This window comes from Neisseria dumasiana (assembly GCF_022870885.1).
Classification (GTDB): domain Bacteria; phylum Pseudomonadota; class Gammaproteobacteria; order Burkholderiales; family Neisseriaceae; genus Neisseria; species Neisseria dumasiana.
In genome coordinates, this window is sequence record NZ_CP091509.1 from 1,440,054 (window position 1) to 1,555,396 (window position 115,343).

Annotated in this window: 105 protein-coding genes and 2 pseudogenes (1 of these 107 only partly in view); 52 read left to right on the top strand and 55 right to left on the bottom strand. The window is 51.2% G+C overall.

Going from position 1 to position 115,343, the window contains the following annotated elements; all coding sequences use genetic code 11:
- The 3 genes in view from LVJ88_RS06540 to LVJ88_RS06550 are tightly spaced (each overlapping or abutting the next) and all read right to left on the bottom strand, a layout consistent with a single transcriptional unit that may run on beyond the window.
- A protein-coding gene (locus LVJ88_RS06540; protein WP_054598667.1) for a phosphopantetheine-binding protein crosses the window boundary here: on the bottom strand, window positions 1-22 show its beginning. 236 nt of this gene lie to the left of the window's left edge; 22 of the gene's 258 nt are visible here — the first part of the coding sequence; it begins with the start codon at window positions 20-22; its stop codon lies off the left edge, out of view.
- Window positions 19-777 carry a lysophospholipid acyltransferase family protein gene (locus LVJ88_RS06545; RefSeq protein WP_085418558.1) on the bottom strand — a complete coding sequence of 253 codons (759 nt, stop codon included), beginning with the start codon at window positions 775-777 and terminating at the stop codon, window positions 19-21. The genes LVJ88_RS06540 and LVJ88_RS06545 overlap by 4 nt, the downstream gene beginning before the upstream one ends.
- The gene (locus LVJ88_RS06550) at window positions 774-1,517 is read right to left on the bottom strand and encodes a beta-ketoacyl synthase chain length factor (protein ID WP_085418557.1); all 744 of its coding nucleotides are present in this window, start codon (window positions 1,515-1,517) and stop codon (window positions 774-776) included. The genes LVJ88_RS06545 and LVJ88_RS06550 overlap by 4 nt, the downstream gene beginning before the upstream one ends.
- A gap of 183 nt (window positions 1,518-1,700) precedes the next feature.
- On the opposite strand from LVJ88_RS06550, the gene LVJ88_RS06555 reads away from it, so the two are divergent.
- Window positions 1,701-2,189 carry a hotdog family protein gene (locus LVJ88_RS06555; RefSeq protein ID WP_085418556.1) on the top strand — a complete coding sequence of 163 codons (489 nt, stop codon included), beginning with the start codon at window positions 1,701-1,703 and terminating at the stop codon, window positions 2,187-2,189.
- Between the two features lie 155 nt (window positions 2,190-2,344).
- On the opposite strand, the gene hisB is transcribed toward LVJ88_RS06555, so the two are convergent.
- Window positions 2,345-3,289 (bottom strand): imidazoleglycerol-phosphate dehydratase HisB, encoded by a 945-nt coding sequence (gene hisB / locus LVJ88_RS06560; protein WP_085418555.1) that lies wholly within the window; start codon window positions 3,287-3,289, stop codon window positions 2,345-2,347.
- 56 nt (window positions 3,290-3,345) lie between these two features.
- A complete protein-coding gene (gene hisC / locus LVJ88_RS06565; RefSeq protein WP_085418554.1) occupies window positions 3,346-4,425 on the bottom strand; it encodes a histidinol-phosphate transaminase in 1,080 nt (359 codons plus the stop codon).
- 300 nt (window positions 4,426-4,725) lie between these two features.
- Here hisC and LVJ88_RS06570 point away from each other — a divergent pair, with 300 nt between their 5' ends.
- The 4 genes from LVJ88_RS06570 to LVJ88_RS06585 all read left to right on the top strand — a co-directional run bounded on the left by LVJ88_RS06570 (window position 4,726) and on the right by LVJ88_RS06585 (window position 7,905).
- Window positions 4,726-5,766 (top strand): endonuclease/exonuclease/phosphatase family protein, encoded by a 1,041-nt coding sequence (locus tag LVJ88_RS06570; RefSeq protein ID WP_085418553.1) that lies wholly within the window; start codon window positions 4,726-4,728, stop codon window positions 5,764-5,766.
- A 145-nt stretch (window positions 5,767-5,911) separates the two neighbouring features.
- Window positions 5,912-6,391 carry an LPS-assembly lipoprotein LptE gene (locus LVJ88_RS06575; RefSeq protein ID WP_085357071.1) on the top strand — a complete coding sequence of 160 codons (480 nt, stop codon included), beginning with the start codon at window positions 5,912-5,914 and terminating at the stop codon, window positions 6,389-6,391.
- On the top strand, window positions 6,391-7,392 hold the full coding sequence (gene holA, locus LVJ88_RS06580) for a DNA polymerase III subunit delta (RefSeq protein WP_085418552.1): 1,002 nt from the start codon (window positions 6,391-6,393) through the stop codon (window positions 7,390-7,392). The genes LVJ88_RS06575 and holA overlap by 1 nt, the downstream gene beginning before the upstream one ends.
- A gap of 93 nt (window positions 7,393-7,485) precedes the next feature.
- On the top strand, window positions 7,486-7,905 hold the full coding sequence (locus tag LVJ88_RS06585; RefSeq protein WP_054598659.1) for a hypothetical protein: 420 nt from the start codon (window positions 7,486-7,488) through the stop codon (window positions 7,903-7,905).
- Between the two features lie 143 nt (window positions 7,906-8,048).
- Here the strand turns inward: LVJ88_RS06585 and cysG are convergent, their stop codons facing one another.
- Together cysG and cysI are read right to left on the bottom strand one after the other, a co-directional pair.
- On the bottom strand, window positions 8,049-9,458 hold the full coding sequence (cysG, locus tag LVJ88_RS06590) for a siroheme synthase CysG (protein WP_085418551.1): 1,410 nt from the start codon (window positions 9,456-9,458) through the stop codon (window positions 8,049-8,051).
- A gap of 416 nt (window positions 9,459-9,874) precedes the next feature.
- On the bottom strand, window positions 9,875-11,641 hold the full coding sequence (cysI, locus tag LVJ88_RS06595) for an assimilatory sulfite reductase (NADPH) hemoprotein subunit (RefSeq protein ID WP_085418550.1): 1,767 nt from the start codon (window positions 11,639-11,641) through the stop codon (window positions 9,875-9,877).
- Between the two features lie 211 nt (window positions 11,642-11,852).
- Between cysI and LVJ88_RS06600 the strand changes: the two genes are divergently transcribed.
- Entirely contained in the window at window positions 11,853-12,491 is a 639-nt protein-coding gene (locus tag LVJ88_RS06600; RefSeq protein ID WP_085418549.1) for an opacity family porin, read from the top strand.
- A 103-nt stretch (window positions 12,492-12,594) separates the two neighbouring features.
- Here LVJ88_RS06600 and LVJ88_RS06605 read toward each other — a convergent pair.
- The 5 genes and pseudogenes from LVJ88_RS06605 to LVJ88_RS06625 all read right to left on the bottom strand — a co-directional run.
- Window positions 12,595-12,717: pseudogene (locus LVJ88_RS06605) on the bottom strand (signal peptidase); the annotation flags it as partial.
- 513 nt (window positions 12,718-13,230) lie between these two features.
- On the bottom strand, window positions 13,231-13,506 hold the full coding sequence (locus LVJ88_RS06610; RefSeq protein WP_085357070.1) for a hypothetical protein: 276 nt from the start codon (window positions 13,504-13,506) through the stop codon (window positions 13,231-13,233).
- Entirely contained in the window at window positions 13,490-13,909 is a 420-nt protein-coding gene (locus LVJ88_RS06615) for a phage holin family protein (RefSeq protein ID WP_054598655.1), read from the bottom strand. Before LVJ88_RS06615 ends, LVJ88_RS06610 begins: the two co-directional genes overlap by 17 nt.
- Before the next feature lie 197 nt (window positions 13,910-14,106).
- Window positions 14,107-14,418 carry an ElaB/YgaM/YqjD family protein gene (locus LVJ88_RS06620; RefSeq protein ID WP_054598654.1) on the bottom strand — a complete coding sequence of 104 codons (312 nt, stop codon included), beginning with the start codon at window positions 14,416-14,418 and terminating at the stop codon, window positions 14,107-14,109.
- A 285-nt stretch (window positions 14,419-14,703) separates the two neighbouring features.
- Window positions 14,704-16,227, bottom strand: a complete 1,524-nt coding sequence (locus tag LVJ88_RS06625; RefSeq protein ID WP_085418548.1) for a succinyl-CoA:acetate CoA-transferase ScpC — start codon at window positions 16,225-16,227, stop codon at window positions 14,704-14,706.
- Between the two features lie 215 nt (window positions 16,228-16,442).
- Between LVJ88_RS06625 and LVJ88_RS06630 the strand changes: the two genes are divergently transcribed.
- Window positions 16,443-17,132, top strand: a complete 690-nt coding sequence (locus LVJ88_RS06630; protein ID WP_244694127.1) for an IS1595 family transposase — start codon at window positions 16,443-16,445, stop codon at window positions 17,130-17,132.
- A gap of 321 nt (window positions 17,133-17,453) precedes the next feature.
- Window positions 17,454-18,107, top strand: a complete 654-nt coding sequence (locus tag LVJ88_RS06635; RefSeq protein ID WP_085417784.1) for an IS1595 family transposase — start codon at window positions 17,454-17,456, stop codon at window positions 18,105-18,107.
- Between the two features lie 34 nt (window positions 18,108-18,141).
- Here the strand turns inward: LVJ88_RS06635 and LVJ88_RS06640 are convergent, their stop codons facing one another.
- From LVJ88_RS06640 to LVJ88_RS06655, 4 genes are all read right to left on the bottom strand, one after another.
- Window positions 18,142-18,669: a single-stranded DNA-binding protein gene (locus LVJ88_RS06640; RefSeq protein WP_085418729.1), complete on the bottom strand. Its 528-nt coding sequence runs from the start codon at window positions 18,667-18,669 to the stop codon at window positions 18,142-18,144.
- The gene (locus tag LVJ88_RS06645) at window positions 18,653-20,053 is read right to left on the bottom strand and encodes an MFS transporter (RefSeq protein ID WP_085359496.1); all 1,401 of its coding nucleotides are present in this window, start codon (window positions 20,051-20,053) and stop codon (window positions 18,653-18,655) included. Before LVJ88_RS06645 ends, LVJ88_RS06640 begins: the two co-directional genes overlap by 17 nt.
- Window positions 20,054-20,336: 283 nt before the next feature.
- Window positions 20,337-20,969, bottom strand: a complete 633-nt coding sequence (locus LVJ88_RS06650; RefSeq protein ID WP_085356846.1) for a lytic transglycosylase domain-containing protein — start codon at window positions 20,967-20,969, stop codon at window positions 20,337-20,339.
- A gap of 123 nt (window positions 20,970-21,092) precedes the next feature.
- Window positions 21,093-24,398, bottom strand: coding sequence for a DNA translocase FtsK (locus LVJ88_RS06655; RefSeq protein ID WP_085418728.1), 3,306 nt, complete (start codon window positions 24,396-24,398; stop codon window positions 21,093-21,095).
- A 451-nt stretch (window positions 24,399-24,849) separates the two neighbouring features.
- On the opposite strand from LVJ88_RS06655, the gene LVJ88_RS06660 reads away from it, so the two are divergent.
- A complete protein-coding gene (locus LVJ88_RS06660) occupies window positions 24,850-26,232 on the top strand; it encodes a phosphomannomutase/phosphoglucomutase (protein WP_085418727.1) in 1,383 nt (460 codons plus the stop codon).
- Between the two features lie 445 nt (window positions 26,233-26,677).
- A complete protein-coding gene (metF, locus tag LVJ88_RS06665; RefSeq protein ID WP_085359487.1) occupies window positions 26,678-27,526 on the top strand; it encodes a methylenetetrahydrofolate reductase [NAD(P)H] in 849 nt (282 codons plus the stop codon).
- A gap of 105 nt (window positions 27,527-27,631) precedes the next feature.
- Here the strand turns inward: metF and LVJ88_RS06670 are convergent, their stop codons facing one another.
- Both LVJ88_RS06670 and gshA read right to left on the bottom strand, forming a co-directional pair.
- Window positions 27,632-28,198 (bottom strand): peptidylprolyl isomerase, encoded by a 567-nt coding sequence (locus LVJ88_RS06670; RefSeq protein ID WP_054600363.1) that lies wholly within the window; start codon window positions 28,196-28,198, stop codon window positions 27,632-27,634.
- A gap of 181 nt (window positions 28,199-28,379) precedes the next feature.
- Window positions 28,380-29,729, bottom strand: a complete 1,350-nt coding sequence (gene gshA / locus LVJ88_RS06675) for a glutamate--cysteine ligase (RefSeq protein WP_085356842.1) — start codon at window positions 29,727-29,729, stop codon at window positions 28,380-28,382.
- Window positions 29,730-30,154: 425 nt separating this feature from the next.
- On the opposite strand from gshA, the gene leuC reads away from it, so the two are divergent.
- The 3 genes from leuC to leuD all read left to right on the top strand — a co-directional run bounded on the left by leuC (window position 30,155) and on the right by leuD (window position 32,537).
- On the top strand, window positions 30,155-31,561 hold the full coding sequence (gene leuC, locus LVJ88_RS06680; protein WP_054600366.1) for a 3-isopropylmalate dehydratase large subunit: 1,407 nt from the start codon (window positions 30,155-30,157) through the stop codon (window positions 31,559-31,561).
- A 127-nt stretch (window positions 31,562-31,688) separates the two neighbouring features.
- Complete coding sequence (locus tag LVJ88_RS06685) at window positions 31,689-31,823, top strand: entericidin A/B family lipoprotein (RefSeq protein ID WP_054600367.1); 135 nt, start codon at window positions 31,689-31,691, stop codon at window positions 31,821-31,823.
- Between the two features lie 72 nt (window positions 31,824-31,895).
- Window positions 31,896-32,537, top strand: coding sequence for a 3-isopropylmalate dehydratase small subunit (leuD, locus tag LVJ88_RS06690; RefSeq protein ID WP_054600368.1), 642 nt, complete (start codon window positions 31,896-31,898; stop codon window positions 32,535-32,537).
- Window positions 32,538-32,673: 136 nt separating this feature from the next.
- On the opposite strand, the gene trmA is transcribed toward leuD, so the two are convergent.
- The 10 genes from trmA to glgB all read right to left on the bottom strand — a co-directional run bounded on the left by trmA (window position 32,674) and on the right by glgB (window position 49,613).
- The gene (gene trmA, locus LVJ88_RS06695) at window positions 32,674-33,765 is read right to left on the bottom strand and encodes a tRNA (uridine(54)-C5)-methyltransferase TrmA (RefSeq protein WP_085418726.1); all 1,092 of its coding nucleotides are present in this window, start codon (window positions 33,763-33,765) and stop codon (window positions 32,674-32,676) included.
- Window positions 33,766-33,838: 73 nt separating this feature from the next.
- On the bottom strand, window positions 33,839-34,729 hold the full coding sequence (locus LVJ88_RS06700) for an NAD(+) kinase (RefSeq protein ID WP_085359481.1): 891 nt from the start codon (window positions 34,727-34,729) through the stop codon (window positions 33,839-33,841).
- 124 nt (window positions 34,730-34,853) lie between these two features.
- Window positions 34,854-35,141 carry a hypothetical protein gene (locus LVJ88_RS06705; protein ID WP_085418725.1) on the bottom strand — a complete coding sequence of 96 codons (288 nt, stop codon included), beginning with the start codon at window positions 35,139-35,141 and terminating at the stop codon, window positions 34,854-34,856.
- 91 nt (window positions 35,142-35,232) lie between these two features.
- Window positions 35,233-37,713, bottom strand: a complete 2,481-nt coding sequence (locus LVJ88_RS06710; RefSeq protein ID WP_085418724.1) for a glycogen/starch/alpha-glucan phosphorylase — start codon at window positions 37,711-37,713, stop codon at window positions 35,233-35,235.
- A 140-nt stretch (window positions 37,714-37,853) separates the two neighbouring features.
- Window positions 37,854-39,299, bottom strand: a complete 1,446-nt coding sequence (gene glgA / locus LVJ88_RS06715) for a glycogen synthase GlgA (protein ID WP_085418723.1) — start codon at window positions 39,297-39,299, stop codon at window positions 37,854-37,856.
- 104 nt (window positions 39,300-39,403) lie between these two features.
- The gene (gene nhaA / locus LVJ88_RS06720; protein WP_085418722.1) at window positions 39,404-40,543 is read right to left on the bottom strand and encodes a Na+/H+ antiporter NhaA; all 1,140 of its coding nucleotides are present in this window, start codon (window positions 40,541-40,543) and stop codon (window positions 39,404-39,406) included.
- Between the two features lie 227 nt (window positions 40,544-40,770).
- Window positions 40,771-42,132: a glucose-1-phosphate adenylyltransferase gene (gene glgC / locus LVJ88_RS06725; protein WP_085418721.1), complete on the bottom strand. Its 1,362-nt coding sequence runs from the start codon at window positions 42,130-42,132 to the stop codon at window positions 40,771-40,773.
- Complete coding sequence (glgX, locus tag LVJ88_RS06730) at window positions 42,129-44,138, bottom strand: glycogen debranching protein GlgX (RefSeq protein WP_085418720.1); 2,010 nt, start codon at window positions 44,136-44,138, stop codon at window positions 42,129-42,131. Before glgX ends, glgC begins: the two co-directional genes overlap by 4 nt.
- Before the next feature lie 66 nt (window positions 44,139-44,204).
- A complete protein-coding gene (locus LVJ88_RS06735; RefSeq protein WP_233127620.1) occupies window positions 44,205-45,230 on the bottom strand; it encodes a YeiH family protein in 1,026 nt (341 codons plus the stop codon).
- Window positions 45,231-45,302: 72 nt separating this feature from the next.
- Entirely contained in the window at window positions 45,303-49,613 is a 4,311-nt protein-coding gene (gene glgB, locus LVJ88_RS06740; RefSeq protein WP_085418719.1) for a 1,4-alpha-glucan branching protein GlgB, read from the bottom strand.
- Window positions 49,614-49,807: 194 nt separating this feature from the next.
- Between glgB and ushA the strand changes: the two genes are divergently transcribed.
- Window positions 49,808-51,382, top strand: coding sequence for a bifunctional UDP-sugar hydrolase/5'-nucleotidase UshA (gene ushA, locus LVJ88_RS06745; protein ID WP_085356832.1), 1,575 nt, complete (start codon window positions 49,808-49,810; stop codon window positions 51,380-51,382).
- Here the strand turns inward: ushA and LVJ88_RS12645 are convergent.
- Window positions 51,353-51,553 (bottom strand): lipoprotein signal peptidase, encoded by a 201-nt coding sequence (locus LVJ88_RS12645; protein WP_416171757.1) that lies wholly within the window; start codon window positions 51,551-51,553, stop codon window positions 51,353-51,355. The two genes, ushA and LVJ88_RS12645, sit on opposite strands and share 30 nt — an antisense overlap.
- A 254-nt stretch (window positions 51,554-51,807) precedes the next feature.
- Between LVJ88_RS12645 and rbsD the strand changes: the two genes are divergently transcribed.
- Genes rbsD through rbsB form a run of 4 tightly spaced genes read left to right on the top strand, consistent with a single transcriptional unit; the run spans window position 51,808 to window position 55,593 of the window.
- Complete coding sequence (gene rbsD, locus LVJ88_RS06750; protein WP_085418718.1) at window positions 51,808-52,209, top strand: D-ribose pyranase; 402 nt, start codon at window positions 51,808-51,810, stop codon at window positions 52,207-52,209.
- Window positions 52,209-53,702, top strand: a complete 1,494-nt coding sequence (locus tag LVJ88_RS06755) for a sugar ABC transporter ATP-binding protein (RefSeq protein ID WP_085418717.1) — start codon at window positions 52,209-52,211, stop codon at window positions 53,700-53,702. Before rbsD ends, LVJ88_RS06755 begins: the two co-directional genes overlap by 1 nt.
- Window positions 53,699-54,637, top strand: coding sequence for an ABC transporter permease (locus LVJ88_RS06760; RefSeq protein ID WP_054600382.1), 939 nt, complete (start codon window positions 53,699-53,701; stop codon window positions 54,635-54,637). The genes LVJ88_RS06755 and LVJ88_RS06760 overlap by 4 nt, the downstream gene beginning before the upstream one ends.
- Window positions 54,638-54,669: 32 nt before the next feature.
- Window positions 54,670-55,593 carry a ribose ABC transporter substrate-binding protein RbsB gene (rbsB, locus tag LVJ88_RS06765; RefSeq protein ID WP_085356828.1) on the top strand — a complete coding sequence of 308 codons (924 nt, stop codon included), beginning with the start codon at window positions 54,670-54,672 and terminating at the stop codon, window positions 55,591-55,593.
- Between the two features lie 276 nt (window positions 55,594-55,869).
- Here rbsB and LVJ88_RS06770 read toward each other — a convergent pair whose 3' ends face one another.
- Complete coding sequence (locus LVJ88_RS06770) at window positions 55,870-56,220, bottom strand: TonB family protein (protein WP_085356827.1); 351 nt, start codon at window positions 56,218-56,220, stop codon at window positions 55,870-55,872.
- Between the two features lie 569 nt (window positions 56,221-56,789).
- Here LVJ88_RS06770 and dapF point away from each other — a divergent pair.
- The 4 genes from dapF (at window position 56,790) to cysK (ending at window position 59,968) form a co-directional block, all read left to right on the top strand.
- The gene (dapF, locus tag LVJ88_RS06775; protein ID WP_085418816.1) at window positions 56,790-57,638 is read left to right on the top strand and encodes a diaminopimelate epimerase; all 849 of its coding nucleotides are present in this window, start codon (window positions 56,790-56,792) and stop codon (window positions 57,636-57,638) included.
- Complete coding sequence (locus LVJ88_RS06780; RefSeq protein ID WP_085418817.1) at window positions 57,638-58,294, top strand: DUF484 family protein; 657 nt, start codon at window positions 57,638-57,640, stop codon at window positions 58,292-58,294. Before dapF ends, LVJ88_RS06780 begins: the two co-directional genes overlap by 1 nt.
- A gap of 1 nt (window position 58,295) precedes the next feature.
- The gene (locus tag LVJ88_RS06785) at window positions 58,296-58,901 is read left to right on the top strand and encodes a hypothetical protein (RefSeq protein WP_085418818.1); all 606 of its coding nucleotides are present in this window, start codon (window positions 58,296-58,298) and stop codon (window positions 58,899-58,901) included.
- 134 nt (window positions 58,902-59,035) lie between these two features.
- Window positions 59,036-59,968: a cysteine synthase A gene (gene cysK / locus LVJ88_RS06790; protein WP_085356824.1), complete on the top strand. Its 933-nt coding sequence runs from the start codon at window positions 59,036-59,038 to the stop codon at window positions 59,966-59,968.
- Window positions 59,969-60,054: 86 nt separating this feature from the next.
- Here cysK and LVJ88_RS06795 read toward each other — a convergent pair whose 3' ends face one another.
- Window positions 60,055-61,539 (bottom strand): aldehyde dehydrogenase family protein, encoded by a 1,485-nt coding sequence (locus LVJ88_RS06795; protein ID WP_054598838.1) that lies wholly within the window; start codon window positions 61,537-61,539, stop codon window positions 60,055-60,057.
- 370 nt (window positions 61,540-61,909) lie between these two features.
- Here LVJ88_RS06795 and miaA point away from each other — a divergent pair, with 370 nt between their 5' ends.
- The 7 genes from miaA to rbbA all read left to right on the top strand — a co-directional run bounded on the left by miaA (window position 61,910) and on the right by rbbA (window position 73,955).
- A complete protein-coding gene (miaA, locus tag LVJ88_RS06800) occupies window positions 61,910-62,854 on the top strand; it encodes a tRNA (adenosine(37)-N6)-dimethylallyltransferase MiaA (RefSeq protein WP_085359004.1) in 945 nt (314 codons plus the stop codon).
- 256 nt (window positions 62,855-63,110) lie between these two features.
- Window positions 63,111-65,123, top strand: coding sequence for a site-specific recombinase (locus LVJ88_RS06805; RefSeq protein WP_054598836.1), 2,013 nt, complete (start codon window positions 63,111-63,113; stop codon window positions 65,121-65,123).
- A gap of 258 nt (window positions 65,124-65,381) precedes the next feature.
- Window positions 65,382-65,720 (top strand): cupin domain-containing protein, encoded by a 339-nt coding sequence (locus LVJ88_RS06815; protein WP_085356479.1) that lies wholly within the window; start codon window positions 65,382-65,384, stop codon window positions 65,718-65,720.
- A gap of 688 nt (window positions 65,721-66,408) precedes the next feature.
- A complete protein-coding gene (locus tag LVJ88_RS06820) occupies window positions 66,409-68,625 on the top strand; it encodes a TonB-dependent receptor (protein WP_085418819.1) in 2,217 nt (738 codons plus the stop codon).
- Window positions 68,626-68,775: 150 nt separating this feature from the next.
- Complete coding sequence (locus LVJ88_RS06825; protein WP_085356477.1) at window positions 68,776-69,456, top strand: Fe2+-dependent dioxygenase; 681 nt, start codon at window positions 68,776-68,778, stop codon at window positions 69,454-69,456.
- A 422-nt stretch (window positions 69,457-69,878) separates the two neighbouring features.
- Window positions 69,879-71,003: a PD-(D/E)XK nuclease family protein gene (locus LVJ88_RS06830; RefSeq protein ID WP_158087948.1), complete on the top strand. Its 1,125-nt coding sequence runs from the start codon at window positions 69,879-69,881 to the stop codon at window positions 71,001-71,003.
- A gap of 165 nt (window positions 71,004-71,168) precedes the next feature.
- Window positions 71,169-73,955, top strand: coding sequence for a ribosome-associated ATPase/putative transporter RbbA (gene rbbA / locus LVJ88_RS06835; protein WP_085418821.1), 2,787 nt, complete (start codon window positions 71,169-71,171; stop codon window positions 73,953-73,955).
- Between the two features lie 68 nt (window positions 73,956-74,023).
- On the opposite strand, the gene rluD is transcribed toward rbbA, so the two are convergent.
- On the bottom strand, window positions 74,024-75,145 hold the full coding sequence (gene rluD, locus LVJ88_RS06840; protein WP_054598830.1) for a 23S rRNA pseudouridine(1911/1915/1917) synthase RluD: 1,122 nt from the start codon (window positions 75,143-75,145) through the stop codon (window positions 74,024-74,026).
- Between rluD and LVJ88_RS06845 the strand changes: the two genes are divergently transcribed.
- Both LVJ88_RS06845 and LVJ88_RS06850 read left to right on the top strand, forming a co-directional pair.
- On the top strand, window positions 75,144-75,950 hold the full coding sequence (locus LVJ88_RS06845; RefSeq protein WP_054598829.1) for an outer membrane protein assembly factor BamD: 807 nt from the start codon (window positions 75,144-75,146) through the stop codon (window positions 75,948-75,950). The genes rluD and LVJ88_RS06845 overlap by 2 nt on opposite strands.
- A 243-nt stretch (window positions 75,951-76,193) precedes the next feature.
- On the top strand, window positions 76,194-76,445 hold the full coding sequence (locus LVJ88_RS06850; RefSeq protein WP_085358990.1) for a hypothetical protein: 252 nt from the start codon (window positions 76,194-76,196) through the stop codon (window positions 76,443-76,445).
- A 96-nt stretch (window positions 76,446-76,541) separates the two neighbouring features.
- Here the strand turns inward: LVJ88_RS06850 and LVJ88_RS06855 are convergent, their stop codons facing one another.
- The 4 genes from LVJ88_RS06855 to LVJ88_RS06870 form a co-directional block, all read right to left on the bottom strand.
- Window positions 76,542-77,684 (bottom strand): NADH-dependent flavin oxidoreductase, encoded by a 1,143-nt coding sequence (locus LVJ88_RS06855; protein WP_085418822.1) that lies wholly within the window; start codon window positions 77,682-77,684, stop codon window positions 76,542-76,544.
- A 254-nt stretch (window positions 77,685-77,938) separates the two neighbouring features.
- The gene (locus LVJ88_RS06860; protein ID WP_085418823.1) at window positions 77,939-78,604 is read right to left on the bottom strand and encodes a glutathione S-transferase; all 666 of its coding nucleotides are present in this window, start codon (window positions 78,602-78,604) and stop codon (window positions 77,939-77,941) included.
- Between the two features lie 47 nt (window positions 78,605-78,651).
- Window positions 78,652-79,005, bottom strand: coding sequence for a DUF4298 domain-containing protein (locus tag LVJ88_RS06865; protein ID WP_085418824.1), 354 nt, complete (start codon window positions 79,003-79,005; stop codon window positions 78,652-78,654).
- Between the two features lie 68 nt (window positions 79,006-79,073).
- The gene (locus LVJ88_RS06870) at window positions 79,074-80,045 is read right to left on the bottom strand and encodes an HlyD family secretion protein (RefSeq protein ID WP_085418825.1); all 972 of its coding nucleotides are present in this window, start codon (window positions 80,043-80,045) and stop codon (window positions 79,074-79,076) included.
- A 294-nt stretch (window positions 80,046-80,339) separates the two neighbouring features.
- Here LVJ88_RS06870 and cysT point away from each other — a divergent pair, with 294 nt between their 5' ends.
- The 4 genes from cysT (at window position 80,340) to uraH (ending at window position 83,743) form a co-directional block, all read left to right on the top strand.
- Entirely contained in the window at window positions 80,340-81,176 is an 837-nt protein-coding gene (gene cysT, locus LVJ88_RS06875; protein WP_244694128.1) for a sulfate ABC transporter permease subunit CysT, read from the top strand.
- Window positions 81,177-81,270: 94 nt separating this feature from the next.
- Entirely contained in the window at window positions 81,271-82,131 is an 861-nt protein-coding gene (gene cysW, locus LVJ88_RS06880; protein ID WP_085418826.1) for a sulfate ABC transporter permease subunit CysW, read from the top strand.
- Window positions 82,128-83,201, top strand: coding sequence for a sulfate/molybdate ABC transporter ATP-binding protein (locus LVJ88_RS06885; protein WP_085418827.1), 1,074 nt, complete (start codon window positions 82,128-82,130; stop codon window positions 83,199-83,201). The genes cysW and LVJ88_RS06885 overlap by 4 nt, the downstream gene beginning before the upstream one ends.
- A gap of 131 nt (window positions 83,202-83,332) precedes the next feature.
- Window positions 83,333-83,743, top strand: a complete 411-nt coding sequence (gene uraH / locus LVJ88_RS06890; RefSeq protein ID WP_096777407.1) for a hydroxyisourate hydrolase — start codon at window positions 83,333-83,335, stop codon at window positions 83,741-83,743.
- A gap of 116 nt (window positions 83,744-83,859) precedes the next feature.
- Here the strand turns inward: uraH and LVJ88_RS06895 are convergent, their stop codons facing one another.
- Window positions 83,860-84,072 carry an NF038104 family lipoprotein gene (locus LVJ88_RS06895; protein WP_085418828.1) on the bottom strand — a complete coding sequence of 71 codons (213 nt, stop codon included), beginning with the start codon at window positions 84,070-84,072 and terminating at the stop codon, window positions 83,860-83,862.
- Between the two features lie 22 nt (window positions 84,073-84,094).
- Window positions 84,095-84,409 carry a general secretion pathway protein GspG gene (locus LVJ88_RS06900; RefSeq protein WP_085418831.1) on the bottom strand — a complete coding sequence of 105 codons (315 nt, stop codon included), beginning with the start codon at window positions 84,407-84,409 and terminating at the stop codon, window positions 84,095-84,097.
- A gap of 133 nt (window positions 84,410-84,542) precedes the next feature.
- Between LVJ88_RS06900 and uvrB the strand changes: the two genes are divergently transcribed.
- The 5 genes from uvrB to LVJ88_RS06925 all read left to right on the top strand — a co-directional run bounded on the left by uvrB (window position 84,543) and on the right by LVJ88_RS06925 (window position 90,335).
- Window positions 84,543-86,564 carry an excinuclease ABC subunit UvrB gene (gene uvrB, locus LVJ88_RS06905; protein WP_096777408.1) on the top strand — a complete coding sequence of 674 codons (2,022 nt, stop codon included), beginning with the start codon at window positions 84,543-84,545 and terminating at the stop codon, window positions 86,562-86,564.
- 465 nt (window positions 86,565-87,029) lie between these two features.
- Window positions 87,030-88,235, top strand: a complete 1,206-nt coding sequence (locus LVJ88_RS06910) for a hypothetical protein (protein ID WP_244694129.1) — start codon at window positions 87,030-87,032, stop codon at window positions 88,233-88,235.
- A 142-nt stretch (window positions 88,236-88,377) separates the two neighbouring features.
- Entirely contained in the window at window positions 88,378-88,869 is a 492-nt protein-coding gene (locus LVJ88_RS06915) for an REP-associated tyrosine transposase (RefSeq protein WP_085418004.1), read from the top strand.
- 229 nt (window positions 88,870-89,098) lie between these two features.
- Entirely contained in the window at window positions 89,099-89,968 is an 870-nt protein-coding gene (locus tag LVJ88_RS06920) for a YjgN family protein (RefSeq protein WP_233127513.1), read from the top strand.
- The gene (locus LVJ88_RS06925; protein ID WP_233127512.1) at window positions 89,949-90,335 is read left to right on the top strand and encodes a M48 family metallopeptidase; all 387 of its coding nucleotides are present in this window, start codon (window positions 89,949-89,951) and stop codon (window positions 90,333-90,335) included. The genes LVJ88_RS06920 and LVJ88_RS06925 overlap by 20 nt, the downstream gene beginning before the upstream one ends.
- A gap of 116 nt (window positions 90,336-90,451) precedes the next feature.
- Here LVJ88_RS06925 and LVJ88_RS06930 read toward each other — a convergent pair whose 3' ends face one another.
- Window positions 90,452-90,592: a hypothetical protein gene (locus LVJ88_RS06930; RefSeq protein WP_416171745.1), complete on the bottom strand. Its 141-nt coding sequence runs from the start codon at window positions 90,590-90,592 to the stop codon at window positions 90,452-90,454.
- 122 nt (window positions 90,593-90,714) lie between these two features.
- Here LVJ88_RS06930 and LVJ88_RS06935 point away from each other — a divergent pair, with 122 nt between their 5' ends.
- Both LVJ88_RS06935 and LVJ88_RS06940 read left to right on the top strand, forming a co-directional pair.
- A complete protein-coding gene (locus LVJ88_RS06935) occupies window positions 90,715-91,623 on the top strand; it encodes a LysR family transcriptional regulator (protein ID WP_198941566.1) in 909 nt (302 codons plus the stop codon).
- 219 nt (window positions 91,624-91,842) lie between these two features.
- Complete coding sequence (locus tag LVJ88_RS06940) at window positions 91,843-92,406, top strand: YceI family protein (protein ID WP_054598810.1); 564 nt, start codon at window positions 91,843-91,845, stop codon at window positions 92,404-92,406.
- A gap of 47 nt (window positions 92,407-92,453) precedes the next feature.
- On the opposite strand, the pseudogene LVJ88_RS06945 reads toward LVJ88_RS06940, so the two are convergent.
- The 4 genes and pseudogenes from LVJ88_RS06945 to LVJ88_RS06960 all read right to left on the bottom strand — a co-directional run.
- Window positions 92,454-93,203: pseudogene (locus tag LVJ88_RS06945) on the bottom strand (IS30 family transposase); the annotation flags it as partial.
- Between the two features lie 118 nt (window positions 93,204-93,321).
- A complete protein-coding gene (locus LVJ88_RS06950; RefSeq protein WP_085356456.1) occupies window positions 93,322-93,909 on the bottom strand; it encodes an NMCC_0638 family (lipo)protein in 588 nt (195 codons plus the stop codon).
- An 11-nt stretch (window positions 93,910-93,920) separates the two neighbouring features.
- Entirely contained in the window at window positions 93,921-94,139 is a 219-nt protein-coding gene (locus LVJ88_RS06955) for a sulfurtransferase TusA family protein (RefSeq protein WP_085418002.1), read from the bottom strand.
- Window positions 94,140-94,332: 193 nt separating this feature from the next.
- On the bottom strand, window positions 94,333-95,142 hold the full coding sequence (locus tag LVJ88_RS06960) for a tetratricopeptide repeat protein (RefSeq protein ID WP_158087932.1): 810 nt from the start codon (window positions 95,140-95,142) through the stop codon (window positions 94,333-94,335).
- A gap of 378 nt (window positions 95,143-95,520) precedes the next feature.
- Between LVJ88_RS06960 and radA the strand changes: the two genes are divergently transcribed.
- Together radA and LVJ88_RS06970 are read left to right on the top strand one after the other, a co-directional pair.
- On the top strand, window positions 95,521-96,900 hold the full coding sequence (gene radA / locus LVJ88_RS06965) for a DNA repair protein RadA (protein ID WP_085418000.1): 1,380 nt from the start codon (window positions 95,521-95,523) through the stop codon (window positions 96,898-96,900).
- Window positions 96,897-97,415: a hypothetical protein gene (locus tag LVJ88_RS06970; protein WP_085417999.1), complete on the top strand. Its 519-nt coding sequence runs from the start codon at window positions 96,897-96,899 to the stop codon at window positions 97,413-97,415. Before radA ends, LVJ88_RS06970 begins: the two co-directional genes overlap by 4 nt.
- Window positions 97,416-97,498: 83 nt before the next feature.
- Here the strand turns inward: LVJ88_RS06970 and LVJ88_RS06975 are convergent, their stop codons facing one another.
- The 3 genes from LVJ88_RS06975 to LVJ88_RS06985 form a co-directional block, all read right to left on the bottom strand.
- Window positions 97,499-97,774 (bottom strand): DMT family transporter, encoded by a 276-nt coding sequence (locus LVJ88_RS06975; protein WP_233127516.1) that lies wholly within the window; start codon window positions 97,772-97,774, stop codon window positions 97,499-97,501.
- 96 nt (window positions 97,775-97,870) lie between these two features.
- Window positions 97,871-98,170, bottom strand: a complete 300-nt coding sequence (locus LVJ88_RS06980) for an AzlD family protein (RefSeq protein WP_085417997.1) — start codon at window positions 98,168-98,170, stop codon at window positions 97,871-97,873.
- A complete protein-coding gene (locus tag LVJ88_RS06985; RefSeq protein ID WP_085417996.1) occupies window positions 98,167-98,877 on the bottom strand; it encodes an AzlC family ABC transporter permease in 711 nt (236 codons plus the stop codon). Before LVJ88_RS06985 ends, LVJ88_RS06980 begins: the two co-directional genes overlap by 4 nt.
- Window positions 98,878-99,041: 164 nt before the next feature.
- Here LVJ88_RS06985 and trpE point away from each other — a divergent pair, with 164 nt between their 5' ends.
- A complete protein-coding gene (gene trpE / locus LVJ88_RS06990; protein WP_244694130.1) occupies window positions 99,042-100,517 on the top strand; it encodes an anthranilate synthase component I in 1,476 nt (491 codons plus the stop codon).
- Window positions 100,518-100,811: 294 nt separating this feature from the next.
- Here trpE and bioC read toward each other — a convergent pair whose 3' ends face one another.
- Together bioC and bioF are read right to left on the bottom strand one after the other, a co-directional pair.
- On the bottom strand, window positions 100,812-101,591 hold the full coding sequence (bioC, locus tag LVJ88_RS06995; protein WP_244694131.1) for a malonyl-ACP O-methyltransferase BioC: 780 nt from the start codon (window positions 101,589-101,591) through the stop codon (window positions 100,812-100,814).
- Entirely contained in the window at window positions 101,581-102,741 is a 1,161-nt protein-coding gene (gene bioF, locus LVJ88_RS07000; RefSeq protein ID WP_233127511.1) for an 8-amino-7-oxononanoate synthase, read from the bottom strand. The genes bioC and bioF overlap by 11 nt, the downstream gene beginning before the upstream one ends.
- Window positions 102,742-102,995: 254 nt before the next feature.
- Between bioF and LVJ88_RS07005 the strand changes: the two genes are divergently transcribed.
- The 4 genes from LVJ88_RS07005 (at window position 102,996) to LVJ88_RS07020 (ending at window position 106,883) form a co-directional block, all read left to right on the top strand.
- Window positions 102,996-104,375 carry an MATE family efflux transporter gene (locus LVJ88_RS07005; RefSeq protein ID WP_085417993.1) on the top strand — a complete coding sequence of 460 codons (1,380 nt, stop codon included), beginning with the start codon at window positions 102,996-102,998 and terminating at the stop codon, window positions 104,373-104,375.
- Window positions 104,372-105,415: a UDP-N-acetylmuramate dehydrogenase gene (gene murB / locus LVJ88_RS07010; protein ID WP_416171744.1), complete on the top strand. Its 1,044-nt coding sequence runs from the start codon at window positions 104,372-104,374 to the stop codon at window positions 105,413-105,415. Before LVJ88_RS07005 ends, murB begins: the two co-directional genes overlap by 4 nt.
- A gap of 175 nt (window positions 105,416-105,590) precedes the next feature.
- Window positions 105,591-106,271: a TetR/AcrR family transcriptional regulator gene (locus LVJ88_RS07015; protein ID WP_085417991.1), complete on the top strand. Its 681-nt coding sequence runs from the start codon at window positions 105,591-105,593 to the stop codon at window positions 106,269-106,271.
- Between the two features lie 249 nt (window positions 106,272-106,520).
- Entirely contained in the window at window positions 106,521-106,883 is a 363-nt protein-coding gene (locus LVJ88_RS07020) for a YkvA family protein (protein WP_054598798.1), read from the top strand.
- Window positions 106,884-107,000: 117 nt separating this feature from the next.
- Here LVJ88_RS07020 and LVJ88_RS07025 read toward each other — a convergent pair whose 3' ends face one another.
- The 4 genes from LVJ88_RS07025 to fur all read right to left on the bottom strand — a co-directional run bounded on the left by LVJ88_RS07025 (window position 107,001) and on the right by fur (window position 109,951).
- Complete coding sequence (locus LVJ88_RS07025) at window positions 107,001-107,498, bottom strand: prokaryotic membrane lipolipid attachment site family protein (RefSeq protein ID WP_082402932.1); 498 nt, start codon at window positions 107,496-107,498, stop codon at window positions 107,001-107,003.
- Between the two features lie 244 nt (window positions 107,499-107,742).
- The gene (gene dapD / locus LVJ88_RS07030; RefSeq protein ID WP_085417990.1) at window positions 107,743-108,561 is read right to left on the bottom strand and encodes a 2,3,4,5-tetrahydropyridine-2,6-dicarboxylate N-succinyltransferase; all 819 of its coding nucleotides are present in this window, start codon (window positions 108,559-108,561) and stop codon (window positions 107,743-107,745) included.
- A 144-nt stretch (window positions 108,562-108,705) separates the two neighbouring features.
- Window positions 108,706-109,437 carry a leucyl/phenylalanyl-tRNA--protein transferase gene (aat, locus tag LVJ88_RS07035; RefSeq protein ID WP_085417989.1) on the bottom strand — a complete coding sequence of 244 codons (732 nt, stop codon included), beginning with the start codon at window positions 109,435-109,437 and terminating at the stop codon, window positions 108,706-108,708.
- A gap of 76 nt (window positions 109,438-109,513) precedes the next feature.
- A complete protein-coding gene (gene fur / locus LVJ88_RS07040; RefSeq protein ID WP_054598794.1) occupies window positions 109,514-109,951 on the bottom strand; it encodes a ferric iron uptake transcriptional regulator in 438 nt (145 codons plus the stop codon).
- Window positions 109,952-110,105: 154 nt separating this feature from the next.
- Here fur and LVJ88_RS07045 point away from each other — a divergent pair, with 154 nt between their 5' ends.
- On the top strand, window positions 110,106-110,537 hold the full coding sequence (locus LVJ88_RS07045) for an outer membrane protein assembly factor BamE (RefSeq protein WP_085417988.1): 432 nt from the start codon (window positions 110,106-110,108) through the stop codon (window positions 110,535-110,537).
- 20 nt (window positions 110,538-110,557) lie between these two features.
- Window positions 110,558-111,370, top strand: coding sequence for a 4-hydroxy-tetrahydrodipicolinate reductase (dapB, locus tag LVJ88_RS07050; RefSeq protein WP_085417987.1), 813 nt, complete (start codon window positions 110,558-110,560; stop codon window positions 111,368-111,370).
- Window positions 111,371-111,556: 186 nt separating this feature from the next.
- Here dapB and lolD read toward each other — a convergent pair whose 3' ends face one another.
- Both lolD and LVJ88_RS07060 read right to left on the bottom strand, forming a co-directional pair.
- Window positions 111,557-112,237 carry a lipoprotein-releasing ABC transporter ATP-binding protein LolD gene (gene lolD, locus LVJ88_RS07055; protein WP_085417986.1) on the bottom strand — a complete coding sequence of 227 codons (681 nt, stop codon included), beginning with the start codon at window positions 112,235-112,237 and terminating at the stop codon, window positions 111,557-111,559.
- Window positions 112,230-113,480 carry a lipoprotein-releasing ABC transporter permease subunit gene (locus tag LVJ88_RS07060; RefSeq protein ID WP_085417985.1) on the bottom strand — a complete coding sequence of 417 codons (1,251 nt, stop codon included), beginning with the start codon at window positions 113,478-113,480 and terminating at the stop codon, window positions 112,230-112,232. The genes lolD and LVJ88_RS07060 overlap by 8 nt, the downstream gene beginning before the upstream one ends.
- A 289-nt stretch (window positions 113,481-113,769) precedes the next feature.
- Here LVJ88_RS07060 and LVJ88_RS07065 point away from each other — a divergent pair, with 289 nt between their 5' ends.
- Window positions 113,770-114,714, top strand: a complete 945-nt coding sequence (locus tag LVJ88_RS07065) for a bile acid:sodium symporter family protein (RefSeq protein ID WP_085417983.1) — start codon at window positions 113,770-113,772, stop codon at window positions 114,712-114,714.
- Between the two features lie 174 nt (window positions 114,715-114,888).
- Here the strand turns inward: LVJ88_RS07065 and LVJ88_RS07070 are convergent, their stop codons facing one another.
- On the bottom strand, window positions 114,889-115,230 hold the full coding sequence (locus tag LVJ88_RS07070) for a Spy/CpxP family protein refolding chaperone (protein ID WP_231718081.1): 342 nt from the start codon (window positions 115,228-115,230) through the stop codon (window positions 114,889-114,891).
- Window positions 115,231-115,343 lie beyond the last annotated feature (113 nt).

Sequence of the window (115,343 nt, forward strand, 5' to 3'; positions counted from 1 at the left end):
TGATTTGTGTTTCTAAATTCATGTTGTTTCTCTTGTGAAATAGTCTTGCAAATAAATATTTAAACGCCTTGCAGCAATAGGCAGGGGCTTTTCGGCGAGCCAGTCTTGCGGATGAATATCGTCGCCCACGGTAATTTCATAATGTATGGTACGGGGCGGGATTTTATACCACGGTTGCCCTTTTTTGAAATTCGGCGGATTCATTTTGATGCACACAGGGGTAATCACCCGCGCACTCCTCAAACCGATAGATACCGCACCTCGGTGAAGCTTGATTTGGCCGTCCCAACCCGTGCGCGTGCCTTCGGGAAAAATAAGCAGGCTTTGCCCGCTTTTAAACACGGCATCCACTTCTTCCATCATTTCCAGCGATTCGTCGTTGGGGATATAACCCGTAGCAAGAATCTGGCTTTTCATGGAAGGATTGTTCAGCAAATCTTTTTTAACGATACAGTTCATTTGAGGCACATGGCCGATCAACAACACTACGTCCAGCAGCGACGGATGGTTGGCCAACACCAACTGCCCCGGCCTGCCCAGCTTTTCCAAACCGTTGAAGCGCACAGTCAACACGCCCGACCAAACCAAATAGCCTGCAAACCATTTCCAAACCCTGCCGATCAGCCGCCGCGCCTGCATTTGACGCGCGATGTCATTTTGGGTGTCGCTCAAGGTGTAAGGAAGCAAAACGATTTTAAACAGCACACCCACCACACCGAACAATATGAATCCGAACAATGTTGCAACAAAGCGGCGGTAATAATTCAATGACTTCATAAAGTTTTCTGCCACAACCAACAGCGTTTTCCGTAGCATCTGGTTTCTTCGTGCCGATTTGAAAGCATGAAACGTATCCAATCAAGCGCGCCCCAATAGCTTGGGTTTTCATCGCTTTTTTCGCCGTACGACAAAGACAAACGGTATTGCCGACCCGGTTTCAACAACATTGCAAGCGCATAGGGCATAGGCGCGCGTTCGGCTTCGAGTGCATATTCTTCCGATAAAGGATCATCTGCCACTATCAGCAAAACTTGTTGCGCCCCTTCCTGCATCAAGGCATAAGCTTCTGCCAAAGCCGTCTCCAAACCGTCGCTGCCCACCGCCAAAGCGGTGTTTTCACGCATATCTTTGCGCAACATCGACCATTGCCCCACTTGCGCGTTGTGTACCGATAACCCGAAAGACGTAGGCGATACGGTATGGGTTTTCATCAGCTCAAGCCACAGCTCGAAACTACGGTTTAATTCGCCGTCGTGCGAGGCAAACACCAAAGCGCTTTCAGGATACTGTTCTGCCAGATTCCATGCCGCATCACACACCAAACGGGCAGCTTTGCCCAAACGCCGCCGCTGCATGGCAGGTAAAAAAGCCAGCTCGGGTTTATAATCGGGTTGCGTGTCGGCAAACCGTGCATCTGCCACCCATTGCTGCCAAGCTTCCAAACCTGCCAGCTTTCCCGACGAAGCCTGCCAATCGGCGATATCGAAAGAAAAGTGGCAATGAGACAAAGGATTCATAGCGTTCCCGGCATCAAAAAAGGCGCTTATTTTAACCTAAGGTGTTAACAAAAAACAGTAATGCAATATAATCGCCTGATACAGGTGTCGCATGAATGATGATTTTACACTTCATTCATTCCAACACATCGCAACATTTTTTCACCCACATCTTAATTACCACCCCATTGATTACTATATTCCATGAATACTCCGCTTGCCTGCCCGATTACTAACGTCGCCCCGTTGTTGCCTCATAGCGGCCCGATGGTCATGCTCGACTGCATTTCCGATTATGGTGCCGACTACCTTACCGCAACCGCTTCAGTTGGTGAAAACCATATTTTGCTGTGTAACAACCGCCTGCCTTGTTTGTCAGGAATCGAAATCATGGCTCAGGGCATAGGCGCATTGGTAGGTTGCCATGCGGTCAACTCGGGAGAAGCAGTCAAACTGGGCTTTTTGCTCGGCACTCGTAAGTTGGATTTATTTGCCGACAATGTACCGGTAGGCACCAAATTAACGGTTAAAGTTAAAGAGTCCATGCGCGATGCAGGAGGATTCGGTGTTTTTGATTGCACACTTCATTGGACGGATGCCCCCGAACACGAAAAGCACCTGTTGCCTGCCGACGGCCTGCTGTTACAGGCTGCTTTAAATGTTTACAGCCCGAATGAAACCAAATCTGCCTGATTGCAAGAAACAAAATTCATTTTTACAAGCCGGTTGCAACCATAAATAACTTTTGCCAACATTGGCTTTTCAGACGGCCTCATACAAAAATCCCTTAAATACACAAGTATTTAAGGGATTTTTATCACTCAAATATAAAATCCGGCCGGGCCTGCTTAAGCTGTGAGCGTACCTTTGGTAGAAGGTGTTTGACCTTGCATACGGTCATCAAATTCTACGGCCATGCGCAAAGCGCGGCCGAATGCTTTGAATATCGTTTCGGCTTGATGATGGGCATTTTTACCCCGCAAATTGTCGATGTGCAGCGTCATCATGCTGTGATTAATCAAACCGATAAAGAATTCGCTAAATAAATCAACGTCAAACTTGCCGATCCATGCACGGGTATATTCAACGTTGTAAACCAAACCCGGGCGGCCGGACAAATCGATAACAACACGGCTCAAAGCTTCATCCAACGGCACATAGGCATGACCGTAACGGCGGATGCCGGCCTTATCGCCCAATGCTTTTTTCAATGCCTGCCCCAAGGTAATACCGATATCTTCTACCGAATGGTGGTCGTCGATATGCAGATCACCTTTGCAGGTAATGTCCATGTCAATCATGCCGTGGCGGGCAATTTGAGCCAGCATGTGGTCGAGAAAAGGCACGCCGGTATCGAAGCGGCTTTGGCCGGTTCCATCCAAATTAATGGCAACCGTAATTTGCGTTTCATAAGTATTGCGGCTCACAATCGCCACGCGACCTTCTGCCTGCTCGAAATCCAATGCAGGCCGGGGGGCATACATGTGCGCCTCTTCGGATTTACCTTCTGCCAAGCGGGCGGCTGCCTCTGCTTTTTTGCGTTGTTCAGCCTCAGGATCATGCTCGCGGTTCATCCAGCCTTTGCGTTTACCCATGCCGTTTTCCAGCTTGGCAAGCAGCGACGGGCGGATACCGCGGCCGTTTTCATCGTCGCTTTGCAGTTCCAAACGCCGTTTGATTTGCGATAACGACGCCGAATTGTCATAACCGCAGCGTCTGGCCAGCTCGGCCATGGAACCTGCTTCTTTAATTAAAAGGTGTAAGTTTTGTAAGTGAAGTTGCGTTTTATTCATAACTCTTTTCCGAATAAATGTTGTTGGTTGTTTAATACTGATTACCGCTGAACAGTTCAGGCATAAAGTTCGCGGATAACTGCCAAAACCGCATCATTTTGGTGCGGTGCACCTACGGTAATGCGTACACATTGTTCCAATAGCGGATGAACCCCGTGTAGTTTTTTGATTAAGATTTTTTGTCGTTTTAATGTTTCGTAAAGCATGTCCGCATCGGGAACACGCACGGTAATAAAATTCGCATCGCTGGGAAAAGCTTTCAGACGGCCTATTTCAGATAAAGCGGCAAACACGCGTTCGCGCTCTTCTTTCAGTTTGGCTGTTGTATTGCGGATTTGTTCCGCATGGTGCAAAGCAAATTTAGCGGTCGCCAAACTCAACTGGTTCATGTTGTAAGGGGGTACGATTTTCGCCAATTCATCAATAACGGCCGCGCATCCCGAAGCGTAGCCGATACGCAAACCTGCAAAGCCTATTTTGCTGATGGTTCGCATCACAACCAGATTTTCTATGCTGCCGGCTTGGGGCAGGAAACTGTCGCCGCTGAATGCGCCGTAAGCTTCATCCACAACCACAATCCCTTTGGCTGCCGCAATAATCTGCTCCACTTCTTCACGTTTGAAACACACGCCGGTAGGATTATTGGGATAGGCAACAAATACCAAAGCGGGATTGTGCCGTTCGATTGCCTGCAACACGGCGGCCAAATCAAGCGTGAAATCTTCGTTTAGCGGAACCCCTACATAATTCATGCCATACAATGCCGCATTGTGCTTGTACATCACAAAACCCGGCTCCGGAGCCAAAACCGATGCGCCTGCTTTGGCCACCAACATGGTCAGCAGCTGAATCAGCTCGTCCGAGCCGTTACCTAATGCAATTTTCGCTTGTTGGGGAATATCGAATGCCTTGCGCAAAGCTTCTTGCAAACCGCTGGTAGCAGGGTTGGGATAGAGATGGACGGGTGCTTTTTTGATCAGCTCTGCCCATTCGTCAAGCAGGGTGGGATTGTCTGCAAAGGGATGGTAGGGGCTTTCCATCGCATCCAGCTTGATAAACCCTTCGGGCAAATCGGCAACCTGATATGCCGTGAGAGATTGAATATCCGGCCGGATAAAATCGGATAAGGTTGTCATCTTAATTTTTCTCTTGTCACATTTATCATTTCAAATGTAGGGAGCTAATGTTATAGAGGTTTTGCGTTAATGTATTATAAGTTTCTATCAAAAATTTAATTTTGTATGACATTATATTATTTTCTTCAAGATAATTCACTATTTTTTTAATCAGAAGCCTTAAAAGATTTCTGAAACAGTTATTAAAATTTATTGTTTTACAACAGAATAATATAGTTTTTTTAACAAACAATTGCTTTTCTCATTTAGAATGAGCCGAACACAGTTCGATAACTTTGTCTCCACCGCAGGGAATCCATTATGACCTACTATGCCGGACTGAAAAAAATTACCGATCTATCCATACGCCACCGCACCATTCAAGGGTTGCAGCGCTTGCGTACCGCATTGGCCGCGCAGATTCCCACACGCACCGTTTCCGATACTCTGCTTTTGGCAACTTGGAACATCCGCGAGTTTGATTCGGGCAAATACGGTTACCGCAGCGAAGAGGCTTATTATTACATTGCCGAAATTCTCAATCATTTCGACCTGATTTCCATACAGGAAGTGCGTGACGGCCTTTATCCCCTGCAACATTTGCAACGGCTGCTGGGCGACAATTGGCAGTTTCTCGTTACCGATGTTACCTTGGGTACATCCGGCAACTCCGAGCGCATGGCGTATCTTTACGACCGTCGCAAAGTCAGCTTCACAGGCTTGGCGGCCGAACTCGTGCTGCCTAAAGACAAAAACGCAGAAACCGAACCCCTGCAACTTGCCCGTTCGCCTTATGTGGCGGGCTTCAAAGCCGGCTGGGCCTACCTGACACTCGCCACCGTGCATATTTACTACGGTAAAGGCGTAGCAGTTGATCCGCGCCGTTTCGACGAAATCAAATCGTTCAGCCGAACCATTGCCAAACATGCCGCCAAACTTTCCGGTGCGCCCCAATATGCACCCGGAGCCGAAGTTAAACCCGACAACCTCATCATGCTCGGCGACTTTAATATTTTCAACCGTAACGACGTTACCATGCAGGCCATTACCGAAGCAGGTTTTGTGGTGCCGGAAGAGCTTAAGCACATTCCCGGCTCCAATGTTGCCAAAGACCGCCATTACGACCAAATTGCCTACTACAAACAACTGGCCAGACTCAAACCCACCGGCAACGCAGGCGTATTCGACTTCTTCGAGCACGTTTACCGCCTGGAAGACGAATCGGCCTATGCCCGGGAAAGAGAAACCAAGCCCGGCCGCAGTTTCAAAGACTGGCGCACCTACCGCATGAGCGACCACCTTCCGATGTGGATTGAATTAGGCATCGACGATACCGACACCTACTTAAACAGCTTGAAATAGCATGAGGCTGTCTGAAAATATGCTTTCAGACGGCCTCATGCCTGTGCCGAACGCCACCGCAGGCTGTATAGCAATGGCGCGGCCTGACAAACACTTGGGTCATAAGCTATAATCCATGCTGTTTTTTTAGCCGATGAAAGCCGTTATGAAAAAAATACTTCTACCCGCCGCCGCATTGCTGCTCGCCGCTTGCGGCTTTCATTTAAAAGGAACGGGCAGCATCTCCGGCACTCTGCCTTATACCTCTTGGCACGTTGCCGGTGCGGAAATCATGAAACAGCCGCTGGAAAACGCACTCAGACGCGCCGACGGCAAGCCCCTTTCCGCCACGCAGGCCCAAGCGGCGGTTACCGTAACCCATATTGAAACCCGCCGCGACATCTACACCATCACCCGAGCGGCCGACATCAACGAATATCTGCTGGCTTTGCGGGTAGAAGCCCAAGCCAGCGTTAACGGCCGGCCTCAAGGCGACCCGATCGTGGTGCTCATCGAACGCAAAATGGATTATGCCGACAGCGAAGTGCTGGGCAAACAGGAAGAAGAAGCCACCATTTGGGCAGAAATGCGTGCCGATGCCGCCGACCAAATCGTGCGCCGCCTAACCTTTTTGAAGGCTGACTGATGCCGGTGATCAGTATCGAACAGCTGTCGCCCGATTTGCCGTTGAAACCGCTGTATGTGATTCACGGCGAAGAAGATTTACTGCGCGTTGAGGCTTTGGACACTTTACGCGCCGCCGCCAAGCAACAAGGCTATCTCAACCGCGAAGTTTATACCGCCGATAACTCGTTCGATTGGAACGAATTATTGCAGTCTGCAGGCAGCATGGGCTTGTTTGCCGACCTGAAGCTGCTGGAAATCCATATCCCCAACGGCAAACCCGGCAAAAACGGCGGCGATGCGCTGCAGTCGCTGGCGGAAAATCTGCCGGAAGACACCGTGATCATTGTAATGCTCCCCAAACTCGAACGCGCCCAAACGCAGGCCAAATGGTTCGGTGCGTTGGCGGCTCACGGCGTGGTGCTCGAAGCCAAAGCCGTTAGCGGCGCAGCCCTGCCGCAATGGATAAGAGGCCGTCTGAACGCTTTAAAGCTCAATATCGAACCCGATGCGCTGGCTTTGTTTGCCGAGCGCGTAGAAGGCAATCTCTTGGCCGCCAAGCAGGAAATCGACAAGCTCGCCCTGCTGCACCCTGCCGGCCATCTCGTGAATATGGCGGATGCCGAAGCCGCCGTTGCCAATGTTGCCCGTTTCGATGTGTTCCAGCTTGCCGGCGCGTGGATGAGCGGCGACAGTATCCGTGTCGCCCGCCTGCTCGAAGGCTTGGAAGCCGACGGAGAAGAACCGGTGTTGCTGCTGTGGGCGGTGGCCGAAGACATCCGCACCCTTATCCGCCTGACCGCCGCGCTGAAACAAGGCCAAAGCGTACAGGCCGTGCGCAACAGCCTGCGTTTGTGGGGCGACAAACAAACGCTGGCACCGGCGGCGGTCAAACGCATCAGCATTAACCGCCTGCTTGCCGCCTTGCAGGAATGCGCCCGCATCGACCGCATCATCAAGGGCGCAGAAGACGGCAATGCTTGGGCCGAATTCAAACATCTGGTTACGGGCTTGGCGGGATAACGTATAATTACCCCCATCTATCAAACAGGCCGTCTGAACACTCACTTTCAGACGGCCTGCAATAAACTGCATTGATTTAAGGAAACACAACGTATGGATAACAAAACCAAACTCCGCTTCGGCGGTCTCGCTTTGCTGACTGCCGCGGTATTAAGCTTGATTTTTGTTTTATTTACCGACTCTTGGCCGATTGCCATTTTGCTGGCCGTAGCCGTCGTGGCCGGCACGGTTTTCGGTTTGATTTGGTCTTCGCGCCGCCAACAGCGCCAGTTTCTCGAGCGTTTGAAAAAATTCGACATCGACCCCGAAAAAGGCCGTGTAAACGAAGCCAACCTGCGCCGCATGTATCACAGCGGCGGCCAAGCGCAAAAAGACGTGATTACGATTTTGTGCATGGCACAAAAATGCTCGGTTGAAGAAGCGCACGCCATGATGAAAAACCGCCCTACCCGCCAACAAATGAACCAAATGGCACAACAGCAAATGAAAGGCCAGCGTCGCCCGCACCGTTGATCGGATGCGCCTTATACCGGTTAACACCCTGCACAGCATAAAAGCTGCCTGATAACTTCAGGCAGCTTTTTTCAGTTCTTATTTATATAGTTAATCAACACATTTTTCATACAGGCAGCAAGCCGCCGAAATTCAAATCACACTCAAGCCGCACGGATTTGCACAGTTTGGCAAAACTGTTCGTTGTCGGCAAACCATTTCAGCTCTTGGCGCAAAGCCACCACTTCGCCGATAACCATTAATGCCGGCCGGGGAGCCTGCTCGGCCATGTGCGGCAAGTCTTTCAGACGGCCTGTCTGCACACTCTGATGTGCAAGCGTGCCGTTGGATACGATGGCCACCGGCGTGTCTGCGCTGCGGCCGTATTCAATCAGTTTGGCCGTAATGTCGGCGGCCTTGAGCGTGCCCATATACACCACCAGCGTTTGATGGTTTAACGCCAGTGTACGCCAATCCGGTTCGCTGCCGTCGTGGCGGCTGTGTCCGGTGATGAACAGCGCGCTTTGGGCGCAATCGCGGTGGGTCAGCGGAATGCCCGCGTAGGCCGTGGCACCCAGAGCAGCGGTAATGCCCGGCACGATGCGGTAAGGAATGCCCGCCGCCGCCAACACTTGCGCTTCTTCGCCGCCGCGCCCGAACACAAACGGATCACCGCCTTTGAGCCGCACCACGCGCTTGCCTTCCTGCGCATATCGAACCAGCAGGCGGTTGGTAGCTTCCTGCTGAACATGATGCGCGCCCGCACGTTTGCCGACGCTGATTTTATCGGCATCTTTGCGCACCATCGCCAAAATTTCGTCCGACACCAGCGCGTCGTACAACACCACATCGGCAGCCTGAATCGCTTGCAACGCATGTATCGTCAGCAAACCCGCATCGCCCGGGCCTGCACCGACCAGCACCACCTCTCCGCGCGGCGTGTCTAAATTGCTGAGCCGTGCCGACAATTCGGCTTCTGCTGCGGCACGGTTGCCCTGTGCCACAAAGGTACTGAATCGGCTTGCAAACAGGTTTTCCCAAAAACGCCGCCTCTCGGGCATCGTACGGACGGCTTTTTTCACCCTGCTCCGCCATTCGCCCGCAATCTCGGCCATTGTGCCGGTGTGCAGCGGCACCAGCGTTTCAATCGCCTGCCGCCAATAACGCGCCAGCACAGGTGCGGTGCCGCCGCTGGATACGGCGATCTTGATCGGGCTGCGGTCAATCACGGCCGGCACGATAAACGAACACAAATCCAACGTATCCACAGTATTGCACAGCGTGCCGCGCGCTTCGGCGGCCTCAAATACACGACGGTTGAGTTCGGCATCGTCTGTTGCCGCCACAACCAGAAACACGCCGTCTATAAAGGCCGTCTGAAACGATTTACCCAGCCACACAATGCGTTTCTGTTCACACCATGTTTCAAACTGCACGCTAAGGGTTTCTGCCACCACCTGCACTTGCGCACCGGCCTGCATCAAACTCTCGGCCTTGCGTTCGGCAACATGCCCTGCGCCCACCAGCAAAACGGGGCGGCGGTTTAAATCGGCAAAAATCGGATAATGGCTCATGGCGGTTCCTTATAAATGTTGGCTTGCGGTTCGGCTGCCGCTTTGGTTGTTGAAAATATTAAAACGGTTTATGCCGCAGCCAAAGGAACGGTTTTTGCTTTGTTTATGGTGTTTGGTTATATGGTTGGGCGGGGATAAAAAACGATACCTTTGCCATATAGAAAAGCCAAAGTCGGACTTTAAAAAGTTTGAGGCCGTCTGAAAGCAAACTTTTTTCAGACGGTCTCAAACATACAGCCAAACGCTCTCGAATCACGCCGCCCAAAAATCGCGCGGCTCATCCAGCACAGGTTTCACGATAAAAGGCCGATACTTTTTCTCATGCTGGAAAGTCAAAGCCGGGCTTAAAAAGCTTGAGGCCGTCTGAAAGCAAACCTTTTCAGACGGCCTCAAACATACAACCAAACTCTCTCCAATCACGCCGCCCAAAAATCGCGCGGCGCATCCAGCACAGGTTTCACGATGCCGGTGCGCACGGCAAAGTCGCCGAAGCCTTCGTTGTTCAGACGGCCTTTCACCCATTCGCCCAGCCAACCGTCGATGATGTCCAAAATCTCCGCTTCGGTGATGTTTTCTTTAAACAGGCGCGGAATGCGCGTGCCCTCGCGGTTGCCGCCGGTGTAAAGGTTGTAGCGGCCTACCGCTTTGCCCACCAAACCGATTTCGGCCAGCATGGCGCGGCCGCAACCGTTGGGGCAGCCGGTAATGCGCAGCACGATATGCTCTTGCTGCAAGCCGTGTTTGGCAAACAGCGCATCCAGCTTGTCAGTAAATTGCGGTAGGAAGCGTTCGGCTTCGGCCATTGCCAACGGGCAGGTCGGCAGCGACACGCACGCCATACTGTGTTCGCGCTGCGGGGTAACGGCATCGCTGATCAAGCCGTGTTCGCGGGCGATGGTTTCGATTTTGGCTTTATCGCGCGGCGCGATATTGGCCACAATCAGGTTTTGGTTGGCGGTGAGGCGGAAGTCGCCTTTATGGACTTTAGCAATTTCGCGCATACCTGTTTTCAGCGGCCTGCCGGGGTAATCGAGCAGGCGGCCGTTTTCGATAAACAGAGTAAGATGCCAGTTTTTGTCTTCGCCCTGCACCCAGCCGATGCGGTCGCCGCGCGAAGTAAATTGATACGGGCGCACAGGTTCAAACTTCGCACCCATGCGGTTTTCCACTTCTTCGATAAACACATCTACACCCACGCGCTCGAGCGTGTAGCGGGTTTTGGCGTTTTTGCGGTCGCTGCGGTTGCCCCAGTCGCGCTGCACGGAAACCACGGCGGCGGCGGCATCGAGCGTTTTTTCCAGCGGCACGAAGCCGAATTCTTTGGCGGTGTTGGGATAGGTTTTGGTGTTGCCGTGCTCCATCGACAGGCCGCCGCCCACCAATACGTTGAAACCGACGAGTTTGCCGTTTTCGCCGATGGCCACGAAGTTCAAATCGTTGGCATGTAAATCGACATCGTTGTGCGGCGGAATCACGACTGTGGTCTTGAACTTGCGCGGCAGGTAGTTTTTGCCGAGCACGGGTTCGGTAGCATCGCCGCTTTTCACACTTTCGGGCAGCGGTGCGGGCGCGGTGGTTTCGGTGGATTCGACTTTTTCGCCGTCCAGCCAAATTTCGGCATAAGCGCGGGTTTTTGGCAGCAGGTGCTCGCTGATTTTTTTCGCCCATTCGTAGGCTTCTTTGTGCAGCCCGCTTTCAACGGGATTGCTGGTGCACAACACATTGCGGTTCACGTCGCCGGCGGTGGCGATGGAATCCAAACCGAGCTTGTGCAGCCATTGGTGCATGGGTTTGATGTTTTCTTTGAGCACGCCGTGGAATTGGAAGGTTTGGCGGTTTGTAAGGCGGATGGAGCCGTAAAGGGTGTGGTCGGTGGCAAATTCGTCGATGCCCAGCCATTGCGCGGGCTGGATGATACCGCCGGGCAAACGGCAGCGCAGCATCACGTTTTTCAGCGGTTCCAGTTTCTGCTCGACACGTTCGGCGCGGATGTCGCGGTCGTCCTGCTCATACATGCCGTGAAAACGGATTAACTGGAAATTGTCTCCCTTAAACCCTCCGGTGAGGCCGTCTGAAAGATCGCTCGTAATCGTTCCTTCGAGATAGCGGCTTTGGTCTTTCAAGCGTTCGTTGTCGGCAAGCGGCGCGTCGGGGAGTTTGGCTCTGGGGTCGGCGGCAGTCATGAATGTTCCTCGGCTTTATTGTTGTGATGCCGATACTGTATCGAGGCCGTCTGAAAAAAGGAAAGAATGCTTGGTTTTAATGTAAGAAAGATTGGTTATATAAACTTTCTTATTATGCCTATTGAATAAAAATTTGAGATAAAAATTAATTTGTCATATAATTTCCTTTGCAAAACAATTGCTTATTATAATAATATTTTCGGAGTTTATTATGAAAAGGAAAATTTTCTTAACGGTATTTTTTCTCACTTTATCGGTACCTGCCTTCTCTGAATCAGGTATTTATCTACAACCAGAAACGGCTCTGAGCCTAATCAAAATTAAAAGCAGCAAACAACTGCAATATTCCGAAAACAGTTTCAGCCCCCGTCTAACTGCCGGATATGATTTCGGTAACAATTTCCGTATAGGTCTTGACTATACTTATTACCGGCCGTTCGGTTTTTCCGATAGCGGAACATTCAATCACAAAATTAAAATCACTAAAAAAGCCAAAACCAATATCAAGCTAAAGTATCAAGACGAAGGTGAAGTCCGGTTCAAAAGCATGGGGATTTCCGCCACCTATGATTTTCCAGTCAATAAAAAGATCCAACCTTATTTAGGTGTACGTTTAGGATTTAACCGTATCAATGTCAATATTAAGAAAACCCTGCCTCAAATTAATAAGACATTGAAGTTCAATAAAAAGAAAAATAGTTTCGGTGCAGGAGCATCTGCTGGTATAGGAGTTAAATTAAACGAGAAGATTACATTAGACGTAGGATACCGCTATAACTATTGGGGCAAGTTTCAGCATGTAAAAATACACAGAAACGAATTTTCTACCGGCTTGCGTATCAAATTTTGAACCGCAACTTAGCAGCTTGAGACCTTTGCAAAACCCCACGCCAACAAACAGCCGGAACATTCTTCATCATATTCCGGCTATTTTTGCGTAAAAAGTAGACAAGCTGAGACCTTTGCAAAACCCTCAGATACGGATGCCGTTCAAGGCGTAGCAGCACAGCGGGTGCAGACATATCATACAGATAGGCAAACGAGCGGGCAGCGCACAACGCAGAAATGCGCCGCATATGGGGGTTTTACAAAGGTCTCGGCCTATCTTGTTGATTTTTTAAGCTCGCCAACTTGAGCCCGAGCTAAGAATCCGCGAATTAACAATCCGTATTTATAAATATTATCCAAATTCTACCAATATCAATTTTTCAAATATAGTTAATCAACTTAACATTTACTACTGCATTGCTGCGCCTTGCCATACTATCTATGCCGTCTTCGGCTTACTATCTTATATTAGATTGTTCTTTCAAGAAAAATTACCATAAGCTACACACAACTGACCCAAGACTAACGAAACCTACCCCGCCACACAGCATCAGCGAAATCGCCAAACAACTTAGCTGCCTCAAAACACCATCGGCTGCTAAATGAAACGGCACGGCTCCAAATAAGAAAAACACTTGACTATGAAACGCCAAGTGTTTGATTTCCGAATCTGTTTCAATCACTACTGCCTGAGTGCCACACTTGAATTTAGAATCCGAGAGCCTGTTTACAAACTGATTCTATATCCTGCTGATTTTATATCAACGCCTTGAAGTCAAACGTGAAAACTTCCACGCAGCCAATGCTGCACCGGCAATAATGCGGTATTTCCAGCCCAACGGCAGAAAAAAGGTTTTAAACAATATATTTTTTGAAGGCACGGCATCTGCCAAACTGACAACGGTACTCAAGCTGTTTTCAAAAAAGTTGTCTTTTTCTTTTGCCCTACGGGTTTTCAAATGTTCGGCGGTCATTTTCAAACGGGCAAGTTCAGCCTGCATTTCTAAAATTTTACGTTCTTCAGATCGTTTGGCCATCTTTATCTCCTGCTTTGTGTGCTGTTTGTTTTGCGGCACCGCTCAAATAGGCAAGGTCTTCATGCATATTGCGCAAGGTACCGGCTATTTGCGAATTTTTGTGTTTCCATGATAAAACGGCCCATACTGCCAAAATAAGAATCATCAATAAACAGGCTGCCGAAATGCCGAAAAACACCCAAATTTTGGCTTCGTCGCTCAGCACATGGTTCAAACCCAGCAACAGGCTCACAATACTCAAGGCAAACAATGCGCCGATAATGACGATAGCGGCAAAAATCTTCATCACGCAGCCGGCCTGTTCGCTCAAATCCAGATGCAGCATCCGCAAACGCAGCAGCAACAGGTCGATGCCTTGGTTGAATAATATTTGAAAATGGTTGATATTTCTTTTTAAATTCATACTGATTCCTTTTGAATTAAGGCCGTCTGAACCACACATCAACCATATATGAATGCTGTTGTGTGAATGATGTGTTGTGCCATATTTTATCGAATTCTGATTTTGGCCTGATTGGTATTTTCAGGCTTGCTGATTCGGCATACAAACGGGCAATGAAAGGCCGTCTGAAAGTTTTCAGACGGCCTCTGTTCAGTATATTAACGGCGGTTCAACAAAACGCCCACAACCAAACCGGCCAGTGCAGCAAAGCCCATTGCGTAGTAAGGTTTGTCTTGAATCAGCTCGTCAGCCTGCTTGGCGGTGTTTTTCACCTTTCTTGCGGCCTGATCTTCGAAATCGGAAAACTTCGCTTTAGCAGCGCTCAGTTTATCTTGCAATTTCACTTTCAATGCCTTGGCTTCTTCGGTGCCGGCTTCAACACCGTTGTTGTACAGGTCTTCAACATCGCTCAATACCGAACGGATTTCTTTCATCAATTCATCTTTTTGTTGTTCAAAATCATGTTTCATCTTACTGCTACCTCCTGATAATGGTTGGGAAAAAACTTCTTTACTGCTTTTCCTATATGGCGCTCAGATAAGATTATTCAACTTATATTTAAGTTATAGAATGAATAAAACTGTCAGATAGCGTTAATTTTTTTCAACCGGAAACAATAAAGCCTTTTTGCATGGGTTGCAAAAAGGCTTTGCCGGTATATCGGGCTGTTCATATTTTATATAGTACACCGCTCTAAAGGTAAAACTGTGATACTAAAACAGAAATACGCCCAAACCGATTAATAATGTTGCAGGTTACTTGATACGCATATCGCCTGTTTCAACAAAACGCTGATGCCAAGACAAAGCTTCGCTCAACATGTGCGGCGTATGCAGACCACCTGCTTTTTCGGCGCGGTCGAAGTAATCACGCAGCATGTCGCGGTAATCGGGGTGGGCACAGTTCTCGATAATCAACTTGGCGCGTTGGCGGGGAGCCTTGCCGCGCAAGTCGGCCATACCTTGCTCGGTAACAATGAACATTACGTCGTGTTCGGTGTGGTCGTGATGGGAAACCATCGGCACAATGCAGGAAATAGCACCGTCTTTGGCCACCGACGGGCTTACGAAGAACGAGAAGAAGGCATTGCGGGTAAAGTCGCCCGAACCGCCGATACCGTTCATCATTTTGGTGCCCATCACATGAGTTGAGTTCACATTACCGTAAATATCGGCTTCAATCATGGCGTTCATACCGATTACGCCCAAACGGCGGATCAACTCGGGGTTGTTGGTGATTTCCATCGGGCGCAATACGATTTTGTCGCGCAGAAACTCGATATTGTCGTTAAAGCGTTGCAAAGCATCGGGGCTGAAAGACAATGCGGTTGCCGAGGCCGATTTCATTTTACCGGCAATAATCAGATCCAACATACCGTCTTGCAATACTTCGGTGTAGCCGGTCAGATCATCGAACGGAGCATCAAGCAAACCGGCCAACACGGCATTGGCCACATTGCCTACGCCTGATTGCAGGGGCAGCAGGTTTTTCGGCAAACGTCCCGCTTTTACTTCGTGAGAGAAGAAATCAATGATTTGGGAAGCGATACGCTTGGAATTTTCATCGGGATCGGCAAACTTGCTGTTGCGGTCGAACGCATCGGTTAACACGATGGCAACGATCTTATCCAAATCGCATTCCAAATAATGTGTACCGATACGGTCGTCGGGTTTTACCAGCGGAATCGGTTGGCGGTTGGGCGGGGTTCCTACGTCGAAATACACATCGTGCATGGTTTCAAGCAATGCATTCTGTTTGGCGTTAACTTCGATGATAACCTGCTTGGCCGCCTTGAGCACTTCGTTACAATGGCCGATACCCATTGCCGGAATGATTTTACCGTCGGCGGTAATACCGGTAGCTTCAATGATGGCAATCTGCATTTCGCCGTAAAAACCGTTACGGATTTGCTGCTCAACATGCGAAAGGTGCATATCTTGATAGAAAATGTTACCTGCGTTAATGCTGTTGCGGATGCCGGGATCGGATTGGAAGGGATTACGGAAACTCACGCAGTTTGCGGCAGCCAACACACCGTCGCATTCAGGCGCGGTCGAGGCACCGGTAATCATACCGATGACAAACTCTTCTCCGCGGGCGTGTGCGGCTTTGGCACGTTCGGCGATTGCGGTAGGCAAGGCTTTGGGATAGCCTGCGCCGGTAAAACCGCTGATGCCTAAAGTCATACCGTTTTTAACAAATTCGGCCGCTTGGTCGGCCGACATAATCTTGGCACGGAGGCCTTCGTGCTGTACGCGTTCTGCGTGATTTTCGCTCATTTCTGTCTCCTCTCGGGTAACGGAAGCCGCGAGATCACGGCTTCCGGCAGTTTGGTATATCAACAAACGGCCGCTGTGTAATACGGCGTAACCGGTTCAAATGGCAATATATAGTAAAGGTTTTATTGTGTAAAGGCAGGCTGTTGCAACAAGTAGGCGGCATTTGATAAAGCTGTTGAAATCAAATAAAAAGGGGCTGACGTAGATTAGCAGTCATGATAGGCTGCAAAAATGAAGATAACCCACGTAAATTAAAAAAGACGACACAAAGAAAGCTGCTCGAATATTTTGTATTGGAAGTAACCGCACGTTCCGCTGCCGATATCTTGGGTATCCAACCTAACACCGCCATACTGTTTTACCGCAAGATCCGCCTCGTTATCAGCCATCATCTGGCTTTGGAAGCAGATCAGGTTTTTGAGGAAAGCATAGAATTCGATGAGAGCTATTTCGGCGGTAAGCATAAAGGAAAGCGTGGTCGCGGTGCCATAGGGAAAGTAGCGGTTTTCGGTATTCTCAAACGCGGCGGCAAGGTATATACCGTGGTGGTGGAAAACCCTAAGCGGGAAAGCTTATTGCATGTTATTAAAAAGAAAATTATGCCAGAAGCATGGTTTATATTTGAGGGTTTTGCAAAGGTCTCAGATTGCCTGAGCAGTTATGATGTTTTGGATGTGAGTGGTTTTACCCATCACCGCATCAACCACAGCAAACTGTTTGCCGACCGTCAAAACCACATCAACGGTATTGAAAATTTTTGGAATCAGGCAAAACGGGTACTGCGCAAATACAACGGTATCGACCGTAAATCGTTCCCGTTGTTCTTGAAAGAATGTGAATTTCGTTTTAACTTCGGCACACCAAAGCAGCAGTTAAAAACTCTGAGGCTTTGGTGTAGTATTTAGGGCTAATCTACTTCAGCCCTTTTTTTAATAACCATTCAGTCTTTCGGCCTTCGGCTTTTTCTTGATGCTTGAAATCAAGAAAGCGCCTACCGCTTCTCAGGCTATCGAACCTCCATCATTTGCGGCATTTACCGTGCGGAAACGTTTTCGTAATGATTCGATTTCGTCTCTTCATTCATCTCCAAAAGAAAAAACCTTTTGAATATTTACACACTCAAAAGGCTTTATTTTAAAACAATACGTTATATATGAAAAATAAATAACGACTTAATAATTACTTTAGGGGCTGACGTAGATTAGCAGTCATGATAGGCTGCCAAAATGAAGATAACCCACTGTAAGTTAAAGAAGAGTCTGCAAAGAAAACTGCTTGAATATTTTGTATTGGAGGTAACCGCACGTTCTGCTGCCGATATCTTGGGTATTCAGCCCAATACGGCTATTCTCTTCTACCGTAAAATCCGTCTTGTTATCAGCCATCATTTGGCTTTGGAAGCAGATCAGGTTTTTGAGGGCACTATAGAATTGGATGAGAGCTATTTCGGCGGTAAGCGTAAAGGAAAGCGCGGTAGGGGAGCAGCAGGTAAAGTGGTGGTTTTCGGTATCCTTAAACGTGGAGGTAAGGTTTATACGGTTGTAGTGAATAATGCCCGAAAGGAAAGTTTATTTCCTGTTATTACAAGGAAAATTACACCTGATAGCGTAGTTTATACGGACTGCCTGAGCAGTTACGACGTGTTGGATGTCAGCGGTTTTCACCATCACAGGATTAATCACAGCAAAAAGTTTGCCGACCGACACAACCATATCAACGGCATTGAGAATTTTTGGAATCAGGCGAAACGTGTCTTGCGCAAATACAACGGAATTGACCGAAAATCTTTTCCTCTGTTCTTGAAAGAATGTGAGTTTCGTTTTAACTTCGGGACACCAAAGCAGCAGTTAAAAACTTTGCGGCTTTGGTGTGGTGTTTAGGGCTAATCTACTTCAGCCCCTTACTTTATGTCATTCAGAACGGAATATCGTCATCAATATCATCAACGGGTGCCGCAGGTGTGGCTGGAGTTTGGCGGCGGGGAGCGGCAGGCGGAGCGGCTGGTGCTTCTGGCTGGTAAGCCGGGGGAGCACTTTGATAATGCTGTTGCTGAGGTGCGGATTGTTGATAGCCTCCTTGGCTGTTGTCATACTCTGCCGAGCCGCTGCTACGCGAACCTAGCATTTTCATCTCGTTGCCGATGATATCGTAAGCGGTACGTTCGATTCCGTCTTTGCCTATATATTTGCGGCTTTGGATGCGGCCTTCTATATATACCGAGCTGCCTTTGCGCAGATACTGGCCGGCCACTTCTGCCAGACGGCGGTAAAGTGTAATGTTGTGCCATTCTGTGCGTTCTTGGCGTTGGCCGCTGTTGCGGTCGTTCCATGTTTCGCTGGTGGCTATGCTGAAATTGCACACGGCTTCACCGTTGGGCATGTAGCGTACTTCGGGATCCCGCCCTAAGTTGCCGATTAAAATCACTTTATTCAATGATGACATTTTTTACTCCTGAAATGATTGCTTCAGCGGCTTTGGGGTCGAAACCTTTTTGCAACGCCTTGATATAAACGGTTTTGTGATCCTGACTGAACTGTATTTCTTCTACTGCCGGCAAGTTTTTCAATGCCGAATAGAGCTCTGTTTCCCTACCTTGCCATGTTTCCCCCACTGTAAAGCCCATGTTTTTTACCGGACGCGGTGCTGGGGCGGTAGCGGCAATCAGCAGCCATACTAAAGTTAGGAGGCTACAAAATATAAAGACACCGGAAAAGCCGTAGTGTTTCAATAAATAACCACCGCAAGCACTGCCGACCACCAAGCCTACGGATTGCAAGGTATTATAAACACCCATCGCCGTGCCTTTAAGGTCTGAAGGTGCGATTTTGGATACCATTGAAGGCAGGCTGGCTTCCAATATATTGAAGCCGATGAAATAAATGATCATGCAAACGGTAATCACGGCAATCGAATGCAAACTGAACACTAAAGCTATTTGAGCGGCTATCACGCATACAATCCCGCCGATAAATACCTGCTTCAATTTGTTGCGTGTTTCACCGATGATAATCAGCGGCACCATTGCAATCAACCCGATAACCGTAGCCGGAAGATAGACTTTCCAATGGCGGTTATCAGTCAAACCCAAATCAACCAAAGCGAACGGCAGCGCGGTAAACAGTGCCATTAAAGCGGCATGTAATGCGAAGATGCCGAAATTCAAACGCAACAATTGCGTGTCTTTTAACACTTCGCCCAAGCGCGACGGCAAAGCTTGTGTATCTTCATGCAGGCGTGATTCTTTCGGATTGGGTGTAATCCACGCTACCACGCCGATGCTGATTAAGGTCAATATACCCATCATGGCAAACAAACCCGGCACGTCCAGCCAGCCCGTTAAGATGGGAGACAACACCAAGCTTACCGAAAATGTGAGGCCGATGGTCAGACCAATCATCGACATGGCGCGCGTACGCACTTCATCACGGGTCAAGTCGGCTACCAACGCGGTAACGGCAGCACTTACCGCTCCTGCCCCCTGCACTATCCTCGCGGCCACCAACATTTCCCAGCTTTCGGCAAACGCCGCCATAAAACAACCTGCGGCAAATACGAGCAAACCGAAATAAATCACTTTTTTACGGCCGAACTTATCTGAAGCCAAACCCAAAGGAATCTGCAACAGCGCTTGCGTCAAACCGTATGCACCGATTGCGAGGCCGACCATTTGTTTGTCGCCGTTTACGCCTTCCAATGAAGCGGTATATAAAGCCAACACAGGCAAAACTAAAAACATGCCGAGCATGCGCAGCGCGTAAACACCGGCCAGCGATGTACTGGCGCGCCATTCTTCGGGGAACATTTGTGTGCGGTTGCTTCTTGCCATAATAATTTTTGCCTAGCCGTGAAAGGTTTACGGTGGTGTAAAGTGATAAATGCCGCTGATTATACACGTTAAGCGTGGTTTGCCTTAGCGGGACCTTTGCTGCCATCTGCGGCACATTTCTGCGTTATGTGCCCGCTTTGCTTGCCCAGCGTGTGATATATCTGCACCCGCTGTGCTGCTACGCTTTAAGCGGCAGTTACATCCGCGGAGGTTTTACAAAGCTCTCTTGGCGTTCAGACGGCCTCTGCATGGCGATGCCGCACCGGCCGTCTGAAAAGCGTTATCAACCGTGCCATTGCCAACGGTTACGCCATGCACCAAGCACGGCATTGGGATATTTGTTACTGCCCAAGCTGCCGTTAAAACGTGCCAGCGCGCGGACAAGATTGCCGCGTTCTACGTTATTGTAATGCCGCAATATGGTGCAGCCGTAACGCAAATTGGTGCGGATATCGAATAAATTGTGGGAAGGTTGGCCGATATAGTTTTTCCAAAACGGCATTACCTGCATCAGGCCGCGCGCGCCTACGCTGCTGATCGCGTACTGCCTGAATGCGCTTTCAACTTCAATCAATCCCAAAATAACCTGCGTATCCAATCCTGCGCGGCTGGATTCGTATTGTATGTTGACCAGCAAACGCTTACGCTCGGCTTCATCGGGAACATAACGTGCCAAACGCTGCGACATTTCGCGCAACCAACGCTCACCGTCGGCAGGACGGTCAAATACCAAACGCGCCGGATTGACATGGTTAACCGAACTGCGCATAACCGAAGCCACATCATCCGAAAGGGTTTCTTCGCGCTGTGCGCCGGCAAACAGCAACTTAGGGCAACATAACAATACGCCTCCGGCAAGCAAAAGCCGCCTTTTTTCGGGCGACTCGGGCAAATGAGTCAGGTTATTGCGTTTCATAAAATGTGCGGATATGGTTTTTGTTTTTCTACGTTAGTGGAATATATAAGTGGAATATAGATACACGTTATGTTTTCAGACGGCCCGTATCGTTTCAGGCCGTCTGAAAACATAGTGAATCCGTTAATCCAAATGTTCGCTGCTTTGCGCCAAAACCGTTCGGTTGCCGTTGGTTTCCGGCGCCGAAACGATACCGTCCGCTTCCATTTGGTCGATTAAGCGTGCGGCACGGTTATAGCCGATACGCAGGTGGCGCTGTACCGATGATATGGTGGCCTTGCGGGTTTTGAGTACGCATGCCACGGCATCGTCATACATTGGATCCAACTCTTCATCGCCGTTGCGTTGGCCGTTGGCATTGCTGAACATATCATCGCTGCCGACTCCGGAAGTCAGAATATCGTCTATATAATCCGGCGCGCCGAACTGCTTGAGGTATTCCACAACACGATGCACTTCATCATCGGCCACAAACGCCCCGTGAACACGTTTGGGATAGCCCGTGCCCGGCGGCAGGAACAACATATCGCCCTGACCTAACAGGTTTTCGGCACCCATTTGGTCGAGAATGGTGCGGCTGTCTACTTTGCTGGATACCTGAAAAGCAATCCGGGTTGGAATATTGGCTTTAATCAGGCCGGTAATCACGTCTACGCTGGGGCGTTGCGTTGCCAAAATCAAATGGATGCCCGCCGCACGCGCTTTTTGCGCCAAACGCGCAATCAACTCTTCGATTTTCTTGCCCGCCGTCATCATCAGGTCGGCAAATTCGTCCACCACCACCACAATAAACGGCAGTTTAGATAATGATTCCGGCTCTTCAGGCGTGAGGCTGAAGGGGTTGGCCAGCGTTTCGCCGCGTGCCGCCGCTTCGGCGATTTTTTGGTTGAAACCCGCTACGTTGCGAACACCCATATGGCTCATCAGACGGTAGCGTTTTTCCATTTCGTTCACACACCAAGTCAAGGCATTGGCCGCCAACTTCATATCTGTTACCACCGGCGCCAACAAGTGCGGAATCCCTTCGTAAATCGACAACTCCAGCATTTTCGGGTCGATCATGATCATGCGGACTTCATCCGGCGATGCTTTAAACAGCATGGACAAAATCATCGAGTTCACGCCCACCGATTTGCCGGAACCTGTTGTGCCCGCCACCAAAAGATGCGGTGCTTTTCCTAAATCGGTTACCACGGGCGCACCGGTAATGTCTTGACCCAACGCCAAAGTCAGTTTGGATTTGGATTCTTGAAACGCGGTTGAATTGAAAATCTCACTCAACCGTATCATCTGCCGTTTGGGATTGGGAAGCTCCAAGCCCATGCAGGTTTTGCCGGGAATGGTTTCAACCACCCTGATAGACGAAACACCGAGCGAACGGGCCAAATCTTTTTCGAGATTCATCACTGCATTGCCGCGCACGCCTACGTCGGGCTCGATTTCATAGCGGGTAATCACCGGGCCGGCATAAGCATCCATCACTTTTACCTTCACTTTGAATTCGGCCAGCTTTTCCTCGATGGTAATGCTGTTTTCGAGCAAAGCTTCTTCGGTTTGGGTTGCACTCAAATCGAATTGCGGCGGCTGCAGCAAGGCTATTGTCGGCAATGGAATTTCCGGAGCATCCGTGTCAGCAGAAACCAAATGTTGCGGAGAATGATGATTTTCAGACGGCCTGATGCCTGTTTGTTCTGCCGAAAGATGTTCGGCGGTTTGCTCGAAAGCGGCAACGGCACTATCGGGCATGCCCGCTGTTTCGTGGTTTAAAGCGGCCGTCTGAAAACCGTTTTGCTCATATTCGGGAGCGGATTCATGTAGCAGACGGTCGTGGATACTCCAAGCCGGACGGGTGCTGATGTGTGCATTGGCTGTTTCGGTATATTCGGGCACGGAGCGGTTTGCGGTTGCGGTTAGGGTGTTGACCTGTGCCGGCGGCTGCACATTATGAAAAACAGGCGGTTCAGGAATATCGATTACCTGCCGCTCAACTTCCGGTACGGGCGGAGGTTCTACCACTGTGGCACCGGCATCCGGCATGGCCGAATACGGCGTAAAACGGGTTGAAATCGGTTGGATAACCGATGCAGGCTTTACCGGTGGCTGAAGCTGGACTGAATGGCTCTGCTCCACACGCGCGGCATCGGGAATCACGCTTTCGCGCATGGCCGTGTTAACTCGGCGTATCCGTTGGCGGTTGACCGGAGAATCGGTACGCGCCAAATTGGCAAACACTTCTCCCTCCGGAATGATTTGCGGCTGTGCAACCTGAACGGGAGCCTGTGCGGATATTTGACGGCGGCGGGCCATCCGCTGCCGCAGCAGATTGGAACGGATGTCTTCTTCGCCGATTGTTTCGGGGCGGCCTTCCGCATTCAACACGGATTGTGTTATCTCGGTTCGGGGCACGGAATGGGACAGTTGCCGCACTTCCGACAACACGCGTTCACGGGTGCGGATAACCGCAGGATCGTCCAAATCAATGGTTTTCAGCTCCACCACAGGAGCCGGTGGCGCAGCTTCTTCCAATGCCGGTTTGAATGTCCAATTGATTTCCACCACTTCCATATCGGGAGAAGGATTGGAAAAAGGTTTGGCCGTCTGAATATCGGTTTCTTTTTCCTGCCACTCCGCCAAATGCGTTTCCTGCAAAGCTCTGGTGGCCTCTTCCAGCGTAATCACAGGTAAAGAAGCATCGGGCTTGTGTGTACGGTATTCTTCTTCTCCGAAAGCCACATAAGGAGCAGGAGCAATGGCTTTGCCCGTTACAGAAGTACGTTTGCGCTCGGCTTTGGATTCCGGCTGCGGCAATACCGCACCGAACATCGGAATATCGGCCGGTTCTTCTGAGGCAGGTTCGGCCGCACCGTCTGCACCCGCAACCTGACCGTCAGATTTTTGCGTTTCTATATTTGCTTGGTTTGAAACCGGCTCGGCTTTTAAAGCACGAATGGGCGCTTCATCTTGTTCAGACGGTTCTGCCTGCTCTAAATCGCCGCCTACCTCTTGAAATTCTTCTTCATGCACATCTGCAGATTGCAGCGCTGCTTTGGGGGCAGATGCAAAAATGGGCAGTTCGTTTATAGATTCGTCGTCTTCGGGCTGATCTTTTCTCTTGCCTGAGGTGGCGTCCAATTTACGGCTGTGCTTGGGCGACAAGGCGCGGAATTTTTCTACGGTTTTATCGTAAACCGCTTTAGCCTCTTCTGCCGCACGGTGGCTTTGACGGGTGTTTTTCAGATTAGGATCAACGCCCCGCAACACTTTGGCCGGCTTAACATGCCCGTCGACAGACGGCGAAGGCACATCACCTGCTTCATGACGGCTCAGATAAGTCAGCTCGCGCAGCCATTCCTGCTCCTGACGATGGCGCACCCATAACACACCTGCAATCGCACACAGTAAAACAATCAGTAAAAATGTCCACAACATGAAAAAAACAGCCCGGATTTGATTTTGGCAAAGTGCCTATTCTAGCCTGTTTCGCAGCTGAAAAGAACCATTTTCATATTTGCTGGCAGGTTTTTTCGACAAAGGGTCATACCGTTTTGAAAAACCGCCCTGCATCCCGCATGGTTCAGCGCTAGGTTAAAACACCCATCCCTATCGAACAAACGGTTATCCATGATTATCAAAGCGGTTTAATCTTTATCAAGGCCGTCTGAAAAGCATTCAGACGGCCTTGATAGGCTATGCTACAATTTGAAGCGATTTTTATTGCATTACATAATTATTTTAACAATTCACGCACCTCACAAACGCCGATACCGCTTAAACGGCCCAAAACCGAAAGCTGATACCCAAACCGAACATCTCAGCCCTTAGCCGACCTCGGTTATTTTGTCATTTCCATCAATCAATTCAGTTAACGAGGAATGTTACTATGCCTGCCATCGCCCATGATATTTTCAAAGCCTACGACATCCGCGGCATCGTCGGCAAAACCCTAACCAATGAAGCAGCCTACTTAATCGGCAAAGCCATTGCCGCCAAAGCCGCCGAGAAAGGCATCAAAAAAATCGCATTGGGGCGCGACGGCCGTTTGAGCGGCCCCGAGCTGATGGAAAATATTTCAAAAGGCTTAACCGAAAGCGGCATAGACGTACTGAACGTCGGCATGGTAGCCACGCCTATGCTCTATTTTGCCGCCATCCGCGAATGCGAAGGCAGCGGTGTGATGATTACCGGCAGCCACAACCCGCCCGACTACAACGGCTTCAAAATGATGCTCGGCGGCGATACGCTGGCAGGCGAAGCCATTCAAGAGCTGCTGGCCATCATTGAAAACAAGCGTTTTGTTTCAGACGGCCTCACAGGAAACGTTACCGAAAAAGACATCTCTGCCGAATATCAAAACCACATCGTCGGCCACATCAAACTCAAACGCCCGATGAAAATCGTCGCCGACGCCGGCAACGGTGTAGCCGGTGCGTTTGCAGGCAACTTGTACCGTGCGCTCGGCTGCGAAGTAACCGAACTCTTCTGCGATGTAGACGGCAACTTCCCCAACCACCACCCCGACCCTGCCAAGCCGAAAAACCTGCAAGACGTGATTAACGAACTGAAAACCGGCGACGCAGAAATCGGCATTGCCTTCGACGGCGACGGCGACCGTTTGGGCGTAGTTACTAAAGAAGGCAACATCATTTATCCCGACCGCCAACTGATGCTGTTTGCCCAAGACGTATTAAGCCGCAACCCCGGTGCCAAAGTGATTTTCGACGTAAAATCCACCCGCCTGCTCACCCCGTGGGTGAAAGAACACGGCGGCGAACCGATTATGGAAAAAACCGGCCACAGTTTCATCAAATCTTCGATGAAGAAAAACGGCGCACTCTTGGCCGGAGAAATGAGCGGACACACTTTCTTTAAAGAGCGTTGGTTCGGCTTCGACGACGGCCTCTACGCCGGCTGCCGCCTGCTGGAAATCCTTTCTGCAAGCGACAATCCTTCCGCCGTACTGAACGCTTTGCCGCAAAGCATTTCCACACCCGAGCTGAATATCGATTTGCCCGAAGGCAGCAACGGCCACAAAGTGATTGAAGAACTGGCGCAAAATGCCAAATTCGACGGCGCCACCGAAATTATTACCATCGACGGCCTGCGCGTAGAGTTCGCCGACGGCTTCGGCCTGATGCGTGCCTCCAATACCACGCCGGTGCTGGTGCTGCGATTTGAAGCTGACAGCGAAGAAGCCATCGCACGGATTCAAAACCAGTTCAAAAAAGTGATCGAAAGCAACCCTGCATTGCATTGGCCTTTGTAACAGATAAACATTTTTCTACCGATAACAGCTGTGATGCCTGCTGCACAACCTTGTATGCAGCATCGCAGCTGATTATTATTTGGCCTGAAACTATCTTTTTTCAGTAAAATCAAAACGTAAAAAAATAATTCATATTCAAACAAATATTTTTCACTTCCCTTGACCGGCACTTGGTTTTAATTTCGATTTGTTTAAGTGCATAATCCGATCAAACAACTCCAAACTTTGTTCATAGCCAATAACCTATTTTTACTACGGCGTTGCTGCGCCTTAGCTCGAAGAGAACGATGGTGCAAACTGCTGAAGCGGCAACAGAATCGGTTTCGTACTCTGCTGCTTGCGGCCTTGTATTAAAAATAGCTTGATTGACTATATCTCCATTGCCGCGGCAATCAGTTGATTGGCTGCAAACAAATAACAAACAGATAAACCGAAGGCAACCGCCATGAGCTTACACAGCAAACCAAGAAAGAAACTCAGCTTCGAATTTTTCCCTACCCGCACGCCCGAAGGCCGTGCAAAACAAGTGATCACACGCAAACAATTGAGCCAGTTCGACCCCGAATTTTTCTCCTGCACATCCGGTGCGGGCGGCTCGACCAAAGAAGGCACGATGCAGGCCATCCAAGATATTTTGAGCGAAGGCATCGCCGCTGCCCCCCATCTGCCCTGCGTCGGCATGCAGCCGCAAGAAATCATTGATTTGCTTAACGAATACAAAGCACTCGGTGTGCGCCATATTGTTGCACTCAGGGGCGACATTCCTTCCGGCATGGGAGCGGGTTCAGACGGCCTGCGTTATGCCAATGAATTGGTTTCATTAATTAAAACCGAATTCAACAATGATTTTCATATCGAAGTTGCAGCCTACCCCGAATACCATCCGCAATCGCGCAGCGCAGAAGACGACATCAACAACTTCGTGCGTAAAGTAAAGGCAGGTGCCGATTCGGCCATCACCCAATATTTTTACAATGCAGACGCCTACTTCCGTTTTGTTGACGACGTGCGGGGGCGCGGCGTTGACATCCCGATCATTCCCGGCATTATGCCGATTGCCAGCTTTTCGAAACTCTCGCGCTTCTCCGATACTTGCGGAGCAGAAATCCCGCGTTGGCTGCGCCTGAAGCTTCAATCTTATGCCGATGATACGGCTTCCATCAAAGCGTTGGCTTTGGATGTGGTTACCGAAATGTGCGAACGCCTGCTGCGCGAAGGCGCACCCAGTCTTCACTTCTACACTTTGAACCAAGCAGGTTTGGTTTCGACCATCTGCCAGCGTTTGGGTTATTGATACAGCAAAACAAATCAAACGTTAAAGCTTCGAATCCATATTAAAAGGCCGTCTGAAACGTTTCAGACGGCCTTTCAGCACGATGCTCTACACTAGATGCGTGCTTTATTTAACGATACTCACTTTTTGAATCACAATCGGCTTCACCGGAATATTCTGATGATAAGCCTGATCCGTTGTTTGCACTTTGGCGATTTTATTCACCACATCCATGCCGGAGATTACTTTGCCGAATACCGCATAACCATAACCTTGTATGGTTTTGCTTTTAAAGTTTAAGAAATCATTGTCGGCAACATTGATAAAAAACTGGCTGGTGGCGGAATTCGGATTGGCCGTGCGCGCCATGGCAATCGTGCCGACCGTATTTTTCAAACCGTTGTCGGCTTCGTTGGCAATGGCTTTATCGGTGGCTTTCTGCGTCATATCCGCGGTGAAACCTCCGCCCTGCACCATAAAACCGTCGATTACACGGTGGAAAATCGTGCCGTTGTAAAAACCTTTTTGCGCATATTGAACAAAATTGGCTACGGTTTTGGGTGCTTTTTTTTCATCCAGCAAAAGTTCGATTTTGCCTACATTGGTGTCGATCACGGCACGGGTGTCTGCGTGTGCCGCAAATGCCGGCAGCACTATCAGACCGGCCAGAATCAGTTTGGCTGTATTTTTCATTTTTTCCTAATAGATGAGTTTGCGAAACGGCGGAATTATCGTGTTTTTTTATCTTGCTTGGCGTAAACAGATTGTAAAAAGGCCGTCTGAAAACAGATTAAATCGTTCAGACGGCCTGCTGTGTTGCTTTTATGCAATGAATATTCAATTTGTTTAATGAATTATTTGGCTGCTCCGTCAGTTAGCTTTGCACGGCGGTTTTGACCAACTCTTTAGATGCGGCAAGAAGCGAAAGACGGGCCATAACGCCGTAAACATATAACCGGTTGCAACCGCAGTCGGGATCGGCGCTGTTGGTTTGGGGAACGCCGAGAGAATCCCATTGGGCAAAAACACGTTTGCACCGCTCTTCTCCGCCTTCTTCGGCATCGGCCACGGGAATGGCCTGATCGAGCTGAACGAAAGACATACCTGTTGCATTAAGGTTTTCATCAACGCCGCGCCCTTCGTGAACACGGAAAAACCCGCCGACGACAAACCGGTCGATCATATATACCACAGGCTCGGAAACCGCTCCGTTCAAGGTTTCGTAAGTATAAATACCTTCTTGCACGATCACTTCGTTCACTTCCAAACCTTCTTTGATTTTAGCCATCTTATTGCGGTTTTTACGGTTCAGACCACGCACTTCATCGGCAGATTTAACGCTCATCACTCCCATGCCGTATGTGCCCGCATCTGCCTTCACAATCACAAACGGTTGGTCGGTAATGCCTTTTTCATCATATTTGGCCTGAATTTTTGCCAACATCCGTTCAACGGCTTCGGCCAGCGCATCTTCGCCTTCGCGTTCTTGAAAATCAAGCCCGCTGATTTGCTCGAAATAAGGGTTGATATGCCAAACATCCATATCGATTAATTGGGCGAACTCTTCGGCCACTTCGTCATAAGCGGCAAAATGAGCGGTTTTACGGCGGGTAGTCCACCCCCCGTGCAGCGGCGGTAATACGGTTTGGGCAATGTCTTTCAAAATATCGGGAGTGCCGGCAGAAAGATCGTTGTTCAGCAGTATCAAACATGGCGAAAAGCCGTCTGAAAGGTGAACTCTGCCACGGGTGCGCAGCAGCGGCTCGATCAAAACCTTGTCTCCCAGAGCCGTTTCCAGTTCGGTCGGTTCGGTAATTTCAGGGTTCAAGCTGCCGAGACGAACTTCAAAACCGGCTGTACGCAGAATATTGCTGAGTGCAAAAATGTTTTGAAGATAAAAAGTATTTCTTGTGTGGTTTTCCGGAACAATCAATACCGATTTGGCTTGAGGGCAATAACGTTCTACGGCATCTTGTGCCGCATGGGCGGCCAGTTGGAGAAAATTGGGATTGAGGTTGTTAAAACCGCCGGGAAACAGATTCATATCGATAGAAGCCATTTTATAACCGGCATTGCGGATATCTACCGAACCGTAAAAAGGAGGTTTGTGTTCCGACCATTGCCGGCGAAACCATGCTTCGATTTTGGTTTGGTTAGACAAAATTTTCCGCTCGAATTCTTGAAGTTGTGACAAATAAGCCGGAGACATTACAGGCAGGTTCATAAACGGTGCTCCCTCAAGTAATCGTGAATAATGCCGAATGATAGGTTTTTTAGCTTCGGGATACAAGTTTCTTCGTTTCAGACGGCCTTTATAAACAACCTTACTTTGCTGCCTCCCATCGAAACAAACAGCGGCAGATATCCCTACTGGCTTACCGGATTGCCTGCGTGTCTATACTGTGCGTCTATATGTTTGCATTCAAGCGATTACCCGCTGCTGCCGCATCAACCCAAACAAGAAAATTAGACAATATGTATAAATATTGCAATCCCGATATAGAAAAAACCAATAGCTATAAAAAAATTAGACAAAAAGGGTTGCAATGGCCGTCTGAAAAGCCTAATATTGGCAACTTGAAAACGCCGCCACACGGCCAAACCGTTTAACTTCCAAAACAACTTAACCCGACATACAGAAGAAAAACCATGAGTGCACAAACCCTTTACGACAAACTTTGGAACAGCCACATTGTCCGCGAAGAAGAAGACGGTACGGTATTGCTTTATATCGACCGCCATTTAGTACACGAAGTAACCAGCCCGCAAGCGTTTGAAGGTTTGAAAATGGCCGGACGCAAACTGTGGCGTATCGACAGCGTAGTATCCACCGCCGACCACAACACCCCGACCAACGATTGGGATAAAGGCATCCAAGATCCGATTTCCAAGCTGCAAGTAGATACTTTAGACAACAACATCAAAGAATTCGGCGCACTGGCCTACTTCCCGTTTAAAGACAAAGGCCAAGGCATTGTGCATGTGATGGGCCCCGAGCAAGGCGCAACCTTGCCGGGCATGACCGTAGTATGCGGCGATTCCCATACTTCTACCCACGGTGCGTTCGGCGCATTGGCACACGGTATCGGCACATCAGAAGTCGAGCATACCATGGCAACACAATGTATCACCGCCAAAAAATCCAAATCCATGCTGATTAAAGTAAACGGCCGTCTGAAACCGGGCGTTACCGCCAAAGATGTCGCCTTATACATCATCGGCCAAATCGGCACGGCAGGCGGAACGGGCTATGCCGTCGAATTCGGAGGAGAAGCCATCCGTTCGTTAAGCATGGAAGGCCGCATGACCCTCTGCAACATGGCCATCGAAGCCGGAGCGCGCTCAGGCATCGTTGCCGTTGATCAAACCACAATCGACTATATCAAAGACAAACCTCTGGCACCCAAGGGCAGCGACTGGGACAAAGCCGTCGAATATTGGCGGACATTGGTTTCAGACGAAGGGGCGCAATTCGACAAAGTGTTCGAGTTTGAAGCCGAAAACATCGACCCTCAAGTAACATGGGGAACATCGCCCGAAATGGTGCTGGATGTAAGCGGCAAAGTCCCCAACCCCGCCGAAGAGCAAGACCCCGTCAAGCGCAGCGGCATGGAACGCGCCTTGGAATACATGGGCTTAACCGCAGGCACCCCGCTCAGCGAAATCCCCGTTGACGTGGTATTTATCGGATCATGCACCAACAGCCGTATCGAAGACTTGCGCGAGGCCGCAACCGTGGCACGCGGCCGCAAAAAAGCCGCAGGCGTCAAACGGGTGTTGGTGGTGCCGGGTTCCGGACTGGTGAAAGAACAGGCCGAAAAAGAAGGATTAGACAAAATTTTTATCGAGGCCGGCTTTGAATGGCGCGAGCCCGGATGCTCGATGTGCCTGGCTATGAATGCAGACCGCTTGGCACCACAGGAACGCTGCGCTTCCACATCAAACCGTAATTTTGAAGGACGCCAAGGCAACGGCGGACGCACGCATCTCGTCAGCCCCGCAATGGCCGCAGCCGCAGCGGTTGCCGGTCACTTTACCGATGTGCGCAATCTGTAAAGATATACAGGCCGTCTGAAAAGTTTTCAGACGGCACCCTATATTGAATTGTAATCCGTAAAAAACTTTGGCATTATGCAACGTGCAGTAACATGAAACTGTACTTTCACAAATCAAGGAGCCTAACATGAAAAAATTAGTATTAGCCGCGTTAACCGCCATGACTTTACTGTCTGCCTGCAACACCGTTTCAGGTTTCGGCAAAGACGTTTCCAAAGCCGGCGACAAACTTGAGCAATCTGCAGACCGCCACTCACACTAAATTCAACTAAGCAACAACCCCACCCCCGCGCCGCATCAATGCGGGGGTATTTTCATACCGAAAGTACACATCATGAAACCGTTTACCCCCATTACCGCATTGGTTGCACCACTAGACCGCGTAAACGTTGATACCGATGCCATCATCCCCAAACAATTTCTCAAATCCATCAAACGCAGCGGCTTCGGCCCCAACGCCTTTGATGAATGGCGCTATCTTGACCACGGCGAACCCGGCATGGACAACAGCAAGCGCCCGCTTAATCCCGATTTTTCATTAAACCAACCCCGCTATCAAGGCGCAGAAATTCTGCTTACGCGCAAAAATTTCGGCTGCGGCTCTTCGCGGGAACACGCGCCTTGGGCTTTGGAAGACTACGGTTTCCGAGCCATCGTCGCCCCTTCATTTGCCGACATCTTCTTCAACAACTGCTACAAAAACGGCCTTCTGCCAATCGTATTGACCGAAGACCAAGTAGATCAGTTATTCAAAGAAGTAGAAGCCACCGAAGGCTACCGCTTATCCATTGATTTGGAAAAACAGACTTTAACCACGCCCGGCGGCCAATCATTTACTTTCGAGATTACCGAACACCGCAAGCACTGTTTGCTCAACGGCTTGGATGAAATCGGCCTGACCCTGCAACACGCCGATGAAATCAAAGCATTTGAAGAAGAGCGAAAAGCCGCACAACCTTGGCTGTTTAACGCTTAACGATAAATTTGCTCCACCACAAACAAAATAAAGCAAAAGCCGCATGAATTACCTTCAGCGGCTTTTTTGTCGGTTCGGCATATTAGCAAATACAGTTGATTTGCTGTACCCGATGCGTTTCCAGACCGAATCAACTTTATTTTTTCTCCAGCCACACACCGCTTTCGATATGGTGGGTGAACGGGAACTGGTCAAACAAAGCCATGCGGCGGATATGGTGGGTATCTGCCAGCACATCCATATTTTCACGCAGCGTTTCGGGGTTACACGAAATATAGATAATGTTGTCGAACTGCTTAACCAGCTTTAAAGTTTCGTTGTCAACCCCTGCTCTGGGCGGATCAACGAAAATCGTAGAAAAGCGGTAATCATTCAATGAAATACCCTGCTCTTTCAAGCGGCGGAATTCACGCACGCCGGTATAGGCTTCGGTAAACTCTTCTGCCGACAATCGGGCGATCTTTATATTGTTGCTGCGGTTGGCCTGTATATTCCATAAGGCCGCCTGAACGGAAGTTTTAGACACTTCGGTAGCCAGAACCTGCCGGAAATAGCGTGCCAACGGCAGGGTGAAATTACCGTTGCCGCAATACAGCTCCAGCATATCGCCGTTTAAAGGACGGGCTACGTCGCATGCCCATGCCAGCATGTGTTCGCACACGCCGGCATTGGGTTGGGTAAAGCTGCCTTCATATTGGCGATAAATGAAAGAAGCACCGGCCACATTGAGCGTTTCGGTAACAAAATCCTGAGTCAGAACAATTTTTTGCCCCTTACTACGGCCAATAATATGGATGCCGAGCTTTTCCTGCATATCTTGTGCCGCAGCCTGCCATTGTTCGTCAAGCTGTTTATGATAAATCATGGTAACCAGCATTTCGCCGCTCAAAGTGGCCAAAAACTCAACCTGATACCAACGGTTTTTCAATACCGGCACGGCATCGGCAGCTTCAAGCAGTTTGGGCATCAAACGGTTGATGGCTTCGCAGGCCGGTGCAAAAGAATCGCAACGCACCAAGGTTGCTCCCCCTGCTTTGCGGCCTTTTTCAAACATGGCGTAGAACATTTCTTCGCCTTCATGCCACACGCGGAACTCTGCGCGCATACGGTAATGTTTTTCTGGCGAGGCGAAAACTTCTAATTCGGGGATGGGAATGGCTTTGAATAAATCTTTGATATAACTGATTTTATCGTTTAGCTGTTGTTGATAATCGGCAGATTGCGTCACAACGGGAAATCCTTAGAAAAACTGAAAACGGCGATTATACAGGCTCACGCCTGCCCGAGCCGAACTCAAACCGTCAAACCAACTGTTCGCCCCAATGCAGTTTTTGGCGCAGCGTTTTGTAGTATTGATAATCGGTAGGATGCAGAACGCGCAAAGGATGGCGGTAGCGGTGGATTCTGATGCGGTCGAAATTCTGTACATCAAAGAAAGACTGGCCGTCGAAATGAACGCGGGCATCGCCGCTTTTGGTAATCAGAATTTCAATCTCGCAGGTGTCGGCAATCGCAATGGGGCGGTTGGTCATGGATTGCGGGCAAATCGGCACCAAGGTAAACGCCCGCAAACTGGCCTGCATAATCGGCCCGCCTGCTGCCAGCGCGTAAGCGGTAGAACCCGTGGGCGTGGAAACAATCAGGCCGTCTGAACGCTGGGTATAAACAAATTCTCTGTCGATGAAAACTTCAAATTCAATCATCTGCCCTGCGCCGCCGCGCGACAGCACCACATCGTTTAAAGCGAGTGAAGTGGTAACGGTTTCGCCGTCGCGCACCAATGAGGTTTCGAGCAAAATGCGCTCTTCCGGCAGATATTTTCCCGACAGCATGCCGTTTAACATCTGTGTCATCTGCTCGCGCGGTACTTGGGTTAAAAAGCCGAGATGGCCTTGGTTGACGCCGATAACCGGCACACGGAAAGGAGCGATTACTCTGGCAACGGAGAGAAACGTGCCGTCTCCGCCCAATACAATCACCAAATCGCATTTTTTGCCGAAATCGGCTTTTTCGATAATGCGGCACACATCCATATCTTCGGCACATACCGAGCCGTCGTCGACACTGGCTTTATCCAGATAGATATCCAGCTGTTTGCTGCTGAGAAACGCCACCAAAGTATGCAGGGTTTCCTGAATATTGGGCGTTTGCGGGCGGGGAATGATGCCGATGTGCTTAAACTGGCTGATCATGGTACGGAAACCGAACGGGGTAAGATGCTTGGATTATAGCGGTTTTTGGCTTGTTGCTGAAAGCGAATGTAGCCGCAGCGGCAATAAAGCTGCAGGCCGTCTGAAAACAGATACGCAACCAACGTTATGGTTTAAACGGCAGCCATATTTTTGCCAAAACATACATCAGCGCACCACTGCCGCCCAACAAGGCAAAAATGATGCCTTTTTTGCGGGCATTGGGGCAAAACCAATAGACGGCGAGGCTGAAACTGAAAAACAATGCGCTCACTACCCAAACCAGTTGTTTGTCTTTAAAACGGTTAAGGGTGTAGCTTTCCGTCATAACCACATACATCTGCCACAATGCCGCCATCGACATAAAGATAACGCCGACGGGCAGAAAGAAAAGGCCGATCAGTTCTTTATTCATGATTGGAGGCCGTCTGAAAAAATAAACGGCGATTATAACAAAGGCCGCCCGAAATGTATTCAGACGGCCTGACAGCTTTTCCTGCTTCTATTTACTCATCATCTCCAGGCAGCTCTGCCTCGCTAATCGGATCGATATACCAAATGTTGCGGCAATAATCCTGAATCGAACGGTCTGACGAGAAATAACCCATGTTGGCAATGTTGATCAGTGCGGAACGCCGCCATTTGGCAGTATCGCGGTAATGCCGGTCGGCACGCTCTTGCGCTTCGATATAGCTGCGGAAATCGGCCATCAGTTGGTAATAATCGCCGTAAGCCTGCATCACGTCGTTATAACGGTTAGGCTCTTGCGGAGAAAAATGGCCTGTGGTGATCTGTTTGACGACACGGCGCAAGTCGCTATCGGCTTCGAGATAGCTGATGGGGTCGTAACCTTCGCGGCGGATGGCTTCTACCTGTTCGACGGTGTTGCCGAAAATGAAAATATTTTCCTCGCCCACATGCTCCAAAATCTCTACGTTGGCACCGTCCAGCGTGCCTATGGTAAGTGCTCCGTTCAGGGCAAACTTCATGTTACCCGTGCCGGAAGCCTCGGTGCCTGCAAGTGAAATCTGTTCCGACAAATCGGCGGCCGGAATAATCATCTGCGCCAAACTCACGCTGTAATTGGGGATAAACACCACTTTAATCAGGTTGCGGATGCGTTGGTCGTTATTGATCACTTTAGCCACATCGTTAATCAAACGGATGATTTTTTTGGCCATATAGTAGGCCGAAGCGGCTTTGCCGGCAAAAATAAACACACGCGGCTGCCAATCGGCATCAGGGTTTTCGAGAATTTTGTTGTAGCGGTCGACAATGTGCATAACGTTCAACGCCTGCCGCTTGTATTCGTGAATGCGCTTGATTTGCACATCGAACAAGGCTTGAGGGTTGACGCTGATGCCCAGCTCTTTTTCAATGTAATCCGCCAAACGCTGTTTGTTGGCTTGTTTCACTTCGGCAAACCCAGCCTGCACTTCAGGGTCGTCCGCCAATTTGTTCAAGCCCGAGAGATGGTCCAGATGCAGCCGCCAATCTTGCCCGCCGAGATTTTCATCTAAGAATTGACTCAAAGGCCGGTTGGCTACGGCAATCCAGCGGCGCGGCGTAACGCCGTTGGTTACATTGGTGAAGCGGTCGGGGAAAATATGGGCGAAATCGGCAAAAATCGAAGTTTTCATCAAGTCCGAATGGATTTTGGCCACACCGTTGACTTTGTGCGAACCGACCACGGCCAACCAAGCCATGCGCACGCGGCGGCCGTGCTCTTCATCGATAATCGACACGCGGCGGATGAAATCGCCGTCGTTTTTGCCGATGGCGCGCAAAGCATCGAGAAAATGCTCGTTGATTTCAAAAATAATGTCGAGATGGCGCGGCAGCAAACGCCCCATTAAATCGACCGGCCAAGTTTCCAACGCTTCACTCATCAGAGTGTGGTTGGTGTAGGAGAATACGCGGCAGCTGATGCTCCATGCTTCTTCCCAGCTCAAGCCTTCTTCGTCTATCAAAATCCGCATCAATTCGGGTATTGCCAACACGGGATGGGTGTCGTTGAGATGAATCGCCACCGTGTCGGCCAGTGTTCTGATATTGGGGAAGCGGCATTTGTGGCGGGCAAGAATGTCTTGAATCGATGCAGATACCAAGAAATATTCCTGTTTCAGGCGCAGCTCGCGGCCGATTTCGGTTGAATCGTTGGGGTAAAGTACGCGCGAAATATTTTCGTTACTGGTTTGCTCGCGCATGGCGGCAAAATAATCGCCTTGGTTGAAGTTGGCCAAATCGAACGCATCGCCGGCGTGCGCCGTCCACAAACGCAAAGGGTTGGCGATTTGGCCGCCGTAGCCGGGAATCACTTCATCATAAGCCAATGCGGTGATCTGTTCGGCAGGTTCCCAATGTTTGACGTTGCCGTTAACGTGCATGCGGCCGCCGAAATAAACGGGATAGCGTTTGTGCGGGCGCGCAAACTGCCACTGCATATCGTTATCCAACCACAAATCGGGCTTTTCGATCTGCTGGCCGTCAACGATTTCCTGTTTGAACATGCCGTATTGGTAGCGGATGCCGTAGCCGACTGCGGGAATACGCAGCGTGGCGAGCGAATCTAAAAAACAGGCGGCCAAGCGGCCCAAACCGCCGTTGCCCAAACCGGGGTCGTCTTCTTGTTCGCATACGTCGGCAAAATCCAAACCGAGCTGGCTGAACGCCTCGTTAAACGCATCGTAAACGCCTTCGTTAATCAGCGAGTTGACAAACGAACGCCCCATCAGAAATTCCATCGACAAATAATAAACCGTGCGCTTGCCGTGGTCTTCGTGGCTGCGGCGGGTTTTCAAAAAGCTTTCTGTAACCAAATCGCGGGCGGCAAAAATGGCGGCGTTCAGCCATTGTTGGGGGGTGGCATCGCGCGGATCAACGCCCAAAATGAAAATCAGCTTATACACAATCGATTTGCGTACCAAATCCGCATCGGGTTTGGGCATGGCGTATTCGTATTCAGGCAAAGGGAGCTTTGAAATCATAATCAAGCCTTTTATTGGGAAAATTCAGTTGGGCGACAGCTTTGCCGTTTGTTTTTATGGTTTTGTTTCCGGCAAAGCTGCTGTTTATCAAGCGTATAAAGTTAAAGAGGCCGTCTGAAATATCAAACACCGGCTTTCGTTTAACCGAGCAGGCGGCGGTAGCATTCGGCATAGGCTTGAGCCGCTTTGTGCCAGCCGAAATCTTGCGCCATGGCCTGTTCGCGCACCGGCGGCCAAGCACGCGGCTTGCGCCATAACGCCAAAGCCTGTTTGATGGCGCCGCCCAAGGCGTTGGCGGTAGGTTCGTCGAACACAAAACCGGTGGCGGTTTTGTTGTTCAGGGTTTCTTCATCGGTGTGGACGACCGTATCGGCCAAACCGCCCGTGCGGCGCACCAGCGGCAGCGTGCCGTATTTGAGGCCGTAGAGTTGGGTTAAACCGCACGGCTCGAAACGGCTGGGAATCAGAATCACATCGCCGCCGCCGATCAAACGGTGTGCCAGTTCTTCGTTGTAGCCGATATATACGCCGACCTGTTGCGGATATTGCTCGGCCAAGCGTGAAAATGCCTGCTCCAATTCCGGTGCGCCGCTGCCGAGCAACACAAACTGCAAATCGGCGTTTGCGGAGAGTTGTTCATGCAACGATTCGAGCAGCAGATCTGCACCTTTTTGCGGAGTCAGCCGCGACACCATCACCGCCAACATGGCTTTTTCGTCGGGATTCAAACCGAAAAAGGTTTGGATGTCGGCCTTATCGGCTGTTTTCCCCTGCATGGCTTGGGCATGGTAGTTTTTCGCCAATGCGGTGTCGGTTCGGGGGTTCCACACCGTATTGTCGACACCGTTGAGAATGCCTTTCAGACGGCCTTCGTCGCGTCGGGCCGATAATAAACCCGACAAACCGTTTGCAGCAGGTTCTCTGGTGATTTCATCGGCGTATGTAGGGCTCACGGTGGTAATCAGGTCGGCATAAAACAAACCGGCTTTCAAAAACGAAATCTGGCCGTGAAACTCCACGCCGTCGATATGGAACATTTCCCACGGCAAATCAAGTTCCGGCAGGTGTTTGGATTGGAACATGCCTTGATAGGCGATGTTGTGGACAGTGAATACGCTTTTGATATAAGCATTCCAAGCATTGAGATAAGCGGGTGCCAAACCGGCCTGCCAATCGTGTGCATGCAGGATATCGGCTTTGCCCCACAGCGCATCCAAACCGGTGGCTAAGGCTGCGGCCGCCCAGCCCAATATGCCGAAACGGATCACGTTGTCGGCATAATCGAAATAATTCGGATCGTGATAAGGATTGCCCGGACGGTCATACAGATGCGGCGCATCAATCAAATACAGCCCCAAACCCTTAAATCGGGCATAACGGATAACCACACGGCCGCCGAACGTATCGCACTGCGCCACCTCCACCGTGTCTGCCACCACTTCGCGGGTGTGGCGGTAATAAGGCATTACCACGCGCACATCGTCGCCGTTTTCCAATTGGGCAAAGGGCAGCGATCCCAACACATCGGCCAAACCGCCGGTTTTCATCAAAGGATACAGCTCGGAAGTTACATGCAGAATCTTCATACCACTACCTTTCTAAACATTGAAAATATTGATGCGGTTTTGATGTGTGTTTTCAGACGGCCTTCACGCTTGAAGCCGCCCGTGTTGTATGCAGTCGGCTGTATTCAGATACGTCGCGACGGAGCAAAACGCAACACGGCATATCCTGCCGCCCCTGCCAAAAAAGAACCCAAAAACACGCCGATTTTGCTGTAATCTTGCAGTTGGGCATCGTCAAATGCCAACATGCCGATAAACAGGCTCATGGTAAAACCGATACCGCACAGCAAAGCCACGCCGTACACCTGAAGCACCGTTGCACCTTCCGGCAGCTTCGCCCAACCGAGCTTAACCGCCAGCCAAACCATGCCGAAAATCCCCAGCTGTTTGCCTATGAACAACCCCAGCGCAATGCCCAACACCACGGGCGACCACAATGCCGAGAGCGAAAACCCCGCAAACGAAACGCCTGCATTGGCAAAACCGAACACCGGCACCACTAAAAAAGACACCCATTTTTCCAAACCGTGCTCCCATTTGAGCAGCGGCGGCTCGATAATCGAATCGGTTACGCGCAGCGGAACGGTAAACGCCAGCAGCACACCCGCCAAAGTAGCGTGAATGCCTGACTTCAAAAAGAAAAACCACAACAGCAAACCCAACACCAAGTAAGGCAGGCTGCGTAATTCGCCTTTGCGGTTAAGCATAAACAAAGCAAGCAGCGTTAATGCCGCCAAGCCCAGATAAAGCCAAGCAATCTGCTCGGTATAAAACAGGGCGATAATCACAATAACGGCCAAGTCGTCCATAATCGCCAGCGCCGTCAGAAAAATTTTCAGCGAAGGCGGCACGCGCGAACCCAGCAATGCCAGCACGCCCAAAGCAAAAGCAATATCGGTGGCGGCAGGCACGGCCCAGCCGTCAGCTCCCGCTCCCGAACGGTTAAAGACCAAATACACCAGCGCAGGCACGGCCAATCCCGCCATTGCCGCCAAAGCGGGCAGAAACCGCTTGCTGTTGTTGTCCAGCTCGCCTTCCAGCAGCTCGCGTTTTACTTCCAAACCCACATACAGGAAAAACACGGCCATCAAGCCGTCGTTTACCCAATGCAGTACGCTTAATCCGGCCACATAGCTTTCCAAAGTGTCGAAATACGTTGAAGCGAAGGGGGAGTTGGCTGCCCACATGCCCAACACCGCCGCCGCCATCAATACGATGCCGGCAGCAGGTTCGCTGCGGAAAAAATGCCCTACTCTGTTGATCATCCGGTGTCCTCTCGGTTGTGCTCGTGAATCTTGTTATAACGCCCGACTGTAAGCCGGCGGTTGCGAAGGCCGATTATATCAAGCACTGCACCCCCTGCCTGAAAAGACCGGTAAAGATAGCGGATACAAGCATATCAACAGGCAGGCAAGCGGGCGGGTTTTCCCAATTCCCGCACGGATGGTTGATTGTGTGTTCCGCCCTGCTCTGAGGCCGTCTGAAAAAGGGTTTAAATCAGATAATCGCCTTTTTCCACCTGCTCTTTTACCGCGGCTTTCATTTTTTCGGACTGCGCCAGTTTTTCCAGCATCGAAGGCGTAACCAGCACCACTTCGCCGCTCGAACTGATGCGGAAGCGTTCGGCATCCAGCCCGGCATCGTAGCCGATAACCATGCCGTCGGGGATGATGCAGTTGCGTTCGATAATGCAGTTTTTCAGACGGCAGTTTTTACCGATATGTACGCTGGGGAGAATCACCGCCGAATCGATTACCGAACCTTCGTTCACGGTAATGCGGTCAAACAGCACCGACGAGCTGATTTCGGCATCGGTAATGATGCAGCCGCCGCCGACCAGCGAATTGTCCAGCGTGCGGCAGTTGCGGTCTTTATAGAAAAACTTGGTGGGCATGGATTGCGTGGGCAGGCCGATCACCGGCCAGTTGCGGTCGAACAGGTTAAGCTGCGGGTGCTCGGTAACCAAATCCATGTGCGCGCGCCAATAGCTGTCGAGCGTGCCGACGTCGCGCCAGTAAATGCTGCCCTCGGTATTGCGCCCCGTGCAGGAGCGTTCGAACGGATGGGCGTAGAGTACGCCGTCTTTCAATGCGCGCGGAATGATGTCTTTGCCGAAATCGTGGTGGGTGTCGGGTTGGCGCACTTCGTCTTCCAGCACTTCATACAGATAATCGGTGTTGAACACATAAATGCCCATAGAGGCCAGCGAATGGTCGGGCTTTTCGCGCATGGCGGGCGGATCGGCGGGTTTTTCTACAAACTCTTGAACTTTAAGGTTTTCGTTCACGGCCATGATGCCGAATTCGCTGGCTTCGCTGCGTTTGACTTCGATACAGCCCACGGTGCATTTGGCGCCGCTGTTGATGTGGTCGCGCAGCATCTGCATATAGTCCATTTTATAAATGTGGTCACCCGCCAAAATCAGCACATATTTGGGCTTGTAGTGCTCTTTCATAATCGGCACGTTTTGCCACACGGCATCGGCGGTGCCGCGATACCACATGCTTTCGTCGATTTGCTGGCGGGCGGGCAGCATATCGACAAACTGGCCGCGTTCGCGCGGTAAAAACGACCAAGCGTGTTGGAGGTGGCGCAGCAGCGAATGGGCTTCGTATTGGGTGATGACGCCGATTTTGAGCAGGTTGGAATTAAGGCAGTTCGACAGGGTAAAGTCGATGATGCGCCAGTTGCCGCCGAAATATACTGCGGGTTTGGAACGGCGGTCGGTCATTTCGTGCAGGCGCGAGCCGCGTCCGCCGGCGAGAATCAACACCAGCGTATTTTTGGCGATATCGGTGTTGTGAAGCATTCTTTCCGGCTCGAAAGTCAGGTTATCTTGCTTTAAGGTATTCATACAGTTTCTCCGGTTTCAACAAAAATCCAAATGCCTGCATGGGAAACGCTGCATTCGGGCTGAACCGACACGGGCACATCTTCGGGGGCGAGGCGGCACACCCAGCGGCCGTGCGGTAAAACGAATGTTTGCGGGCTGTGCTTGCCGTTCACCAGCAGCAGCCATTTGTTGTCTATTCTGATTTGTAGTGCTTTTGCGGTTCGGTCGTCCCAATCGCGGCTTTTCATTTCGAGGCCGTCTGAATTGAGCCATTGCACGCGGCGGCTGCTCCACCAGACATCTTCGTTAAGCAGCGGTATTTCCCGGCGCACGGCCAAGAGTTCGCGCGTGTATTGTTCCCGTTCTTCGTTGCGTCGGTGCCAATCGAGCCAACAAATTTCGTTGTCTTGGCAATAACCGTTGTTGTTGCCTTGCTGGCTGTTGCCGGATTCGTCGCCCGCCGTGAGCATCGGCGTACCGTTGGACAACAGCAGCGAGGCCAACAGGGCTTTGACGGTGCGGCTGCGGGCGAGGTTGACGGCGGCATCGTCGGTTTCGCCTTCTGCGCCGTGGTTCCAGCTTAAATTATGGCTGTGGCCGTCGCGGTTGCCTTCGCCGTTGGCTTCGTTGTGTTTGTCGTTATAGCTGACCAAATCTTGCAGGGTAAATCCGTCGTGTGCGGTGATAAAGTTTACACCCGCAGAAGGCTGCCTGCTGCGTGCTTGGAAAATGTCGGACGATCCGGCCAGCCGTTCGGCAAATATGCCTACGTTGCCGCTGTCCTGTAGCCAAAACGCGCGCATATCGTCGCGGAAGCGGTCGTTCCATTCGGCAAACGGGTAGGGAAACTGCCCCAAGCTGTAGCCGCCTGCGCCGATGTCCCACGGTTCGACAATCAGTTTGCGCCCTGCCAGCACGGGGTCTTGTCGGGCCGTCTGAAAAAAACGGGCGTTGCTGTGAAAGTCGGGTTCGCGCCCCAACACCGTGCCCAAATCGAAGCGGAAGCCGTCGATATGGAAAGACTGCACCCAATAACGCAGGCTGTCCATTACCCAGCGGGTGGCATTATGGCCGGCAATCTGCACGGTATTGCCGCAACCCGTCCAATTGCACAGGCGGCCTTCGCCGTCCTGCCAATACCAAGCGGGGCTGTCGATGCCGCGCTGGCACAACATCAGGCCAACGTCCAAATCCTGCTCGGCGGTATGGTTGTACACCACGTCCAAAATCACTTCGATACCGGCTTGGTGCAGGGCTTTCACGGCACGGCGCAGTTCGTTGGCGGCTTGCTGCGGGTCGGCGGCATAACCGGTTTCCACCGCAAAGTGCGAGCAGGTGTTGTATCCCCAATAATTCGACAAGCCGCGCTGCTGCAAATGGTATTCGTCGAGATGCGTCTGAATAGGCAGCAGCTCCACGGCGGTAATGCCCAAAGCTTTCAGACGGCCTATCACACGCCCGTCGGCCAATGCGGCATACGTTCCGGCATGTTGCACATCCGGCATCAGTTTGGTCAGCCCTTTCACATGCGCTTCGTAGATAACGGTTTGCGCCCACGGCGTGTTAGGGTGGCGGTCGTTTTCCCAGTCGAAGGGCTGCTCTTCCACCACCACGCTTTTGGGCGCAACGGCGGCATTGTCGCTGCCGTTGCGGTAATGAAAATGTGCCAACTCACGTTCATTGCGGTATTGCGGTTTGCCGTCCACCGCTTTCGCATAAGGGTCGAGCAGCAGTTTCTGCGGATTGAACAACAGCCCCAATTCGGGATAGTGCGTGCCGTAAACCCGATAGCCGTAACGCTGCCCCGCGGCGATGTTTGGCACAAAACCGTGAAACACGCCGCCGCTCTTGGCCGGCAGCGTGATGCGGGTTTCTGTTCCGCCTTCAAACAGGCACAATTCGATTTTTTCGGCCGACGAAGAAAACACCGCAAAATTCACGCCGCCGTCTCTAACCGTTGCCCCCAAGGGGTAAGGCAGGCCGCCTGAAATTTCCGCTCCGTTGTGGTGTTGCCGCAGTAAGGTCATGGTTTGGTTTGCTTTTCTTTTATGGTGTGTTGTTATGGTCAATCCTGTTTTTCAGACGGCCTGCCGTTATTTAAACAGCCAATATCCGGCATACGACAACGCCCCGCCGCCTATCATCAGCCACACTGCCAGCACGCCTGCCAACAGCAGCGGTTTGATGCCCGCCGCCCGCACCGCCTGCCAGCGGGTTGTTAATCCCAGCGCAAACATGGCCGTGGTAAGCAGCAGCGTATCCAGCGTCAGCACCGCCTGATGAATGTGCGGCGGCAGCGGAAACCAGCTGTTCAAAGCCACCATCGCCAAAAATGCCGGCACAAACCACGGCACGGCAAAGCGTTTGCCGTTTGCTTGCCCGCCCTGCCCGCCTGCTAAAGCCGGAAGCACCAGCAGCAGCGGTGCCAGCAGCATAACCCGAATCATTTTGGTAATCACCGCCACATCGGCCACGGCAGGGTTAACCGCCGCACCGGCCGCCGCTACTTGCGCCACTTCGTGCACGGTAGAGCCGGTATAAATGCCCCATGCGAACCATGCGGCAGCAGAAGCATCTGCGGGCAGCAGCGATACGGCCAACAGCGGATACACAAACATCGCCAGCGTGCCGAACACCACCACGGTTGCCACCGCCACGCCCACATCGCGCTCTTGCGCTTTAACCACCGGCTGCGCCGCCAATACCGCCGCCGCACCGCACACCGCACTGCCCGCGCCCACCAATGCGGCCGTTTTGGCATCGAGCCGAAACCGTTTGCCCAACTTCACGGCCAGCAGCATGGTTCCCGCCACCACCGCCGCATCGGCCAACAAAGCAGGCCAGCCCACATAAGCCACTTGGCTCAAGGTAAGCCTGAAACCGTAAAGCATGATGCCCACCCGCAACAGGTAGGTTTTGCTGAACGCAATGCCCTGCGGCCATAAAGCGGGCATACGCAGCATCAGCGTATTGCCGAGCAACATGCCGGCCACAATCGCCAGCGTCAGCGGGCTGATTCCCCATCCGCTCAAAGCGGGCGATTGCGAACCCATCATGCACAATACCGATACTGCCAGCAGCGGTATCAGCTGCCCTATTCCAAAGAAACGTGCCTGCACGCTATATACCTCCCGCCCAACCTGCCGCACCGTTTGATGCCGTCTGAACGCATACTTTTATCATCGTCAAAATTATTTTCTTCCAGCCGGTTTACTGTCGGCTGCCAAATACAGCCACACCGTAGCCAGCGGCGGCAAAGTCAGCTCCAGCGACTGCGCCTTACCGTGCGATTCAACGGCCTGCGTAGCCGTTTGCGCGCCGCACGACACACCGCTGCCCTGATATTGCAGGCCGTCTGAATTGAGTATTTCGCGGTACACACCTGCCGCATTCACGCCGATGCGGTAATGATGGCGCACTACGGGTGTGAAATTGCTCACGGCAATCAGGCGGTTGCCGTTGCGGTCGCGCCGCTCGAACGCGAATACCGAATGGTTGCCGTCGTCGGCCACCAGCCACTCGAAACCTTTGGGCCATTGGTCGAGCTGGTAAAGCGGCGCATGGCTGCGGTAAGTATGGTTAAGGTCGCGCACAAAATCCTGCACGCCTTTGTGCCACAGGCCGCCGTGTTGTTCTTCGAGCAAAAACCAATCGAGCGGCTCGTTGTAGTTCCATTCGCGCCCTTGCGCAAATTCGTTGCCCATAAACAGCAGCTTTTTGCCGGGGTGGGCATACATAAAGCCGTAATAGGCGCGCAGATTGGCAAATTTCTGCCAGCAGTCGCCGGGCATTTTCGCCAGCAGCGAGCCTTTTCCGTGCACCACTTCGTCGTGCGAGAGCGGCAGGATAAAGTTTTCGCTGTATTGGTACATCATGCCGAAGGTCATCAGATTGTGGTGGTATTTGCGGTTGATCGGGTCTTCCCGCATATAGCGCAACGTGTCGTTCATCCAGCCCATGTTCCATTTGTAGTGGAAATTCAGCCCTTCGGCACGGGTTACGCCGGCAAACGAAGTGGATTCTTCGGCCATTTCGGCCACGGCAGGGGCATATTGCTGCAACATGGTGTTGGTGTCGCGCAGAAAGGCGATGGCTTCCAAGTTTTCGCGCCCGCCGTAGCGGTTGGGAATCCACTCGCCCTCTTTGCGCGAATAATCGCGGTAAATCATCGAAGCCACGGCATCGACGCGCAACCCGTCGAAACCGAAACGCTCAATCCAATATAAAGCATTGCCTTGCAGGAAATTTTTCACTTCGGCACGGCCGAAATTGTAGATCAGCGTGTTCCAGTCTTGATGGTAGCCTTCGCGCGGGTCGGCATGTTCGTAAAGCGGCGTGCCGTCGAAACGGCCGAGACCGTGCTCGTCGGCAGGAAAATGGCCGACCACCCAATCGAGTATCACGCAGATACCCGCATTGTGCGCCGCGCTAACCAATGCCTGCAACTGCTGCGGCGAACCGAAGCGGCTGGTCGGCGCATACAGCCCCGTGGCCTGATAGCCCCACGAACCGTCAAACGGGTATTCGGAAAGCGGCAACAGCTCGATATGGGTAAACCCCATGCCTTTCACATAGCCTACCAATTCTTCTGCCAATTCTTCGTAGGTGAGCCAGAAATGGTTTTCCAGATTGCGCCGCCACGAACCGAGATGCACTTCGTAAATCGCTATCGGGCTGTCGATGGCGTTGGCACGGGCGCGGAATGCGGGTTCGGGCATTTTGTCGGGCAGGCCGCGCACCACCGAAGCAGTGGTCGGGCGCAGTTCGGCGGCGAAAGCGTAGGGGTCGGCTTTTTGGTAAACGCGGCCGTCTGAACCGCGTATTTCGAATTTATACAGGGCATTGAACGGCACGGCGGGGATAAAGATTTCCCAAATGCCGCTTTCGGCATGGCGGCGCATCACATGGCGGCGGCCGTCCCAGCGGTTAAACGTGCCGATTACCGAAACGCGCCGGGCATTGGGCGCCCACACGGCAAAATTCACGCCCCGAACGCCGTCGATTTCAACACAATGCGCGCCCAAAGCCTCATACGGGCGCAAATGCGTACCTTCGGCAAGCAGCCATTCGTCGGTTGCCTGCAAATGCGAACCGTAGCGGTAGGGGTCTTCAACGGTTTCAGACGGCCCTTCTGCACTGTATTGCACGCTCAAGGCATAATCGGGCGCATCGGGCGGCAACACGGCGGCGAAAAAGCCCCTGTCGTCGAGTTTTTCGGTGGCGGTCAGCAGTCTGCCGCCATCACGCGCCACAATGTCCACACTCAGCGCATCGGGCATCAGGCAGCGCACCGTTTCGCCCCCGCCCGGCAGCGGATGACGACCGAGATACGCAAACGGATTGCCGTGTGTGGCGTAAAACAGGCTGTCGATGGTGTCGCGTTCGGTTTGGTCGGGCGGCGGATAGGGCGCCCTCAGGCTGTTTTTTCTCATACGCACCTCGTTGAGCATGGCAAGTTGCTGCACGATAAAGGGATGGTTAACAAACGCTTCTACCGGCAAAGGCAGTTTGCGCGCCCAGTTGGGATAGCCGCCCGCCACACCGGGCACATTGAAGTTTTCGGTCATGCCCAGCAGGTTTTCGATTTGCACTGCGTAAAGCAGGCTGCGGCTCTCGGCACCGAAACGGTGAACGGCGTTCGTCAGCACATGATCGGCGGTTTCAGACGGCCTGTAATCGAAAGGCAGGCAACGGGTGTATTTGAGCGCATTGAGCAGGTCTTCTTTATCGCGGCTGCGCTGTGCCGAGGCCGTCTGAAAAGCATGTTCGCCAACCAAAGTGCCGAGCGCATACATGGTTTGTACATCGCGCCCCGCCCACCAGCCAGCCAGCGGCGCCACGTCGTGCGTACTGATCACGGCAAGCGCCTGCTGCGGGTAAAATTCGGGGTGCTCGAAAGCATAATCGTGGCGGCTAAAATACATTACCTTATAAGAAAAAATGCGGTAGCGGTCGAGCAGCCGGCGGGTGTCTTGAGGCACCGTGCCCAAATCTTCACCGATTACCACGCAGCGGCAGCGGTGGCTTTCCAAGGCGGTAACGGCAAACAGCACTTCCTGCGGATAATGCACATAAGCACCCTGATCGGCCGTTTCGCTGCCCAATACCCACCACAGGCGGCACAGCGACATCACATGATCGATGCGCAGCACGCCGTACCAACGCATATTGGCGCGCAATACTTCGATAAAACTGCGGCAGCCGGTGCGCTTCATCACCAGCGGATGATAGGGCGGCAAGTTCCAGTTTTGCCCCGCAGGGCCTAGCGGGTCGGGCGGCGCGCCTATCGACATATCCATGCAATATTGCTGACGTGCCAACCAAGTGTCTGCGCTGCCCCGCGCCGCACCCACCGCCAAATCGCCATACACGCCGAGCGGCACGCCGTGCGCCCGTGCGGCATCGTTCGCGGCCTCAAGCTGCTGTGCGCACAACCATTGCAGCCACATATAAAAACGGATTTCGCCTTCATGCGCCCGAGCAAACGCCTGTACGGCCTCTGCGTGCGGATCGTGAAATTCAGACGGCCACGCCGTCCACCCTACTTCTGTGCCGTCCCGGCGGGCATAATGGTTGTCTAAAGCTTCAAACAGCGCAAAACCGTACAGCCCTTCGCCTTTTTCTGCCGCAAACTGCTCAAAGGCCGTCTGAAAAGGTTTTGCCGAAGGGCCGCGCTCGTTTTCAAACGCTTCGAACACCAACAGCAGGGCTTCTTTTTTCAACGCCCATACCGCCGCATAATCCACCGTTTCGGTTTCGCGCACCGCCGCTATTCTTGCCCGGGTATGCCCGCTCTCCAGCCATGCCCGCGCCCGCGCCGCAAACGGCATGGTTTCGATTACCTTTGCCGCATCCAAATACAGAGCATTCAGCCACACGCGCGAAGAAGGGCTGTACGGGCTGGCATAATCCGGCCTCGCGGTAAACAGCGCGTGCAGCGGATTAATACCGATAAAATCTACGCCCTGCCCGCCCGCAAACGCCATCATGCGAGCCAAATCCGAATAATCGCCTATGCCCCAGTTGTGCGCCGAGCGCAGGCTGTATAGCTGTATCGTCAAGCCGTTCATCCGCATGCCGTCTGAAAGCGGCTGCGGGCGGTATGCCTGTTCGGGCGCAACCACCAGCCACACGCGGTGTTTCAGACGGCCTTTCCCCACCGTCAGCCGGTAATAACCGCTTTGAGGCACGGATAAAAAAACAGCAGGCCGGTTGCCGTTTTCTCCCAACGACCACTCCGCCTGCTGCGTTTTGCCTGCTTCGTCAACCAGCGATACCTCGTCTGCACCGGCATAATCCGGCGGCAAACCGACCGCACCGCGCACACCTTCGTGCAACGCCGCCACATCGTCAAACCCGCCGGCAGGCACGTCTTTCTGCAAGCGTGCCGCCAGCTTTTCCAGCACCCGCCCGCTTGCCGGACGGTAAACGCCGTCGATATCGTGATAGCCGGAGGCAATACCCAAACCTGCCGCAAGCTCTGTAATCGGATGTAGGCTCATAAGGTTAACCGAGTGTGGATTTTACAAATGTCTCATACTGTAAACCGATATTAATATAAAATGCGAACGCACGGATATGTAATTGCGCGTAGTTCCCACATAAACTGATTTCGACCAATATCCCCGATTTCCGGTTGGCTTCGCAGCGAATCGGATTCATCCTTTTCATCTGAACAAACGAAAGAAGTGCCGTTATGAAAAAAATCCTGCTTACCGCCCTGCTTCTGCCCGCCCTTGCCCATGCCTACCAAAGCGGCAAAACCTACCACCTGACCATACTGCACACCAACGACACCCACGGCCGCTTTTGGCCCAACGAACGCGGCGAATACGGCATGGCCGCACACCAAACGCTGGTGAAACAAATCAGAAAAGAAGTGCAGCACAAAGGCGGCTCGCTGCTCATCCTTCATGCAGGCGACATCAACACCGGCGTGCCCGAATCCGACGTTCACAACGCCCGGCCCGACATCGAAGCCATGAACGCCATCGGTTACGAAGCCATGGCTTTGGGCAACCACGAGTTCGACAACCCGCTGCAAATGCTCGGCATGCAGGAAAAATGGGCGAAGTTTCCGTTTATCTCCGCCAACGTGCGCCACAAACACAGCGGCAAATATTTGGTGAAACCTTATGTGATGCTCAACAAAAAAGGGCTGCGCATCGCCGTAGTGGGGCTGACCACCGAAGAAACCGCCACCGCCGCCAATTTGGTATATACCCAAAACGTGTCTTTCGATGACACCCGTCGCGCCGCCTCCAAAATGCTCAACAACCTCAAGCGCCGCCAACCCGACATCAAAATCGCCCTCACCCACTTGGGCTACAACAGCGACATCGGTCTGGCCGAGGCGCTGCCTCAGCAATCGTTCGACCTGATTATCGGCGGCCACAGCCACACCACCGTTTGCGTCGATTCGGAAGGCCGTCTGAAAAAAGACTACCGTGCCGGTGAAGCCTGCCGCCCCGATTTCCGCAACGGCACTTGGATTATGCAGGCAGGCGAATGGGGCAAATATTTGGGGCGCGCCGACTTTACCTTTAAAGACGGCAAACTCTCTTTGCAATCCTACCGGCTCATTCCGGTCAACCTGAAATACAAAACCGAAACGGCCGACGGCAAAACCGAATATGTGCTCTATCAAAAAGAAATCCCGCAAGACGAAAAACTGGCAGGCCGTCTGAAAAAATACCAAGACGAAGCCGATGAAAAACTCGGCATCGAAGTCGGTAGCGTAACCGGCAAACTCGAAGGCGACCGCAGCATTGTCCGCCACCAAGCCACCAATCTCGGCCGCCTGATCGCCCGTTCGCAACGCGAGCGCACCGGTGCCGATTTATCGGTTATGAACAGCGGCGGCATCCGCGATTCGATTCAGGCAGGCAAAGTCACCTATAAAGACATCTTGCGCGTACAGCCTTTCGGCAACCTTGTCGGCTATGTAGGATTAACCGGTGCCGAGCTGCGCGGCTACCTGCAAACCGTAAGCCAAATGAAACCCGGTTCAGGCGGCTATCCCCAATTTGACAATGTTTCTTTCCAAACCGATGCCGAAGGCAAAATCAGCAATATCCAAATTGGCGGCAAACCCCTGCAAGACAATCAAGTGTACCGCCTCAGCCTTCCCGATTTTCTGGCCAACGGCGGCGACGGCTACCCCAAAGTGGCCGACAGACCTTCATACGTTAACACCGGCTATGTCGATGCCGACGCATTAAAGCTCTATTTCCAACGCCATTCACCGATAGACCCCGCGCAGTTTCAATAATAAAGGCCGAGACCTTTGCAAAACCCCCAGATGCGGATGCAGTTCAAGGCGTAGCAGCACAGCGAGTGCAGACATATCATATAGATAGGCAAACGAGCGAGCAGCGCACAACGCAGAAATGCGCCGCAGATGGGGGTTTTGCAAAGGTCTCAGGCCGTCTGAAAGCACCACATGCTTTTCAGACGGCCTTTATAACTGTTTTTCCGCGCCCTTTTTATCAAGATAAAACAATATATCAAATTATCTTAACAAACATTATTAATCTTTCAAAAACCCGTTGAAAACCGATTGAATCCGCCATTATACTTACAGCTTGTCATCGGAAGTTATTCTGATTGCTTAAAAAAATCGAGCGTGCCCTAAGCAGGCCGAAATCTGTTCTGTAAGGCCGCGCCTCAGAATTTACGCAAAGGAACACATGTATTATGAAAAAAACAGGTGTACTCAACGCAGAACTCTCCAAACTCATCGCCACTTTGGGGCATGGCGATATGCTGGTAATCGGTGATGCCGGCCTGCCCGTTCCCCACGGCGTTCCCTGCATCGACTTGGCCGTCAGCTTGGGCGTACCGGCGCTGCGGCAGGTATTGGATGCCGTATTGCTGGAAATCTGCTTGGAAAAAATCACGCTGGCAAAAGAAACCGAAACGCACAGCGCCGATTTATGGCGGTTTGCGCACAACCATGCAGAAAACAACCGCATTCAAACTGCAACCGTCAGCCACGAAGCACTCAAGCAGCTTTCCCAAACCGCCCGCGCCGTTGTCCGCACCGGCGATACAACGCCTTATACCAACATTATTCTTCATTCCGGAGTGCCGTTTTAATGAACCAGCCGAAATTATTGGTGGAAATGCGGCAAATCAACAAATCGTTCGGCCCCGTGCAGGTGTTGCGCGGTGTGGATTTTGATTTGCGCGCCGGAGAAGTCCATGCCCTGATGGGCGAAAACGGCGCGGGCAAATCCACCCTGATGAAAATCCTCACCGGCATTTATCAGGCCGAAGAAGGCCGGGTATTGATAGACGGCCGCGAAGAAACCATCAAAACGCCTGTCGACGCACAAAAGCTCGGCATCGCCATCATCCACCAAGAACTCAACCTGCTGCCGGAAATGACGGTTGCAGAAAACTTTTTTCTCGGGCGGGAAATCGTGAAACACGGCGTGCTGCAAAAGCAGCAAATGGCCAAAATTGTTACCGAACAGCTTGCCGCATTGCAGGCCAACTTCGGCCCCGATACTTTGATTAAAGAATTATCGGTGGGTCAGCAACAATTGGTAGAAATCGCCCGCGCGCTTTCGATTGATGCGAAAGTGATTATCATGGACGAGCCGACCGCCGCCTTAACCGAGCCTGAAATCCAACGCTTGTTCGGAATTGTGCGGCAGCTTGCCGAAAAAGGCGTCGGCTTGGTTTATGTGTCGCACCGCATGGAAGAAATTTTCCAAATCTGCCAACGCATAACCGTATTGCGCGACGGCATTTCGGTCGGCACCAAAGCGATTGCCGATACGCATTTCGACGATGTGGTCAGCATGATGGTGGGGCGCGAACTGAACGAGCGTTTTCCCGAACGCCAAAGCAACATCGGCGAAGTGAAGTTGGCAGTCAATAATCTTTCAGACGGCCTCAACGTCAGCGGCGTCAGCTTTGAAGTGCGTGCCGGAGAAATTCTGGCATTTGCCGGGCTTATCGGCTCGGGGCGCACCGAAATCGCCAACACCTTGTTCGGCTTATCCCCGCTGGCGGAAGGCGAAATCAAAATCAACGGCAAGCCCGTGCAAATCAAAAGCCCGCGCCATGCCATCGCCCATAAAATCGCTTACGTTACCGAAGACCGCAAAGCCAAAGGTTTGATTCTTGATATGAGCGTTCGCGAAAACAGCACGCTGGTGCATCTGCCCGTAAAAAACGGCATGGTTGACCGCGCCCACGAGAAAAGCTACATCAAACAAGCGGTTGAGAAGCTGAAAATCAAAGTGGCCGACACCGAAGAAGCCGTGCGCCGTCTTTCCGGCGGCAACCAGCAAAAAGTCGTGTTGGCCAAATGGCTGATGGAACTGCCGGAAATCCTGATTCTCGACGAGCCGACACGCGGCGTAGATGTGGGCGGCAAAGCCGAAATTTACCGCATCATCAACGAATTAAGCCGTGAAGGCGTAGCCATCATCATGATATCGTCGGAGCTGCCCGAAGTGCTCGGCGTATCCGACCGCGTGGCGGTGATGTGCGAAGGCCGTCTGAACGGCATTTTGAATACCAAAGAGGCTGACCAAGAAAAAATCATGGCATTGGCAGCCGGAGGAAACGCAGCATGAAACCATTGTCTATCGGCGCCACCGTCAAAAAAATGGGGCCTTTATTGGGTTTGGTGGTGTTGTCGGCCGTATTGAGTGCGGCCACACCCAACTTCCTGACTTCTAATAACTTATTCAGCGTATTGCGCCAAGTAACATACAGCGGCCTGCTGGCTTTCGGCATGACGTTTGTGATTCTGATCGGCGGCATCGATTTATCGGTCGGCGCGATTCTGGCTTTGGTCGGCATCATCACCGCCAGCCTGATTCAGACAGGCATGGATCCGATTTTGGCATCCTGCATCGGCATTCTGCTCGGCGCCGCCTGCGGTGCGGTAAACGGGCTGTTGGTGTCGGTAGGCCGCATCGCTCCCTTCATCGCCACGCTGGCCACCATGATTCTCTTCCGCGGAATCGCGCAGGAATATTCCCAATCCAAACCGATTACCATCAATGTAGACGGCTTCTTTAACGATATCGGCTCGGGCTATCTTTTCAACACCGTTCCCACGCCTGTGGTGTTGATGCTGGCCGTTTATTTCGTTTTATGGTTTGTGTTGAAAAAAACCCGTTTCGGCCGCCACGTTTACGCGCTCGGCGGCAGCGAAGACGTCGCCCGCATTTCCGGCCTGAAAGTCAGAAGCCTGAAACTTTGGGTTTACACTTTATCGGGCATGCTTTCCGCCGTGGCCGCTTTGGTCGTTACCAGCCGCCTTTCTTCCGCCAGCCCCAACGCCGGCGTGATGTACGAATTGGACGCGATTGCCGCAGTCGTATTGGGCGGAACCAGCCTGTCCGGCGGGCGCGGCTGGCTGTTCGGCACACTCGTTGGCGTGGTATTGCTCGGCGTATTGAGCAACGGCCTCAACCTGCTGAACGTATCGGCCAACTACCAACTGATTATCAAAGGCGCGGTTATTCTGTTTGCCGTTTTACTTGACCGCAAAAACGCCTGATTTTTCTTACCCTCTCACAATGGAGAACCACGATGAAATTCTTACGCAAAGCCTCAGCCCTACTCATTACCGGCGTTCTGCTCGCCGCCTGCGGCCAACAACAGGCCGACAACAAAACCGCTGCTTCCGCAGCCGCAACCGGCGACACCGTAGGCTTGGCCATTTCCACCCAAAACAACCCGTTTTTCGTTAACCTGAAAGAAGGCGCACAAGCGCAAGCCGACAAACTCGGTTTGAAACTGGTGGTGGTAGATGCCAACGACGATTCGGGCAAACAAGCCGCCGGCGTGGACGATTTACTGCAGCAAAATATCAAAGTGCTGCTGATTAACCCCACCGACTCCGAAGCCGCAGCCGCTTCAGTCAACCGTGCAGCCAAAGCAGGCATTCCCGTTATTTCCATCGACCGCTCGGTGAAAGGTGCCGAAGTGGCTTCACATGTAGCGTCCGACAACGTTGCCGGCGGTAAAATGGCAGCCGAATATATCGTCAGCAAACTGCCCGCAGGCGGTGAAATGGTTGAGCTGGAAGGCATTCCCGGCTCTTCCGCCGCCCGTGAGCGCGGCGAAGGTTTCCACCAAGTGATGGACGCACAACAAACCATTAAAATCGTTGCCAAACAACCGGCCGATTTCGACCGCACCAAAGGCTTAACCGTAATGGAAAACATTCTGCAAAGCCACCCGAACATTAAAGCAGTATTTGCCCATAACGATGAAATGGCCTTAGGTGCGGTAAAAGCTTTGGAAGCAGCCAATAAAAAAGACGTTATCGTGGTCGGCTTTGATGCAACCGACGACGCCCAAGCTGCGGTTAAAGCCGGCAAAATGGCAGCAACCGTCGCCCAAAAACCGGCCAAAATCGGAGAACTGGGCGTAGAAGCTGCCAAGAAAGTGATTGCCGGAGAAACCGTGGAAAAATCCATTCCCGTGGAATTGGAGCTGATTAAGCAATAAAATTTTTCCTATCTAATTAAAAGGCCGTCTGAACATTAATGTATTCAGACGGCCTTTTGCCATTTACCGGATACTTTTGCGCGGATGTGGGGTGCATTCAAAGCGTATCCGGCAAATAAATTTCAAAATCTGTATTCAGTTTGTCGAAATATCAAACCGTTATAAATAACCCAACTGCACATCTTTCCAAACAAAAAGCACTCTTATCCGATTAGATAAGAGTGCTTTTCTCTACTTTGTATTTTCTCAGCTGCTGCTTATGAAGCAGCCTACACTTTAACGTTTTAAACCGGCATGTTGCACGGCGGCAGGCTGGCTGAAGTTAATTTCTTTAATGGCACTGAAATTGATCGGATCGCCGTTCATGGTAACCGGACGCAAATGTTGCGTGCGGATCCAAGTAACCGCTTGTGCATCAATCTGTTTGGAACCGCTGCTGCGCACTACTCGCGCACCGTTCACTTGGCCGGAAGCATCGATATCGATGCTTAACGCCAAGTTGCCGACAATAGGATTAACGGCTTCGGAAGCTTTTTGATGAAAAGCAATATCTTGGGCAAAGCCGGTTTGCGCGGCAGAAAACAAGATAAAAGCAAACACGGAAGAGAGAGCACGCTTGAATTTCATTTTATATTGTCCTTATCGTAATGTGTTTGGCCATATTTGAATCATTAAATGCCAAAATACCAAATCTCTTAAAGAAAAATATAAATATTTTTAAATTAAATTAAAATATTATGCTTTTCTTGATATGTATTTTGCATGACAGCAAAGATTATTGCAAGCACAAAATAAGATAATCGGAAATTTTTTTAGATATTCGGCTTTTTAAATGCCAATAAAAATATTTCACTTAATATCTATTTTCTCAAAAATAGAAAATTAAAATACTATTTTTTAATTTATTTTTTATTTTAAACAAAGGCTTGAATAAGCCGAGCATCATTATCTGTGTTTTTACTGCAACTTAGCGGCATCGCATACCGTTTGTTCCTTTTTAAAACCGATTGTCTCTTATATGCAACTCATATAAATAATTTACCCTAACGATTTTTATTCTCAAAGAATAGCCGGATCGCCGCCAAAACCATAGATATGGTGTAAAATCGACCTTAGTTAAACATTCAGACGGCCGAGATAACAGGCCGTTTTCTCTCTTTTCTTTCATACAGCAAACGGCCGGCAAAAGGAAAATCATGAAAAAACTGAAATTTACAAAAATGCATGGTTTGGGTAACGACTTTATGGTTGTTGACGGAATCAGCCAAGAGCTGGATTTGAGCAACGCGCCTTTGGCAAAATGGGCCGACCGCCATACCGGCGTAGGGTTTGACCAACTTTTACTGGTAGAAAAACCCGGTTCCGAATCGGTAGATTTCCGCTACCGCATTTTTAATGCAGACGGCGGAGAAGTAGAACAATGCGGTAACGGCGCACGCTGTTTCGTCCGCTTTGTGGTGGATAAAGGGCTGACGGAAAAAACAGAAATTGTTGTCGAAACCGCACGCGGAATCATTTTGCCGCGTTTGGCGGAAAACGGTTTGGTTACCGTTAATATGGGCAAACCGCACTTCATGCCGTCTGAAATACCGTTTATTCCTGCGGCGGGCGAAGCTGCCGATTCTCTAACCCATATTATCCTGATCGGTTTGGAATCTGTGGCGGTTAGCTGCGTGAGCATGGGCAACCCCCATGCGGTAATCGTAGTGGAAGATGTCGATACGGCTCCGGTTGAAATATGGGGTTCGGCCGTAGAGTCGCACGAACAGTTTCCGGAGCGCGTCAATGTAGGCTTTATGCAGGTTGTCAACGATAAACACATCCGCTTGAGAGTGTATGAGCGCGGCACGGGTGAAACACAAGCCTGCGGCACCGGAGCATGTGCGGCGGTGGTTACCGGCGTCCGCTTGGGCTTATTGGCCGAAGGCGAAGAAGTGCGGGTAAGCCTGCCCGGCGGAGATTTGTTCATTACTTGGCAAACAGGTGCCGATGTCATGATGACGGGCCCTGTTGAAACCGTGTACGAAGGCGAGCTGCAATACTGATGAAAAAAGAAAACGTTTTGGATTTTTTAAGGCAGCACCCTGATTTCTTGGCAGAGCATGCCGATGAACTGGGCATACGCCTGCGTGATGACAAAGTGCGCTCGTTTGCTCAAGCCCAATTAACCGCTTCCCGGCTCAAAATCGAAAAAATGGCCGGGCAGCTGCAAACCATGATTACCGATTCGGAAGCAAACCGAAAAATCGTGCAGCGCCAAATGGCATTAGACATTAAATTATTACAAGCCAACACGGTGGCACGGCTGGTTCAGGCTTTATATTCATCACTAGAACATGATTTCGATATACGACACTTCCGCTTGGTTTTAATCGCCGAACCGAAAAACAAAGTGCGTATTCCCGAAACAATCGTTCTGCCTGCCAAAGCAGATAAAGCACACAAACAGATCGCAAATCTCCGTGCCCCCGTTTTGGGCACTAAAATCAGCGCGGAAATTCGTGAACTGCTGCCTGAAAATAACACGATACCCGAAAGTTATTTGCAACTTCCCATCCCGATAGGCGGTACCACAGGCGGCTTATTGCTTGCCGCAGACGAAAACGTAAACCGTTTCGCCGCCGGTTTGGAAACCGAAACCGTCTGCCATCTGGCAGATGCCGTCGGAACCGCCTTATCCCGCATGATGGGATACCGTTGACATGGCAATCGGTTTTGATTTGTTGGCATTGGCCGTTTATATCGCTGTATTTACCACGGCGGCATTTAAAGCCGGTCAGTTTCAGTGGTTTTGGGCAAGCGTGCTTCTTTGGTTGGGAGTCAGCACAATAGGCGCACGGTTGCTGCCGGGCATCTTAGGCATCACGCATCTTGCACCTTTATATATTCCTCATTTCTATATCACGCTGGCCAGCCTGTTTTTTTTCATCAACCATTGGAAAAAACTGCCCGAAAAAGGCTGGTGGCATACTCAAGAAGCAGGCAGCTTTATCAGCTTGTTTGCAGTGAGCGGGCTATTGATGACAACGGTTTCGGCATTGCTTACATTATTGGTATATATGCGTTTTCCTACCGGTATTACGCCTTATGTGATGCCTGCCCTGCTTCAAATGTATGCACTCAAACCTGCCTATTGGTTTGCCGCGCAGGGTTTTATCATGTTGGTTTTTTATGCTCACCGCGGCCTGATTTCAAACGAACCTGCCAACCGTTTCAGCAGCAAACAGATTCAGGCCGGCATTTTAATGGCTTTTTTATTTCAGACGGCCTATGTGTTCAATGAGTTGCTCAATATCCGCTTCGGCTGACAAACTTTAAACAGACTCTTAACAACTAAAAGTTATAACCTAAGAAATATAAAATATTGGGCTTTCATACAATTTGAATATAGTATGAAAATGTCCGTTATTTTGATTTATTTTGATTGATCAGGAGCAAAATGATGAATATTGCAAGCAATATTACCGATTTGATCGGCAACACCCCATTGGTTGAACTCAACCGTCTGACAGAGGGCCTGCCCGGCCGCGTAGTAGCTAAACTAGAGTTTTTCAACCCCGGCAGCAGCGTTAAAGACCGCATTGCCGCTTCCATGCTCGATGCTGCCGAAAAAGCAGGAAAAATCAATAAAAACACGGTAATCGTAGAAGCCACCAGCGGCAACACCGGCATCGGTTTGGCCATGGTATGTGCCGCCCGCGGTTACAAATTGGCGATTACCATGCCCGAGAGCATGAGCAAAGAGCGACGCATGCTGCTGCGTGCTTTTGGAGCCGAACTGATTTTAACGCCCGCGGCAGAAGGCATGGGCGGCGCGATTGCCAAAGCAAAATCTCTCGTTGACGAGCATCCCGAAACTTATTTCATGCCGCGCCAGTTCGATAACGAAGCCAATCCCCAAATCCACCGCGAAACCACAGCCGAAGAAATTTGGCGCGACACCGACGGCCAAGTGGATATTTTCGTATCGGGCGTAGGCACCGGCGGCACAGTAACCGGTGTAGGCGAGGTATTGAAAGCGCGCAAGCCGGGTGTGCAAATCGTAGCGGTTGAACCGGAAGCCTCTCCCGTGCTCAGCGGCGGAGAAAAAGGCCCTCACCCGATTCAAGGCATCGGTGCAGGCTTCGTTCCCAGCATTCTGAACACAGAAGTGTACGATACGATTATTAAAGCTTCTAATGAAGATGCTTTTGCCACCGCCCGTGCCATGGCTGAAAAAGAAGGCATTTTAGTCGGTATTTCTTCCGGAGCTGCCGTTGCCGCCGCTTTGCAACTGGCTCAAAAACCTGAAAACAAAGATAAATTAATTGTCGTGCTGATTCCTTCTTACGGCGAACGCTATTTATCCACCCCTCTGTTTGCCGATTTGGCATAATCATTCGAATCACAACGCAACCATAGCAAGAGGCCGTCTGAAAATATTTTCAGACGGCCTCGTTCAAAACATCATCACATCAACAATCAATACATGCCTTCGCGCTCTTCGCGGGTGCTGATGTAGATGTTTTTCACTTGGGTGTAAGCAGCCAACATCATCTTGTGGGTTTCGCGGCCGATACCGGAAGTTTTGTAACCGCCGAACGGTGCACCGGCAGGCAAGCGGTTGTAGCAGTTCACCCAAACGCGGCCGGTTTCCAAAGCACGGGAAACGCGCAGGCAGCGGTTGATGTCTTTACTCCAAACCGCACCGCCCAAACCGTATTCGGAATCGTTGGCCATTTTGATTACGTCTTCTTCGGTTTTGAACTTGATTACAGTTGCCACAGGGCCGAAGATTTCTTCTTGCGAAATGCGGTCGTCGTTGCTCTGCGCCGCAATCAGGGTAGGCTCAACGAATTCGCCTTTACCTAAATCGCCGCTTTCGATTTTCTTACCGCCGGTAATGATGCGTGCGCCTTCCTGCTCGCCGATTTTCACATATTTCAAAATGGTTTCCAGTTGGCCGGCATTCACTTGCGCGCCCATTTGGGTGTCGTCTTCCCACGGCAGGCCGACTTTCACTTTCTTAAACTCTTCGGCCAGCGCATTCACGAATTTATCGTAAATACCTTCCTGCACGAAAATACGCGAACCGGCACAGCACACTTGGCCTTGGTTGAACAGAATACCTTTTTGCGCACCTTCAAGAGCCTTGTCGAACGGCATATCGTCGAAGAAAATATTCGCAGACTTACCGCCCAATTCCAAAGTAGCCGGAATCAGCATTTCGGCGGCAGCGATACCCACATGACGGCCGATTTCGGTAGAACCGGTAAACGCCAGCTTGCTGAAACCTTTGTGATGCAGCATATATTCGCCCGATTTCGATCCGCGGCCGGTGATGATGTTCAACACACCTTTAGGCAGCAAGTGGTTCACTTTTTGCGCGAACGACAGCAGGCTCAACGAAGTGCTGCTCGACGGGTGGATAACGATGGTGCAGCCAGCAGCCAAGGCGGGAGCGATTTTCCAAGCCGCCATCAGGAACGGGAAGTTCCACGGAATAATTTGGCCGACCACGCCGATGGGTTCGCGCAATACGATAGACAGATCTTCTTCGTCCAACTGGTTGCAAGTGCCTTCTTCGCCGCGGATAACGCCGGCGAAATAACGGAAATGGTCGGAAGCCAGCGGAATATCGGCGGCACGGGTTTCGCGTATGGGCTTACCGTTGTCCAAAGTTTCTTGCAAAGCAAACAACTCGGCATGTTCGTCAATCACATCGGCGATTTGGTTCAAAATAACGGCGCGCTCGGCTGCGGTGGTTTTTTTCCATGTTTTAAACGCTTCCTGAGCGGCTTTTACCGCTGCATCCACATCTTCGTTGCTGGCATCGACGAATTTCGCCAGCTCGGCACCGTTGGAAGGGTTGTACGATGTCATCAGCTCGCCTTTGCTGCCTTTGGTCCATTCGCCGTTAATCAGCAGGCCGTATTCTTTATCAAAAACATTCAAATCTTTAGCCATGATTGTTTCTCCTCATGAATATTTAATTAGCAGGTTAAGCCTTGAGGCTTAAAATCAGCATAGTATCTTTTAGTTGATGTTTCAAGGTTTAATTACGGAAAATCAGGTATTGTTTACAAGATTTGAAAAACAATAACTTACTAAATATCTAGGAAAACGGTTGGATTTTATTGTCATTTTTTCCACATGCCTGTGTTATTTTTCAAAATCATCCGTTCATTGATTCTACATATTTTCTGAAGCTCAAGAGTTTCTTAACCCTAAAAAAAGGCCGTCTGAATACATTTCTCCTGATGTTTGCGGTCAGGTATCCACTGCAAAGCGCAGTTGTTATAATTTCGGCCTTTCTTTCACTCAGCCCGATTTCCAGATGACTGCCATTCCCAAAGCCTTCGCCATTCTCGGCCCCACCGCCAGCGGCAAAACCAATCTGGCATTGCGCCTTGCCGAATCGCTTCCTGTCGAAATCATCAGCTTGGATTCCGCATTGGTTTACCGCGATATGGATATCGGTACGGCCAAACCTACGCTTGCAGAAAGAAACGCCGTTCCCCACCACCTTATCGACATCATTTCACCTCTTGAAGCATACAGTGCAGCCGACTTTGTGCGCGACTGCACCCGCTTAACCGCAGAAATACACCGGCGCGGACGCCTGCCTTTAATCGTGGGCGGCACCATGATGTATTTCCACGCGCTCACGCAAGGTCTGAATACCTTGCCGGAAGCCGACCCCGATATCCGTGCGCGTATTCAGGCCGAAAAAAACGAACACGGCTTAGCCTACCTTTACGGCCGTCTGAAAAGCATCGACCCGCAAACCGCCGCCCGCTTGGAACCTGCAGACAGCCAGCGCATCGAACGTGCGCTGGAAGTGTTTATGCTTACAGGCAAACCGTTGAGCCTGCATTTTTCCGAACAGCAAACCTATGCACCGCCGCTTGATTTATGCACCCTTGCGCTGATTCCGGACAACCGCGCCCTACTCCACGCCCAAATCGGCAAACGCTTCCTTACCATGCTCGAACAAGGGCTGCTTGAAGAAGTACAGCGGCTTCAAACCGATTATCCCGATTTAAACGCCGATATGCCGTCTATGCGTTGCGTCGGCTACCGCCAAGCTTGGGAACATCTGGAGGGTAGATACGGTTTGGATGCCTTGATTGAAAAAGGCTCGGCAGCCACCCGACAATTGGCGAAACGGCAGCTTACTTGGCTGCGTAAGCTACAACCCCAATTAACGCTCGACCCCTACACCGACGAAAATATTATTCAGACGGCCTTTACCTGTATTCAAAAACATTTCGGCATTTAACGGTATGTGGAGGCCTGCATGCGGCAGACGGTTTGCGCTACCGACTCACATACGGCACCATTTTCCAACTTCATCCATGAAAAAACTCACAGATAAAACCGAAATGCACTTTTTCCTCCAATGTAAAAACGCTTAGGCTACTGCATTTTTTTGCTGCTTGTTTCGGGAAAATAAGGTATTTTTAGGCGGCTTGCGGCTTTTGTAAAAAGTTCCGCACCAACGAAAAAAAGAACGCACCAACCGGCATAACCAAAAAATGAATTCAAAACACATCCAATCAACCATACACATTATTCTGAAAAAACATATCGACAACACCGATTTCGTCGCCACTCTCAACGCCTTGATTGATTTTATGCGCAAAGGCGGCGCAAAACGTGCTCCCGAGCGGTTTGATGCCTTGCTCGCCGTATTGCAGGAAGACCCGGCCCTATGCGCCAAACTGAGCCAGCGTTTTTACACTTGGCTTTCCAAAGTACACATTTACCCCGCTTTGGTAGGTTTGGGAATATTTTCACGCAGCGGCTTCGCCCGCGAAATGGGCTTGAGGCTTTACGAGCGTTTCAGCCCTTCATACAAAGATTTAAACAATCTGCGCGATGTGTTTCTTTATTTGTTCCATTCCAAAAACGACGGCAAATGGCTGCAAAGCCTTACCGTGCGCCAATGGCTTAAGCTCCATACACTCATGAGCGCACAGGCCGATAAAACGCTCGTGCAAAGCGTATTGCGCCAACTTTCCGCAGCCCGTCTCCACGCCTTGGAAATGCTGTCGGTTTGGGTGGCCGCCGAAGCTTTGGAACCCGATTTAATCCGCATCGAACCGAGACTGCTGGACGTCAATTCTTCTTTTGTTGCCCTTCAGCGCGAAACATCCAAACTCGCCGAGCATTACCAAACCCAAACCACGCCTTACGACACCGCCCATATCGAAGTGATGCTCGACCAATGCCGCAATCAGGTAGAGCGGTTGCGGCGCAAAGGCACGGGAGCCGGATCCGGTTCGTCGGTTAAAGTGGCCCATCTGCTCGAACGTTTGGCCCAAACCATCGAACGCTTAAACCTGCTGTTGCACATTCAAACAGGCGAACACTACAAACATGCAACCGTTTGCCTGCTCAATTCGATGACTTCCGCAGCGGTAGAACAACGCAGCACCGATCTGCTTTGGCGGCGCAGCGTTAAAATGCTGGCCACCAGCATCAGTGAAAACAAAAGCCACCACGGCGAACACTACATTACCCGCACCCGCAAAGAATACTTCAGTATGCTTTGGTCGGCCGCGGGAGGGGGCGTGCTGATTTCGTTAATGGCCTTGATCAAAATCCATATCGGCCACATGGGTTTGAGTGTGTTTGCCACCTCTTTGCTCAGCGGGCTTAACTATGGTTTCGGCTTTATGCTGATTCATATGCTGGGCTTTACCGTTGCCACCAAACAGCCTGCCATGACCGCCGCCAGCTTTGCCGAACAAGTGGCACACACCGAAAAAAGCCGCTCTTCGGTTGAAACCAAACTTGCTTCGCTATTAATCGACGTAGTGCGCTCGCAAAGTGTGGCCGTGTTCGGCAATGTGTGTCTGGCCGTTTTACTCGCCGCCTTAATTGCCTATACCTTCTTCTCCAACACCGGACAACCCTTGCTGGATGCGCACAGCGTAGCCTACCAACTCAAGTCGGTACAGATTTTTACCCAACCCACCCTGTGGTATGCGGCCATTGCCGGCGTGTGGCTGTTCTGCTCGGGCATCATTGCCGGTTTCTTCGACAATCGTGCCGATTATCTCGACCTGCGCCGCCGCCTCACCGTCAACCCCCTGCTGAAAAAAATATTTTCGCCGAAAGCCCGTGCATGGCTCGGCAATTATCTGCACCATAATTACGGCTCGCTGATGGGTAATTTTTTCTTCGGCATGTTGCTCGGTATGACCGGCTATTTCGGCTACCTGCTCAATTTGCCGCTCGATATCCGCCATGTGGCTTTCTCTTCTGCCAATATCGGTTATGCGGCAGTAAGCGGCAATATCGGCTTCGTTTCATTTGCGTTCAATTTAATCGGCGTTTTGTTGATCGGCTTGGTTAATCTGATGGTCAGTTTTGCATTGGCGCTGCTGGTCGCCCTCCGCGCCCGCGATACGCATATCGATAGTGTGCCGAAGTTGTTGAAAAACACTTGGCAGCAAATCAAAGCCAATCCGCTCAATCTGTTTTTTCCCGTTCAGCCCGTTGCCGATATGGCAAAAGGCAATCACAAATCGGAACACAAATAATGAAACCTTTGCCCCCTGATGTGGATACCGTTCAAGGTGCAGCAGCATAACGAGTGCAGACATATCATATAGATAAGCAAACGAGCGGGCAGCGCACAACGCAAAAATGGCCGCTGACGGGGGTTGAAAAGGTATCAGGCCGTCTGAAAAGCGTTTCCCGCTTTTGCCCTATATCAAAAGGCCGTCTGAAAAATTCCTGCGTGAAAACAGGCAAAACTATAATTGCCTGTGTAATTTAATTTCACATGGGAGTGAACCGTGAAACAATATACGTTAAATCCCCACGCCCTGATCGGCGGCGTGATTTCGGAAGACAGCGACCAACAACTGGTACAGCTTTCTTTGCAAAAAAACAATGAAATTCCCACTTATGAAACCGATGCGATTGTGCTGCTGATAGTATTGAACGGCAGTGCGATGGTGTGCACCGAAAACGAGTCTATTGAAACCAAAGGCTTACAGGTAGTGCGTCTTGAACCCCATGAAGCGCACAGCATCAAGGCACTGGAAAACCACACCAACATACTGGTGATTAAACAGCTGACCCACGAGCTTGTGTTCAGTAAAAAACTGCGCTTTGGCAGCTGCTGTCTTTAAAACCTTTCCCGTCATCCAACGCTTTTTTTACTCTCGACAGCCAGCCGAAATGCCTTCAAACAAGTGCGTTGATCAACCATGCCGTAAAACCACTTACCGGTAACATAAATCGAAGGGGCGGGTTTATCATCCGCCCCTACTAAACTATAGTTAATCCGCTTTTAAATGGCACATACGTTATATTCAGGCTTGAGCCGAGTATTCCCTAAATTTGCTGAAACTCAAGATACTCGGGGCAAGCACGGGTATGACGGTTTTGTTATTAAACTTAAACCGTTTAACCATCCAGCCGGGCAAACAGCATATCCGTAAAATTTTGCACTTACTTCCTCAATTATTGACAAATAATTAGCTATCATTACAATACAAATGATTTTGGTTATCAAAATCTAGATAATCCATCTAAACAGGTTTAGATACTATTTTGGGCATAGGGGCAACTTGAATTTAACCGACTGCATCCGTGCGTGTCCGCATAAGGCTTTAAGCCTTATATGATGTATTGCCTGAAGCCGTCTGAAAACAACTGCCCAAATCGAGGCGGCATTTATTTTCAGACGGCCTCAAACAACCGTCAGCGCTGCACAGAACACAAGTTTTCTCTCTTACCCGATACGAAATTTGCAACACCCGTTGTATCTGATCCGTTTAACTTTATTTTCTTTCTACACATCAGGAGTTTTTCAATATGAGAAAAAAAGCCCAAGCAACCATGAGCGGCACCCGCAAACGGTCGATGACCCTCGGTGTCGGCCTACTCGCGGCGGCCATGAATCCGGCCTTTGCCGACGACCGGAACCAACCGGCGCAATCCACCGAACTTGAACAAGTTACCGTTAAAGGCAGCAAACCCATCCGCTCTGGCTATAAAGCCCCCAACACCACCATCGGCAAGCGTCTGCAAGACGTACAAAACATTCCCCAAAGTGCAACGGTTATCAATCAACAGGTTATTCAGGATCAGGCCACTTCTGATTTGAAAGATGCCTTGAAAAACGCCGGTATTACTTTTCAAGCCGGAGAAGGCGGTCAAACCGAAGTGCCGATTATCCGCGGCATGCACGCGGGCGGCGATGTATACGACGACGGCCTGCGCGGTTCGGCAGCCGAGTTTAACAGCGACACCTTCAATACCGACCATATCGAAGTGTTGAAAGGCAGCTCTGCCGTATTATTCGGCCGAGGTGCAGCCGGCGGTGTGATCAACCAAGTAAGCAAAATGCCCTACACCGGCACCGGCGGCGACATTGCTTTAGGCGTAGGCAACCGCAAATACAAACGCTTAACCGGAGACTTCAACCATGCCTTCAACGATCATGTTGCCGTGCGCCTGAACATTATGGGCGAAGATAAAGATTCTTTCCGCAAACCCGCCGACAGCCGCAAATTCGGTATTGCCCCCGGCATTTCCATCGGCATGAATACCGATACCCAATTCGATCTGAGCTACAAATTTGAAAAATTGGATAAATTTCCCGATTTAGGCGTACCCTACCGCAATACCGGCGGAAAAACGGCGGTGGCCGACGAACGTTTGATCAACCAAAACTTCGGCTACAAAGACATCGACTTTGAAAAACGCCGCAACCACACCGCAACGGCCAAACTTTCCCATAAATTCAGCGACAACATCAACGCCGCCAACACGTTGCGCTACGCGAAAACCGACTACGACTACCTCGTTTTGGCACCGCGCTGGAACGGCAGCCAAACACAAATCCGCCGCCAATTCGGCGATTACAAAAATATCAAATATGATTCGAATGTTTGGAGCAACCAAACCGATTTCAATTTCAAATTCGACACCGGCCCCGTGAAGCACGACTTACTTGCCAACATCGAATTTACGCAGGAAAAACGCGACAACTATAACCGTTACGCCCGTTATTTCCGTAACGGCGTTCCCGTGCCTAACACCTCGAAAGACCCGAAAAGAGAATTGTTTGAAGGCGCTCCATACGATGTTGCTTCCGGCCGCTTTACCTCAAACGACCGCTTTACTGCCATACTCCGTCCCGCACACAGCGGTACCCTAACCACGCGCACCATCGGCGTGGGCCTGAACGATATCGTTGAACTCACCCCCACGGTGAAGGCCATCGCCGGCGTGCGTTTCAACCGTATCAGAACAGACAACAAAGCCCTCATTCCCTCCAGAAACAACAAAACCGTCAAACGCACCGACAATATTTGGACCTACACCGGCAGCTTGATTTGGGACTACAAACCCGGCCATAACCTTTACGCCACTTACGGCACCGCAACCACACCCGTTGCCTACCGCGTTACCGGCCAGCCCGACGCATTGGAAGACGCCCAACTGGTTGCCGAGCCGGAAAAAACCCGCACCGTCGAAATCGGTACCAAAAACGCCTTCTTCGATGACGCACTAACGGTAAACGCCGCGTTGTTCCATACCAAAAAAACCCAGCAATACTACCGTGACGCCGGCTTTATCGACTGGGCAAAAGTATATGGTTTAGACGTAGAAGTGGCCGGACGCATCACCAACCGTTTGAACATGATCGGCAACATTATCGTCAGCAACGGTAAAATGAAAGCCACCAGCCCCTCTACCGAACAGCTTAACGGCCACTTCCCGGAGGCCGCAGCCAAGTTTACCGCCAACGCATGGGCCAACTACCGCATCACCGACAACGTGAACGCCGGTTTGGGCATCCGTCACGTCGGCAACCGCTACACGCATTCGCGCACTTCGGTCGTACAAAAACTGCCTGCCTATACCGCAGTCGATGCCATGGCCAGCTATGAAAAACGACGTTATCGCGCCCAGCTCAACGTAAACAACGTGTTCGACAAAAAACACTTTACCACCGGCCACCGCCAACAAGCCGTGCCGGGCGACCGCCGAACCGTGCTGGCAACCTTCGGTTATAAATTCTAAGTATTCCGCGTAGCACATCAGGCCGTCTGAAAACCTTTCCCCCAAACCTTTTCAGACGGCCTCTTTTACCAACCAAACCGCTAAACTTAATATCTGCAACACTTCCTATATTAAGTTTATCGGTTTTTCAAAATCACAAGGAATATCATTATGTTGCTGCATATCGAAAACGTATTGACCGCCGAAGAACTCAGCCATGCCCACCGTCTGCTCGCAGATGCCCCGTGGAGCGACGGAAAAATCACCGCAGGCAAACAATCGGGGCAAGTCAAAAACAACCTGCAACTGCCGCAAACAAGCGAAGCAGGCAAAGCCATGGCCGAACTGGTAAAAGCAGCCGTGCTGCGCAATGCCGAATTTTTCTCCGCCGCCCTGCCCCATACCGTTTTCCCGCCGCTGGTCAACTGCTACCGCGAAGGGCAAAGTTTCGGCAACCATATCGACAACGCCATCCGCAGCGACCCCTACACCGGCCGATGGATACGCACCGACGTATCCAGCACCCTGTTTCTCAACGACCCCGACGAATACGACGGCGGCGAACTCGTGATTGAAGACAACTACGGCAGCCACAGCGTCAAACTGGCCGCTGGCGACATGATCGTCTACCCCGCCACCAGCCTGCACCACGTTACCCCCGTTACCCGCGGACAGCGCATCGCCAGCTTTTTTTGGACACAATCCATGGTTGCCAGCGACGAAAAACGCACCATGCTCTTCGATATGGATCGCGCCATCACCTCCCTGCGCGCGCAACACGGCGAAACCGAAGAATCGGTATTGCTGACAGGCGTTTACCATAACCTGCTGCGCCAATGGTCGAACATCTGAACATACTTTCAGTCTAAGCGCTTACCCCGCCGCACTCGAAAACCGCCGGATTTTTAATCCCCCCGCAGAAGAAAACCGACTGTCTATCCAAAGCAGGCGCAACATCGCGCCTGCGATGCCGTTTTATCCGACCGATCATATAGTTAATTGAGATATTCTAAACCTACTGTGAAAGCCAAAATGATTGATACAGATTTGTTGCCGCTGTTAACCTTATGAGTGCTGTGGAAAAAGCGGGCTTTGTTTTTCAGACGGCCTCCGTTTAAACAGGCTGGCTGAAAGGCCGTCTGAAACAGAGTACCTTATCGTTTTTCTACAATTGGCTCTTACTGTTACATTTTTTAGTCAATCGAAATTGCAAAAGATAATCATGAAGATGAATACAGAGAAATTTGAAAATCTAGTTAATGATTTTAAAAAAATTGGATTTAAAAACCATTAAAGAAAAGCCGACGTATTTAGAAATTATTGGTAAACGGCATTTAGAAGATGTCAGTTCACGAGCATTAGCATTTTTCTTTGATACAAGTAAAGAGCATGGTTTGGGTGATGTTTGCTTGCAAGCGTTGTTGGCTGTATACAATACTAAATTGGATAAAAATGACAGGTATGAGGAAGATGTCTTAAGAACTTTATCGGTAAAGAGGGAAGTATCTATTTCATTAATAAATGATCGGCAGGTTAAGCAAGCTAAACAATCTGAAAGAGGAAGGATTGATTTATTAATCGAAACTCCAACTAAAATTATCTTGATAGAAAATAAAATCAACCATTCCAATAACAATCCGCTTGAAGCATATTGGAAATATATAAATCAAGAAGAATTCTGTAGTAAGGAAAAGCTTTGTATTTTATTGGTTAAAGATAAAACTGAATCTCCTCATAAAAATTTTAAGGTGATTACTCATTTCGAATGGGTAAAGGAACTTAAAAAGAGACTGCCTGAAATTTGGCAACAAGCTGATAATAAGTATTTAATATTTTTAATGGATTATGTATATGCAATTGACAGTTTAAACCCAGAGAAAGAGAGAAATAAAATGGATAAGCAAATTTTAAAATTGTTTAAAAAGCATCATCAAATTTTAATTGATTTAGAGGATCAGAAAGATAATGTATGTGAGTTTTATCAAAACGATCTTGAAAATTTTATTAAAAATGAGGATCTTCAAAAGTTTAGATGGAAGGGTCCTGAGCTTAATAACAATAATTACAAGTATCTAGGCGCATATGTATATACATATCCCTACACATACAGCGTAAAAAGAAATATTGAATATCAAATTTCATTTTGGCTCGGTTGGAATTTGTCATCATTTATGTTAGGCATTGAGTTAACAAAAGGTAATGGTAGATCAAAAAAACACGATGAAATGTTAGATTTACTGCAAAAAGCAAGCATTGAACATAAATTAATTGAAAATAACGGCGAAATATATTTAGAAGTATTTTCCTTGGGAGAAAAAGGTGACATACCTTTAGATAGTTTTGCCAAAAAAACTGCTTCAAAGCTAAATGAAGTTATTAAAAAATTGAATTTGAAATAATAAAGATAAGCATAGAGTGTATGCCAACGGCACACATAGGTTGCCGAAATCTCTAAATCCGCGTGCATGGCTTCGCCACACACCCTACCAGTGGGTAACAGCCCAAGCAAACTACCTAAAAAGGCCGTCTGAAACCCCAATACCTGTCTGAAAACAGAGTAACCCATGATAAACACCCCCGCCGTTACCCTCCGCTCCGTTTCCCACCGCTACGGCAAAACCACCCTCGCGCTGGACGATGTGTCGCTGACCATCCCGCGCGGGGTAACCGTCGGCTTAATCGGGCCCGACGGGGTGGGCAAATCGACGCTGTTGTCGCTGATTGCCGGCGTTAAAATCATTCAGAGCGGCACGGTGGAGGTATTCGGGTGCGACATGACCGGCAAAGCGGCGCGGCAGGCGTTGTCGCACCGTATCGCTTTTATGCCGCAGGGGTTGGGGCGTAATCTGTACCCCACTTTGAGCGTGTATGAAAACGTCGACTTCCATGCACGGCTGTTCGGGCTGAATGCGGACGAACGAAAGGCGCGCATCAGCCGTTTGCTCGAAGCGACGGGTCTTGCACCGTTCCCCGACCGCGCGGCGGGCAAGCTTTCGGGCGGGATGAAACAGAAGCTGAGTTTATGCTGCGCGCTGGTGCATTCGCCCGATCTGCTGATTCTCGACGAGCCGACCACCGGTGTCGATCCGCTGTCGCGCCGCCAGTTTTGGGCGTTGGTGGACGAACTGCAAGCCGAAAGTGCGGGCATGACCGTAATCGTGGCCACCGCCTACATCGAAGAGGCCGAACGCTTCAGTCATCTGCTGGCGATGGACGACGGCAAACTGCTGGTCAACAAACCTACCCGCGAGGTGATGCGCGACAGCGGTGCCGCCACGCTGGAAGCCGCTTATGTGCAGATGCTGCCGTCTGAAAAGCAGCAGGGTTCAGGCGGATTGGAGATGGTGCCGTTTGCGCCCGACCCCGCGTCTCCGCCTGCAATCGAGGCACACGGTTTAACCAAGCGGTTCGGCAGCTTTACTGCGGTGGATCATGTGAGTTTTACGATTCAGAAAGGCGAAATCTTCGGCTTTCTCGGCTCTAACGGCTGCGGCAAATCCACCACCATGAAAATGCTCACCGGCCTGCTGGAAGCCAGTGACGGTTCGGCCGAACTCTTGGGGCGGCCGATCGAAGCGGGCAATATCCGAACGCGGATGCGCGTCGGCTATATGTCGCAGGCGTTCTCGCTGTATGAAGAATTGAGCGTGATCGACAACCTCAAACTGCATGCCCGCCTCTACCAAATGGGCGCGGCCGGCGAACAGGCGGTGGCCGACGCGCTGGTGCAGTTCGACCTCAGCGATGCCGCCGCTGCCAAACCCGCCTCGCTGCCTTTGGGCATCCGCCAACGCCTGCAACTGGCGGCGGCCTGCCTGCACAAACCCGAAGTGCTGATTCTCGACGAGCCGACTTCCGGCGTTGACCCCGCTGCCCGCGATATGTTCTGGCGGCATCTGCTCAAACTCTCGCGCGAAGACAAAATCACCATATTTGTGTCGACCCACTTCATGAACGAGGCCGAACGCTGCGACCGCATTTCCTTCATGCACAAAGGCCGCGTGCTGGCGGTAGGCACGCCCGCCGAACTGGTGGCGCAATACCGTGCACCGAATCTGGAAGAAGCGTTTGTGCGCTATCTGCTGGATGACGAGGCACGGGAGAACGGGGCGGAAAGGCCGTCTGAAACATCAGTTTCCAATCAAACAAGCGATGCTGCCAATGTGCCTCTGCAACAGACAACCGACGATTGGGAGAGGCCGTCTGAAAACCCGCCGCCAACCGACACCCTCAAATATTGGCTGGCCGGTGTGCGCACGTTTGCCTTGCGTGAAGCCAAAGAATTGCTGCGCGACAAAGTGCGGCTGTTTTTTGCCTTGGCGGGGCCGGTGATTCTGATGTTGGCTTTATCGTGGAGTATTTCGTTTAACGTTAAAGACTTAACCTATATGGTGATTGACCGCGACCAAACCGTAGAAAGCCGCCGCCTAACAGAATATTTTTCCGGTTCTCCCTACTTTACCGAAAAAAAGCTGCCCGATACCGACATCGACACGGCTTTAAAAACCGCACAGGTTAAGCTGGTGATAGATATTCCGCCGGGCTTCGGGCGCGGGCTGCTGTCGGGCAACCGCCCTGAAGCGGCGTTTTATATAGACGGTGCGATGCCGTTCAACGCCAGCAATATCCAAGGCTATATCGGCGGCATTTTTGCGCTGTACGGGCAAGACTTGGCACGCGAAACGGGGCTGACGCTGCCGCCGCCCGCAGCCAAAATCGAGCAGCGGTTTATGTATAACCAAGATTTTGAAAGCATTTTCGCCATCGCGCCGGGCGTATTGATGCTGGTGCTGATGTTGATTCCGGCAATGATGTCGGTGGTCGGGGTGGTGCGCGAACGCGAAATCGGGTCGATTTCCAACTTTTACACCTCTCCCGCCTCCGTGCCGCAATTTCTGCTCGGCAAGCAACTGCCTTATATTGCGGTAGGCATGCTCAATTGCGCCATGCTCACAGCAATGATGGTGTTTTGGTTCGACGTGCCGATAAAAGGTTCGGCGGCCGCATTGTTTGCGGGAACGCTGTTGCTGCTGTGTGTTTCCACCGCGCTGGGGCTGCTGGCCTCAACCTTTGTGCGTTCGCAGGTCGCCGCCATCAGCCTGACCGCCATCATCATTATGATTCCGACTTTTAACTATTCGGGTTTTCTGAATCCTTTGTCGGCCTTGGAAGGCGGAGCATACTGGATGGGCAAACTGATGCCTGCTTCGTGGTTTCTCAATATCAGCATAGGCAGTTTTACCAAAGGTTTGGCATTTGGCGAGCTAACGCGCGAAATGACGGTGTTGGCCGTATTTTATGCCGTGTATTTTATTGCGGCCTGCTTGATTTTAAAGAAGCAGGAAAAATAGGCACAAAGTGTGAGGCCGTCTGAAACGGAAAACCCCGTATTCCAAAGCAGAAATACGGGGATAATTAATCAATCGCGCACATATACGACTTCTACATCATAATCGTCGTCATCCCAATCGTCATCTTCTCCGTTGCCTATGCGTTGCTGCCACTCCTCTTCATGGCTCAAAGAAGAATCCAAACCCGCTTCGAGGCGCAACACCGACAACAAGTGATACATATCTTCGGGTATCGGCGCTTCAAATGAAACCGTTTCACCGCTAACAGGATGTTCAAAACTTAAACGGTAAGCGTGAAGTGCTTGGCGCGCCAAACTTTTTACAGCGTCTTTGGCCATATCGGAGCAGGCATGGCGCGGATTGCCGTACACAGGGTCGCCTGCCAGCGGGTGATTGGCTTCGCGCATATGAACGCGGATTTGATGGGTGCGGCCGGTTTCGAGTTTGCACTCGATATAACTGTGGTTGAGATAGCGTTCCAGCACTTTAACGTGGGTAACGGCCGGTTTGCCGCCGAACTTCACCACGGCCATTTTCAGGCGGTTGTGCGGGTCGCGCCCGATCAAGGTGTCGATTTTGCCGTCGAAAGGCACAATGCCGTTGGCTACCGCACGGTAAATTCTGCTGACTGTGCGCGCCTGAAGCTGTTGCACCAAGGCATTTTGGGCAGGCAGGGTTTTGGCTACCACCATCAAACCGCTGGTGTCTTTATCCAAACGGTGCACGATGCCTGCGCGCGGAATTTGGCTCAATTCGGGGCAATGCGCCAACAGGCCGTTGAGCAGCGTGCCCGTCCAGTTGCCTGCCGCCGGATGCACCACCAGCCCCGCAGGTTTGTTGAGCACGATCACGGCATCGTCTTCATAAACAATGTCTAAATCCATAGGCTCCGGCGTGAAGGCTAGATTCTCTTCGCTCGGCCGCACCGTTACTGCGATATATTCGCCGCCTATCATTTTGTCTTTCGGCTGGGCCGCTTTTTCGTTTACGGTAACAGCCCCTTCTTTTATCCAAGAAGTCAGACGGCTGCGCGAATAATCCGGCAGCAGCTTGGCCAACACGGCATCCAAACGCATACCCGCCAAATCGAGCGGAACGGTTAAATTAATGCAAGTTTCTGCATCGGGGGCTGCCGCAAATTCCAAATCATCGTTATAATCGGCTTCATTTTCAAAGGAAGTGTTCTGCATGAAAAAAATTCTTTTAGTTATTTCATTGGGTTTGGCCTTGAGCGGCTGCGCCGGCACCAAAGGCACGATTGATAAAGACGCGCAAATCACTCAGGAATGGACGGTAGAAAAACTGTATGCTGAGGCTCACGACGAGTTAAACAGCAGCAATTATACGCGAGCCGTTAAGTTATACGAAATTTTGGAATCCCGCTTCCCCAACGGCCGTCATGCCCAGCAGGCTCAGCTTGATACGGCTTATGCCTACTATAAAGACGACGAGCCTGAAAAAGCGCTGGCCGCCATCGAACGCTTCCAACGCAACCATCCCCAGCATCCCAATATGGACTATGCCTTATATCTCAAAGGCTTGGTACTGTTTAACGAAGATCAGTCGTTTTTAAACAAACTGGCTTCGCAAGACTGGTCAGACCGCGATCCCAAAGCCAACCGCGACGCCTATCACGCTTTTGCCCAATTGATCGAACGCTACCCCAACAGCAAATATGCCGCCGATGCAAGCGAACGCATGGCGAAACTGGTTGACGCTTTGGGCGGCAACGAAATCGCCGTGGCCCGCTATTACATGAAACGCGGCGCTTATTTAGCTGCCGTGAACCGTGCCCAAAAAATTGTCGAACGTTATCAAAATACCCGTTTTGTAGAAGAAGCTTTGGCGATTATGGAAGCCTCTTACCGCAAAATGGAAAAACCCCGGCTGGCCGACGATACCCGCCGTATTTTGGCACAAAATTTCCCCAACAGCCCTTATCTGACCAAATCTTGGTCTGACAGCAATATCCCTTGGTGGCGCTATTGGAAGTAAATTGAGCCGGATTGTCTGAATGATATAAAAGGCCGTCTGAAAACGTAAATCCGTTTTCAGACGGCCTTGTTCAATGAGGCAACCGCACCGTATAACCAATCAACACATTTTTAATACAAGGCAGATTTGCTTTTCTGATTGCCTCCAGAAAAAATGCCGATAGGTATCATGAAAAACAATATGTTAGATTATAGGCAACTGTTTCTGTTCCTTTTTCTCTCTGTCAACGGAAAGGAGCATGCCATGCGCCGTATGCATATCGGTTCTATCATTATCTTAATCTGCGGCCTGTCTGCCGTTATCCCCGGCCTGATGGTGCTGTTCGGCTTGGGCGGCTGGGTGCATGATTTGCTTGACCAGCCTATTGGTGCGATCGCTCTGCTGGTTATCGGCGGCTCGTGCGTGCTGGCGGCATTCTTTCCGCTGGTAGCCACTTACCTTACCCGCAAAGAACAGGGAAAGCCGCCTTTTGAAGACGACGAAGCCGAAGAGTAAGTTTCCAACAGGCATTTTTCAGACGGCATCATTCAATCATGCAGCAAAACTCAGGGCGGGCATTCTTGCCCGCCCTGCGCATGAAAACCTATCTAATCAAATATCCACAGGCTGCCAATCGACACGACCTTTCACCGGCGGCAGGTAGGCCAGCCCCATTTGGCATTGCTGCCACAATCTTTCGGGAATGCGGTAGCGGTCGGCTTTGTCGGGGTCGAGTTCGCACACGATTTCGGCTTCGCGGCCGCTGTCAATCAGTTCGGCCAAATCGGGGTTGAGCAAAACGGTTTTACCCAATGCGATAAATTCCGCCCAGCCTGTTTGGTAGGCCGCCAAAATCTGCTTGGCGGTAAACAGGTTGCCTACGCCGATCAGGGGCAGTTTGCCGCCGATGCGTTGGTGTATCTGCTCGATGCGCGTCAGATTTGTGTCGGCACCACGACGGGCTTTTTTGTAGAAATCCCAAAGCGAAACGTGCAGATATTGCAGCGGTTTTTGCACCAACGCATCAATCAGCGCGAAAGTATCCTGCATGGTCAGGCCGTTGTCGCCGCCTTCTTCGGGCGAGAAACGGTAGCCGACAATGAAATCGGAGCGGTTGTGTTTACGGCGCACGGCATCTACGGCATCGACGACGGCCAGCGGGAAGCGCAGGCGGTTTGCCAAGCTGCCGCCCCATTCGTCGTCGCGGCTGTTGCTTTGGGCGGAAACAAACTGCTGAATCAGATAGCCGTTGGCGCCGTGGATTTCCACGCCGTCGAAACCTGCTTCGAGTGCCAACTCGGCGGCGCGGGCAAAGGCATCAATCAGGGCGCGGATTTCCGGGTCGGTGAGTGCGCGCGAACCGCTGGCTTCGTCGCTTGACGGAGCCACTTTGTCGGCACCGTTAAGTAAATCGGCAGAGGCTTGAATACCGCCGTGATGAAGCTGCAAAACCGCTTTCGCGCCTTGTTGGTGGGCAATCTGCGCCACTTCTTTCAAGCTCGGCAAATGTTCGGTGCCGACGGCTTCAGGCTGTCCGGCAAAGGCTTTGCCTTCGGGCGACACCAGCGTGGCGGCGGAAATAAAGAGGCCGAAGCCTTTGAAACGGTTGTTCAAAAACAGGCGTTCCTCCGGGCTGATGTTGCCGTCGGGCAGAGAAGCCCAATGCGTCATCGGCGCAACGGCCAAGCGGTTTTTAATAACCGTGCCGTTGTTGAGGGTGTAAGGTTGGAAAAGCGGGGTGTATTTGGGGTTCATTATGTATCACTTTCTTGTCGTTCAAACGGATATACGATTTCAGACGGCCTTTGGGTAAGTTGGTGCTTCAAATCATTACAAATCGGTGCTGCCATTTCCATCGGCATCAATATGCGCCGCATCGTGCCGGCCGTTGGAGGGCACAACCAACAATCTCCGAAGAGCGGGCATCATTACCCGCCATTCAGACTAACGCATTGATAACACGGCGGGCAAAATGCCCGCCCTACGGAAATGTTCAAACAGGCACAACATCACAGCAATTCCAATTTCCCGATGCGCTCTTGCACCCGTTGGTAGGCGGGGTCTTTTTCAATGCGGCGCACATAGGCGCCGATATTCGGCAGATTCAGCGGAGCGCGCGACACGGCGGCCTGCAAGGGGAAACCCATCATGATGTCGGCACCGCTGATTTCTTCGCCCAGCAGCCAAGTGCGGCCTTTTAGCTTATTTTCAACAAATTCCAGATGCAGTTTGAGCTGCGGATTCAAAAACGACTTGCGCACGCCGTCGGTAATCTTGCGGGCAACGGGTTTGGCGAAAAACGGCATTTTGCGCGTTTCGATTTTGCGGAACACCAGCGACATCACCAGCAGCGGCATCAGCGAACCTTCTGCATAATGCAGCCAAAACAAATATTCGGGATAAGCCGCGCTGTTTTCAGACGGCCTCAAGGCCGTTTCCTGCCCGTAGCGTGTGATCAGGTATTCGACAATCGCGCCGCTTTCGGCCAGCACCAAGCCGTTGTCGTCTATCAGGGGCGATTTGCCCAGCGGGTGGACACGGCGCAGGCTGTCGGGCGCAAGCGAGGTTTCGGCATCGCGCGCGATCACTTCTGCGCGGTACTCCAAGCCGAGCAGCTCGAGCAGCCATGCGATACGGTAGGCGCGGGATTGTTTGAGTGCGTATAGGGTAATCATGGCGTAGTTCCTTTTCGTTTCATGCCGCTTTCAAACAGGTATGGTTTTCAGACGGCATCATCCCCGCCATTCCTATCCAACACCGCCACAGCCGAGCGCAGCCGCTGCCAAGCGAGGCCTTGTTGGTCGGTAAAGGCGTTCCACAGTGCATCTTCGCTCATGATGCTGTATTCGCCCTGCGTGTGCAGGTTCACGTCGAGCCCGTTTTCGAGCGCTTGGTGGTAGCGGCTGTATTCGCCTTCAAAGTAAAACTGTGCCAGCTCGCGCATGATGGCTTCGCCGTGCAGCCAGTCTTGATGGGCGGCTTCGAGTTTGGGAAGCAACTCCGTCCATTCGCGGTAGAGTTTCTGAATATGGTCGATGCGTGCCTGTGCTTCGGCTTGATTCGGCAAGTCGGTCATGGGGTATCCTTTCTGTTCTGTGTTCGTGTGGAGTCGTTTTGTTGCAGTATTTGAGCATTGGGACGGCGTTACTGCGGCAGCTTAACCGCCAATTCAGACGGCCATTGGGCCGCATCGTCGGTACGCACATAGCCGTTGCCCGTCATACCGCCTTTGAGCAGACCTTTATATTTCAGCGCAGTGTCGGCGGGGATTTTCAGCTTGACGCGGAACACCAATTTTTCGCGCTCGTTTTGTGTTTCCACCGATTTGGGCGTGAATTGGGCATCGGTGGCGATGAAGCTGATTTTGGCGGGAAACACGGCTTTCACGCTGTCGAGCACAATCCGCGCTTCTCCGCCCACTTTCAGACGGCCTGCTTCGGCATTCGGCAGAAAAATGTTCATCGACACATCAGCCGGATCAAGCAGGCTCACTACTTTGCTGCCTGCGGCAATCACGCTGCCCGTTTCGGCGATTTTGTATTCCACCCTGCCCGCTTTAGGGCTGCGGATGGTCATGTCGTCATTGGCCGAAGCCGCTTGGTTAATCTGCGCCTGAGCCGCCGCTACTGCCGCCACCGCTTCGGCACGGGCGGCTCGCGCCGCTTTCACCGAAGCCGCCGCACCGTCACGCGCGGCCAGCCGTTTGCTTACTTCCGCCGACGACACCAATTCGTCGCGTTTCAAACTTTGAGCATTGCCCAATTCCATTTGCGCCACTTTCTGCTGCTGCTCGTACGCCTTGATTTCGGCATCCGCCCGCGCCACCGCTTCCTGCGCCCGCTGTTTCTGGGCTTTGGCGGCTTCAAGCTGGCTGCTGCTGGTTACAGAAGAAAGCTCGGCCAATACGTCGCCCTCTTTCACTTCGCTGCCTTCGTCCACCAATACCGCCTGCACCCGCCCCGGATACAGGCTGGCAATGTCAAAGCGGTTCAGCTCCAAACGGCCGTTGGATTGGGCGAAGCCCTGCGGCAGGCCGTCTGAACCGTTTTTGCACGAAACATACACCCCTCCCGCTACTACCGCAGCGGCAATCAAAGCCACGATTATTTTTTTCATGAATTTTCCTGCCATCAATGATTTAGGATACCGGATCGGCAATGCGTGCCATGCAAAACGCCGCATTCGGCGGCATCAACATACATCCGGTAAATCGTTTGCAACTTAAACCAATTAACCGTGCGGGGCAAGCCGTTTAACAATCCCGAACAACCTATACGCCGCACACCCATACGCCCCCGACCGCCGCCGGTTATAACAAAATCATCTTTAATTAAAACCAACCATTCTTTCCCTTTTTCAGACGGCCTGTATAGAGTTGCACCATACGATAACTGCAATCAAGCCACGACTATGCTTCTGCTCAAAACCCCCAGCGTGTTACCCGGTTTCAAAATCAGCCTCGGCCTCACCGTATTGTGCCTGTCGCTTTTGGTGGTGCTGCCGTTTGCCATGATGGCCGTTAAGGCGGGCGAAATCGGTTGGACGGCCTTTTGGCAAACCATCTCCGAGCCGAACGTGCTGGCGGCGGTGTGGCTCACGTTGCGGATGTCGTTTTACGCCATGCTCACCAATATCGTGTTCGGCACTTTGGTGGCGTGGGTGCTGGTGCGCTATGAGTTTCCCGGCAAAAGCATCGCCAATGCGCTGGTGGACTTGCCGTTTGCGCTGCCGACGGCGGTAACCGGCATTGCGCTGGCCACGCTGTATGCGCCCAACGGCTGGCTGGGGCGGTGGTTTGAACCGCTGGGCATCAAAATCGCGTTCACACCCATCGGCATTTGGATTGCGCTGGTGGTGGTGAGCCTGCCGTTTATCGTGCGGGCGGTGCAGCCGGTGTTGGAAGAATTGTCGGGCGAATACGAAGAAGCGGCGGCCACGCTGGGTGCAAACCGCTTCACCACGTTCCGCCGCGTGCTGCTGCCCGAAATCGCTCCCGCCCTGCTTACCGGCGCAGGCATGATGTTTGCCCGGGCAACCGGCGAATACGGCTCGGTGATTTTTATCGCGGGCAATATCCCGATGGTTTCCGAAATTCTGCCGCTGGTCATCACCGGCAAGCTGGAGCAGTTCGACGTGCAGGGTGCATCGGCGGTGGCGTTGTTTATGCTGATGATTTCGTTTGTGATTCTGTTTTTATTGAACATCAGCCAATGGGTCTTGAGCAAACGTGCCGGCGCGAAAGTTTGAATATTCAGGCCGTCTGAACGGTGTTTAGATATTCGTTTTCAGACGGCCTCTTTATCCATTTTGAAAATCAATCAAAACCAAACCTATAAAAACCATGAAAACCAATCCGCCCAACCCCAACCTGACCGAACCGCGCTGGCTGCGGCTGACGCTCATCACGATTGCGCTGGCGTTTCTGCTGCTGATGCTGGTGGTGCCGCTGGCCGCCGTGTTCTACGAAGCCCTAAAAGGCGGTTGGGATTTATACGTCCAATCCATCACCGACCCCGAAGCATGGTCGGCCATCAAGCTCACGCTGATCACCGCCGCAATTGTGGTGCCGGTTAACGCCGTGTTGGGCGTGGCGATGGCTTGGCTGCTCACCCGCTTTAACTTCCGCGGCAAGCAGCTGCTCACCACCCTGCTCGACTTGCCGTTTTCGGTGTCGCCCGTGGTGGCCGGTTTGATGTTTGTGCTGCTGTTCGGCGCACACACCGCGCTCGGCGGCTGGCTCGAAGCGCAAGGCATTCAGATTATTTTCGCCATTCCCGGCATTATCCTCGCCACGCTGTTTGTTACCTTTCCGTTCGTTGCCCGCGAACTGATTCCGCTGATGCAGGCGCAAGGCGACAGCGAAGAACAGGCCGCCTTGATTCTCGGCGCAAGCGGCTGGCAGATGTTTTGGCGCGTAACCCTGCCCAACATCAAATGGGCGCTGCTCTACGGCATCATTCTCACCAACGCCCGCGCGATGGGCGAATTCGGCGCGGTAAGCGTGGTTTCGGGGCACATCCGCGGCGAAACCAACACCATTCCGCTGCTGGTGGAAATTTTCTACAACGAATACAACTTTACCGGCGCATTCGCCCTATCCGGTATTTTGGCATTGCTGGCACTCGCCACCCTTGCCGTGCAAAACATCATCACCCGCATTCAAGAACGCAAACTCGCCGCCGCCGAAAGGAACGCCGCATGAGCATCACCATTCAAAAACTCAACAAACACTTCGGCTCATTTCACGCCCTCAACAACATCAACCTCAACGTGCCCACCGGCAAACTCGTGTCGCTGCTCGGCCCTTCCGGCTGCGGCAAAACCACCCTGCTGCGCATCATCGCCGGTTTGGAAAACGCCGACAGCGGCAGCATTCTGTTCGACGGCCAAGACGTTACCCGCAAACATGTGCGCGAGCGCAAAGTGGGCTTCGTATTCCAACACTACGCCCTGTTCCGCCACATGAACGTATTCGACAACATCGCCTTCGGCCTCACCGTATTGCCCAAATCCGAACGCCCGAGCAAAGAAAAAATCCGCGCCAAAGTGGAAGAATTATTGCAACTCGTGCAGCTTTCGCATCTGGCCAAAGCCTATCCGCACCAGCTTTCAGGCGGCCAACGTCAACGCATCGCCCTCGCCCGCGCATTAGCCGTCGAACCCAAGCTACTGCTGCTCGACGAACCCTTCGGCGCGCTCGATGCCAAAGTGCGCAAAGAGCTGCGCAAATGGCTGCGCGACATCCATCACGAACTCGGCGTAACCAGCATCCTCGTTACCCACGACCAAGAAGAAGCCCTTGAAGTATCGGACGAAATCGTCGTAATGAACCACGGCAGAATCGAGCAGACCGGCACCGCCGAAAGCCTCTACCGCCAACCCGAAAACGCCTTCGTAACCGAGTTTTTGGGCGAAACCGATGCCTTTGAAGGCAGAATAGAAAAAGGCGAATGGCATTACAACGGTTTCAGATGGCCTTTAGACAACACCCGCAAATGGCAGGAGCAAACCGCCACCGCCTATGTGCGCCCGCACGAATGGGCGGTAGCCGAAAACGGTGCAACGCCGATGCTGAGCGCACCGATTGAAACCATCCACTCCGCCGGCGCGCTTACCCATCTCACCCTTAAAGAAAACAAGCGCGACGTTCATATTACGTTTGCCGACAGCGACGCCGCCCGCCTCGGCTTGTCCGGCGGGCAAAATCTCGCGCTCGTGCCCAAGCAGCTGTATATTTTTTCGCAGAACGAATTGATTGATTTTGCGATTTAAAGCATTAATCGCCCGAGATAACGTTGCAAGATTATTTTTTCCCTAAGGCCGTCTGAAAACGGCTTGCGGTGCAATTCATCTCAATAATTACTTTGATTTCATGTATTTTCTACTCAACAAGGAAGCGAGCTATGAAATTTAAAACCATGCTTTTTATCGGTTTGACCGGCTTGGTATCTTCGGCATTCGCCGCCGACAATTATCAATTGAGCACCCATATTTTAGATATCAACAAAGGCAAGCCTGCACCTGATGTCAGCGTAGAGCTTTATAAATTGGGCAACAACGGCCAATGGCGTGAAATTGCCGAAAACAAAACCGACGGCAACGGCCGGATCAAAAACTTTTTGCCGTTAAAACCCGGTGCCGACAATAAAGGCATCTATAAACTCAAATTCAAAACCAAAGAATATTTCGCCAAAAACAAAGTCGATAATTTCTATCCGTTCGTCGAAGTTTCTTTCGAATTGAAAGACAACAACCATTACCATGTTCCGATCACTCTTTCGCCCTTCGGTTACTCCACCTACCGCGGCAGCTAACCGCCAAGCGGCAGGATAACAACCGGCATTAAACAGGGGCAGACTATCCGTCTGCCCCTTCTGTCCGGCATTTGACTGCAAATGCACAATAAGCCCTTCGCAAAACACCAAAACGGTTACGGCTGCTGCGAAGATTTTTTCTTATCTTTTTCTTCTTCGTCATCTCCGTCGGGAATCGCCGCACGCACCACCGCGCCCGTTCCTTTCACCACCACTTTGCCCGCGGTTAACACCGTTGTCGCCGCCAAATCGGCAGCGGCCGCCACCACGCAGCCGTTCAACAACAGGCACACCGCCACAGCCAACAGCAATTGTTTTACCGGTTTCATATTTCAATGCCTGCAATATTCATCATTTATCGTGTTCATGATCTTCTGCACAAGCAGCAAGCCAAGCATCGTCGTCGCCGTCGAACTCTTCCACTTCGTCAAACTCGCCGTTTTCCGCCAGTGCCGCCAATTCTTCCAAATCGTGCGCACCTTCCACCCAAAAACAGGGAATATCCGGCGGCGTATCCGGCGAGAGCACGGCGGCCAAGCCTTCATGCCAAGCCAGCCAATAACCGTTGGCCGTCTGAACAAATTGCGCGTTGGGGTGGATGCTTTCGCCTTCGGTGTTCACCAACATGCGTTCGGCGATTTCTGCTTGAAAAGGTAAGATGTCCATCGGGTTTTCCATAAAATCAAAATCGAAATATCAGCCGCATTATAACAAAGGCCGTCTGAAAACAAGGCGCAGCGTTTCAGACGGCCTTTGTTATAATGCTATGTTTCTGTTTTCAATAGCATCAGGCCGCATCATGGAAGTGATCCAATACGAACATTCCCCCTTCAAACTCCACCAGCCTTTTCCGCCCGCAGGCGACCAGCCCTCCGCCATTGCCGGCCTGCTCGAAGGGCTTTCAGACGGCCTCGCTTACCAAACCCTGCTCGGCGTAACCGGCTCGGGCAAAACCTACACCATGGCCAACGTGATTGCCCAAAGCGGCCGCCCCGCCATCATCATGGCGCACAACAAAACGCTGGCGGCTCAGCTTTATGCCGAGATGCGCGAGTTTTTCCCCGAAAACGCGGTGGAATACTTCGTTTCCTATTACGACTACTACCAACCCGAAGCCTATGTGCCGTCGCGCGATTTATTTATCGAAAAAGATTCCGCGATTAACGAACACATCGAGCAGATGCGCCTTTCCGCCACCAAAAACCTGATGACGCGCAACGACGTGATTATCGTAGCCACCGTGTCCGCCATCTACGGTATCGGCGACCCCACCGAGTATCAACAAATGGTACTTTCCGTAAAAGAAGGCGACACCATCGAACAGCGCGACATCATCTCCACCCTCGTTTCCATGCAATACGAGCGCGGCGAAATGGATTTCAAACGCGGCTCCTTCCGCGTGCGCGGCGACGTGATTGACGTGTATCCCGCCGAAAGCTCCGACAACGCCTTGCGCATCAGCCTGTTTGACGACGAAATCGACCGCCTCGACATCTTCGACCCGCTCACCGGCAGCAACATCCAGCGCGTCGGCCGCTACACCGTGTTCCCCTCCAGCCACTACGTTACCCCGCGCGACACCGTGCTGCGCGCCTGCGAAAGCATTAAAGAAGAATTGCGCGAACGCATTGATTTCTTTACTCAAGAAAACCGCCCCGTCGAAACCCAACGCATCGAACAGCGCACCCGCTTCGATCTCGAAATGCTCTACGAAATGGGCTTTTGCAAAGGCATCGAAAACTACTCGCGCCACTTTTCCGGCAAAAAAGAAGGCGAACCGCCGCCCACGCTGATGGATTACCTACCCGACAACGCCATCATGTTTATCGACGAAAGCCACGTTACCGTTACCCAAATCGGCGGCATGTACAAAGGCGATGCCAGCCGCAAACAAAACCTCGTCGACTACGGCTTCCGCCTGCCTTCCGCCCGCGACAACCGCCCGCTCAAATTCCACGAATTTGAAAAAATCATGCCGCAAACCATCTTCGTTTCCGCCACACCTGCCAAATACGAAGAAGAACACGCCGGCCAAGTGGTCGAACAAGTCGTGCGCCCCACCGGCCTGGTTGACCCGCAAATCGAAATCCGCCCCGTCGCCACCCAAGTGGACGACTTACTCAGCGAAATCAACGACCGCATCGCCAAAGGCGAGCGCGTACTCGTAACCACCCTCACCAAACGCATGGCCGAACAGCTCACCGACTATTACAGCGAACTCGGCATCAAAGTGCGCTACCTGCACAGCGACATAGATACCGTAGAACGCGTTGAAATCATTCGAGATTTACGCCTCGGCCTGTTTGACGTACTCGTCGGCATCAACCTCTTGCGCGAAGGCTTGGACATCCCCGAAGTCTCACTCGTCGCCATACTCGATGCCGACAAAGAAGGCTTCCTGCGCAGCCACCGCAGCCTGATCCAAACCATAGGCCGCGCCGCCCGCAACGTAAACGGCGTGGCGATTCTGTATGCCGACAAAATCACCGATTCCATGAAAGCCGCCATCGACGAAACCGAACGCCGCCGAGAAAAACAGATTAAATTCAACGAAGAACACGGCATCGTGCCGAAGCAGATTACCAAACAGGTAAAAGACATCATCGACGGCGTGTACCACGACGATTCAGGTAGCCCCAAAGGCAAAGGCCGTCTGAAAAACAAAGTGAAAGTGGGCGAAATCCACACCGAAGAAGATGCCATTAAAGAAATCGCCAAACTCGAAAAAGCCATGCAGCAGGCGGCAAGGGATTTGCAGTTTGAAGAAGCGGCTGTTTTTCGTGATAGAATTCGAGATATTAAAGAAAATCTACTGTTCTAAATAGAATAGACTGATTTTTTGAATTTTTATAAAACTAATTAGGTGCTTCTATGTTATTTTCAGGATATCAAATTAAATCTGATCATCGAGACAAGACACATATGAAAAGTCAGTGGGAAGTTAATGAGATCGAAGAATTGAAAGTTTTTACATTTGGGTTTTGTAATAACTGGATTGATGAAAAAGACGATGTATTATGGTCTTGTTCAGAAGATTTTCAAAGTATTGGATTCGAAAGTAAAAAAATAGACTTAGAGGTAGTAAGTGTAAAGAATTATTTTTTGCAAGATTTACTAAAGATAAGCAGCATGTTTGGCATGGTTTTCCTATTTCTAAATACAATAATGAAGACAGAATACCGAAGTCTGTTATAGAGAAAATGCAAAAATATTTTTCAAGTAACCCACCTTGTAAAAATAAATTTTGTAAAAGTTCATTTTCTAAATTTATGCAAGGGAAATTATAATGATTGAATTAAAAATTGAAGGAAATTATATCGATTCATTCATCTATTCAGGCTCTTTTTTCCTGTTAAATGCAGAAATGCAATTGACTTCATTTGCTTGGAAAGATGTTATAAATTGTATAGAAGAAGATCAAGAAAAGAAAAAAATTATTTATAATTATTTTTCAGGAGGTGATAAATCTCTAATTAAAGAGTTATCTTTTGAGTATATAATTTCAGAAGAAAAGATTAATAAAATTTTTAGTATAAGTAAAAACAATCATTGTATTATAGATTTTGACTATTGGGTAACCGATATGGATATTTATAAAAATACTCTTTTTGTATCTAGTCATGAAGGTATTGATAGTATTGCTACGAATCGTCAAGAGGTTATAAATGAAGAACCTAAATTTGAATTCATTCCAAGTCAAAAGAATACACTCATTAAACAACAAGTTTTTGATATAACATTAGGAAATTATTCTAGATTAATTGCTGCCTGTGGTAGTCAAGGGGCATTACAAATTAATACAAAAGGAGAGAGGGGAGGGGTACATGAATTAGCAACTGATGAGTATCAGCTTAGTAGTAAATTTTGGATAAATTGTGACTGGGATGCTAGTGCTGGTATCGCTGTCATTAAAAATAAATTAGAACAAGAATTTTTTAAATTTAATAATAAATTTGAAAAGGGAATTGATTTCCTAGAAACAGAAAATTCATTTGAAGAGTTGAGTAAAGAAGAAAAGAAAAAAGTAGAAAGAGAAGAAAGACAGAAGGCTATACAAAAGAAGTATCCTGAAAAAATATCTATTGAAAATAAAGGTATTATAAATAGCTGGATTGAACAAGAAAAGGGAGATAGAAAGATTATTTTATTTGATGGTGTTCTAGAATTTCATCAATTTAACTTGGGTGAAGATAACTCAATTAATGAAAAAATAGAAGATATATATAAATCATCATTTGTGATGCAAACTGAAAAATTAACAGAGTTGAATAAGGATTTAGTCTTGGAAACTCAAAAGACGGATTTTGGAATTATTATTGAAACATTGGAGGAGTTATTTATTGTTCCTAGTAAAAAAAATATAAGTAATATTAATAAATCATTCAGTAGTATAACTAATTGGAGAACGTTTCCTAAATCGAAAAATTATAGGAATCAATTACACATAGTGCAAGATGATTATGTATCAATCATTGGAGTTGATTTTGAGTAAGCAAGCAAGCGTAGTATCCGACAAAATGGTTGGTATTGCCAAAACGTTCAATCATTTTGATGGTGCATCAAGGTCGGATTCGAGAATCCGACCTACGTCTTGTATCATTTGTATGGATCAATTCATATAACAAGGGAAAACCATGCGGTATCGTCGATATTACCGTGCGGGCGGAACGTATTTCTTTACGGTGGTGGCGCATAACCGCCAACCGATTCTAACCGGCGGTGCTGTGCGTTCGGCTTTACGCGAGGCTGTGTTGGCGGTGCGGGAAAAATACCCGTTTGAAATTGCGGCATGGGTGTTGATGCCCGATCATCTGCATACTATTTGGCATCTGCCTGAAAACGATGCGGATTTTTCCGAACGCTGGCGGCAAATCAAACGGCACAGCCAATATTTAATCGGTGCCGACACGCGTTTATGGCAAAAACGGTTTTGGGAGCATGCTATTCGTGATGAAGCGGATTTTGCCCGTCATTTCGATTATGTGCATTTTAATCCGGTGAAACACGGCCATGTGTCAAAGGTATCGGATTGGCCGTTTTCTACGTTTCATCGCTATGTAAAGCAAGGCATTTATCCGCTAAATTGGGGCGGGAATGAATCGGATTTTGTGGTGGCGTATGATTAATGAAGGTGTTGGATTCGAAAATCCAACCTACATCACTAAATTGTTGGGGTTAGGTTCATAGCAAGTTGTCGGAATCTTTAAAAAAAACCACGCGCATGGCTTGCGCCACACACCTTACCTGCAAATAAACAACGAGGCCGTCTGAAAATATTTTTTCAGACGGCCTCGTCTATATCCGGCCAATGTTTTCTTTTATAATTCGGCTTTTCCTTTTATGACAGAGGCAATGATGTCTGAAGTATCTGAAAATAAATATAATCAATATGATGAAGGCAGCGGTATTGCAGTTTTGGGCAATGCGGATGAGGGTAAATTGTTAAAGGTGGAAAATGCCGTAACGGTTAACGGTGCGCAAGCAAATGAAAGCCGAAATTGGCGCTTTGATTTTCACGGTACGGCCAATGAATATTTTAAAATTTGGATCGTTAATCTGTTTTTATCGGTGATTACGTTGTCGTTTTATGCGCCGTGGGCGAAGGTGCGGCGTTTGCGTTATTTCTACGGCAACACGGTGTTGGGTCGGGACAAGTTTGATTTTACGGCGATTCCTGCCCGTATTTTGATCGGGCGGATAATCGCTACGGTGTTGTTTGTGGGATTTTCTATGGCATCGAACCTTGATCCTGTTTATGCTTGGGTAGCTCCGGCGTTGATGTTTACGGTGATGCCGTGGCTGGTTCGCTCGACCATGCGTTTCCGTGCCCGTAACACGAAATACGGCAACAGCCGTTTTTATTTCTCGGCAACAATGAGGCACTCTTATTGGGTGTTGGCAAAATGTGCGTTGGTTACGCTTTTGAGCTTCGGCTTGCTGTATCCGGTGGCACTATACTGGTTTAAATCTTATCAAATCAACCATTTGCACATCGGCAATCTGCGTTTTAACCTGAAAACGGGCGTGGGCGGTTTTTATGGTGCGGTGTTGAAACCTTTGTTGTTGATATTGGCGTTGATTGTGGTAATGGGCATTATCCTGACGGGAATGGGTTATGCCTCACAAGAAGCGATATTGTCTTTGCTCTATGTTGCTCTTATGGTGCCTTATCTTTTTATCTTGGGCTTTTTGGTGCCGCTCACGCTTGGCAAAACACGATCATGAAATTTTGGCCGTGCTGGCACACGAACAAGGCCATCTGAAAAAACGCCACAGCCTGCAACAGGCTTTGCGCGGCATCGGCATAAGCGTGTTTCTGCTTGCGCTTACCGGCGATGCCACGGATTTTCTCGACGGGCTGCCGGTAGTGTTTGCCACGGCTCAATATTCGCAGGAATTTGAACTTGAAGCCGATTTACATGCCATCAACGAGTTGAAACGTTTGAATATTCCGCCCAAACATCTGGCCGATTTTCTGCAACGTTTGCACAAATCGCACGGTCATGATGAAGAAAATCCGGTCGAAAATATTTTAAGCACGCATCCGATTACATCCGAACGGGTGAAACAGGTTGAGCAACATGCGAAGTAAAACGTTTTGAAGTAACAATCGTTTTAAAACCGTTAAGGCCGTCTGAACATTCAGACGGCCTTAGCGTTATCCTAAAAAAACGGTTAGCGAAAAACAGTTCAACTATATATATGGTTTTAAATCGAATAATCTTCTTTCAGCAGATGCTTGTAAGCGTGCAGATACGAAGCCCCCACAAACGATACGCCGCCGACAACATTGCCGATAAACACCGGCAGCATATTCCAGAAAAACTGCTTTTTAAAGCGTACAGACACATCTTTTCAGACGGCCTGAGAGCTTTGATTATCTTGTGCCGCAGACGGGCGCTTTGCGAAGGCTTCCGCCGGTGTAATCCTGTATAATCGCCACCCTACCCGCTTTACCTTAAGGAACAGTTTTGGATACTTTTTTAAGCATGAAAGTTTTCCGCCAAGTGATTGAAAACGGCAGCTTCACCAAAGCAGCGGAACGCATGGATTTATCGCCCGCGATGGTCAGCAAACATGTGCGCCATTTGGAAAGCAGCATCGGAGCGAAACTGCTGCTGCGCAACACCCGCAGTTTGAGCCTGACCGAAGCGGGCGCAGAATATTACCGCCAATGTGCTTATGCTCTGGACACGCTGGAGCAGGCGGCGCAAAAGGCGGCTTCGGGCGTGGAACAGGCTCAGGGCTTGTTGCGGCTCACTGCACCGGTATGGTTTGCGTCATCGCAATTCGCACAATGGTTAACCGAATATTGCGAACAGTATCCCGACATTACGCTGGAAGTGGTATTGGACAACCGCCACAAAGATTTGGTGGGCGACGGCTTCGACCTTGCCTTGCGCGCGTCGGACGAACCCGCACCCTCGCTGATTGCCCGCAAAATCGGCACGGTAAACATGCTGCTGTGTGCTTCGGCAGAGTTTATCGAGCGTTACGGCATGCCCGAAACTTTAGAACAAGTTGCCGCCTGCCCTGCCGTATTGCCGGGTTACGTCGATATGCGCGTGCGCACTTTGCAACACCTCGAAAGCGGCAAAAACGAAGAACTTCATCTGAAAAAACCGGTATTTACCAGCAACAACAGCGTGATGGTTTACCAAATGATTCTGGCCGGCTGCGGCATCGGTTACGGGCCGGACTGCCTGATTTGCGAAGATTTGGCCAAAGGCAGGCTGGTTAGGCTGCTGCCCGATTATTCGATGCCCAGCCATCCGCTTTATGCAGCTTATGCCGACCGCCAATTTCTGAGTGCAAAAGTGCGCAGCTTTATCGACTTTATCGGCGGCAAACTCGGCCGCAGCAATCCGTTTGTGCCATAAGCTGCCCGCCGCCCCGGCAGCATGGTCAACGTGTGCGGCCGAAGCCGCATTTACCAGAGCTTGTGCAAAGCCGTCAGGTTTGCTTCATGCCCGGATTTGGTTACAATGGAATTTCCTTACAACGCACATAAGCAAAATAACGCAAACGTCTGCGGCACAGGCTGCCTGCGCCTTGTCTTGTGACTGTGTGATTTCACAATAAAAAACCGGAGCAATATTATGAAAAAAATCATTTCTGCATTATGTTTGAGCGCATTGGCCGCAACTGTCGGCGCGGCAACTTATAAAATCGACGGCCATCACACCAATGCCCGTTTCGGCATCGACCACTTTAAAACCAGCACCAACGTGGGCGGTTTTTATAATTTGAGCGGCACGTTGGAATTCGACCCCGCCAAACGCACCGGTTCGATAGATTTGAGCATTCCGGTAGATTCGATTCAATCCGGCAGCCAAGAGTTTACCAACCACCTGAAATCGGCCGACTTGTTCAATGCGGCCAAATACCCCGAAATCCGCTTTACCTCGACCAAATTCAACTTCAACGGTAGAAAACTGCTGTCGGTTGACGGCAAGCTGACTATGTTGGGCAAAACCCATCCGGTTAAGCTCAAAGCCCAAAAATTCAACTGCTACGACAGCCCGATTTTAAAAACCCAAGTTTGCGGCGGCGATTTCACCGCCACCATCGACCGCACCAAATGGGGCATGAATTATCTGCTGGATGCAGGCATCACCAAGCACGTTTCTTTGAACATTCAAATCGAAGCGGGTAAAAAATAATATCCGCCCGAATCAAACCGCTCTTAAGACGGCCTTAGATTCTAATTTCAAGTGCAACACTCAGGTAGTAGTGGTTGGAACAGATTCAAGAATAGAACACTTGGCGTTTCATAGCCAAGTGTTTTTCTTGGCCGGTGGTTCAGCTCATCCTGAACCCTACGTATTTCCCGCTCACTAATGTTGCGGAAATCCGTTTGTTTGGGGAAGTATTGGCGGATGAGTCCGTTGGTGTTTTCATTCAGCGCCTTTTCCCAAGAACGGTAAGGACGGCAGAAATAGGTTTCAGCCGCCAATGCTTTGACTATTCGGGTGTGGCGGTAGAATTCTTTGCCGTTATCCATGGTGATGGTGTGCACCCTGTCTTTATGCGCCCTCAGTGCCCGAATGACGGCGTTGGCCGTATCTTGGGCTTTGAAGTTCTTCAATTTGCAGATAATGGTGTAGCGGGTAACCCGTTCGACCAGTGTCAATAATGCGCTTTTCTGATCTTTGCCGACGATGGTGTCGGCTTCCCAGTCGCCTATACGGGATTTTTCGTCGACGATGGCGGTTCGGTTTTCAATGCCTATGCGGTCGGGTACTTTGCCTCTGCTCCATGTGCTGCCGTAACGTTTACGGTAGGATTTGCTGCATATTCTGAGATGCTGCCACAAAGTGCCGCCGTTGCTTTTGTCGTCGCGCAGATAGTTATAGACGGTGCTGTGGTGGAGTGTGATTTGGTGGTGTTTGTGCAAATAGGCACACACTTGCTCGGGGCTGAGTTTGCGGCGGATGAGGGTAGCAATGTGTTGGATCAGTTATGTGTAGCTCATATGCAATCTTTCTTGCAGGAAAGGCCGTATGCTACCGCATACCGGCCTTTTTCTGTTGTGAAAAGTTGCACTTCAAATTTGAATCCGCTGGGCCGATGTCTGCTTATTGGCTGCCGATTACCTTTATACCCAACGGCTGGCGTGTGAGGTAAAGGGCAAGCTGCGCCGGCACATGCTCGGAAGGCGATGTGTTGGCCGTTAACAATATTTCTTCGCCTGCGTCGCTATTGTGCCAACCGTACACCAGCTGGTTGAACGGAAACGGCGAAGATACGCCGTTGTCGGCTCTGAGCATTGCGGTTGCGCCCGCTCTGCCTTTTTCTGCCAAAGCAACAAAGTGTTGGCGCGCGGCTTGATGGTCGGCACGAGGCGTTTTGACGCTGCACGAGCCGGGTGCGGTGCTGATATAAAAAGTTGCGCCGTCTTTCTCTACTTTCCATACTGCCTGCGCATCCAACTCCATCATGCCCAAAGGCAGATTCTTCACCGTCGCCTCATCAAGCATGGGCAGTTGTTTTTGCGCCGCCCAAGCCGCAACATCCTGCGGGTGGCCGTTGCTGCCGACACAAACTTCTTCAAACAGTCCGACTGCTTGGGCTGCGTGGTTTTCCAACTGCTCTTGCGGAATGTTTCCCCCGCATGAAGCGGTAAACAGCGCAGCGGGCAGCAGAAAAAACATGCTTTTCAACATTTCAGACGGCCTCACTTGTGGCGCATAACCATCTTAAACACGCCGTCTGCTTCGGAAGATTCGAGCAATACATGCCCTGTTTGGCGGCAAAAGGCGGCAAAATCATCAGGTGCGCCGTGGTCGGTTGCCAATACGGTCAATACTTCATCGGCCTGCATCTGCGCCAAAGCTTTTTTGGCGCGTAAAATCGGCAGCGGGCATTTCAATCCGGTTACGTCTAAAGTGTGCATGGTATGTGTTTTCTGTGTCGAATTCGATAATGAATTGATCTATTATACTCTTTGGCGCAGCAATCTTACAGCCTGAGACTTTGCCTGCTACATATACGGCAGATAAAAAAATACCCGGCAATCTTGAGAAGATTGCCAAGTATAAGGGAGATTTCTGTCAATCTGCCGCCTGCTGCAAAGAGCGGAAGATGGGTTAAGGGGTTTGTTGGTCGCGCATGAATTTGCAGGCGTCTTCGTCTCCGCCTTTACAGGCTTGGTTCAGCAGCGCATAAGCTTTATCGATGTTCTTCACCACGCCTCGGCCGGTAAGATACATGTTGCCTAAATTGTATTGGGCTACGGTATTGCCTTGGTCGGCAGCCTGCGTGTACCACAATGCGGCTTTGCCCGGATCGGCCTCAACACCTTCGCCGGAATCATACATAAAGCCGATCTCCGCCTGCGCTTCTACCAAACCTTGATTGGCGGCTTTTTCATACCACACGGCGGCCTGTTTCATGTCTTTTTCCACGCCGGTGCCGTGGGCATACATATAGGCCAGATTTTTTTGCGCGGTATTTTCACCGCGGTCTGCCGCCTGTTTGAACCAATCGAATGCCTGACGGTAGTCCTGCCCTACCCCGTAACCGTAAAAATACAGACGGCCCAAATTGTTTTGTGCCTGTGTGCTGCCTCGAGCGGCGGCTTTCTTATACCAAGACAAAGCCGTTTTCATATTAACTTTCACACCGCGGCCTTCCTGATACATGGCACCTAAATTGGCTTGTGCGTCTGCATGCCCCTGCTTGGCCGCCCGACGGTACATTTTGACGGCTTTTTCCAAATCGCTTTCCACGCCGTCGCCGGTTTCATAAGCCAATGCCAATTCGTATTGCGCCTGTTTGTCGCCGCGTTCGGCCATTTTGATGCGCTCTTGAAAATCTGAGGGAAGCTCCGCAGCGGCGTTAAAAGCCAAACCGAGCATGATCACGGCTGCTGCCAAGCGGGTGTTTGTGAGTTTCATGTTCATAAAATCCCGTTTTAATATACTCGATTGGAATAATAACAAATCAATAATCCTGCAATATCAAAAGAATGATGTGCGGACATTTTTGCCGCCTCAATGTTACATTGGTAACTAATGTTACATTTATTGTTACCTTAGGCATGTCGTTGCCGTTTGTTCCGAGCCTTAATTTATGCCCGATATCGTCAAGCAGCTTATTTTTAATATAAGGCAGCAAGCTTCAGACGGCATAGGTACTATGGAACCGATTCTGTGGCCGCTTTAGCAGCTTGCACCATCGTTCTCTTTGAGCTAAGGCGCAGCAACGCCGTAGTAAAATTTAAATGGATTGACTAAGGCGTTACAATACAGCCTTTCCCATCATCAGGAACCTTCATGGCAAAAGCACCGAAAACCGTTTACCAATGCAGCGAATGCGGCGGCACCACCCCCAAATGGCAGGGCAAATGCCCGCATTGCGGCGAGTGGAACACCTTGCAGGAAAGCCTTGCCGCGCCCGAGCCGAAAAACGTGCGCTTCCAATCGTGGGCGGCAGATACGGCACAGGTGCAGGATCTTTCCAAAGTAACGGCCACCGAAGTGCCGCGCGAGCCCACCGGCATGGGCGAACTCGACCGCGTGTTGGGCGGCGGTTTGGTAAGCGGTGCAGTGATTTTGCTCGGCGGCGACCCCGGTATCGGCAAATCGACGCTGCTTCTGCAAACCGTGGCGATGATGGCGAAAAGCCGCAAAGTGCTGTATGTATCGGGTGAGGAATCCGCCCAACAAGTCGCTTTGCGCGCGCAACGCTTGGGCTTGCAAAGCGAAGGCGTGAACCTGCTGGCGGAAATCCGCATGGAAGCCATTCAGACGGCCTTAAAACAGCACGAACCCGCCGTGGTGGTGATCGATTCGATTCAAACCATGTATTCCGACCAAATCACTTCCGCGCCCGGCTCGGTATCGCAAGTACGCGAATGTGCCGCGCAGCTTACCCGCATGGCCAAGCAGATGGGCATTGCCATGATTTTGGTCGGCCACGTTACCAAAGACGGTGCCATCGCCGGCCCGCGCGTGCTCGAACACATGGTCGATACTGTGCTTTATTTCGAGGGCGACCAGCATTCCAACTACCGCATGATACGCGCCATCAAAAACCGTTTCGGCGCGGCCAACGAGCTGGGCGTTTTCGCCATGACCGAACACGGCTTGAAAGGCGTGTCCAACCCTTCCGCCATCTTCCTTGCCAGCTACCGCGACGACGTACCCGGCTCATGCGTATTGGTCACTCAAGAAGGCAGCCGCCCGCTGTTGGTGGAAATTCAGGCATTAGTCGACGACGCGCACGGCTTTACGCCCAAACGCCTTACCGTCGGCCTCGAACAAAACCGCCTCGCCATGCTGTTGGCCGTGTTAAACCGCCATGCCGGCATCGCCTGCTTCGACCAAGACGTGTTCCTGAACGCCGTGGGCGGCGTAAAAATCAACGAACCCGCCGCCGACCTCGCCATCATTCTTGCCATGCTCTCCAGCTTCCGCAACCGCCCGCTACCCGAAAAAATGGTGGCCTTCGGCGAAATCGGCTTAAGCGGCGAAGTCCGCCCCGTGGCACGCGGGCAGGAACGCTTGAAAGAAGCGGAAAAACTCGGCTTCAAACGCGCCGTCGTGCCTAAAGCCAATCTGCCGCGCAACCCGAAAGAATTCCCCGGCTTACAGATTTTCGGCGTGAGCAGTTTGCAGGAAGCGGTGGAGGTGTGCAGGAATAGTGAAGAGTGAAAATCAAACGATATATAAAACAGCATAAGCATTGGTTAGAGATAGGTGCCATCCTCTTAGCATTATTCCTTATGGTGTACATTTCTTGGCAACCGATTCAATTAAGAAAAGGTCTTTTCAAATGGCTGGTCATCACAAGCACCATTGCCTTTTTGCCCGTATTTTTATCAAACAGAAAAAACCTTAAGCCTACAACCAAGTTTTTGCCTAAATGTTGGTATCTACTGCAAGGCATAGCCAAAACATGGTTCTATATCTTCGCTTGCCTATTTTTCACTCTGAATATTATGCTTTGGGCAAGCCTAATGTTTGTAGAAGAACATACCATGCAAGCACAAATTACCGACTTTGGCAGCCGCCGCAGAGGATGCGATCCATGGATACTTACTTTGCAAACCGGTGTTCGAGTTTCAGTGTGCCCGCAAAACAACAGCGGAGCGATCAACGACATCATCACCGTCAAAGTACGAGAAAACTTTCTAGGCTACGAAGCACGCAAAGTTAGCGACGAATAAACAGATTCATCATACTTGAGGCCGTCTGAAAAACTTTTCAGACGGCCTCATCAGTTACTAGCCACATATTTATTTAATGATATTCAATGCCCGGCCATGCCCGACAAAGTATTCAAAATCACCACGCCCGCCAAAATAAACCCGATGCCTACAATCCCCGCGATATCTGCTTTCTGCCCGAAAAACACCATGCTCACCAAGCACGTCAGCACCAGCCCCACGCCCGCCCATACCGCGTATGCCGTACCGAGCGGAATGCTTTTCAAAGACAGCGATAAAAAATAAAACGAGCATACGAAAGCCACCGCCATCGCCGCAGTAGGCCACGGTTTGGTAAAGCCCTCACTAAGCTTAAGCATGGAAGAACCAAACACCTCGCTCACAATCGCCAACAATAAGAAAAACCAATGCACAACCCACTCCTTCCATCAAATCCCACACAACAGGCAAAACACCTAACCCATCCAACGCCCCAATATCGCCGCAGAAGCAACGGCAACCAAGACCGTAGGCAGCATCCCCCAACGGCTCGCCGCCAATATCGTAATGGCCAAGGCCACCAGTTCATGCGGTTTGCCCGAAGCAAAATACGGTGCGATTACCGCAATCAACACACACCCCGGCGCCGCATCCATCACCGCCGCGGCACGCGGGCTTAGCGTGCGGTTGCGCAGCATAAAAAAACCGATTAAACGGGTCGAATAAGTTGCCGCCAACATACCCATCACCACAGTAAACGATGCCCACGAAATCATTTGTCGCGCCCTCCCCAGTAAGCAGCCAACAAGCCCGCCAAAGCTCCGGCAGGCACATACCAAGCGCCGTCGATACCCAGATAAACAAACACCGCCACCACTAAACTTACCAACCACGGCACAGCCGCCTTAAACCCTTTCCACAAGCCGCGCAACAACACCAAAAACACAGCGGGAAACGCCATGCCGAAGCCCCAAGCCGCCACATCGCCAAACACCGGCCCCGCAGCCGCGCCCATACCCGTTACCGCCACCCACACCACATAAAGCGTCAACGCCGTGCCCATATAATATGGCAGGCTAAACGCAGGCAAGCCCAGCTGCTTGCGCCGGTGGATATCGGCCATACTCAAAGCCCAGCTCTCGTCAGTCATAAAAAACAAAGCAGGCAGCGCTTTTTTCATCGGCACATCTTTCAGATAAGGCGTCAAAGCCGCGCCCATCAAAATATGGCGGGTGTTGATCATAAACGTTACCGTGATAATCAGCAGCACCGGCAGCGGATCCGCCCACAGCCCCACTGCGGCAAATTCCGAGCCGCCGGCAAAATTCAGCCCCGTCATCATCGACATTTCCAGCGGGCTCATCCCTTTCTGCCCGCCCTGTACGCCTAAAATCAAAGCGAACGACAGCATACCGATAATCACAGGCAAACAGTCTTTAGCCCCGCGCCAAAACTCAGATTGCGGAGAAACAGCCGTATTCATAACGAATCCCGAAAAACAAAAAGCGGATTATAGCAAGAGGCCGTCTGAAAGCTAACTTGAGGGCCTCGCCAAAACCTTTTCAGACGGCCTTTGCGCTATCAACCAGCCTTATAAAACTGCTATACTCAGCGTCATTTCCCAACCCGCCTCAGGCCGTCTGAAACATGATTACCAAACAAGAATACCAAGCCCAAGCCGCCACAGGTTACAACCGCATTCCGCTGGTTCAAGAGCTGCTGGCCGATCTCGATACTCCGCTTTCCCTCTACCTCAAACTCGCCAACCAACCCTATACCTACCTGCTCGAATCCGTGGTCGGCGGCGAACGCTTCGGGCGTTATTCCTTTATCGGCCTGCCCTGCCGCACCTACCTCAAAGCATCCGGCAAAAAAGTGGACGTTTACCAAAACGGCGAAATCACCGAGCAATACGAAGGCAACCCGCTGCATTTCATCGAACAGTTTCACGAGCGTTTCAAAACGCCCGAAATCCCCGGCCTGCCCCGCTTTACCGGCGGCTTGGTCGGCTACTTCGGCTACGAAACCATCTACCACTTCGAGCATTTCGCCCATCGCTTCCAAAACAGCGGCAAGCCCGACACCATCGGCACGCCCGATATTCTGCTGATGCTTTCCGAAGAACTGGCCGTTGTCGACAACCTCAGCGGCAAAATCCACCTGATCGTTTATGCCGACCCCGCCCAAGCCAACGGCTACGAACAAGCCCGCGAACGCTTGGAAGACTTACGCACCCGCCTGCGCCAAAGCTGCGCCATCCCCCTTTCGCTCGGCAGCTCCAAAACCGAACCGGAACACGAAACCGGCGAAGCGCGCTACAAAGAATATGTACGCAAAATCCGCGAATACATTCTCGACGGCGACTGTATGCAGGTTGTGCCCAGCCAGCGCATGAAGCAGAAGTTTACCGACAACCCGCTCAGCCTCTACCGCGCCCTGCGCACGCTCAACCCTTCGCCGTATATGTTTTACTACGACTTCGGCGATTTCCACGTTGTAGGCTCGTCGCCCGAAATCCTTGTGCGCCGCGAACGCGACAACATCATCGTGCGCCCCATCGCCGGCACCCGTCTGCGCGGAAAAACCCCCGCCGAAGATTTGGCCAACGAACAAGATTTGCTGGGCGATGCCAAAGAAATCGCCGAACATGTGATGCTGATTGATTTGGGCCGCAACGACGTCGGCCGCGTCAGCCGGACCGGCGAAGTGAAAGTAACCGACAAAATGGTTATCGAACGCTATTCGCATGTGATGCACATCGTTTCCAACGTAGAAGGCCGTCTGAAAAACAACATCGATAACATGCAGATACTCGCCGCCACCTTCCCCGCCGGCACGCTGTCGGGCGCACCGAAAGTACGCGCGCTCGAAATCATCGAAGAACTCGAACCCAACAAACGCTGCATCTACGGCGGCGCGGTCGGCTGCTGGAGTTTCAACAACGACATGGACTTGGCCATCGCCATCCGCACCGCCGTGATTAAAGACCAAACGCTGTATGTACAAAGCGGCGGCGGCATCGTGGCCGATTCCGACGAAGAAGCCGAATGGCAGGAAACCCAAAACAAAGCCCGCGCGGTATTGCGGGCAGCGCAAATGGTGCAGGAAGGCTTGGATAAGTGAGGCCGTCTGAACGCGCCGGTGCATAAAACATCCGGTCAATCAAAATATTTATAGTTAATCGATTTATAAATGCACATACGTCATACTCCGGCTTAACCCGGGTATCTTCAGTTTCAGCAAATTTTAGGAGATACTCGGGTCAAGCCCGAGTATGACGGTTTTATTATTAAACTTAAGTGGATTGACTATAGAGAACACGAGGCATAACGGCAGGCAGCAACACCCGCCCTACCTATACGCAGGCCGTCTGAAAATGTATTCAGACGGCCTGAGACCTTCTTTTATTCAGCCGCCCTACCAAGCCACAACATAAGTGATGCGGTAATCCAGCGGCAGCATGCCTTGAGCGTTACGCCGGTTTTCATAGGCCGTCTGAAAACGCTGCCAGCGGTTTTTACCGGTTAAGCCTTTGTTTTCACGCTGTATCACATGGTTGGCACCGATGTTTTTCAGGCTGTGCAGCAGGGCTTTGAGGGTGGGGAAATATTGGGTGTGGGTTTCGGTGTGTATGCGAATGTTTTGAAAACAGCGGAAAGCCGTCTGAATGTCGCTTTCGGTGAGAAAGCGGTTGACGTGCGCGCTTTCGTCGGCGGCCTGCCATGCCTGTTCGAGCTGTTGCAGGCTGCCTGCGCCAACGGTAGCCACTGCCGCATAACCGCCGGTGCGGATCACGCGCCGCATTTCGGCTGCGGCGCGTTCGAGGTCGCACCATTGCAGGGCGAGGCTGCTGAAACAGGCATCCATGCTACCGTCCGCCAACGGCAGCGATTCGGCATCGGCGAGCAGGCAGCAGTCGGCGCGGCGGTGGCGGGCGATGTGGCGCAACATGCCTTCGGCCAAGTCGAGGGCAAGTACGTTTGCGCCGCGACTGCGTATTTTTTCGCTGACCCAGCCGCTGCCCGCGCCGATGTCGGCAACGGTTTTGCGGGTGAGGCCGTCTGAAAAACGGCTTTCCAAGAGTTGCAGCAAATGCAGTCCGGCCTGTTGCTGGACGGCTGCCGATGCGTCGTAGCTTTCGGCGGCTTGACCGAAAGCGCGGGCAATGTGGTGTTTGGACGGGTTTTCAGACGGCATCTTGCAAGCCTTTGATTAATGTTTCGATATGCGTTGCTTCGTGGGCGGCGGTAAGGGTAATCCGCAGCCGCGCCTGCCCGACGGGTACGGTAGGCGGGCGGATGGCGGGTACATACAGGCCGTGCCTGCGCAGGGTAGCAGATGCGGATAAAGCCGCTTCGTTGCTGCCGCATAAAAAGGGCTGGATGGCGGTTTCAGACGGCATCAGGCGTTCCCGCAATCCGCATTCGGATAAGGCCGTCTGAAAAAAGCGGATATTGCCACGCAGTTTTTCACGCAAACCGTCGGCGGCACGAACGCGCTCCAAAGCAACAGACAGCGCGGCGGCTTGGGCGGGCGGAAAGGCGGTGCTGTAAATCAGGTGGCGGGCGAACTGGGTGAGGTATTCGGCAACGGTGCGGCTGCACAATACCGCCGCGCCCATCAGCCCGACGGCTTTGCCGAAGGTAACGATCAATATGTCGGGCTGCACGCCCGCCGCTGCCGCACTGCCGCGCCCTTCGCCGCCCAGCACGCCGATGCCGTGCGCATCGTCGAGCAGCAGCCACGCGCCGTATCGTTCGCACAGGCTTTTCAGACGGCCTAAGTCGGCGGTGTCGCCGTCCATGCTGAACACGCCTTCGCTGGCCACCAAGATTCTTTTTCCTGCATGTTCAATCAGTTGCTTTTCCAAAACATCGTATTGCCGATGGGCGAACCGCTTAAACTGCGCGGGGCCGAGAGCGGCGGCTTCCTGCATGGAGGCATGGCAAAGTTTATCAGCCAACAGCACGTCGTCTTTGCCCAACAAGCCGAGCAGCACGGCTTGGTTGGCGGCGTAACCGCTGGGAAACAGGATGGCGCGTTCGTAGCCGAGCCAATCGGCCAAACGGTTTTCCAACGTTTCGTGCGCATCGGTGTGGCCGCTAACCAAAGGCGAACCGCCGCTGCCGCTGCCGTATTGCGCCAAAGCCTGCTGCCACGCGGCGATAACGGCAGGGTCGCGGCTCAAACCGAGATAATCGTTGCCGGCGAAATTTAAATAGCGTTTGCCGCCGCTTTCGAGATACGGCGGCGCGGTATCGGCGCGGCGGGCGGTGCGGCGGCGGTAGGCTTGTTTGGCCGTTTGGCGGTCGAGCGCGGCTTGCAGGTGGTCGTTCCAGTTCATCATGGCTGCGGCGGGTTGCAAAGCGGCAGAGTGTGTATGGTTTCAGACGGCCTGTCAAATCGGCCTCCCTGCTCTGCCAAGCTGACTGTAAAAGCGGTTTTTTGATACAATGTGCGGCATTTCAAACGCGGCTCTCTGCTTTTTTGCCTCCATACGGGCAACGCGTGTTGCCATACCGTTTACTTTTCTTTCATCCTGCCTCATGGGTTTTCAGACGGCCTGCATTAACTGTGAGGCCGTCTGAACTTGGAACTTCTATGCTTTTCGATCTCAACCGCTATTCCTATCCCGTATTCCGCAAGGAAAACAAAAAGCTCGTGCTGCTTGCCCTGCCCATGCTGTTGGCACAGGTGGCTCAGGTGGGCGTGGGTTTTGTGGATACGGTGATGGCGGGCGGCGCGGGTAAAGACGACTTGGCCGCCGTTGCCCTCGGCAGCAGCGCGTTTGCCACCGTATATATCACTTTTTTGGGCATCATGACGGCACTCAACCCGATGATTGCCCAGCTTTACGGCGCGGGCAAACTCGATGAAGTGGGCGAAACAGGGCGGCAAAGCATCTGGTTCGGCATGATGTTGGGCGTGATAGGCATGTTGTTGATGTGGCTGGCCATTGTTCCTTTTCAGAAGCTGTTAAGCCTGAATGACAACGTCGAAAGCATGATGGCCCAATATATGCTGTTTACCGGCTTGGCGATGCCTGCGGCAATGGTGCACCGCGCCCTGCATGCCTATGCCTCAAGCCTAAACCGCCCGCGCGTAATCATGATTGTGAGCTTTTTGGCGTTTTTTCTGAACGTGCCGCTCAATTATGCGTTTGTTTACGGCAAATTCGGTATGCCCGAACTGGGCGGCGCGGGTTGCGGTGTGGCCACTACCTTGGTGTTTTGGTTTAATGCCGCCGCGCTGTGGCTGTATGTGGTGAAGCAGAAATACTTCAGGCAGTTCAAGCTCACCGAGCGGTTCAGCAAGCCCGATATGAAGGTGTTCAAACAAATTTGGAAGCTCGGCGCACCCATCGGTTTGTCGTTTTTTCTCGAAGTGAGCCTGTTTTCGTGTATCGTGTTTCTGGTGGCGCGGCAAGGCGAAGATTATGTTGCGGCGCAGCAGGTGGTGATCAGCCTGACCAGTGTGATTTATATGATTCCGCAAAGCGTCGGTTCGGCGGGCACGGTGCGGGTGGGCTACACCATAGGGCGCGGCGAATACAAGCGCGCGCGTTATATTTCGGGCGTATCGCTGATTCTCGGTTTGGTGTTGGCGGTGGCAACGGCGTTATTGTTGGTGTTTTTCCGCTATCCGCTGGCCGGCATGTACACCGACGACACCGGCGTGCTGGCGATTGCGGCGGCCGTGCTGCTGTTTGCCGCGGTGTTCCAGCTTGCCGATGCCACCCAATGCGTCGCCTCTTACGCGCTGCGCGGCTATAAAGTAACCAAAATACCGATGCTGATTCATGCCGTGGCCTTTTGGGGCTTCGGTCTCGTGCCGGGTTATTTGTTGGCTTATTCGGCAGCCATGGGCATTTACGGCTTTTGGACGGCACTGGTTATTTCGCTCACGGTGGCGGCCGTATTGCTGGTTTGGTATTTGGAAATATGCAGCCGCACCATGGCGGCGAGAAAAAGGATGTTGTGATGCAGCTATTGCATGATGTGGATTTAACGCCGTTCAACACGTTCGGCCTCAAAGCCGCGGCCCGCGATTTTGCGGTGCTCGAAAACGAAAACGATCTGCCCGAATTGGTGAAGCTGCCCGCATTCGACCGAGATACCGTGCTGTGGCTGGGCGGCGGCAGCAATATCCTGCTGATGCAGGACTACGACGGCTTGGTCGTCCACATGCGCAACAAAGGCATACGCGAGTTATCCCGTTCAGACGGCCTCGTTTATATAGAAGCACAGGCCGGAGAAGTGTGGCATGACTTTGTGTTGAAAACGCTGGACATGGGCTTGTGCGGTTTGGAAAACCTCAGCCTGATTCCCGGCACGGTAGGCGCATCGCCGGTGCAGAACATCGGCGCTTACGGCGTGGAAGTGAAAGACATCATCCACAGCGTGCGCTGCTTTGATTTAAACACCCTAAGCTTTGTCGAATTAAGCAATGCCGACTGCTGCTTTTCCTACCGCGAAAGCCTGTTCAAACAGCAGGGCAAAGGCCGTTATGTGATTGTTTCGGTTGTATTTGCCTTAAAAGAACACTTCACCGCCAACGCCCGCTACGGCGATTTGGCCGCCGTGCTGGCCGAAGAATGCGCCGGCCGCGAAGCCACCGCAAAAGACGTCTGCCAAGCCGTATGCCGCATCCGCGCAAGCAAGCTGCCCGACCCCAAAGTGCTGGGCAATGTCGGCAGTTTTTTCAAAAACCCGATTGTCGATCACGAAACCGCACACCGGCTGCTGGCACTATATCCAAACATGCCGCATTATCCGCAAACCGACGGCACGGTTAAGCTGGCTGCCGGTTGGCTGATCGATCAATGCGGTCTGAAAGGTTACGGCATAGGCGGCGCGGCGGTGCACGACAAACAGGCTTTGGTGCTGGTCAACAAACACCATGCGTCCGCCCAAGATGTGCATCGGTTGGCACAGCATATTTGCCGAACCGTTCAACAAACCTTCGGTGTAGCACTGCACGCCGAACCCAACTGGCTGCCGGCCTCTTTTTCGCTGTCATAACACAAACACACTACCCGCAAACATTAGCGCAAAGCCCTTGCATATAGCCAACAACCTTGATTCTTACTAGGGCGTTGCCGCCTTATATTAAAAATCTGTTTTCACGGCTATAATCACCAACCCGACAAGCACCGGATAAAATGGGCGCAAGCAGTCCGCCCCAAGGAGTAACAACGTGGCAAAAGAAGTAAAAACCAACACCTACACCAGAATCGTCGAAGCGGCTCTGGTGCTGTTTAACGAAGAAGGCGAGCGCAACATCAGCACCAACCATATCGCCGCCCATCTGGGCATCAGCCCCGGCAACCTTTATTACCATTTCCGCAATAAAGACGAAATCATCGTCCAATTATTCAAACGATACAGCGAAGACCTGCTCAATTATCTGCACAACGCCGAACTGCCCGCAGGCGTGTGCGATGCCGTCAGCTATATGTCGGGTATTTATGATGTTATGTGGCGCTACCGCTTTCTGTTCAGCGACGTCAACACCCTGTTGGCGCGAAGTGCCGAGCTTTTGGGCGAGCACAACAACTTCACACAGGCAAAAGTGTCGCCGCTGTTGGTCAACCTGCTCACCCGCCTGAACGGTTTAGGCATCATCAAAGCCGACGAAACCGCCATGAACGATCTGGCCCTGAATATGTGGATGGTGACCAAATACTGGTTCGACTTCGACGGCTCGCTGCGCGGCCGCGCCAAGCTGACCGAAGATTCCAAAGTGCGCGGCATCCGCCGTACTCTCAGCCTGTTGCGCCCGTATCTGCTGGAACAATATCTGGCCGAATTCGACACAACCGTAGCAGAATTATCGCTCGAAGCCGAATGCGTGAAAAAAAACGTTATCCAGCCATAAGCCGGTTCAACGCCGTAACGGCCGTCTGAAACATATTTGCTCTTGTGCCGGGTTAAATGCGGTTGGCGGAGCCAAGATGTTTCAGACGGCCTCATCGTATGAACCGCTCCGAATAAAAGCAAATTACGGTAAAAATTCTGCCTGTTTCCCCCGCCCTATCTTGCAATGGTAAAAAAGCGCACTATATTAAGTGCTACCAAATCTTTGAAATATCTGGCAATAATGCCGCACATCAAAAGGACGAGCACCATGAACAGACCTTCTCCTGAAGAATTTATCCCCAAATTCCGCAGAAGAAAATTAGACGAACCGGGCTTTCTGCGAAAAGTAGGCCGCGTAGCCGGCAAACTGGGCGCACCGGCCATCAGGCAGCTATACAGCCTGTATTATCTGTTTAAAGATCCCAAAACACCCAGCCGCACCAAAATCATTATTCTCGGCGCGTTGGTGTATTTTTTCAGCCCCATCGACAGCATTCCCGACCTGCTGGGCCCGCTCGGCTTTACCGACGACATCGCCGTGATCGCATTGGTTTACACTCAAATGAAAAGCCATCTGACCGACGAAATCCGCGACAGAGCACGCCGGGCTACCGAAAAACTCTTCGGTTGATTTCCATATAAAAAACTGCCGTCTGAAAACTTATTCAGACGGCAGTTTTTTATATGGAAATACCAGTAGCTTTTAACAAATCAATCAAACATTTCCGGCAATTTTGTTACATCATCGTTACTGCAAAGGGCGCATAGCCATGACTTCCATCAGGAAGTTGGTAAACGCCGGGTTGGAAGGCTTGTTTTTCATATTCGGCCAACGTTGGTGCCAACCTCTCAACGCATTTTGAATATACAGCTTCGATTGCTCGGTTGTAATCGCACCGCGTTGGCTGTCTACGGCAGAGCGCAGATACACTTCATACATGCTGTCGTCCACCGAATTGCGGCCTACCTGCTGGATGCGGAATCTGTTGAGATATTGCGCAGCTTGAACCTTGGTGATTTTGCCTTCGCTCACCTGATAGCTCAAACGGGTTGCTTCGTCTCTGATTTTAGAAACGTCCGCCCAATGGGTTTCTGCCAAGCGATACGGAGCGCGAACAGTCGGCTTCGGCGGCTCGGTTTTAACATTGGTGGGTCTGACAGGCACTTCTTTCAGGGTCGGAAGATAAATCGTCTCACAACCCGCCAGTGCAACCAAAGTAACGAGGAATGGGATATGTTTTTTCATGGCTCGCATTATAATCAGGTTTATATAGATAATCCAACAATGAATTACAAACGGTCACTATTTCGGTTTAAATATATAGAATTCCCGGCATGAAATCCAGCCCCGCAAGCATTTGATAACTCAAATAAAAATAAACAGGCTATTCATTTTTTTTTGCCGCGCCGCCCGCTCTGCGGCAAAGGCCGTCTGAATTAACCTGTTCAGACGGCCTTCTCAAAAAGCGGGTGTTAGTTAATTGTAAAACTTACACGCCGCGCAACAGTTCGTTTACGCTGGTTTTGGCGCGGGTTTGCGCATCTACTTTCTTCACAATCACAGCGCAATACAGGCTGTGGCTGCCGTCTTTGCTCGGCAGGCTGCCCGATACCACCACCGAGCCGGCAGGCACGCGGCCGTAGTGGATTTCGCCGGTTTCGCGGTCGTAAATTTTGGTGGATTGGCCGATATACACGCCCATCGAAATCACGCTGCCTTCTTCTACAATCACGCCTTCAACGATTTCGGAACGCGCGCCGATAAAGCAGTTGTCTTCAATAATGGTCGGGCTGGCCTGCAACGGTTCCAATACGCCGCCGATACCCACGCCGCCGCTCAAATGCACGTTTTTACCGATTTGTGCGCACGAGCCTACGGTCGCCCAAGTGTCCACCATCGAGCCTTCGTCCACATACGCGCCGATGTTCACATAAGAAGGCATCAGCACCACGTTTTTCGCTACGAAACTGCCACGGCGGGCAACGGCGCCCGGCACGGCACGGAAACCGCCGGCTTTAAATTCTTCTTCGCTCCAGTCGGCAAACTTGGTCGGCACTTTGTCGAAATATTTGTTTACACCGTCGTTTTGCACTTCGTTGTCTTGAATGCGGAACGACAACAAAACGGCCTTCTTCGCCCACTCGTTCACGACCCATTTGCCGTCTTTTTTCTCGGCAACGCGCAAAGTGCCTGCATCCAGTTGTTTCAAGGTTTCTTCAACGGCGGATTTTACTTCGGCCGTTACGGTAGCCGGTGTGATGTCGGCGCGGTTTTCAAAAGCGGTTTCGATGATGTTTTGTAATGACATGATTCTGTCCTGAGTTGGTTAAGTAGAAATGAAGGCCGTCTGAAAATCAGTTAACGCCTTTTTCAGACGGCATTATATAACTGTAAAACCGGATAATGATACTGGGTGCAAGCGGTAAAGTCTGCTCGCAATGTTCGTTGCTTGTTAAGCACTTTCTGCATTATCTGCCAGTAAGTGTTTGGCGATGTTGTTGTCCAAAGGCATTTCCGTAAGCCGTTTCAAGGCCGTCTGAAAATCTTCAAATGCTATCTGCTCCGAACCAAAACGCGCCAGATGGTGCGTATTCTGCTGGCAATCTATCAACTCAATACCGCATTGCGCTAAATAAGCCACGGCACGGGCAAAAGCGATTTTGGAAGCATCGGGCCGAACGGCAAACATGGATTCGCCGAAAAATACCTTTCCGATTTGTACGCCGTACAAGCCGCCCGCGAGTTTCAGACGGCCTGATTCATCGGGATACCAGCATTCAAACGAATGGGCATGCCCCATTTCATGCAAACGGATATACGCCTGCTGCATGCTGTCGGTAATCCATGTGCCGTCCTGCCCGGCTCTGGGTACATGCGCACAGGCTTGAATCACAGCGGAAAAGCATTGGTTGGCGGTTACGGCATACGGTTTGTTGCGCAGGGTTTTCTGCAACGAACGGCCGATATGGATCTTTTCGGGATACAGCACAGTACGCGGCGACAAAGCCCACCAACATATCGGCTGGCCGTCTGAAAACCACGGGAAAATCCCTTGCCGGTAAGCCGCCAGCAGCCTTTCGGGGCTTAAATCGCCGCCTACGGCCACCAAGCCGTCGCGCTCCGCCACGGCTTCGGCCACATCGGGAAATGCTGTACCGTAATGGTCTAAAAAGGGAATATCCATGCTTCAGACGGCCTTATAAAATTTCAGACGGCCTCAGGTTTACCGGGCCGTCTGAATCATTGTGCGGAACCTTGTCTCAACGCTTGCGTTTTTGCTGGCAGTCTCCGCATACGCCATACATATAAAGTGCGTGGTCAACCACTTTATAGCCGTTTTCTTCGGCGATTTTTTCTTGCAGGTTTTCGATTTCTTCGTTGTGGAATTCGGTTACTTTGCCGCATTTTACGCACACGATATGGTCGTGGTGGTCACCTTTGTTCAGCTCGTAAACCGCTTTACCGGTTTCAAAGTGGTGGCGCAGCAAAATGCCGGCCTGCTCAAACTGGGTCAACACGCGGTAAATGGTGGCGACACCGATTTCAATACCTTCATCCAACAAAATGCGGTAAACATCTTCCGCGCTCAAATGTTCTTCAGCGTGAGTTTCAAATAAATCCAAGATTTTCAGACGCGGGCCGGTTACTTTTAAGCCGTTGTCTTTCAATTGGGCAATATTGCTGAAATTGTTTTCCATAATGCTCTCATACCGTTGTGGTCTAATTGCCGTTATAATACGCACTTTTAGCGGCTTTGCCCACTATAAGATGATAAAGGTTTCCAATTGCCTGAACCTTTCAGGCATACCGACACCTAAAACCTGCTACGACTTGTCAACGAAAGGTAAACCTGTGAATAAAACCTTATGTCTCGCCATTGCCGCCCTGCTGGGCTTGGGTGCGTGTTCCGCCGAACGCGTATCGCATTTTCCCTCCTACAAACTGAAAATCATACAAGGCAACCAGCTTGACGCCCGCGCCGTTGCCTCGCTGCAGCCGGGCATGAGCCGCGACCAAGTTCAATTGATGCTGGGCACGCCGCTTCTGCGCGATCCTTTCCATAACGACCGCTGGGACTACACATTCAGCACCTCGCGCAACGGCGTGATCCAAGAGCAGCGCACCCTCACCCTGTATTTCGATAACGACCGTCTGGCACGCGCCGAAGGCAACGCCATTGAATACGCCATCCAGCAGCTTCAGGCCGAAGGCTTGATCGAACAGCAAGCCCGACAGCCGCAACAAGCCGCTCCCCAACCCGTTTTCCAACCGGAAGGCAACTAAAATCCGATAAGGAAGCACCAATGACTGCATTAAAGATTGCCATTGCCGGCGCAGACGGCCGCATGGGCCGCGTATTGGTTGAAGCCGTCAACCAACATCCCGAAACCGTATTGAGCGGCGCATTAGAACATTCCGGCTCACCCGCATTGGGCTTGGATGCCGGTTACGCCGTCGGTCTGAAAACCGGCATCAGCATTACCGACAATATCGACGAAGTGCTGGCTGCCAGCGACATCTTAATCGACTTTACCCGCCCCGAACCGAGCTTGGTCTATATCGAAAAATGCGCGGCAGCGGGCGTGGGCATGATTATCGGCACCACCGGTTTTGACGACGCAGGCAAAGCCGCCATTCAGACGGCCTCTGAAAAAACCGGTATCGTATTCGCCGCCAATTACAGCGTCGGCGTCAACCTAACCTTCCATATCCTCGACACCGTAGCCCGCGTGTTGAACGAAGGCTACGACATCGAAATCATCGAAGCCCACCACCGCCATAAAGTCGATGCCCCCAGCGGCACCGCATTGCGCATGGGCGAAGTGATTGCCCATGCACTCGGCCGCAACCTGAAAGAATGTGCCGTTTACGGCCGCGAAGGACACACCGGCGCGCGCGATCCGAACACCATCGGCTTTGCCACCGTGCGTGGCGGCGATATTGTCGGCGACCATACCGCCTTGTTCGCCACCGACGGCGAGCGCGTAGAGATCACGCACAAAGCCTCAAGCCGCATGACATTTGCCGCAGGAGCCGTGCGTGCTGCCGTATGGTTGGGCAAACGCAGCAACGGTCTATACGACATGCAAGACGTTTTAGGGCTGAAAAACGCTTAAGTTGAGACCTTTGAAACCGCGGTGCGAATCCCGTTTAAGGTTTATATAGCCAATCAACTCGACTTTAACACGAGGCAGCAAGCCGCAAAAAATAAGCTGATTGACTATATACAGAGTACGGATAAAATTTGAGGCCGTCTGAAAAATAAGTTTTCAGACGGCCTTTTTGGTTTTTAGCACCGAAATTTACTTATCCGACAAATCACCGTCGGTCATGCTCATCACGCGGTCGAAGCAGGCGGCCAACTCGTCGTCATGAGTAACCACAATCAAACTCGTGCGCAATTCGTTTTTCAAATCCAGCATCATATCCAACACATTTTGAGCGTTTTTGCGGTCGAGATTACCCGTCGGTTCGTCGGCCAACAGGCATTTCGGACGCGTTACCAAAGCACGGGCAATCGCCGCACGCTGGCGTTCGCCGCCGGACAGTTCGCTCGGGCGGTGCAGCATACGCTGTTTCAGACCTACTTTTTCCAACATCGCCGCCGCCTGCGCCTCGGCTTCAGCTTTCGGTTTTTTGCCGATCAGCAGCGGCATCATCACGTTTTCCAATGCCGAAAATTCGGGCAGCAGATGATGAAACTGATAAACGAAACCCAAATACTGATTGCGCAAATCGCCAAGCTGTTTTTGGTTCAACTTGCCCAAATCATGACCCATCAAATGAACGCTGCCCGAAGTGGGCATATCCAAACCGCCGAGAATGTGCAGCAAGGTAGATTTACCGCTGCCCGAGGCGCCGATGATGCTCACGCTCTGGCCTTCATGCACTTCTAAATTGAGATTGTTCAGCACCCGCACACTCAATGCGCCGTCGTTATAACTTTTAAACACCCGTTCACATTTCAAAACTACATTATTCATAACGCAGAGCCTCCGCAGGTTGGATTTTCGCCGCGCGCCAGCTCGGATACAGTGTGGCCAAGAAAGCCAGCACCAGCGATATGCTTGCAATCACTACAACATCGCGCATGTTGACGTCGCTGGGCAGGTAGTCGATAAAATAGATTTGCGAATTGATGAGATGTACGCCGAAGAGTTTTTCAAAAAATGCCACGATCTTACCGACATTCCAACCCAGCAATACGCCGAATACCACACCGATCAAGGTGCCGAAAAAGCCTGCAAACGCACCTTGAACCATAAAAATCTTCATCACGCCGGAAGGTGCCAAACCGAGTGTGCGCAAAATGGCAATATCTGCCTGCTTTTCGGTAACGGCCATCACCAGAGACGACACAAGATTAAACGCCGCCACAGCAATAATCAGGGTTAATATGATGAACATCATGCGTTTTTCCAGCTCCACCGCTTCAAAATAGCTGCGGTTGGAAAACGTCCAGTCGCGCGCCCACACGTTGTTTTTTTGTGCCGCCGGTATCAGGTCGCGGATAAAGTCGGGGGCATTTTGCGGATCGGCCAACTTCAACCGCAACCCGCCTACTCCGTCGCCCAAACGGTAGAGCACTTGGGCATCTTTGATATGGGTCATCGCCAACGAGTTATCTACTTCGTAAACGCCCGTTTTTACGATACCGACAACATTAAACTGCTTCAAGCGCGGCACCACGCCGGCCGGAGTCACATTTCCTTCCGGCGTAATCACAGTTACTTTGCCGCCTTTTTCCGTGCCCAAAACATCCGCCAAACCTGCACCGAGAATAATGTCGAACTCACCCGGTTTCAAATCGTCAAAACTGCCGGCAGGCATATTCTTGCCATAATCGACCACGTTTTTTTCTTCTTCGGGCAATATCCCGCGAATCTGTACACCTCGTACCTCGCCGGCATTGGCCAACAAGGCCTGATCGGCAATATAAGGTGCGCTGGCCAATACTTCTTTTTTGTCTTTCACATAATTGCGCAAGGTTTGCCACGATTCTCCGTTGCCGAGATCGTAGTAGCCGATTTCTGCATGCGGCGCTACATTAAGCAGCTGCCCGCGGATTTCTTTTTGAAACCCGTTCATAACCGACAGCACCACAATCAGTGCCATCACACCCAATGCAATTCCGATAATCGAAATCATGGTAATGAACGACATGAATCCGTTACGTTTTTTTGCCCGCAGGTAACGCAGGCCGATCCAAGTTTCTAAAGATGCCATTTGTTCAGGCCGCCTTTATTCAGTCAAAAATAAACGCGCATTGTACCGTATTTCAAGATAAACCGCTTTAAGGCAGGTATGCCGTCTGATAAAAAACGCTAACGCCGCAAACAACATCCTTCCATCTGCTAACCACACGGCAAGTGCTTTTCCACACCCGGGCAAACCGCCCCTGCCCATTCGCACAAACGGGCCGATCCGTTTTTCAGACGGCCTCTCGGGCATCTTTTTATATGATGTAAATTCGCGTATTCTTAGAGCCGTTTATCAATATTGTTTCGGAATGCATATGGAAGCGTTAACCAAATTCAGCCGCTTGGTCGGCCAAACTTTTGCTTTGTGGGCGGCGTTGTTCGCCGCAATTGCGTTTGTAGCCCCCGATACCTTCAAATGGGTGCTGCCGTATATTCCCGTATTGCTGGGTATCATCATGTTCGGTATGGGGCTGACATTGTCTCCGGCCGATTTCAAGATTTTGGGAGAACATCCCAGAGCAGTATTCATCGGCGTAGCGGCGCAATTTGTGATTATGCCGCTCACCGCTTATGCGTTGGCTGTGGGATTCAACCTGCCTACCGAGATTGCAGTGGGCGTTATTCTGGTCGGATCCTGCCCCGGCGGCACCGCATCCAATGTCATCACTTATCTGGCACGCGGAAACGTGGCGCTTTCAGTGGCGGTTACCTCGGTTTCTACACTACTCTCCCCTGTGCTGACACCTGCGGTTTTCTATCTGCTCGCCAACCAGTGGCTGGATATTTCTGCCGCCGCCATGTTTGTATCGATTCTGAAAATCGTATTGTTGCCCATTATTTTGGGGGTGGTTGCACACACCCTGTTCAAAAAACAAACCGAAGCTGCCGTCGGCGTGCTGCCGTTGGTATCGGTTGTGGCGATTGTATTGATTATCGGCGCAGTTGTGGGAGCCAGCAGAGCGAAAATTCTCGAAAGCGGCATGTTGATTTTAGGCGTAGTAATGCTGCACAACGCCATCGGCTATCTGCTCGGATTCTTTACGGCCAAGCTGTTCAAACTGCCTTACGATGTACAGAAAACTTTGTCTATCGAAGTGGGTATGCAAAACTCGGGGTTGGGAGCGGCGCTTGCTGCTGCTTATTTCACACCGCTTGCAGCCGTACCCAGTGCTATTTTCAGCGTATGGCACAATATTTCCGGTTCGCTTTTGGCTTCTTATTGGGCATCCAAAGTAAACAAACATAAAAACACACCTTGAGCCGCCCGCCCCTCATTTGCAGCACATTTCTATATTGTGCTGCGCAGATAGGGCTGAAAACGTCTTATCCGCTTCATTGATATTAAAGAAAGCGATATAAAAGCGGAGAGGCCGTCTGAACGCTTTTCAGACGGCCTCTCTCAATCAATCGGGCGGCGTGTGTTTATTTAATTGTTATTTTAAGCAGATATTCAGCCAATGCTGCCTTTGCGTGGGGCTGAGTAATTTATAAAAACGGTGCTGGATAGATAATTCATCTACTGCAAAATCCATGCTGGAAATATAGCGTTTTTCCACATAATCACGCGCATCGTCTTGGTTGAAGCGGTCGCTCGACAAGATTTTAATGATGTCGCGACGGCGGTTTTTCAAAATGCGGTCGTCTTTACGGATTGATTTATCGAGTGCTTTTTTATAATCTTTACGGATATTGCGCAATTCGTTATTCTGTTCCCGCGTCAAACCCAAAGAGCGGATATCGCAGTTGGGGTGGAAATCATCCAGGGTAGACGCCATCGGCCCTGCATAGGCAGAACTTAATCCGTTAAAAATCATCCAACCGCTCACCGTTATAATCGGCACTATGCGGTTGAAGCTTATCATCGCAAGCATATTGTTTTCCCAAATTT

What these genes read in the sequence shown, in the direction of transcription:
- LVJ88_RS06895 (WP_085418828.1), bottom strand. Translation starts at nt 84,072, where the DNA reads ATGAAACCGGTAAAACAATTGCTGTTGGCTGTGGCGGTGTGCCTGTTG.
- LVJ88_RS06625 (WP_085418548.1), bottom strand. Translation starts at nt 16,227, where the DNA reads ATGAGCGAAAATCACGCAGAACGCGTACAGCACGAAGGCCTCCGTGCC.
- lolD (WP_085417986.1), bottom strand. Translation starts at nt 112,237, where the DNA reads ATGAATAATGTAGTTTTGAAATGTGAACGGGTGTTTAAAAGTTATAAC.
- LVJ88_RS06635 (WP_085417784.1), top strand. Translation starts at nt 17,454, where the DNA reads ATGAAGATAACCCACTGTAAGTTAAAGAAGAGTCTGCAAAGAAAACTG.
- hisC (WP_085418554.1), bottom strand. Translation starts at nt 4,425, where the DNA reads ATGACAACCTTATCCGATTTTATCCGGCCGGATATTCAATCTCTCACG.
- rbsB (WP_085356828.1), top strand. Translation starts at nt 54,670, where the DNA reads ATGAAATTCTTACGCAAAGCCTCAGCCCTACTCATTACCGGCGTTCTG.
- dapD (WP_085417990.1), bottom strand. Translation starts at nt 108,561, where the DNA reads ATGTCATTACAAAACATCATCGAAACCGCTTTTGAAAACCGCGCCGAC.
- glgA (WP_085418723.1), bottom strand. Translation starts at nt 39,299, where the DNA reads ATGAAGATTCTGCATGTAACTTCCGAGCTGTATCCTTTGATGAAAACC.
- LVJ88_RS06915 (WP_085418004.1), top strand. Translation starts at nt 88,378, where the DNA reads ATGCGGTATCGTCGATATTACCGTGCGGGCGGAACGTATTTCTTTACG.
- LVJ88_RS06855 (WP_085418822.1), bottom strand. Translation starts at nt 77,684, where the DNA reads ATGAACCCCAAATACACCCCGCTTTTCCAACCTTACACCCTCAACAAC.
- LVJ88_RS06600 (WP_085418549.1), top strand. Translation starts at nt 11,853, where the DNA reads ATGAAAAGGAAAATTTTCTTAACGGTATTTTTTCTCACTTTATCGGTA.
- holA (WP_085418552.1), top strand. Translation starts at nt 6,391, where the DNA reads ATGCCGGTGATCAGTATCGAACAGCTGTCGCCCGATTTGCCGTTGAAA.
- LVJ88_RS06545 (WP_085418558.1), bottom strand. Translation starts at nt 777, where the DNA reads ATGAAGTCATTGAATTATTACCGCCGCTTTGTTGCAACATTGTTCGGA.
- LVJ88_RS06610 (WP_085357070.1), bottom strand. Translation starts at nt 13,506, where the DNA reads ATGGCCAAACGATCTGAAGAACGTAAAATTTTAGAAATGCAGGCTGAA.
- glgB (WP_085418719.1), bottom strand. Translation starts at nt 49,613, where the DNA reads ATGAGCCTACATCCGATTACAGAGCTTGCGGCAGGTTTGGGTATTGCC.
- LVJ88_RS06955 (WP_085418002.1), bottom strand. Translation starts at nt 94,139, where the DNA reads ATGCACACTTTAGACGTAACCGGATTGAAATGCCCGCTGCCGATTTTA.
- LVJ88_RS06575 (WP_085357071.1), top strand. Translation starts at nt 5,912, where the DNA reads ATGAAAAAAATACTTCTACCCGCCGCCGCATTGCTGCTCGCCGCTTGC.
- LVJ88_RS06615 (WP_054598655.1), bottom strand. Translation starts at nt 13,909, where the DNA reads ATGAATTTAAAAAGAAATATCAACCATTTTCAAATATTATTCAACCAA.
- fur (WP_054598794.1), bottom strand. Translation starts at nt 109,951, where the DNA reads ATGGAAAACAATTTCAGCAATATTGCCCAATTGAAAGACAACGGCTTA.
- cysW (WP_085418826.1), top strand. Translation starts at nt 81,271, where the DNA reads ATGAAAACCAATCCGCCCAACCCCAACCTGACCGAACCGCGCTGGCTG.
- cysG (WP_085418551.1), bottom strand. Translation starts at nt 9,458, where the DNA reads ATGAGCCATTATCCGATTTTTGCCGATTTAAACCGCCGCCCCGTTTTG.
- LVJ88_RS06650 (WP_085356846.1), bottom strand. Translation starts at nt 20,969, where the DNA reads ATGAAACGCAATAACCTGACTCATTTGCCCGAGTCGCCCGAAAAAAGG.
- ushA (WP_085356832.1), top strand. Translation starts at nt 49,808, where the DNA reads ATGAAAAAAATCCTGCTTACCGCCCTGCTTCTGCCCGCCCTTGCCCAT.
- LVJ88_RS07025 (WP_082402932.1), bottom strand. Translation starts at nt 107,498, where the DNA reads ATGAAAAAACATATCCCATTCCTCGTTACTTTGGTTGCACTGGCGGGT.
- LVJ88_RS06760 (WP_054600382.1), top strand. Translation starts at nt 53,699, where the DNA reads ATGAAACCATTGTCTATCGGCGCCACCGTCAAAAAAATGGGGCCTTTA.
- LVJ88_RS07070 (WP_231718081.1), bottom strand. Translation starts at nt 115,230, where the DNA reads ATGGCGTCTACCCTGGATGATTTCCACCCCAACTGCGATATCCGCTCT.
- LVJ88_RS07065 (WP_085417983.1), top strand. Translation starts at nt 113,770, where the DNA reads ATGGAAGCGTTAACCAAATTCAGCCGCTTGGTCGGCCAAACTTTTGCT.
- LVJ88_RS06885 (WP_085418827.1), top strand. Translation starts at nt 82,128, where the DNA reads ATGAGCATCACCATTCAAAAACTCAACAAACACTTCGGCTCATTTCAC.
- hisB (WP_085418555.1), bottom strand. Translation starts at nt 3,289, where the DNA reads ATGAATAAAACGCAACTTCACTTACAAAACTTACACCTTTTAATTAAA.
- dapB (WP_085417987.1), top strand. Translation starts at nt 110,558, where the DNA reads ATGACTGCATTAAAGATTGCCATTGCCGGCGCAGACGGCCGCATGGGC.
- LVJ88_RS06920 (WP_233127513.1), top strand. Translation starts at nt 89,099, where the DNA reads ATGTCTGAAGTATCTGAAAATAAATATAATCAATATGATGAAGGCAGC.
- leuD (WP_054600368.1), top strand. Translation starts at nt 31,896, where the DNA reads ATGAAACCGTTTACCCCCATTACCGCATTGGTTGCACCACTAGACCGC.
- LVJ88_RS06845 (WP_054598829.1), top strand. Translation starts at nt 75,144, where the DNA reads ATGAAAAAAATTCTTTTAGTTATTTCATTGGGTTTGGCCTTGAGCGGC.
- LVJ88_RS06850 (WP_085358990.1), top strand. Translation starts at nt 76,194, where the DNA reads ATGCGCCGTATGCATATCGGTTCTATCATTATCTTAATCTGCGGCCTG.
- LVJ88_RS06780 (WP_085418817.1), top strand. Translation starts at nt 57,638, where the DNA reads ATGAAAAAAGAAAACGTTTTGGATTTTTTAAGGCAGCACCCTGATTTC.
- LVJ88_RS06860 (WP_085418823.1), bottom strand. Translation starts at nt 78,604, where the DNA reads ATGATTACCCTATACGCACTCAAACAATCCCGCGCCTACCGTATCGCA.
- LVJ88_RS06975 (WP_233127516.1), bottom strand. Translation starts at nt 97,774, where the DNA reads ATGCTTAAGCTTAGTGAGGGCTTTACCAAACCGTGGCCTACTGCGGCG.
- LVJ88_RS06700 (WP_085359481.1), bottom strand. Translation starts at nt 34,729, where the DNA reads ATGATCAGCCAGTTTAAGCACATCGGCATCATTCCCCGCCCGCAAACG.
- LVJ88_RS06865 (WP_085418824.1), bottom strand. Translation starts at nt 79,005, where the DNA reads ATGACCGACTTGCCGAATCAAGCCGAAGCACAGGCACGCATCGACCAT.
- uvrB (WP_096777408.1), top strand. Translation starts at nt 84,543, where the DNA reads ATGGAAGTGATCCAATACGAACATTCCCCCTTCAAACTCCACCAGCCT.
- LVJ88_RS07005 (WP_085417993.1), top strand. Translation starts at nt 102,996, where the DNA reads ATGCTTTTCGATCTCAACCGCTATTCCTATCCCGTATTCCGCAAGGAA.
- LVJ88_RS06660 (WP_085418727.1), top strand. Translation starts at nt 24,850, where the DNA reads ATGCCTGCCATCGCCCATGATATTTTCAAAGCCTACGACATCCGCGGC.
- LVJ88_RS06870 (WP_085418825.1), bottom strand. Translation starts at nt 80,045, where the DNA reads ATGAAAAAAATAATCGTGGCTTTGATTGCCGCTGCGGTAGTAGCGGGA.
- LVJ88_RS06655 (WP_085418728.1), bottom strand. Translation starts at nt 24,398, where the DNA reads ATGTTGTGGACATTTTTACTGATTGTTTTACTGTGTGCGATTGCAGGT.
- LVJ88_RS07020 (WP_054598798.1), top strand. Translation starts at nt 106,521, where the DNA reads ATGAACAGACCTTCTCCTGAAGAATTTATCCCCAAATTCCGCAGAAGA.
- LVJ88_RS06620 (WP_054598654.1), bottom strand. Translation starts at nt 14,418, where the DNA reads ATGAAACATGATTTTGAACAACAAAAAGATGAATTGATGAAAGAAATC.
- LVJ88_RS06820 (WP_085418819.1), top strand. Translation starts at nt 66,409, where the DNA reads ATGAGAAAAAAAGCCCAAGCAACCATGAGCGGCACCCGCAAACGGTCG.
- LVJ88_RS06685 (WP_054600367.1), top strand. Translation starts at nt 31,689, where the DNA reads ATGAAAAAATTAGTATTAGCCGCGTTAACCGCCATGACTTTACTGTCT.
- LVJ88_RS06640 (WP_085418729.1), bottom strand. Translation starts at nt 18,669, where the DNA reads ATGTCATCATTGAATAAAGTGATTTTAATCGGCAACTTAGGGCGGGAT.
- LVJ88_RS06795 (WP_054598838.1), bottom strand. Translation starts at nt 61,539, where the DNA reads ATGGCTAAAGATTTGAATGTTTTTGATAAAGAATACGGCCTGCTGATT.
- leuC (WP_054600366.1), top strand. Translation starts at nt 30,155, where the DNA reads ATGAGTGCACAAACCCTTTACGACAAACTTTGGAACAGCCACATTGTC.
- LVJ88_RS06705 (WP_085418725.1), bottom strand. Translation starts at nt 35,141, where the DNA reads ATGAATAAAGAACTGATCGGCCTTTTCTTTCTGCCCGTCGGCGTTATC.
- trpE (WP_244694130.1), top strand. Translation starts at nt 99,042, where the DNA reads ATGATTACCAAACAAGAATACCAAGCCCAAGCCGCCACAGGTTACAAC.
- cysT (WP_244694128.1), top strand. Translation starts at nt 80,340, where the DNA reads ATGCTTCTGCTCAAAACCCCCAGCGTGTTACCCGGTTTCAAAATCAGC.
- radA (WP_085418000.1), top strand. Translation starts at nt 95,521, where the DNA reads ATGGCAAAAGCACCGAAAACCGTTTACCAATGCAGCGAATGCGGCGGC.
- LVJ88_RS06630 (WP_244694127.1), top strand. Translation starts at nt 16,443, where the DNA reads ATGATAGGCTGCAAAAATGAAGATAACCCACGTAAATTAAAAAAGACG.
- LVJ88_RS06570 (WP_085418553.1), top strand. Translation starts at nt 4,726, where the DNA reads ATGACCTACTATGCCGGACTGAAAAAAATTACCGATCTATCCATACGC.
- LVJ88_RS06910 (WP_244694129.1), top strand. Translation starts at nt 87,030, where the DNA reads ATGATTGAATTAAAAATTGAAGGAAATTATATCGATTCATTCATCTAT.
- LVJ88_RS06825 (WP_085356477.1), top strand. Translation starts at nt 68,776, where the DNA reads ATGTTGCTGCATATCGAAAACGTATTGACCGCCGAAGAACTCAGCCAT.
- metF (WP_085359487.1), top strand. Translation starts at nt 26,678, where the DNA reads ATGAGCTTACACAGCAAACCAAGAAAGAAACTCAGCTTCGAATTTTTC.
- glgC (WP_085418721.1), bottom strand. Translation starts at nt 42,132, where the DNA reads ATGAATACCTTAAAGCAAGATAACCTGACTTTCGAGCCGGAAAGAATG.
- LVJ88_RS06900 (WP_085418831.1), bottom strand. Translation starts at nt 84,409, where the DNA reads ATGGACATCTTACCTTTTCAAGCAGAAATCGCCGAACGCATGTTGGTG.
- LVJ88_RS07060 (WP_085417985.1), bottom strand. Translation starts at nt 113,480, where the DNA reads ATGGCATCTTTAGAAACTTGGATCGGCCTGCGTTACCTGCGGGCAAAA.
- uraH (WP_096777407.1), top strand. Translation starts at nt 83,333, where the DNA reads ATGAAATTTAAAACCATGCTTTTTATCGGTTTGACCGGCTTGGTATCT.
- rluD (WP_054598830.1), bottom strand. Translation starts at nt 75,145, where the DNA reads ATGCAGAACACTTCCTTTGAAAATGAAGCCGATTATAACGATGATTTG.
- dapF (WP_085418816.1), top strand. Translation starts at nt 56,790, where the DNA reads ATGAAAAAACTGAAATTTACAAAAATGCATGGTTTGGGTAACGACTTT.
- nhaA (WP_085418722.1), bottom strand. Translation starts at nt 40,543, where the DNA reads ATGATCAACAGAGTAGGGCATTTTTTCCGCAGCGAACCTGCTGCCGGC.
- cysI (WP_085418550.1), bottom strand. Translation starts at nt 11,641, where the DNA reads ATGACTGCCGCCGACCCCAGAGCCAAACTCCCCGACGCGCCGCTTGCC.
- LVJ88_RS06950 (WP_085356456.1), bottom strand. Translation starts at nt 93,909, where the DNA reads ATGTTGAAAAGCATGTTTTTTCTGCTGCCCGCTGCGCTGTTTACCGCT.
- bioC (WP_244694131.1), bottom strand. Translation starts at nt 101,591, where the DNA reads ATGCCGTCTGAAAACCCGTCCAAACACCACATTGCCCGCGCTTTCGGT.
- miaA (WP_085359004.1), top strand. Translation starts at nt 61,910, where the DNA reads ATGACTGCCATTCCCAAAGCCTTCGCCATTCTCGGCCCCACCGCCAGC.
- aat (WP_085417989.1), bottom strand. Translation starts at nt 109,437, where the DNA reads ATGGATATTCCCTTTTTAGACCATTACGGTACAGCATTTCCCGATGTG.
- LVJ88_RS06985 (WP_085417996.1), bottom strand. Translation starts at nt 98,877, where the DNA reads ATGAATACGGCTGTTTCTCCGCAATCTGAGTTTTGGCGCGGGGCTAAA.
- rbbA (WP_085418821.1), top strand. Translation starts at nt 71,169, where the DNA reads ATGATAAACACCCCCGCCGTTACCCTCCGCTCCGTTTCCCACCGCTAC.
- glgX (WP_085418720.1), bottom strand. Translation starts at nt 44,138, where the DNA reads ATGACCTTACTGCGGCAACACCACAACGGAGCGGAAATTTCAGGCGGC.
- LVJ88_RS06550 (WP_085418557.1), bottom strand. Translation starts at nt 1,517, where the DNA reads ATGAATCCTTTGTCTCATTGCCACTTTTCTTTCGATATCGCCGATTGG.
- LVJ88_RS06645 (WP_085359496.1), bottom strand. Translation starts at nt 20,053, where the DNA reads ATGGCAAGAAGCAACCGCACACAAATGTTCCCCGAAGAATGGCGCGCC.
- LVJ88_RS06585 (WP_054598659.1), top strand. Translation starts at nt 7,486, where the DNA reads ATGGATAACAAAACCAAACTCCGCTTCGGCGGTCTCGCTTTGCTGACT.
- bioF (WP_233127511.1), bottom strand. Translation starts at nt 102,741, where the DNA reads ATGATGAACTGGAACGACCACCTGCAAGCCGCGCTCGACCGCCAAACG.
- LVJ88_RS06785 (WP_085418818.1), top strand. Translation starts at nt 58,296, where the DNA reads ATGGCAATCGGTTTTGATTTGTTGGCATTGGCCGTTTATATCGCTGTA.
- LVJ88_RS06960 (WP_158087932.1), bottom strand. Translation starts at nt 95,142, where the DNA reads ATGAAACTCACAAACACCCGCTTGGCAGCAGCCGTGATCATGCTCGGT.
- cysK (WP_085356824.1), top strand. Translation starts at nt 59,036, where the DNA reads ATGAATATTGCAAGCAATATTACCGATTTGATCGGCAACACCCCATTG.
- LVJ88_RS06555 (WP_085418556.1), top strand. Translation starts at nt 1,701, where the DNA reads ATGAATACTCCGCTTGCCTGCCCGATTACTAACGTCGCCCCGTTGTTG.
- LVJ88_RS06710 (WP_085418724.1), bottom strand. Translation starts at nt 37,713, where the DNA reads ATGATTTCAAAGCTCCCTTTGCCTGAATACGAATACGCCATGCCCAAA.
- LVJ88_RS06670 (WP_054600363.1), bottom strand. Translation starts at nt 28,198, where the DNA reads ATGAAAAATACAGCCAAACTGATTCTGGCCGGTCTGATAGTGCTGCCG.
- LVJ88_RS06805 (WP_054598836.1), top strand. Translation starts at nt 63,111, where the DNA reads ATGAATTCAAAACACATCCAATCAACCATACACATTATTCTGAAAAAA.
- LVJ88_RS06755 (WP_085418717.1), top strand. Translation starts at nt 52,209, where the DNA reads ATGAACCAGCCGAAATTATTGGTGGAAATGCGGCAAATCAACAAATCG.
- LVJ88_RS06770 (WP_085356827.1), bottom strand. Translation starts at nt 56,220, where the DNA reads ATGAAATTCAAGCGTGCTCTCTCTTCCGTGTTTGCTTTTATCTTGTTT.
- LVJ88_RS06980 (WP_085417997.1), bottom strand. Translation starts at nt 98,170, where the DNA reads ATGATTTCGTGGGCATCGTTTACTGTGGTGATGGGTATGTTGGCGGCA.
- gshA (WP_085356842.1), bottom strand. Translation starts at nt 29,729, where the DNA reads ATGAACCTGCCTGTAATGTCTCCGGCTTATTTGTCACAACTTCAAGAA.
- LVJ88_RS06940 (WP_054598810.1), top strand. Translation starts at nt 91,843, where the DNA reads ATGAAAAAAATCATTTCTGCATTATGTTTGAGCGCATTGGCCGCAACT.
- rbsD (WP_085418718.1), top strand. Translation starts at nt 51,808, where the DNA reads ATGAAAAAAACAGGTGTACTCAACGCAGAACTCTCCAAACTCATCGCC.